Genomic DNA, 115,343 nt, shown 5'->3' with positions numbered 1-115,343 from the left:
TCGGTGATCGAGGAATGGATCGCCTCGCAGCAATACGACATCGGAGTGACCGAGACCCCCGCCGTCTCCAAGGCCACGCTGAGCGAGGATTTCGAGATGGCCTGCGTCTGCGCCCTGCCCGCTTCGGACCCGCTGGCGGCACAGGCACAGATCACCGCCAGCGATCTGGACAACGCCCCGATGGCAGCGCTCCCCGAGGGGCATCCGAACCTGATCGACACCCAGGCCGCGTTCAAGGCACAGGGCGCGCGGTTCAACCAGCGGTTCGAGCTGCGGAATTTCCACCCGGCGATGTCGCTGGTGGAAAACGGGTTGTGTTATTGCGTCTGCGATCCAATCACCGCGGCCGGCCATATCGAGGCACTGGGCGGGGAAAGCAGCATCGTCTTCCGCCCCTTCACCCCGCGTGTCGTGCTACAAGTGTCGATCCTACGCCCTGCCCACCGTCCCCCTTCGATTTTGGCGGATAGCTTCGCTCGGGTTCTCACCAAAGAAATCCGGCGCGTGCAGGCGTTGTTTTAAGACCGCCCCCTTCGCTCAGTGCTACTCGGTCGTCAGCCACGCAGTCCGAAACCCGACTTCATTCATCCCGGAACGTCCGCGAATACGCATTGTAAATCGGGCGGGTCAGATAGGACGCTACCCGGCGCTCACCCGTCGAAATCATCACGTCGGCGGGCATCCCGGGCACCAGGTGCAGATCGCCCAGCCGATCAAACTCAGCTGCCTCTATGGCAATTTCCGCGCTGTAATAGGGGATGTTCGTTGCCGGATCGGTCAGCGTATCGGCAGAAACAGTGGCGATCTTTCCCTGCAACTCAGGCACTTCGTTCAGGTTGAACGCAGTCAGACGCACCGTCGCATCCTGTCCGGTCGCAACCCGATCGATCTCCGTGACGGGAATGTTGGCCATCAAAACCGTATTCTCCTCAACCGGCACAATCTCCAGCAAGACCTGACCCGGCGCAACCACGCCGCCTTGTGTGTGAAAAGCCAGGTTCAGGATCTTCCCGTCCCGGGGCGCCACGATCCTGCTGCGCCGCAGACGGTCGTTCAGCGTGACACGCCGCTCACGCAACTCGCGCAATTGCTGATCGACCTCGGCAAGGTCCGCGGAAATCTGCTCTCGCCACGCGGCCTCGGCGCTGCTCAACTCGCTATCCACCTCAGCGATCTGCGACCACAGACTTTCGATCTGGGCGGCGTTTCCCGACAAGCCCGCCTCGATGTTCAGAATGTTCCGGCGCACCTCAAGCACGCGAGTAACCGGCAGCAATCCTTTCTGTTGCAACGGAGTTATCGATGCTAGCTCTTCTTGCGTCAGTTCCATATCCGCCTCCAGCGACAGGTTCTGACTGAGAAGGCCGTTGATCTGCGCCTCAAGCGCTTTTCTGCGGGCCTGCAACAGTTCGGTATTGGCCTGAGCCGAGGCCGCCCGGTTCGCAAACAACCTGCTTTCCGCCAGAATGATGTCTCCGGCGCCGTCAAGGGATGAAAGATTCGCCGTCGGGAACTCCGCCGGCTCCAGTTCGGCGGCAAGCCGGGCCTGACGAACCGCCAAGGTCGTAAGCTGGCTGGTCGCGGCATTGAGCTCGGCCTGATCCTGGGTCGTATCCAGCTCGATCAAGACCTGTCCTTGGACAACTCTCTCATCCTCCCGCACAAGAATTTCGGAAATAATACCACCCTCTAGGTGCTGAACCACTTGCCGGCTGGTCTCGAGCCCGACCATCCCCGGCGCGATCACTGCGCCGTCGATGCTGGTTTTCATGCTCCACGCAGCCAGCCCGCCCAGCAGTCCAACGCTTACGATCAGACCAAAGAACGTCCAGCCACCTGTGCGACCATTCGGAAGGGAATGGGATCTTGTCTTGTTCTCAGGCATCCTTCAGCTCCTCTTTGCTGACCGTTTCGGCCTTGCGGGCACGGTTCCGGGAGTAGGTGTTCAGCACGTCCTCGCGCGGGCCAAAGGCCGAAACCTGCCCCTTGTCCAGCACCAACACCTTATCGGCCAGCGCCAGCGCGCCTTGGCGATGCGCAATCAGGATCACGGTTTTGCCCGCCGACTTGAGCCGTTCGATCGTCATGTGCAACGCGGTCATGCCTGCGGCATCGAGATTGGCATTTGGTTCGTCCAACACCACGGCCGAGGGACTTTTGTAGAGCACGCGGGCCAGCCCGATCCGCTGCCGCTCACCGCCTGAAAGGGCGCTGCCGCCTTCTCCCAGCAAGGTGTCATAGGCATTCGGCAGGTTCAGGATCAGGTCGTGGACGTTGGCGCCCTTGGCGGCGGCAATAATGTCCTGATCTTCTGCATCTGCCTGAAACCGGGCGATGTTTTCGCGCACCGTGCCATCGAACAGCTCGACGGATTGTGGCAGATACCCGATTGCGTCGCGTAACTGGATCGCATTCCAATACGCGATATCGGCGCGGTCGATCCGTACATGCCCTCGTATCGCGGGCCACGCGCCGACGATCACCCGGGCCAACGTGGACTTGCCCGATCCGCTTGCCCCGATGACGGCTAGAACCTCGCCTGCCTTCAGAGACAGGCTGACGTTTTTCAGGATCGGAACCGTCCCACCCGGGGCGGCGGCGAACACCCCCTTCAGTTCGATATCGCCCTTGGGATGCGGGAGCTGGATGCTGCTTCCAACCACGGGATTGGTCGCCAGAAGCTTTTCAAGCCTCGCCCGGGCACCGGCGGCTGCCACGCATTGCCGCCAGCCTGAAATCGCCTGCTCAGCCGGGGCCAGCGCGCGGCCGACCAGAACCGAGGCGGCGATGATCGAGCCAGCACTCAGATCACCACCAATGGCCAGATAGGCGCCCAACCCAAGTACCACCGATTGCAGCAGCATACGGATGGTCCGCGACAACACCGAAAGATCGGAAACCAAATCGCTTGTCCGGCTCTGTTCGACCAACGCCTTGTTCTGCAACGCGCTCCAGCGGGAATAGAGATCGCCGCCCATGTTCATTGCGCTGATCACCTCGTGGTTGCGGGCGACGTCTGACATCAGGCGGGCGGCACGGTTTTGATCCTGTGACGCGCGTTTGACGCCCCGCTGGGACAGCGCGTTGTTCAGGATGGCGACGAAAACCAGAAAGATAACGCCCGCAAGGCCCGCATAGCCAAGATAGGGATGCAGGACATAAGCACACAGCAGATAGATCGGAGTCCAGGGCACATCGAACAGCACTGCTGGCGTCTGGCCCCCCATGAATTCGCGGATCGTGTTCAGATCGCGCATGGAATCCTGCCCCTTGGCCCCACCCTGGCTGGATGCCTGTGCAAGCTGCGCCGAAAAGACACGTTCCTGCAGCCGGTTGCCGATCCGGTTGCCAATTCGCATCAGCAACCGGGATCTGACCTGCGAGAGCAGTCCGAACACCGCGTAAAGCCCGATCATCAGCACGGACAGCCCGATCAAGGTCGGAACGCTGCCGCTGGGAAGGGCCCGGTCATAGACCAGGATCATGAACAACGGGCCGGTCAGCATCATCAGGTTGATGATCATGCTGAACGCGCCGACCGAAACCAAACCGGGAAGGCTGGCCCGGATGGCCCGGGCCACTTCGGAACGATGGGATGTTTCTGCAGGCATGGGTAGCTCCGTCGATGGAAACCAAAAGAGACAGCGGCAGGCATCGACCCGCCGCCGCCGGTTCGCTTAGACCAGAACGTTGTCCTCGTTCAGGTCTGCCACTTGGGTACCCAGCAGAGTGATCGAGCCCTCGTCCCCGAGGTCGATGACCACGTCGTTGCCCTGCTGCGAGATCGCTCCGGCCAGGTCGGCGAAGGTATCGAACTCGATATCCACCGCCGTCAGATCCACAACGTCACCGTTGGCGAAGGCTTCGAAGTCGGCGATGACGTCGTCACCGAAGTCGTCCTCGAACACAAAGGTGTCCGCCCCCCGGTTGCCTTCCAGGCGGTCGTTGCCGAACCCGCCATTGATGATGTCGTCACCGACCCCGGCACAGATGATGTCGTCGCCGGCGCCGCCTTCGATTTCATCATCTCCACGGCCACCTTCGATCCGGTCGGCACCGTCTCCGCCCTCGAGCAGGTCATCGCCGCGACCGCCCCGAAGCGCATCGGCACCTTCACCGCCGTCAAGGTTGTCGTCGCCGTTTCCGCCCGAAAGCTGGTCGTTGCCGTCCTCACCAAAGAGGTCGTCATCGCCGTTGCCGCCATTTACGACATCGTCACCACCACCGGCTTCGACTATGTCGTTGCCATTTCCGGCATTGATGGTTTCGGCCTCATCGCCACCTACGATATCGTCGTTGCCGTTGGTCACTTCAATTTCGACCTCAGGCTGCGGCGGTTCCGGGGCATCGGCAAAGACAAAGTTGCCTGCCTCCAACTCGTTGGGGGCCACGCCTTCCAGCGTGATCTGGTCCCCCTCGCCAAGGTCGATCACGGTGTTCTCGCCTTCCTGTCGGATGTTCAGGCCCTCGATCCCGGTGATGCCAAAGTCTGAGACATCCAGGAAATCGCCCGCCTCGGCCCCTGCGGTGAAGTCGGCCACGATGTCCGATCCGGTTCCACGACGGAACTGGAACGTGTCGCGCCCTGCGCCACCGGTGAGGTTGTCATCGTCGGCACCGCCGTCGATCACGTCGTCACCGCGGCCGCCGTCGATGATGTCCTCTCCGGCACCACCGAACAGTTCGTCATCTCCGCCTTCGGCAACATCGACCACGATGCGCAGCAACTGCTCACCACCGTCATTGCGGGTGAAATCGCCCTCGATCGGATCGACGATGGTGCCCGCAGCCGTGGTGCCGCCCAGGATGTTGACCGGAGTGCCGTCCGGGTTGCCTTCGGAGCCGTTGAACCCCTCGTGGCTGCGAACCACACCGTTTTCGGCGATGCCCTGATCGCGCGCGGTCTGGTTGATGAAGGCCGCATCCTCTTCGGTGTTGACCTCGGTGCCCGCATCCAGAACGTCGCTGCCAAAGCGTTCGATGACCAACGGACCGGCAAAATTGCCGTCCTCGTCAAACAGCGCATCGGTCAGCGGATCGTCAGGCGAAGCCAGGAAGGCATCGTTCGACGGGATCACCATGGTCGCCCAGGTGAAGTAGCCACGGCCCACCTGATCGGCGTTGACGTTTAGGGTGAAGCTGGCGCTTTCGCCCGGATCGATCGGGCCCGGGGCCCCGATGCCGCCGATGATGGTGGCGTCCACGCCGCCATCGCCAACCTCCTGGTTGAACTCGGCTGCGATACCTTCGACGCTGCCATCCTCGGCAATGCGTTCCAGACCACCGCTGGCCGCTTCACCATCGGTCCACAGGTCAAAGTTCTCGCCGTCGTGGAAACCGAACCAGACCGGCGTCAGGAAAGTACCGCCCTCGCCCAGCGTGTTGGTCACGGTCACGGTGATCGCCTCGCCATCGCCGATGGCATCACCGCGAATGACGTCGTTACCCGCGCCACCTTCGATGGTGTCGTTACCCGCACCACCGGCCAGCAGGTTGTCACCCTCGTCACCGGTCAGGTTGTCATCGTTGTCGGACCCGGTCAGATTCTCGATGTCGATCAGTGTGTCGGCCACTTCACCATTCGGCCCCTGGTAGGTCGCGGTGCCCGCTGACAGATCCGCAGTCACGGCCGAGCCGATGTCCTGGAAATCCGCCGTGTCGATGCCTCCGCCGCCGTCGACAGTGTCGGCGCCACCGCCGCCCTGCAGGACATCGTTGCCTTCGCCGCCTTCCAGCATGTCATTGCCGCCGCCCCCGACCAGAAGGTCGTCGCCTTCGTTACCGGTCAGGGTGTTGGCGCCACCGTCGCCGAACAGCTGGTCGTCATTGGCCGAGCCGTCGAGGTTTTCGAACCCGTCGAAATTCTCGAACACGGTGACATTCTCGTTCGGCGCATAAGCCGCGCTGCCCGAGCCCAGATCGGCCACCACTTCGGCACCGATATTGATGAAGCTGTTGGTGTCGACGCCTTCGCCACCGCTCAGCACATCGACACCGCCGCCACCGGCGATGAAGTCATCCCCGGCGCCGCCGTCGATGTCATTCGGAGCCGCGCCAAGGGCACGGATATCGTCATTGTTGGATGAACCGATGATGTTTTCGATGCCCGTGAACTGTTCCTCGATCAACGGGCCGTTCCCGCCACCGCCGTTATAGGATGCGGTACCGGTGCCGTCGGCATTCACCACCACGGTAACGCCCGCAATACTCGGATCCGCGGCGCCAAGGTTGATGTTCGCGAAATCGTTGGTGTCGATGCCTTCGCCGCCGTCGATAATGTCGACACCGCCGCCACCCGACAGGGTATCGTCGCCGGCACCGCCATTCAGCACGTCAGCACCGCCCAGACCGCTGAGCACATCGTCGCCATCATTCCCGTTCAGGACATTGGCATTGCCATCGCCCACCAGCACATCGGCGTCATTCGAACCTTCGACGTTTTCAATGCCGATCAGAGTGTCGGTCTCTACCACCTCATCAAAGACGTTGCCGTCTTCTTCCTGCGGGTTCAGACCGTTCACGTCACCACCCGCATCCTGCACGATATCCGTGATCACCGGACCGTTGATGCCAGCGGGCGCATTGTGCAAGTGAATGGCGCTGACACCCGCCACCGGCAACAGATCGGATGTGGCAAGACCGGTCACCGACAGATCCGAGCTGTAGGTCACGCTTTCGCCGTCCACGACGATCACAACAGTGCCTTCTCCGGTTGCCAGCGAGTCGCTTGCGCCATCCGGCTCCTGTGCTGCGTCGAGCGTGGCCACCAGCGTCAGGGTGCGAACACCGTTTTCCGTGGTCACATCCTGGGCCAACAACAACTGACCCCGGATCTCACCGCCGGGGAAATCATTTGTGTGAATGTTGTAATACAGGTTGCCGGCAGCGGCTTCGCTGACCAGCTCGGTGGGGCTTTGCTGTGTGGTCAGCGACGCCAGCGGCTGATCCTCGACCACAACCGAGAACCCGGTTTCGCGGGTTGCTGTGCCGGCAGCCAGATCCACTTCGACGGGGACGTCGATATCCGAATAAACGGCGGTGTCGATATCCGCGCCACCGTCCAGCGTGTCGTTGCCAAGACCTCCGGTCAGCACATCGTCACCAGCCAATCCCCGGATGACGTCATCACCGTCCGTTCCCACAAGCGGATCCGGCCCAGCGGTGCCGACGATGGGGTTCATATTGTTCTCATCGTTCATAGTTTTTGCCTCCAGTCACGCCGGCGCAGACCAATATGCGCGCCGGTCACGACTGAACCTGTGAAGGGACGGCAAAAGCTCAACGCATCAGAAATGAACCGCTGCGCCTCATGTCCAATTAAAGCTGAAAAGATATCCAACTATCTGTATATATTATAGAATTAGTTATTCTCACATCCGCACAACTAAAATTGAGTGGTATTGCAATCGGGCTATCGGTACCTGTTGAGGAGTATTTTCACCGCAATCGATACTGCCTGATCACGAGTGTCCGCCGCGATGCAAAAGGCCAAATCCATACGACCCGGGGCCCCGATGAGCCAGAACTGGGATCTGCTCCGGTTCTTTCTTGCCGTCGCCCGCGCCGGGAGCATCGCTGGCGCCGCCGAGCAACTGGCTGAAAGTTCGGCAACCGTCGGGCGCAAACTGCGTGAGCTGGAGGCAGAGCTTTCGGCCACCCTGTTTGACCGCAGTGTGTCCGGAGTCTCGCCCACCAGTTGCGGTCGCGCAATCCTGGATCATGCCGAACAGATCGAGCAGCAAATGCTGCTGATCAATGAAGCGATCTATGACGACGATGGTTTGCTGACAGGCACAGTCACGGTTGCGGCCCCAAGCGGGTTGGGTCAGACAATGCTGGCTCCCCGCCTGCGCGAGTTGCACAACACGCATCCGGGGTTGCAGATCAAACTGCTACTGTCCACGGCCAAAGTGAATCTACTCAACCGCGAGGCGGATATTGCCGTGCGTATCGGGCAACCCGGGCAAGAGCGGCTGGTGGGGCGCAAGCTAGGCTCGGTTGGGTTCGGCATCTATGCCTCGCGTCTCTATCTCGACGACATCAAACCGTTTGAGACCGTGAAGGATCTGGACGGTCACAATATCGTCGCGGCTTCGGGCGCGCTGGCGCAAACGGCCCAATGCCGGGAATTCGCCCTGCTCTCAGAACGCTGCAACGTGGCGCTGACCACCGACAGCCTTTTGGCACAACTTGAAGCCGTTAAAAGCGGACTTGGAATAGCCCCGTTCCCAAAATACCTTGCACAGGCGCACCCGGATCTGGTCGAGCTTCTGCCGGGACAGTTGCAGACCACGGCCGACCTCTGGATGCTAACCCATCCGGATATGCGCAACCTCGCGCGGATTCAGACGGTCCAGGAGTTCATTTTCCAGATCTGTCAGGAAAGACAGGCAACCAAAACCTTGCCGGCTTCGGGCATGAAGCCCGCCAGGCCCACCGCTGTCTCCGCCTGAGATCCCGTTCCTCGAACTTGTGAACGATGCCTTACCCCGTCGTTTGTCCATCCCAACTCCGGGCTGCGGCTCGAAGCGTTTTTTGCCCAGGATTGGGAGAACCCGGATTGAAATGGGCCACCGCCAAGCCATTCGCAGGCCTTGGTGGCAAGTGCTATTGTGGTTCAACTTCAGACAGATAAATCAGGCAAAGCGGCTTTTGGTTGATTTGCTCTGGATCCCGGTCCAGCTGCTGGTGATCCAGATGGCAAAATGATCTCGGCAGGACGAAAAAGAACCGCAGCATCACGGGCCGTTTCGTCCTTGTCGCATAAAGTCGACGTCAGTTTCAGAAAACTCGACGGCATTCATTTTTGGAGTCAACGCCTCCTGTCGCACGTGCCGGCATTCCACAGCTCCACTACAAACGGGTGGTTGTCACGCCCGGCAGAATTCGGTCTAAGGGCCGTGTTAGTACACGACCAATTCAAGGACTCAGAGCCATGCACGACATCCGCGCCATTCGCGAAAATCCTGCCGCCTTTGACGCCGCCCTTGCGCGGCGCGGGGATGCGCCGGTGTCGTCGTCGCTGTTGCAGTTGGATGAAGCGCGGCGCGCCAAGATTCTGGCCGCCGAAACCGCGCAGGCCGAGCAGAACAAGGCCGCCAAGGCCATCGGCGCCGCCAAGGCCAAGGGCGATGAGGCCGAGTTCGAGCGTCTGCGCGCCGAGGTAGCCGCGAAAAAGTCCGAAGTGGCGGCGATGCAGGCCGAGGCCAAGGAGTTGGACGCGCAGCTGACCGATCAGCTCGCGCGCATCGCCAACCTGCCCGCCGAGGACGTGCCTGAGGGCGCCGACGAGGATGACAATGTCGAGGTGAACCGCTGGGGCACGCCGCGCGAGTTCGCCTTTGCGCCGAAGGAGCATTACGAGATCGCCTCGGTTGCTGCGGCGATGGATTTCGAGACCGCTGCAAAGACCTCGGGCAGCCGTTTCGTGAACCTGAGCAAGGGCGTGGCGCGCATCCACCGGGCGCTGGCGCAGTTCATGCTGGACACGCATATCGACAAGAACGGGCTGACCGAAACCGCCACCCCGGTTCTGGTGCGTGACGAGGCGATGTACGGCACGGACAAACTGCCGAAATTCGGCGAGGACAGCTATCAGACCACCAATGGCTGGTGGCTGATCCCGACCTCGGAGGTGACGCTGACCTATTCGGTGGCGGGCGACATTCTGGACGAGGCCGCCCTGCCCATCCGCATGACCGCGCATACGGTCTGTTTCCGGTCCGAGGCGGGCAGCGCGGGCAAGGACACGGCGGGCATGCTGCGCCAGCACCAGTTCGAGAAGGTCGAGATGGTCTCGGTCACGCATCCGGAGAAATCGGATGAGGAACAGAAGCGGATGCTGCGCTGTGCCGAGGATCTGCTGGAGCAGATGGGTATCCCCTATCGCACCGTGGTGCTGTGCACCGGCGATATGGGGTTCGGTGCGCGGCGGACCTATGACATCGAGGCCTGGCTGCCGGGGCAGAACACCTATCGCGAAATCAGCTCGGTCTCAACCACCGGCGATTTCCAGGCCCGACGCATGAATGCGCGGTTTCGCCCCGAGGGCGGCGGCAAGCCGGAATACGTGCATACGCTGAACGGTTCGGGCCTGGCCGTGGGCCGCTGCCTGATCGCGGTTCTGGAGAACGGGCAGAACGAGGATGGTACCGTGTCGCTGCCCAAGGTACTGGGCCCGTACCTGGGCGGCAAACTGACACTGGGGCTGGACGGCACATTGGCATAAGAAAACCGGCGGCGGAGGACCCGGCGCCGGTTTGAGCAGGATGAAGGGCGAAGAAGTTTACTTCTTCGCTTTTTTCTTGTCCTTCTTGGCCTTGGCTTCCTTTTTGCTTTTTTTGTCTTTCTTGCCCTTGGCGTCTTTCTTTTTGCCGTCCTTCTTGGATTTCTTGTCCTTCTTGGACTTTTCCTTGATCTTTTCCTTGGCCTTTTTCACCTTGGCCTCGAATTCCTTTTTCTTCCGGGCAGCTTTTTCAGCCTTGGCCTTTGCTTTGGCCTTTTTCTTGGCCTTGGCTTCGGCTCGCTCCTTGGCCGCTTTTGTTTCAGCGGCCTCGATCTCGGCTTTGGACGGCGTTGCTGGTTTGGCCGCGTTGGCGCGGGCCGCGGCGGCGTTGACCTTACGGGTCACGGCCCGCGTGGTTGATTTGCGGGCCGGTTTGGCGGCGGGTTTCGGGGCCGATTTGGTTCCGGCCAGTTCCTGCGCCGCCGCGATCAGGCGTGGAGCGCGGGCGGTGCCGATGCGGGGAACCTGCACCAGTGTTTCGGGCGCGGCTTTGGCCAATGCGGTGGCGGTCTTGATGCCCAGGGCGATCAGGGCCTTGCCCAGCGTCGGGCCGACGCCTCGCACTTCGGTGACTGGTTTCATTACAGGTCCTTTCCTTGTCGTTGCCACGGTTCGGATGAGCGCGGAGGATTATGATCCATTTGATATGGACCCGATATGATTCACATCAAATGTCACAAATCAGCCGGTTTGCGGCACCCCTGCCCTGGATTGGGATTTCGGGAAGGGCACCAGCCGTTTTGCCTCTTCATCCCAGAGCTTGAGGTTCAGCGCCGCGACCGCCTCGGGGAACTTGATGCGGCGGGGGGTGCATTCGGGTGGCAGGTTGTAGTGGCAGGCGCGCAGCCGGTAGGACGGTATGCGGGCGTTGAAGTGGTGGATGTCGTGCAGGGTGATGCAGGCCACCGCCGTGTCGAACCACCAGCCGAAATCAAGCGCCGAGGAGCCCTGAAGCGCCGCCAGTTGCGGGTCGAGGTCGGGGCGGCGGTCCCAGTAGGTGTCCTCGAAATTATGCTGCAGATAGACGAGGAACACGCCGAGCATGCCGCCGAGGAAGGAGAAGGCGAGCCAGACCCAGATGCCGGTTGCGCCTGCGGCGAGGTAGAGCAGGCCCAGCATTACAACAATCAAGAGATTGTGCAGCAGCACGCCCCGGACGCCGAAACGGGCGGTGTTCTTGGGCCAGCGGTAGCGGATGAAATAGGTAAACAACGCACCCACCGGCACCAAGATGAACGGGTTGCGGTAGAGGCGATAGAATAGGCGCGTTCTCCAATCCGCTGTGGTCCATTCGCGCAGGGTCATTGTGTGAATCTCGCCGGTTTCGCGATGCTCCAGATTGCCGATGCCCGCGTGATGCAGGTTGTGGTTCTGCTTCATCACCTCGAAGGGGGCGAAGGTGAAGGGGGACAGGACGTGGCCCGCGATCTCGTTCTGGGTGCGGGTTTCGAACAGCGAATGGTGGCCGCAATCGTGTTGCAGCACGTAGAGGCGCACTGCCGCGAAGGCAAAGACCACGCCGGCGGGCAGCAGGATGTACCAGCGGTCCACATGGGTCACCGCCAGCCAAAGCGCGGTGAAATAGACCGCGAAGGTGCCGAAATAGCTGAGCGCGGCCAGCCGGTTGTCCTGCACGGCGTATTGCCTTGTGTAAGCTCTGAGATCCATACCACCCCTGTTCCCGGGCCGGGCCCAATGTCTCGTCAAAACCAGAACCGGCCCGCACGCGGACGGGCCACACGCGGAAATTGTCGCGTATGGGGAGATGCTAGCGTCAAAGGCGGGGCACTGTCACGCCCTGCGGCTGAAAGTGCTGCAAATTGGCGCGGTTACGCCTTTCCCTTGAGATGTTTGGCCAGCGCGCCCGCGTTTTTCCTGCGCCGACCCTTGTAGGGGTTCTTGTCGCCCTGTCCGCGCAGGGTCAGGCGGATAGGGGTGCCGGGCATGTCGAAATCCTCGCGCAGGCCGTTGACCAGATACCGCGAATAGCTGGCGGGCATCTTGTCGGGGTGTGAGCACATGACTACGAATCCGGGCGGGCGGGTTTTGGCCTGCGTCATGTAGCGCAGCTTGATGCGTTTGCCCTGCGGGGCTGGTGGCGGGTGCTGTTCCAGCATACCGGTCAGCCAGCGGTTCAGGGCGGCGGTGGGCACCCGGCGGTTCCAAACCTCATGCGCGCGCAGGATGGCGGCGTGCAGACGGTCGAGGCCCCTGCCCGTCTTGGCCGAGACCGTCACCAGCGGGGCGCCGCGCATCTGCGGCAGCAAGCGCTCGAAGGCCTCGCGCAGATCGCGCAGCTTTTCCTGCTTGTTCTCTTCGACGTCCCATTTGTTGACGGCGACCACGACGGCGCGGCCCTCACGCTCGGCCAGATCGGCGATGCGCAGGTCCTGCTGTTCGAAGGGGATGGCGGCGTCCAAGAGGACCACCACCACTTCGGCGAATTTGACCGCGCGCAGACCGTCGGAGATCGAGAGCTTTTCCAGCTTCTCCTGCACCTTGGCCTTTTTGCGCATGCCTGCGGTGTCGAAGATGCGCATGGGCGTGCCGCCCCAGTCGGTGCGCAAACTGATGGCATCGCGGGTGATGCCGGCCTCGGGGCCGGTCAGCAGGCGGTCCTCGCCCAGGATCTTGTTGATGAGCGTGGATTTGCCCGCGTTGGGGCGGCCCACGACGGCGACCTGAAGCGGTTTGGCGGCGGTGATGGCGGGACCCATGTCCTCGTCGCCCTCCTCCACCTCGACATCGGTTTCGGGGGTGTCCTGTCCGGCGGCCTCGTCGGCGGCATCCGCCAGCGGCATGAGATGGGTATAGAGGTCGTTCAGACCCTCGCCATGCTCGCCCGAAAGGCGGATGGGCTCGCCCAGACCCAGGCCGTAGGCCTCGATCACGCCGGCATCGGCTGCCGCGCCCTCGGCCTTGTTGGCGGCAAGGATCACGTGTTCGGAGCGTTTGCGCAAAATATCGGCAAACAGCTCGTCGGTCGGCGTCACTCCGGCGCGGGCGTCGATCAGGAACAGGCAGGCATCGGCCATCTCCACCGCGCGCTCGGTCAGACGGCGCATGCGGCCCTGCAGGCTGTCGTCGGTCGTATCCTCAAGCCCGGCGGTGTCGATCACAGTAAAGCGCAGATCGCCCAGACGCGCCTCGCCCTCGCGCAGGTCGCGCGTCACGCCGGGCTGGTCGTCGACCAGCGCCAGACGCTTGCCCACGAGGCGGTTGAACAGGGTGGATTTGCCCACATTGGGGCGCCCCACAATGGCGAGGGTCAGGGACATGGCACTTATCTTTGCAAAGACTCAGACGCGCCCTTTAGCGCATCTGGCCGTCAACGGAAAGCGTGCAGTTTGCCGTCGGTCGATACCACATAAAGCGTCTGGCCTGCCACGACCGGTCCGGTGGTGGCCCCGCCCGGCACCTCGACCCGGTTGACCAGCGTGCCGTCCTCGGGCGTGTAAAAGCGCAGATAGCCGTCATTGGAGGCGAGGATGACGCGACCACCGGCCACGATGGGGCCGTAATGGGCGAAGATCTCGCCGCGCTTGCGGGGCTTGTCCTTGACGAAACCGGATAGATCGCGGGCCCAGATCACGCTGCCGTCGGCGGCGCTGAGCCGGATCAACTGGCTGCGGTCGCTGACCAGAAATACGCTGTCGCCGGCGGGCCAGACCGGGCCCAGGGCGCCCTCGCCTGCGGTCCAGATGCGTTCGCCGGAAGCGGCGTCGAACGCGACGGTGCGCCCCGAGTGGTTGCCGATATAGAGCGAGTTCCCCGAGATCACCGGCGCGCCGGTCACGTCGCCGATGCGGGCTGCTGCCCGGCCCTTGCGCCCGCCGGTCACCGAAGCGTTCCAACGCCGGATGCCGCCACGGCGGAAGCTGGCGGTCACGTCGCCCGAGCCGAAGGCGAACACCACCAGATCCGAAGTCAGCGCCGGGGCCGGAGCGCCCAGCACGTTACCAACGCTGGGGGTGCCTTCGAGTTGCCAGGCGATGCGACCGTCCTTGGTGTTGACCGCCCAGCCGGTATCGTCGCCCGCTACTAGATAAAGCAGCCCGTCGCGGATCGTAGGCGTGCCGCTGCCGGTTGCGTTCAGCTTCTGCCGCCAGCGTACAGCACCAGTGCGCGCATCGAGCGCGGTCAGGCGCCCAAAGCCGGAGGACACAAAAAGTACACCGCCAGCATAAGCCATGCCGCCGCCAGTTGCTTCGGCCTCGCTCTCGCCCGGCGGGATCAGGTTTACACTCCAAGCCACGGCGCCCTGAGGAGTGACGGCAGAGACAGTAGCGGCGGAATCGAGCGTGTAGATCAGGCCACCGGCCACCACGGGATCGGCCGTGATGCGCTGCTTGCGCTCGTCACCGCTGCCGATCGGAACCGACCAGATCCGTTGCGGGTTGGTGCGCAGCGCCGGGTGCGCGGTGCGGAAATTCGGTGTGCCGATCCCCTGCTCCCAGCTGGCATTCGCGCTTTGCGCGGACAGGCGGATGGGTTTCGAGCCCGGGGCTTGCGCAGCGTCCTCAGCCACGGGGCGGATATCCTCGCGCTCGCCGGGCAGGATCACCTCGGACTCTTCGCAGGCGCTTAGTGTCATCAGCGTCAGGCCCATCAGCGTTAGCCCAAGGCGGGGGAAAATCGTGGTAACCATGGTAATCTGAACTCGCCTGTCGTCCTGTTGCTGCTATCGGCCCAACGCCGGGCCTGATCCCGCTTAGCCCTGTTGCCCCGGAAGGGGTTCGGGCGTCCCGCCCAGAGCCACAATCAACTGAGAGGCACGCTGTTGCAAGTCCACGCTTGCCTCGGCGTCCTGAATGATCGCCTGCAAACGGGTTAACGCGGCGTCGGCACCGCCTTCGGAAATGTCGATCAGGGCCAGTTGCTCCTCGGCCAGAAGGCGTAGCGGCGCGCCGGGCCGGGCCAGCGCCTCATACTGTTGACGGCGGTCGGCGGCGGGCAGGCTGTCGGATTGCAGCAGCAGCGCCTTGAAGGCCGCGATCTGGCGGTAGATTTCGGGCAGCTCGCCGTTTGTAGCGACCGAGTTCAGCGCCTCGACGGCGGTCTCGGGGTTGCCGGAATTGGATTGTGCCGCGGCGGTCAGCATCTGCACAACGGCTATCCCACCCGCGGACTCGGCCTCGATGCCGACCAGCTTGCCGGCCCGGGCCGCCTCATCGTTTTCGGCCAGCGCGGCGATGATCTTGTCGCCCAGATCCTCGGCCGCAGACCGTGCCTTGGCCTTTTGGTATTCGTTGAACGCGGCACCGCCGACGATGGCGATCACGGCCAGCGCACCGACCCAGCCCCAACGGCGCAGCAGCAGGAACATACGGTCGCGGCGGACCTCTTCGGTCACCTCTTCGATGAAACTGTCGGTGTCGCTCATCCCTGCCCCGGTCCTTTCCTGGCCATATCCGGCCCGTTCATACCCCGCCCCTTGCAACAAGCCAAGGGCTCAGAAACGGTCATTTTCGTGGCGCTTGCGTTGGCAGATTAAAAAAAATATTCTGAACTGGTCAGTTCAGAGTGGACAAGTCCGGCATAAGACCCCATCTGAGGGCGTATGCATCAAAGCGTTCAATACCAAGACGATTCCGAAAGAGGCACAAGATGCGATTGATTCCCATTGTCACTGCGTTTCTGGTGATCACTGCCTTGTATCTTCTTGTTTTCGAGCGCGAGGCATTGCTTGCCTTTGCCCGGGGCGAGGCTGCGGCCGCGCAACCGGTCGACGCTGAAGCGACGGATGCGGCAAGCGAAGCGGTGGCCGAGGCTGCGGAAAACGCCGTGGGTGTGGTTGCCCTGCGCTCGGTCGCGCGTGAGATTGACAGCGCGGTGGTGTTGCGCGGCCAGACCAAGGCAGTGCGCCAGGTCGAGGTGCGTGCCGAGACCACGTCGACGGTGATTTCCGAACCCAAGCGCAAGGGTGTATTCGTCGAAGCCGGTGATCTGCTGTGCGAACTGGATGCCGGCACCCGCCATGCGGCGCTGGCCGAGACCCGCGCCCGCAAGATCGAAGCCGAAAGCCGCATCCCCGAGGCCGAGGCCCGCCTGGATGAGGCGCGCGCGCGGCTGGCCGAGGCCGAGATCAACAACACCGCCGCCCGCAAGCTGTCGGAAACCGGATATGCGTCGGAAACGCGCCGTATCTCGACCGAGGCCGCGATGCGCGCCGCCGAGGCCGGGATCAAGTCGGCGGAGGCCGGGCTGGAAACCACCCGCGCCGGGATCGAGGCCGCGACCGCAACCGTTGCGGCAGCCGAACGCGAGATCGACCGTCTGACCATCGAGGCTCCGTTTCAGGGTCTGCTGGAAAGCGATACCGCCGAACTGGGCAGCCTGATGCAGCCCGGCGGGCTGTGCGCCACCGTGATCCAGCTGGATCCGATCAAGCTGGTGGGATTTGTGCCCGAGACCGAGGTGAACCGCATCACCGTCGGCGCCATGGCCGGAGCGGAATTGGTGACCGGATTGCAGGTGCAGGGCCGAGTGACGTTCCTGAGCCGCTCGGCGGATGAGACCACCCGCACCTTCGAGGTGGAGATCACCGTGCCGAACCCCGAACTGCTGATCCGTGACGGGCAGACCGCGACCATCCAGATCTCAGCCGAGGGCGCCAAGGCGCATCTGCTGCCGCAATCGGCGCTGACGCTCAACAACGAAGGTCAACTGGGTGTGCGCATTGTCGGCGCGAACAATGTGGTCGATTTTCTGTCGGTCCAACTGCTGCGCGACTCAGCTGACGGCGTGTGGATCGGCGGTCTGCCAGAAACTGCGGATGTGATCGTCGTCGGTCAGGAATTCGTGACCAAAGGCGTGGCGGTTGCCCCGACCTATCAGGAGGTTTCGCAATGATAGGTGTCGTTGGCTGGGCCGCTGACCGGGCCCGGATGGTTCTGGCCTTCATCGCGATATCGCTGATTGTCGGCGGTTTCGCCTATGTCAATCTGCCCAAGGAAGGGGAGCCGGATATTGAAATTCCGGCTCTTTTTGTCTCGGTCCAGTTCCCCGGCATTTCGGCTGAAGACAGCGAAAGCCTGCTGGTCAAACCGATGGAAACCGAGCTCGCCGATCTGGACGGGCTGAAAGAGATGACCTCGACCGCCGCCGAAGGCTATGCCGGGGTGGCGCTGGAGTTCGAGTTCGGCTGGGACAAGACCGCGATCACCGCCGATGTGCGCGACGCCATGAACAGCGCGCAGGCCGAGTTCCCGGAAGGGGCCGAGCAGTACACGCTGACCGAGATCAACTTCTCGGAATTCCCGATCGTTATCGTCAGCCTAAGCGGCGCAGTGCCTGAACGGACAATGGCGCGGATTGCCAAGGATCTGCAGGACGACATCGAAGCGCTGGACGCGGTGCTGGAGGCCGGGATCGCGGGCAATCGCGACGAGATGCTTGAGGTTGTGATCGACCCGTTGCGGCTGGAAGCCTATAACGTGACTGCAGCCGAACTGATCACCGTTGTGCAAAACAACAACCAGCTTATTGCCGCGGGCGAGGTCGAGACCGCGCAGGGCACGTTCTCGGTCAAGATCCCGTCGTCGTTCAAGACCGCACGCGATGTCTATGAACTGCCGATCAAGGTGAATGGCGACCGGGTGGTGACGCTGGGTGAACTGGCCCAGATCAACTATACCTTCGAGGACCGCGAAGGCTCGGCCCGGTTCAACGGTGAAAACACCGTTGCCCTGCAAGTGGTCAAGCGCAAGGGTTACAACCTGATCGACACGGTCGAGCTGATCAAGGCCACTGTGGCCGAAGCGCAGGACAGCTGGCCGACCGAGCTGCAATCCGCCGTGCTGGTGGATACCTCGAACGATCAGAGCCGTATTGTGGATTCCATGGTCCGGCAGCTTGAGGGCTCGGTTCTGACGGCGATTGCGCTGGTGATGATCGTGGTGCTGGGCGCGCTCGGCAGCCGCGCCGCGCTGCTCGTCGGGTTCGCGATTCCGACCTCGTTCTTACTGTGTTTCGTGCTGCTTGCGCTTATGGGGATCAGCATTTCGAACATCGTGATGTTCGGTCTGATCCTGGCGGTGGGGATGCTGGTGGACGGCGCCATCGTGGTGGTCGAATACGCCGACAAGCGTATCAAGGATGGCATCGGGCCGATGCACGCTTATGTCGAGGCGGCACAGCGGATGTTCTGGCCCATCGTGTCGTCGACGGCAACCACGCTCTGTGCCTTTCTGCCGATGCTGTTCTGGCCCGGGGTGCCGGGCGAGTTCATGGGCATGCTGCCGGTGACCCTCATCTTCGTTCTGTCAGCCTCGCTGGTTGTAGCGCTGATCTATCTGCCGGTGATGGGCGGGGTATCGGGCCGCATGAGCCGTATTCTCGACCGCATATCACACTGGTTGCGGATGCGCACGCCTTGGTGGGTACGCGTGGCGCTGGTGCCGCCATCGCTCTATCTGCTGTTTGTCGGCGCGATGCAGATGCTGAACCCGGCCTACGTTCTGCCCGAAGGGACCGGCGGCGGCGCCGGTCTGGTTACCGGGGTTCTCATTTTCCTTTTGGGCGCGTTTGCGGGCTCGGTCACTCTGGGTGCCGCGCGCATCGAGCGCGAGACCACACGGGTCGAGCGCAGCAGCAGCCACACGCCCTTTGGTCACGTAATTCAGTTCATCGCGGGCAATCCGATCATGCCGATTGTCTCGATTGCCCTCGTTGCCGGGGCGGTGATGTTCACTGTGATGACGTTCCAGGAGAACAACCGGGGCGTCGAATTCTTCGTTGAAAGCGAACCGGAACAGGCGACCACCTATGTGAGGGCGCGCGGCAACCTATCGCTGCACGAAAAGGATGAGCTGGTCCAGCAGGTCGAGGACATCATCAGCGCCCACCCTGCGGTCATCAACGTCTTCTCCTTTGCCGGCGAAGGCGGGTTGGCCACCGGCGGTCCCTCGAACCAGGGCGCACCCGCCGATACCGTCGGGCAGGTTCAGTTCGAGATCATTCCGTGGGAGGAACGCCCTCATGCGAATGAACCGTTGGACGGCTGGATCGGCGGGCTCATGTCGCGCTGGCTGGGGTTCGAGAAAGAGATCATCGACCCCAACTTCGACGGTGATTTCGTCATCGACGAGTTGAATGCCGAACTGGTCAAGTTGCCCGGTATCGTCGCCGAGGTTTCCGCGTTGGAACAGGGGCCGGGCTCGGGCAAGCCGGTGCATCTGCGGGTCAAGGGCGACGGTTGGGAAGACCTGACACTGGCGGCAGAAACTGCGCGGACGCAGTTCGAGGCGACGCCGGGCCTGATCAAGATCGAGGATTCCCTGCCTCTGCCCGGCATCGACTGGCAGATCGACGTGGATGTGGCAAATGCGGGCCGTTTCGGCGCCGATGTGGCCACGGTGGGGGCGATGGTACAACTGGTTACTCGCGGCATCCTACTGGGCGAGATGCGGCCCGAGGGCAGCGATGACGAGATTGAGATTCGCGTCCGCCTGCCCGAGCAGGAACGGGTGCTGAGCACGCTCGACATCATCAAGGTGCGCACCCCAGACGGGCTGGTGCCGCTGTCGAACTTCGTCACTCGCAAGCCGGTGGCCAAGCTGGCCTCGATCAGCCGTGTGGATCAGAAACGGTACTATGACATCAAGGCTGATGTTGAGCCGGGACTGATCAAGGTCACGGCGCCCGATGCCGACGGGAACGCAACCACACTGGCTCTGGTCAAGGAACTGCCCGAGGGATCGGGTGCAGCCGGTGAGATCGTGGATGAGACCGGTGGCGTCCGGTATGCCCTGTTCGAACTGGTCGACGCTGCGTCAACCGATGCTGTGCAGGACGCGTTTGACGGCGGCGATGCCAAGACCGCGCCGGTCAATCCCAATGAACGCATCGCCGTGCTCACCGAATGGCTGAACACCGATCCGCTGCCCAAGCCCATCGACTGGCTGTGGACCGGCGATCAGGAAGAGCAGGAGGAATCCGGGGCCTTCCTGCAAAGTGCATTCATGGGCGCGCTGGGGCTGATGTTCATCATCTTGCTGGCGCAGTTCAACAGCTTCTACAACTCGGTGCTGGTATTGCTGGCAGTGGTGCTGTCCACCACCGGCGTTCTGATTGGGATGCTGGTGATGAACCAGCCGTTCTCGATCATCATGACCGGCACTGGCATCGTGGCGCTTGCGGGCATCGTGGTGAACAACAACATCGTTCTGATCGACACCTATCAGGAATACAGCCGCTACATGCCCCGGATCGAGGCCATCGTGCGCACCGCAGAGGCGCGCATCCGCCCGGTGCTGCTGACCACGGTGACGACCATGGCCGGCCTGACCCCGATGATGTTCGGCCTGTCGCTGGATTTCATCGGCGGCGGCTATTCCATCGACAGCCCCACGGCGCTGTGGTGGAAGCAGCTGGCGACGGCGGTGGTGTTTGGCCTAGGCATCGCGACGGTGCTGACGCTGGTTGTGACGCCCTCATTCCTGGCGCTTCGGGTCTGGACCACGACCTATATCATCTGGGCCGGGCGCGCACTGGCGCGGCTCACTGCCGGCCGCTCCAGCCGCATTGCGCGCGACATGGTGCTGAGCCGCACCGCGCGCAAGCTGCAGTCCACCGAAATCCTCTGGGATGAGGGCCCCAAGCCCAAGGCCGAAACCCCATCCGCCCCGCTCAAGGCGGCGGAGTGATACCATCAGCGGGCCTTGCGCGGCCCGCTGCTTCTTCTTGCTGCAAATACGCATTCGCGCTCTATGCCACAGGCGCAAGCGATGCAGAGCCGTGTACCTGCGTCAGTCAGTGAACGTGTACCCACCAAGTTCGCAGAGGTTCAGGCCGAAATCCTCGACCGACGTGCCATCGGCAAAACCGCCGCGCAGGTCGTAGACGCAAGTGGTCAGACCGTCGGCAATCACCACACCGGCTTCATATCCGGGGGCGAGGTAGCCGCCGTCGAGCAGGTTCTCCTCCCAATCATCCGAGGACGCCGGAGAGACGTTGAACTCCACCAGATCCTCGCTGCTTTCATTGGCAAGCAGGAATTCCAGGTCCTCGGCATGGGCGGCGGTCAACGACAGCAGCATGGCCACGGCAGGCGCTGCGAGAAATCTCTTCATCCGATATGTCCTTTCGATTGGTCGGGTCATGAAAGCCCCTGCCCGTGGCAGATGAGCGGACCTCGAAATGACCGGAGGAACGGCACGGGGTCAATACCCGCAGGCTGTGTTTTCGCAACAAATTCGCGCCTTGCGGGCGCGAGCCTCCGGCGGGAGTATCTGAGGCAAGAGGAAGGTAGGCGTCAGGCCGCCTCGGCATCGGATTGCTGGCGGCGCCAGAGCTGGGCGTAGCGGCCATCGCGGGCGAGCAATTCGTCATGGGTGCCCTGCTCGACGATCTCGCCGCGCTCCAGCACCACGATCCGGTCGGCCTCGGCGATGGTGCTCAGGCGGTGGGCGATGGTGATCACCGTGCGCCCCTCGCCTGCGCGGGCCAGCGCATCCTTGATCTCCTGCTCGGTCTCGGTGTCGAGCGCCGAGGTCGCCTCATCCAGCAGCAGGATCGGCGGGTTTTTCAGCAGGGTACGAGCGATGCCAACGCGCTGTTTCTCGCCGCCCGAGAGTTTCAGGCCGCGCTCGCCCACCTTGGTGTCGTAGCCCTCGGGCAGCGTGGCGATGAAGTCGTGGATCTGGGCCGCGCGGGCGGCCTCTTCGACCTCAGTCTGCGATGCGCCCTCGCGCCCATAGGCGATGTTGTAACGGATGGTGTCGTTGAACAGCACCGTGTCCTGCGGCACCACACCGATGGCGGCGTGCAGGCTGTTCTGGGTGACGTCGCGCACATCCTGCCCGTCGATCCTGAGCGCGCCGCCGGTCACGTCGTAGAACCGAAACAGCAGCCGCCCGACAGTGGACTTGCCCGACCCGGTAGCGCCGACGATGGCCACGGTCTGCCCGGCGGGCACGGTCAGCGACACACCCTTGAGAATCTCGCGGTCGGCCTCGTAACCAAAATGCACATCCTCCAGCGTGATCTCGCCGCCCCCGACCTGCAGCGCGGGCGCGCCGGGGCGTTCCTGCACCTCGGAGGGCTGTTCGAGCAGCCGGAACATCTCACCCATATCCACCAGCGACTGGCGGATTTCGCGGTAGACGGTGCCGAGGAAATTGAGCGGCACGGTGATCTGGATCATGTAGGCGTTTACCATCACGAAATCGCCCACCGTCAGGGTGCCGTCCTGGACCCCGAGCGCGGCCAAAACCATCACTCCGACAAGGCCGCAGGTGATCAGGAAGGACTGACCGAAATTCAGGAAGGCCAGTGAGTAGGCGGTTTTCAGCGCCGCCTGCGCATAAGCCTTCATCGAGCTGTCGTATCGTTGAGCTTCGCGGTCTTCAGCGTTGAAATACTTGACGGTTTCAAAATTGAGCAGGCTGTCGATGGCGCGCTGGTTGGCCTCGGCATCCTGATCGTTCATCTCGCGACGCAGCTTCACCCGCCATTCGGTGACCGCGAAGGTGAACCAGATATAGACGGCGATGGTGACCGCCACGATCACCAGGTACCAGACGTCGAAAAGCCACATCAGGATGATCGCGACCAGCGCCAGTTCCAGGATCAGCGGCCCGATGGAGAAGAGCAAAAAGCGCAGCAGGAACTCGACGCCTTTAACCCCGCGCTCGATGATGCGGCTGAGACCGCCAGTGCGGCGGGTGATGTGATAGCGCATCGACAGGCGGTGGATGTGCTGGAAGGTCTCCAGCGCCAGCGCCCGCAGCGCCCGCTGACCCACCGGCGCAAAGGCCGCGTCGCGCAGTTGCTGGAACCCCACGGTCATCATCCGCGCCACGCCATAGGCCACGGTCAGCCCCACCGCGCCCAGCGCCAGCGGCGGCACGCCTTCGCCCGCCAACCCGTCCACCGCGCCCTTGTAGAGGATCGGGGTATAGACCGCGATCAGCTTGGCCAGCACCAAAAGCCCCATGGCCAGCACCACCCGACGTTTGACCCAAGGCTCATCCGCGGGCCAGAGATAGGGCGCCACCTTGCGGATGGTGCGCCAGCCCGAGCGGCGTTCGTCGAGATGGGGCATGTCGTCGGAATGCATCGGGGTCAATCGCCTCATCACGTATCTTGCCTGCGGTCAGAGATAACCCGTGGCCCCGGCAGGGCCAGAGGTGTCGCGTCAGTCGGGTATGGTAAATATCTGGCCGGGATAGATCAGGTCGGGATCACGGATCGAATCCCGGTTGGCCTCGAATACTTTCACATACAGGATGCCGTCGCCGTAGCGCTCACGTGAGATGGCCCAGAGCGTGTCGCCCTTTTGCACCGTCACTGCCCGGATCGCGGGCGGTTCGGCGGGCGCATCAGGCTCGGCACCGGGCTGGGGAGCGGGCGCCGGAGCGGCAAGCGCCTCGACCGCTTCGCGTTTGAACGGGGTTTCCAGGCGGCTCAGGACGGTGCCCTGCCCGTCCAGCTCATCCAGACGCAAGGTGTAGACACCGGGCTCGATCCCTTCGATCTGACTGCGCCATTTGCCCTGATCGTCGGCGGTCAGGTCGGTCACCGCCCGGTTGTTCAGGTAGAGCCGCACTACCGAGCCGGGCTGCGCCCGACCAGTCAGTCGCACGTCACCAGAGTTGGAGTAACCGATGGTGTCGAGCGCGATCCGGTCGCGGGGCGCGTCATCCTGTGCGGGCGGCTGGATCAGTTCGACCCCCTCTTCGCCCGACCGCAGGATGGCGATTTGGCCATTGCCGGTCCCCGGAGCCGAGGGCTGAGCCTCGGCCACCGTTATGTCGGACGGTTGAGCCGGGGCGGTCTGATCCACGGCGGGCGCTTCAGCAGTTTGCTGTTGTTGAGCGTCCTCGGACCCGGTCGTTTCGGGTTCCGTTTCGGACTGAGCCAGTTTCTGCGTTTCGGTTTCAGATCCGGGTTCGGATGTCTCGGAGCCTGCAGCTTCTGCTGGTGCGTCGGGGGCGGGTGCAGCGGGATCCGGTGCCTCGGTCGCCGTCCCGGCATCCGCTACCTGCTCGCCCTGCCCCTCAGGCTCGGGCAAGGCAGCGATCAGATAATCGTCCGAGCGGGCGATTTGGCCGTTGGTCTGCGTTTGCAACACTAGCCCTCGGCCCGCCTCGCTGAACGGCAAGGTCACGAACTCGGCAAACTGGCCGCTATCATCGACGGTGAAGCTGTGCAGTTCGGTCCCATCGAGCAGGACCGTTACCTGGCTGCCCGGCGTGCCTTGCCCCGAAAGCAGCGCAGTGCCGTCGGTTTCGACGAAGATCTGGTCCAACGCGGGAGCGGTCAACAGTGGAGTGTCGTCCGCAGGTGCTGCGGGTTCGTCCGTGGCGGCGGTTTCATCCTCAGCGGGCGCGGCCTGCTCATCCTGCGGCTGGGCGGCAGCAACCTGTTCCTCGGGCTCATCCGCCGGGGATGGGTCGTCTTGCGTCGTGTCTTGCGGCTCGGATTGCGCTTCGGGCTCGGCGGCGGGGCCCGGCTGCGCCGCTGGCGCTTCGGTCACCTCATCCGCCTGCGGGTCAGGCTGTGCCTCGGGCGCAGAAATCTCCCCGGTGGGTTCTGGCGCAGGCTCCGGAGCTGGACCGAAGACGCCCGAGTAGTACAGCCCCCCGAAACCGAGAAGGGCTATCCCGCCTGCAACCATTCCCCATCCAAACGCGCCGAATCCACCGCTTCCCGATTTGGCAGCCATTCTTTTCCTTTCAGGTCCGTGATCCGGCAGCCCCTGAGCCTGCCGCCAACCACGCAGTTGAGCCAATCTATCAATCCCGCTATCAGGGGTCAAAACCCCCGACACAAGCCCGGAAAGGCCCTCATATGTCTCAGAAATCCGTCTGTGTGTATTGCGGGTCACGCAATGGCGCCAATCCAGCCTATACCGAGGCCGCGCGCGGCTTTGGTCGCATGCTGGCGCAAGAGGGCTGGCGGCTGGTCTATGGCGCGGGCGATGTGGGGCTGATGGGCGAGGTCGCGAGGGCCGCACAGACCGCAGGCGGCGACACGTTTGGGGTGATCCCGGTGCATCTGTTGCGCCGTGAGGTGGGCAAGACCGACCTGACCCGTTTCGTGGTCACTGAGACGATGCACGAGCGCAAGAAGGTGATGATCATGAATGCCGATGCAGTGGTGGTGCTGCCGGGCGGGCCGGGCTCGCTGGACGAGCTGTTCGAGGCGCTGACGTGGCGTCAGCTGGGCCTGCACGACAAGCCGATCCTGGTGATGAACGTGAACGGCTATTGGGACACACTGCGCGCGCTGGTGGATCAACTGATCGGACAGGGGTTCGCTGACAGCTCGTTGGGCGATTATCTGACCTGGGTGAGCGGTCCCGACGACGCGATGGAGCAGCTGCGCGCGAAACTAACCTAAGATCATCGCGGTATCGGGGCGCCCGCCTTTGCGGGCCACCCCGAGCAGGTTCAGGCAGCGCTCAACTGCCGGGTCAGAACCCGCTCGACCTTGTTCAGGGGATGGTTGGTCAGGGTCTTGTTAACCTCGGCCACCACCTTGTTCAGCACCTCCTTATGCAGGCGCCGTCTGAGCAGGCCCAGCACATGCGGGCTGGCCACCAGCACCAGCCGTTCGTAAGCCCCTTTGTATCCCTTGCGGTACAAGAGATCGGCCACGTCCTGCACGAACATGCTCTGCGCATGACCCTGCCAGTCCGTCTCCTCCATCGCGGATTTCTGTCCCGGTCCGCTGTCGAAACGCCGCCCGGCACGGTCCGCCGGTCGCGACGCACCGTTGTTCGTGTCCTGTTCCTCGACCGAGACCACGACAAGGTTGGGGTCCGCCGCGTCGGTGATGTTTTCCATTACCAATGCCTTCTCGCCATCCGCGATCACGACCCAGGTGCCCTGCGTGAGTGTTCCCTGTTTGCTTGCGCCCATGCTTTCCTCCATTGACGGGATGCTGTTTGTGTCCCCCGGCTCAGGCCAACACTCATCCGCGTGCGCCGGACGGTATGGCCGGGCGCATTTCTTATTTTGTTCAGGATGTAAAACGTTGTTCTGCCTAACAATTTATAGATAGGGACTGGATGACGCGGAACAATCCTCGGCGTGTCGATTTCGCGGCGGATCGGCGTATTGCCGCCGGTCCGGTGATCCGGGTCAAGCCCGCGCCGCCCGGTCCTGACGCAGGGCGGCAACCGAAAACACCGCCAGCGCGACCCAGATCATCGAGAAAGCCGCCGCGTGCCACGGCGTGAAGGGCTCACCAAAGATGACCACGGCGCAGAAGAATTGCAGGGTTGGGTTGATGTATTGCAACAGCCCCACGGTCGACAGCGCCACCCGCCGTGCCGCGAAGCTGAACAGGATCAGCGGCATCGCCGTCATGGGCCCCGACAGGATCAGCAACAGGCTGGTTTGGGTCTGAGCCCCAAACGCCCCCTGCCCGGTGCCATGATACCAGGCCAGCACCACCAGCCACAGCGGCATCAGGATCAGAATCTCGGCCGTCACCGAGACTACGGGGCCCAGTGGCAGGCCCTTTTTTAATGCCCCGTAAAGCGTGAAGGTGGTCGACACGATCAATGCGATCCAGGGTGCGGCGCCCAGCCCGTAGGTCAGGACGCAAACCGCGAGCGCCGCCAGAGCGACCGCAAGCCATTGCGCCCGGCCCAACCGTTCCGAAAACCAGAACCAACCCGTCACCACGGCGATCAGAGGAAAGATGTAGTACCCCAGCGAAGCCTCGGTGGCGCGCCCGATCTGGATCGACAGGATGAAGCTGAACCAGTTAATCGAGATCATCACCGCCGCCACCGCAATCAGCCCCACCTGCCGCCGCCCGACAAACGCGGCACGCAGCGCGCCCAGCCGCCCCTGCACCGCCAGCACCCCAGCAAAGAACACCACAGACCAAACCGTGCGATGGGCCAGCACCTCGGGCGGGGGCACATGGGCGATCAGCTTGTAAAACAGCGGCGACAGGCCCCAGATCACACAGGCCGCAACCATGGCCAGAATGCCTTTGACGGTGTCCGACATCTCTCCCCCTCACCGCGTGTCCTGCGTGCCAGGGCGATGAGATGCAAGCCCGCAATCTTCTTCTGTTCAAAAATATCCCCGCCGGAGGCGTCCCAACCGCATCACATGCGCGGACCGCCGGGCAGCGGCCTAGCCCGGCCGACACAGCCGGTCACGCTGATAGCTCGACCACCGTGATCTCGGGCACCACGCCCAGCCGCAGGGGCAGTTTCGAGCAGCCGATGCCGCCCGAGACGACCAGATGCCGCCCGTCCTCGGCCACCGGTCCGTAGGCGTAGCGGTTGCCATAGCGCGAGGGCACCACCGGGGAATATCCGAAAAGCCGCACCTGACCGCCGTGGGTATGGCCGGACAGGGTCAGTGCCACACGTTTCGGCACCTGCGGGAAAATGTCCGGTTCATGGGCCAGAAGGATGGCCGGGGCGTACTCCGGGACCTGATCTAGCGTGCCGGGCAGATCGTCGGCGCCGATATAGTCCTCCGGCCCGTGGCGGATCGCCAGTTGATCGGCGAGCCCGGCCAGCCACACACCGTTGGGCAACTCCAGGGCCCGGTTTTCCAGGACCGGAATGCCGTTTTGCTCCAGTACCACCGCTGTCTCGACCGGCCCTGCCCCGCGCTGCTGGGCCGCCAGATCCTGCCACCAGTCGTGGTTTCCGAGTATCCCGTACACCCCGAGCGGCGCGCGCAGCGCCGCCAGAATCGCCGCCGTATCGGCCACCGGGATGGCACGGGTGATATAGGGGTGCGCGACCGTCAGATCCCCCAGCACGACGGTCAGATCGGCCCCCAGCGCATTGGTACGCGCAACGATCCGGCGCAACCGGTCGCGGGACATGTGCGGCTCGCCCATATGCAGATCGGTGAGGATAGCGATCCGCATCGGACGATCTTTCGGCCAGTTGTCCGTACGGATCATCCATTTGCGTACCCGAAGCCGCAGGGCGGGCTCGATAAAGAACCCGTAGACGGACGCAAAAAGGCCTGCCAGCATCGTCGCCAGCAGGCCCTTTATGAACCCTCTTCGGGTCAATGGATCACATCCGCGAGGCGACGTTTTCCCAGTTCACCAGATTGTCGAGGAAGTTCGACAGGTAGGCCGGGCGCTTGTTGCGGAAGTCGATGTAGTAGGAGTGCTCCCACACGTCGCAGCCCAGCAGAGCGGTCTGACCGAAGCAGAGCGGGTTCACGCCGTTCTCGGTCTTGGTCACCGCCAGCGAGCCGTCGGCGTTCTTGACCAGCCACGCCCAGCCCGAGCCGAACTGACCGGCACCGGCGGCGCTGAACTGCGACTTGAACTCATCGACCGAACCGAAGTTTTCGTTGAGCGCTGCCTCAAGCTCACTCGGCATCGCGTTGCCGCCCGGGCCCATCATGTCCCAGAACTGGTTGTGGTTCCAGAGCTGGCTAATGTTGTTGAAGATGCCGTTTTGCGCCACTGCACCGGCGTCATAGGTGCCAGTGATGATCTCTTCGAGGCTCTTGCCGTCCCACTCAGTGCCAGCGATCAGCTTGTTCCCGTTATCGACATAGGCCTTGTGGTGCAGATCGTGATGATATTCCAGCGTTTCCGCCGACATGCCCTTGGATGCCAGCGCGTCATGTGCATAAGGAAGATCAGGAAGTTCAAAAGCCATCTCGGCCCCCTGTTGAAATAAATGTTGCGTTCCCAAGGTTACATGCTTTGGGCGCGCGCGCAGGTCAAGGGCCGGGACGGGAAAACAAGGTCCGGAGGCAGGCAAATGCTGACCCAAGCGCGCAAGATGTTCTATCGCGCCCGCGGCTACTACGCGGGTCAGCTGAACGGCGAGCCGTTTCGGCTGGACCCGTATCACTCGAAATTCTGGCGCAAGGCGTCCACAGGAAACTGGGAGCCCGAGACCTTTGCAGTGCTGGATCGATACCTGTCGCCGGATCGCGACTATCTGGACATCGGCGCCTGGATCGGGCCGACGGTTCTATACGGCGCGCGCAAGGCGCGGCATGTGTGGTGTTTCGAGCCGGACCCGACGGCGTACCGTCATCTGGCCTGGAATCTTGACCTGAACAGCATCCAGAATGTCTCGGCCTTTGGCGTAGCGCTGTCCGAAGGATTCGGTGTGGCCCGCATGGCCTCAGTACGCGGCGAGCCCGGAGATTCGACCAGTTCGCTGCTGCATGACGGCGCCCACGGCACCGATGCGCTCACGATTGACTGGGACCGGTTCGCCGGATCTATCGATCTGTCAGGGGTGTCATTGGTTAAAATGGACATCGAAGGCGCCGAGTTCTCGGTTCTGCCGACGCTATTGCCCTGGCTACGCGAACATCGGCCGGCTCTCTATTTGTCGACCCACGCGCCTTTTCTTGCGGCGGACGAGCGGCGGGATCGCATGGGCGCGATTGCGGAGCAACTCTCGTTTTATGGGACGTGCCGCATCGACAATGCGGCTGATGGCGGTTTTCACAGTCTGACCGAAGAACGGGCGCTCTCCCGCTTTCCGACGTTTCTGTTCACGGCTTGACAGGTTCGGGCAAAACACAAAGCCGCCCAGGGAAGACTGGCGTTGCGGTCATCGAAACCAGAAGAGATGCCGCTCAGGGGTATTCACCCAAGGCCCGTTACACGACCCGCATCGCACCATAGGCGCGGTGGCCCCGGTGTTTCGATTTGAAATACGCTGATGCCTCCGGAGACAGGTCTCTAATCCCAAGATCCAGAGCCTCATTGAGCCGGTCGGCCAACTCCTTGGAATACGCCGCACGCGCCTGATATTCGGAGTAGTCCGGAGTGATGCGATCCGTCCAGAAGTATTCGATCCAGCCATAATCGGCGACCTTGGTGACATCGAATCCCTGCAACGCCGCCACGACGCAGCCAAGACGTGCGCCAAAGATCGCCCAGTCGCCGCGCTCGACATCCGCGCCGATGTTGCACCAGACTTTCAGACGGTCGAGGTTGCGCTCGCCGATATGCGCGCGCAGTGCCTCTGCCTTTGGCAGATTCGGAAACGCGTCATAAGCGATCTGTCCGTCGGCCAGATTAAGCTTTACGCCTTCTCGAAATCCGGCGCGGAACGCCTGATAGTCCGAGCCGGTTATCACTACGTCAGACAATAGCCGGTTCAACTGGTAATATGGCACCGTCCAGCAGAAATCGACTGCGGCGTCCGAACGGGCGGCATTCTCATGCGTTTGCAGGGTCAGCAAGGTGCTGCGGGGCCAGATCTTTACCCCGCCATTGCCATAGCGGAGGCCATTGACCGTGTTACGCCCGCTGAACGAAAACACCCGCGCACGGTCGCGCGGTGCGATATCCAAGCATGCTGTCAGAAAATCCGGATCCAGCAGCACATTGTCGGCGTCGATGGTGATGACATATGGCGAACTCGCAATTTCGCCCGCGCGCCTGTGGGCCGCGTCGAAGCCTTTGACGCCGTGCACCCGTTTGGCCCGCGGCACGGCCCTGCGGACCAGCTCGAAATGAGTGTCCGCATTCGGTTCGTCGAAACTGAGAAACACGACATCGCAAGCGCCGAGATCAATCATGTCGCGTCCCAATCAGCGCTCAGCCCAAGGTTGATGATCGCTGCCGGGCGCCATTTCTCGCGCAAAAGCTGGCGGCGCCGGGCAAGGTAACCTGACCAGTCCAGATCCGGGTCAAGCTCCCCGTTGGCCAGCACGTTGGGCAAGGTATCGTAGGCCAGGTTTTCAACGATCAGGCCCCGGAACTCCACAAGATCGACAACGAAAACCGGAACCATCTCCTTGGTCTTTGCAATCTCGCGTACGGTTTCCAGATGCCGGGTGATCGCCTCCCAATCCAGACCGGTGACGTCCACCAGCATGACCGACAAAAACCTGTCCTCGCGCAGAACGCCCTCGACCTGATCGCTGTCCGCGTTAAACGGCCACGCCGCCTCAAAAACGTCCGCCGGGCTCTCGTCCAGATCGGTTTCGACCGGTGCCAGCGCGTCCGTGGCCGGGGGTTTCTGCCGTCCGAACTTCATGACGTCAGAACGCCCGCCGGTCGGGGCAATCGAGCCAACTCCATAAAGAGCGACCGCCAGGTGGCACCGATGGCTGTCCAATCCCGGGCGCGCGCGGCCTGTGCCGCAGCTTTACCACGCACGGCCCAGGGATCGGGCCCCTCGTTAAGAGCGGCGTGCAGGGCGCTGGCGAGCGCACCTTCGGGCGCTGGATCGTACAACACGCCAGTCGCAGGCACGAGCACTGCATCACGCAGGCCCGGCGTATCACTGCCCAATGTACCGCGTCCCAGTGTCTGCGCGAGAATGGCGGAACCGGAGGTCAGCGAAGCAGTATAGGACAGCACGGCAAAATCGGCTGCCGCATGGACCAAAGCGAGATCTCGATCCATCGAAAACCCGAAGGTCGCGACGATGCGAGGGTCATCCGGGACTGTCAGATCGTCGACGTCCGGCGCGCGATGACCTGCCAAAATCAGCCGATCATCAGGCCCGGCGACATCTAGAAAGGCCTCAATCAGCGCACCCGGTGCTTTGTAGGCCCGGATCTGACCGGGCATAAGGACAATCATTCGGGCATCTTCCAACTGCAGCTCGGATCGCGCCTGTTCACGGGAAAAACTCGGATAAACCCCGTCAAAATTGCCGTGCGGAATGATGCGCACCTTGGCCATCGGCAACGCGTGCTGCTCCATCGCCGCGGTTAGCGCAGGAAGCGAGTGCAGATGCACGATGTCCGCCAGCGCCAATATCCCGCTGCGCACCTGCTTAGACACGGCACGGTAGCGGTGATCGTGCGGCATCAGGTTGTGAATGGTCCAGACGATGCGGCCACCCCTGTCGCGAAAACCGGACAGCGCATCCAGAAAACTCTCGGCCGACTGCTTCCCGTCCGTGAAAGCCGCCGTTTCCCAGTGCAGATGCAGGATGCTGCCTGCATCCTGACCACCGGCACCAATTTGGGCCGCACTGTCCAGCGGTTGGGCAATGACAGCAGGACCGAGGGATCGATAGAGCAATTCCTGATAGGGATTGGTTCCCCGATAATCCGGGAAGAAACGCACATCTATCGGATTTGGCGGAGCGGCCTGAAGCATTTGCGAACAATGTCATGCCCTTGGGTGTTTGACGAGAGGTTTTGAGTCAGCCGCTGCTGCCTTTGTTGACGGAACGAGTTTTCGGCACGTATGATGGCCTACGGACGACAGGAGGCGAGATGCGCAAGACGTTCTTCGGTCAATTAGCACTAATTGTCGGGGCCCTGGGACTGTCGGGCACTGCGCGTGCGCAGGCCATCGACAGTAGCGTCTTCACGTCGGAAGCGCAGGCTGAAAGGTACCTCAGACAAAATCCAACCGGGCCGCAGGCAAAGGCCGCTTTTCTCGCCATCGTGGAGTTCCAGTTGGCGCGGCGGAACCCCGGTTTCTCGCGGTCGGATATCGCCAAGGGCGTCACTCTCAATGCAGCGGGATCGTCCAGCCGGACCAGTCAGACAAACCAGTCACAACCGGACAGCGACCGAGGCGGCGGTGGAGACCTTTACTGAAAGCTGCGTCACGTGGCCTGGACGATCTATCGGGCAATGGTCGGCAGGGTTTTCGGTTGCCGTCCTCATCGCGCTGTCCGCCGGGCCATTGGCCGCCCAAAATGCTGATACCCAAAGCGCGCCACGCGTTGCGCTGGTGATCGGCAATTCGGCCTATCACCACATCACGCCTCTGCCGAACCCGGCAAACGACGCGCAGCTTATCGCGGAAAAACTCTGGGAATCCGGGTTCGAGGTCATCGAAAGCATAGACGCCGACCGCGAGACGATGCTCGCCGATCTGGCCACGTTCCGCAGCCGCCTGCGCGAGGGCAGCGAGGCGCTGTTCTTTTATGCCGGTCACGGCGTGCAACTCAGCGGGCGCAACTATCTGCTGCCCGTATCCGTGGCGCCCTATTCGGTGGATGATCTTCGGAACCAATCGGTGGATGCGCAACTGTTCGTGGACATCATGGATGGGTCCGGCGCGCGCCTGAACATCGTTCTTCTGGATGCCTGCCGCAACAACCCGTTCATCGAAATCGAAGACAACGACGCCCAAGATATCGTCACGCGCGCGCTGACGATCGGGCAATCGCGGGAAGAGGTGCAGCGCGGGCTGACATTGTTGTCCGAGGCCTCCTCGGGCGGGTTGGCCGAAATGACCGCAGGCGACGCCGAGACCATGATCAGCTTTGCCACTGCACCCGGTGCGGTCGCCTTTGACGGCAGCGGCCGCCATAGCCCGTACACCGATGCTATTGCCGAGAATATCGACCAGCCGGGTGTCGAACTGGCCGAGCTTTTCCGCCGGGTGCGCGGAGGTGTGCGGGAACGGACGGACGGACTTCAGATCACCTGGACCACGAGTACGCTGGAAAACGCGTTCTACTTCAAGCCGGACAACACGGATCTGCGTTTGTCGACAACAGGCCTTGGAGCTGCCGGCGACACATTGGGCGAATTGCCGCCCCTGCGCGTCGTCGACAGGACGTTCTGGCGGGCGATCCGCAACACGGACCGGTTGGACGCGTTCGAAGCTTATCTGAGGACCCGGCCTGACGGTGCATTCGCCGACGAAGCGATTGCGCGCATCACTACGCTGGGCGGCGACCCGGATGCTGTACTCGCCCAGGACCCGGCGCTGCCGGACCGGGTCGAACCCGCCTCCGGCGGACAGGCCGCCTACAAGGCCGATGTGATCGACCGCCTCGACGCTGATCGCCACGCTGTGCCGATTGGCGTGGGCCCGATCGAAATCCAGCTTCCCGAGCAGGCGTCAGGCAATTGGGTCCATGTCTCCCGCGCGCCCCGGCTGGGCGAAGTGCGCAGCGATGATGGCAAGGCCCTGGCTCAGGGCAACGTGCACTATGTCCAGGCCGGGGAGACGCCGCAATTCGAGCCGCATATCGGGTCGAACGGCGGGCTTGAGGCGCTGGAGGGCCTCGTTCTAGCCCAAGGCGGGGCGACCGAGCCGGTCAATGTCGAACTCGAAAGCTATGTCGATGCCTGTGACATGCTGGCCGGCAATCCCTATGACAGCGAACGTGTCACTGCAGGCACCCGGCAGTTCATTCTGGATCGCAATTTCGACGCGGCCATTGTTGCCTGCGAGCTTGCGGTCGAACGTCAGCCCGACGTGGTGCGGTTCTGGGCGCAGCTCGCGCGGTCGTATCGCGCGGCAGGCCGATATGAAGAGGCCCGGCACTGGCAGGTCAAGGCGGTCGAGGCCGGGTATGTCAACGCAATGGTGTATCTGGGCCAGATGCATCTCGATGGGCAAGCGGTCGCGCAGGATTTCGCCCGCGCCTATGAGCTGTTCGAGGCCGCCGCCGATGCCGGGGACTCGGCAGCTCTGACAGCGCTGGCGTGGGTCCACCGCGCAGGCGTCGGCGTGCCGCAGGATTATGCCAGGGCCCGGGAATTCTATGAGCTGGGCGCGGCACGCCGCAACGACTGGGCCATGACAAATCTGGCGGAGTTCTATCAGAAAGGGCTGGGCGTCGAACGCGACCCGGAAGCTGCGGAACAATGGTACCTTCAGGCCGCCAAATCCGGCGAGCTGACGGCGCAGACCCGGCTGGCGCGAATGTATCAGGATGGCGACGGCATCCCTCAGAATTTCTCCAAGGCCCGTTTGTGGTTCGAAACGGCGGCCTCTCGCGGGGTTCCGAACGGCGTGACGCGGCTGGGGATAATGTACGAGCAGGGCCAGGGGTCCCGCCCCGATGTCGAAGCTGCCGCACGGCTGTATCTCCGCGCTGCGCGTGAGGGCGATGGCGAGGCCTATTTCCGGCTCGGCCGGCTTTATGCATCTCAGACGCCGCTTTTTGATGACCCAGCCCGTGCAGCGCTGTTGCTGGAACGGGCGTTGGAACAGCGCGTTTATGGCGCCGAGCGGGAACTGGCCAGACTTCTGGAAACCGGGCGGGGTGTGCAAAAAGACGTCGCCCGTGCGCGCGCGCTTTACACCGCCGCGGCAGATGGCAACCCCTGGGCCGCGCGTGACGCCGGCCGTGCCTTTGCCTCAGGCGACGGTGTCGAACCCGATCTTGCCGCAGCAGCAGATTGGTATCGCAAGTCCATGGAGGGTGGGGTACCCTGGGCCGCTTGGGATCTGGCCAAGTTGACCGAATCCGGGCGCGGCGTTGCCAAGGACCGGCCCAAGGCGCTGACCCATTACGCCACGGCGCTCAGCCTGTCGGATGATGCAAACCTTGCCCGGCTGGTGGGCGATGCCATCGCGAATTATAGTGAAGCGGAGTTCATTGCGGCAGCCCAGCTCCTGTTGGCGCAGGCGGGCAAAGATCCCGGCCCCGCCGACGGTGTGATGGGTGCCGGCACCCAGCGTGCCCTTGCCGAAGCCTTTGCAGAACGGGGCGTCGCGCTTCCCGAAGGGCCGATTACCATGGAGATGCTCACCGTACTGGCAGCAACCGACTAGGAGCCACAACATGATGAAAAGACCCCTCTCTGCCGCGGCCATTTCATTGCTGCTTCTGGCGGCTTGCGCTATCGAGCCCTTACCGACGGTTTCTGCCGCCAGCGAGATTTCCCGCCTGAAGTCATCGGGTTACAGGGTGGTCGCACGAAAGAGCGAGGGAAACACCACGGTTCTGCGCTATTCCGGTCCGGTCAACGCCTCGGTCCAGTGCAGCCAGAACGGCCAGGTGCGCGTGTTGCGGCCACGCGTCGTGTCCTCTGGCGGGTCCGTGCAGGAATTCAAGCTGAACAGCTACCTGATCCTGTCGCCCGGCAGCGATGGCGTGCTTAGCCCCACCGAACGCGACGGCCTCTATGTCATCAGCAGAACCACACGCCCCTCGGCCCGCGCGCGTGCAACGGCGGTTGATACAATCGCGTTCGAGCCGGGGTATCGCGGAACCTTCCCATCAGGCCTTTCGTGCCGAGCAACCTGATAGCCGGATCACGACCGGTCAGGGTCGACATCGCCATCATTGCCGACATCCGGGTCGGCGATGTTGCTGCGCCGTGCCACGCGGCGGTGGCAGCGGCACTTTTAGAAGCCGGGTACAGCGTAGCGCTTGTGCCGGTGATCGCAGATACAATCGCCGCTGATCCTTACCGGATCGATCCGGACGCGCAGTCGCTTCTCGACACCGGAGCCGTCCGGCGCGTCGCATCCGGCGCGACGGTCGAATGTGGTTTGGCGCTGGCCTTCGATGCCCGCATATTCGCCACTACTTTAGCGCGTGCACCAGAGATCAAGGCCAGACACCGCATCGTGACGATCGAACGCCCGGCGGGGCTGGTTGAGCTAGATCGGCCCGCACTCGACCGGCTAAGGGCGCGCGCCGAGACGGCGCTCGGCGGGCCGGTGACCTGGTGCCCGACATCGGTCATCGCCCGGGACGCCATGGCCTATTCCGTGCCCGACTGGCCAGTGGCGGACGAAGACTGGGCGCCGGTAGTCCCGGACCTGTCACATGTTCGCCCCGATGCCGCCGAACGCGCCCGTCCCACGATTGGCCGTGCACGTATCGCGCGCGCGCGACCAACAAGTGATTGGCCCGCCAGGTTTCTGAAAACCCCCTTCCTCGCGCTACGCGAGCGCGGCGACTCCTTGGCGGACACACCGCGCTGGCCACAGGCCGCCCCGATTGAGGTCTGGCCGGAAACTGCGCTGACGCTCCCCGAGTTCTTTGCCAAAGTGGATCTGCTGGCAAATCCGGATCTGGCACAGGATGACCCGCTGCCGGTGGAGGCGCTGATGGCGCTGTCGGCAGGTGTCATTCCATGCCTGCCGGAGAGTTATCGGGAACTGTTTGGCGGCGCTGCGATCTATGGTTCCGATACGGAACTGGCAAAGGCCATCATCGACCTCAAGATGAACCCGGACCTGATGGCATCGATCAGGCAGAGCGGGGCAACCCTGCTGCGTGAGGTCTTTGCGCCCGAGTTGTTCGTTGCGCGGGTCAGAACGCTGCTTGGCCCTCCCGAGGTTGAGCGTTTTGCACCTGCTGTGCATGCAGAACCAAACACTCGCGTGCTGTTCTATTCGTCAAACGGCATTGGTATGGGCCATCTCACCCGGCAACTTGCGGTCGCGCGACGGCTGCCTGAACGGCTGACACCAGTTTTCATCAGCCACTCGCGGGCGGTCGATACAGTACGCCAGTTCGGGTTCGTGGCCGAGCATCTGCCGTACCATGCGACCTATGGCGAGGCACGCGCGCATTGGAATGTCGGCCTGTCTCAAACGCTGACCGCCGCCTTTGCGTTCTACCAACCCGAAGTTCTGGTTTTCGATGGCAATGTGCCCTTCAAGGGACTTCTGGCGGCGCTCTCCTCCCGACCCGGCATGGCATCCGTCTGGATACGTCGCGCCATGTGGGGCCAAGGGCGGGACGTTGAGGCGCTTGATCGCGCGACGGCGTTCGATCTGGTCGTCGAGCCTCTCGATCCGGCCTGGTCCCGCGACGAAGGGCCAACAGCCGACCGCTTGTCCGACGTCAGGGTAGTGCCCCCGGTTCGTATCCTCGACACGGCAGAGATGCCGAACAGAGCCAATGCCTGCGCCGCGCTGGGGCTGGATCCTGACGGGACGAACATCCTGATCGCCACAGGGTCCGGTAACAATTTTGACATGGCCGGTGTTACAGATCGGGTCATCAACAGGTTGGCCGGGTGTGCAGGCGTCGGCCTGGCAGTGGCAGAATGGCAAATCGCGCAGGACCGTCTGGACCTTCCTGAGGGGTTGGTCCGCCTGACCGGATACCCGTTTGCACAATACCTGCCCGCCTTCGATGCGGCAGTTGCAGCCCCCGGGTACAACACGTTCTGTGAACATCTGGCAGCAGCCTTGCCGACCCTTTGGGTGCCCAATGAACATGAGCAAATGGACCAACAAATCGAACGCGCCCGCTACGCCGCCGACTGCAAGGCCGGCCTTATCGTCCGCAGCACTGCGCCTTTTGATGTTGAGCACGCCCTGACAGCGCTGCTTGATCCTGACGCGCGGACGGCCATGGCCGCCGCAAGCGCAAGGCTGGCTGAGGATTGCATGGCAACCAACGGGGCCAGCGCGATCGCCGAACTGGTCGTGAGCCTCGCAGGGTCTTCGATCGCCCGATTGCTGGACTTGGTTTGAAACAGGCGCAGCACCAACATGAACCTGTCCGTCGTCAGACCCGCTTCAGGTGTCGCCCACGCTTTCCCACACGAAAATTGTGCCATGCAGGTCGTTCACAGTCGCCAAAGCCATGTGCTAAGGTAACTCCTGAATATTGCACGAGATTTGCCGGAAAGACTTGATGACAAGTGATAGTTTGAGACTTTTGATTTGCTCCGCCGGACGACGGGTTGGCCTGTTGCAAAGTTTTCGTGCTGCAGCCGACCGCCTGAGCATGGGCCTTGAGGTGATCGCCTGCGATCTGAACCCGGATGACAGCGCCGCATGCGCGCTGGCTGATGCCGCGCTACCTGTCCCGCGCTGCGACGATCCCGGCTATGCTGAAGCCGTGCTCGATGTGACGCGCGAGCATGGCATCAATCTGGTGGTGCCGACCATCGACCCCGAACTGCTGCCGCTGGCTCAGGCCCACGACGATTTCGCCCGGCTTGGCGCGCGGCTGCACGTCTCTCCGACTTCGGTAATCGAAGTCGTGAGAGACAAACAACGCACCTCCGAAGTGCTTGCCGCCGCCGGGGTTCCCGTGCCTCGCACTTTCGATCAGGCCGGGCTGCTGGCCAATCCCGACCAGATCTCATGGCCGGTTTTTGCCAAACCCAGCGGCGGCAGCGCCAGCCGAGGTCTCGAGGTGTTCGACCGCGCTGAGGATATCCCGGCAGAATTCTCCGAGCCGATGATCTTTCAGGATATGCTGCGCGGCCCGGAATACACGATCAACATGTTCGTGGATGCCTCGGGTCAGTTGCGCACGGTCATCCCTCACCTGCGGATGCAGGTGCGCGCAGGCGAAGTGGAAAAGGGCGAAACCCGTCGCCGGGCCGACCTGCACGAAGCGGCCGAAGGCATTGCACGCGCCTTGCCCGACCTGCGCGGTGTCGCCTGTTTCCAGGTGATCGACGACCCCGATTTGGGCCCCCGCGTGATCGAGATCAACGCCCGTTTCGGCGGCGGTTACCCGCTGGCCGATCACGCCGGCGCGCATTTCGCCCAGTGGCTGCTGGAAGAGGTCAGCGGCCGCCCCTGCTCGGCCCATGACAACTGGCGCGAGGGTGTTAAGATGATGCGCTATGACTGTGCGGTGTATCAGGGCTGATGCTGGTCTTTGATCTGGACGACACATTGTATCTGGAGCGTGATTTCGCCTTCAGCGGTTACCGCCATCTTGAAGGCTGGGTGGCCGAGACCACAGGTGTGACCGGATTTGGCGCTGCCTGCCGGGCGCTGTTTGAAACCGGAGACCGCCGGCGAATCTTCAATGCCGCCTGTGCCGAATTGGGTCTTGCGGGCTCGCCTGACCACGTCGCCACCCTAGTCTCGGAATACCGAAACCATACACCAGATATCACTCTCGCCCCTGACGCCGCCCACTATCTCAGACGCGCCAGTCGCCCCATGGGCTTGATCACCGACGGGCCAGAGCAAATGCAGCGCAACAAGATCGCCGCGCTGGGGCTGGAACACCATATCGCCCATATCCGCCCGACCGGCGCCTGGCCGGAGGGATTCGGCAAACCCCATCCGCGCGCGTATCAGGAAATGGAGGCCGCGGCTGCAGGCCACACAAGGATGATCTACATAGCCGATAACCCGGCGAAGGACTTTGTGACCCCAAACGCACGACGGTGGCTGACCATTCAGATTCTGCGGCCCGGTGCAGTGCACGACCCCACACCGCCGGACGAGGCACACGCCCCGCATGCAAGGATCACCAGTCTGGATTTGTTGGATGAGGTGCTGGAGACACTCCAGAACTAGCCGCCGCGGTCACCCGAACTGGGTGCCGTCAATCACCCGGTCCCATTCCCCCAAAACGTATTTCGGCGCCAGCCACAGGCGATTGCGCTCTGCGGATTCGCGCATTCTGGCCCGCAACTCCGGATCTTGCGACAGGCGCACCACCGCTGCCGACAGCGCCTTTGCGTCCTCGGAGGGCACCAAGAGGCCATTTTCTTCCTGACGGATCAACTCGCGCGGGCCGTAGGCGCAATCGGCGGACACAACCGGCAAACCGCTGACGGTCGCTTCGGCGACAACATTTGGAAAACCTTCGAAACGCGACGGAAAAACAAGGATGTCCGCACCCTTCATCCAGTCGCCGGGCTTGTTGCTGGAGCCGGGCAGGGAAACGACATCCGTCAAACCAAGCCTGTCGCGCTGATCTTCCAAGGCCTGGCGTTCGGACCCCTCGCCATAGATGGTAAGATGCGCATCGGGCACCCGGTCCCGAATGTCCGTCATGGCGTCGATGAGGATATCGAACCCTTTTTGCCGGTCGAGCCGTCCAACTGCCACAAGCTGACTGCCATTGCGGCCAAGACCTTCCTCGACACCCGGGAACGGGGCGCAGGGGTTTGCGATGACCTCGGCCCGTCCGCGCAGACCTGCGGGCAAATCCTCACGCGCCCGGTCCGTCTGCATGACGATCGCCCGCGCCCGGCGCGCCAGTAGATGCTGGGCCTGCCGCCAAACCGGATGCGCGTTCTGGGCCCGGGGGTTGTTCCGCTCGGAGATGACGACAGGGATGCGGCTATCGAGGGTCGCCGCTAGAGTGAGTGTGTTGATCTTGGTCAGGAAGGATACCACCACATCGGGGCGCACTTTCTTGATCACCTGACGGATGTGCCTTAGCCGGTTCCATTGCACGCGCCGTCTGGGCAACGCGCCGCTCTGCATTGGATGCAGCGTCACCGCTTCAGGATAGGAAAAATAGGAACCACCCTCGGGCATCGTCATGCCCGCGATGTGCACATCATCCCCGCGCCCGGCCCGATGGGCGGCGATCATGGCGACGACCTTCTCGGCCCCACCGGCGCCGAACCCACCCTGCACAAGCAGCACCTTCAAGCCGTGCTACTCCGCCGCCTGATTGATGACCCGCTTGGAGACCGTTGCATTTCCCGGCTGCGCTGAACTGGCTTGGTCATGCAATTCAGGCTCGTCTTTGGGGCGGTTCAGCTCATGTTCGATCATGGGCTTGTTCAGATCCTTGGACTGCAAGAAGATCCGCCCGATATATTCGCCAAGTATGCCCAGGAACATCGCGTTCAGCGTCATCGAGAGCAGCAGCAGGATGGTGGTGGTGGCGAAACCGTCGGGCCAGTCCTGACCAAAGACCACCTTGCCGATGATGTATCCCATCATCAGAAGGAAGGTCACCAGCCCAACGGTCAGGCTGATCATCGAGGCAAGCCGCAGCGGCAGCAACGAGTGGTTGATCAGCCCGTCCACCGCCAGCGACAGCATGGCCTTGAACGGGAATTTGGATTCCCCTGCCGTGCGTGCGTCGCGGTCATATTCGAACCCGATCTGGTTGAACCCCATGCCGCTGATCAAACCCCGCACATAAGGCGAGCGGTCATCGACACGGCGCAGTTCATCCAGAATGCGCCGGTCGGTCAGACGGAACTCGCCCGCATTACGGGGCAAATCGTCGTTGCTGATCATGTCGATCAGCGCGTAGAACCCGCGCCGCGCGGCTGCGACGATGGGGCCGTCCGGCAGGCTGCGCCGGATGCCATAGACCACATGATAGCCCTGCCGCCAGGTATCCAGCATTTGCGGGATCAACTCGGGCGGGTCCTGCAAATCACAGTCGATCTGTATCGCGCAGGCGCCGGTGGCCGAGCGATAAGCCGTCAGCACCGAGGACTGATACCCCATGTTGCGGGAAAAGCGGATCACACGTACACGGCTGTCATCCTTTGCGATCTCGGACAGAATCTCAAAGGTCCGGTCGTCCGAGTGGTTGTCGGTAAAGATGATCTCGGGTTCATAGTCCCGCAGGCCATCGAAGACGGCCATAACCCGCTCATACGCATTGCGGACATTGTCCTCTTCATTCAGCGCGGGGATGAGGATGGAAACAGTGGTCATGCGCCCTGCCCCATCGCTACCGGCTGGCTGTGGGGAGTCCGGGATTGTCTTGCCCATTGCACTGTCCTTTCGAGACCTTCGGGAAGCAAAATCTGCGGCGACCACCCAAGCGTCGCCTTCACCTTTCCCGGATCACAATTCAACACTACCGGTGGATCGGCTGGCGTGCCAAAGCTCGCCAGCTCGCGCCGGGCGCCGGTCATCGCGACCAGCATCCGGGCGACCTCGGCCATTTTGGGGGCGTCACCCGTACCGACATTGATCACCGCTCTGGCAGACACCGGATCGTCGGCAATCAGCAGCAGGGCACGGACCACATCGTCGACATGGATCAAATCACGCCGGTCATGGGGCCGGTGGATCGTCACCGGTTTTTCATCAAGAAAATCTTCAATCAATTTTGGAATAAGGAAATCACTCGATTGGTCGGGACCATAGGTCAGCGCCAACCGGGCGGTAACCGCCTGAAATGGCAACCTAGGGCGCGCCATGGCCATGTACTGAGTCCCCGCCAGAATAGACGCGCCATACGCATTCCGCGGCGATTCCCGGGCGGTTTCCACATAGGGCGTTTCGATATCGCCATACTCGGCAATCGATCCGGTGCGAACAAAAACGCGGGGCGGAACGTCGGCAAAAGCAGCAGCAGAGAGCAGCGCGATCAGCGCTGACAGGTTTTCCTCCACGCTATCCGCCAGGTCCGTCAGGTCCTTCTGCGCCGGAAAGCGGGTTCTGGCACCGGCATGAAGGATGATCTCGGGGCGCGTCTGTGCCAGACAGGTGCGCAAGCGATCAGCCTCGGCCAAATCCAGGCGATGCACGGCGATGTGGCCCGACACATCCGCCAACCGAACCAGCGATGAGGCAGGCCGCGCGATAACCGAAACCTCATCGCCCCGGGCCAGACAGGCCCGGGCCAGATGTGATCCGATAAATCCGGTCGCTCCGGTTATCAGTACGCGTGCCATCGTTGCTCCCTCAGGGAATGACCACCGGCATCGGCAGAGGCACGATGAACTTGCCACCCCGGGCCTCGAAATCCGCCATCTGCTCGCGGATCTCGTCGAAGAAGTTCCAGGCCAGCACCAGCAGGTAATCCGGCTTGTGTTCTTCGACAGCGTCCGGTGAAAGAACAGGGATCATCATTCCCGGCGAGTAAAGTCCTTGCTTGAGCGGATTGCGATCGACAAGGAAATCAAGAGTATCCGGCCCGATGTTGAAATAGTTGAGCAGCGTATTGCCCTTGGCCGGCGCACCATAGCCCGCAACCGTCTTGCCGCTTGCCTTGATCTCGGACAGCATGCGGGTCAGCGTGTCGCCCAGTTCCTGCACACGGCCCGCAAAGGACTCATAGCTTTCACGGCGTGTCATGCCAGCCGCTTTCTCTTCTTCCAGCATCGATGCGACGATCGGAGCAGGCGACTGTTTCAGCGCCGCAGGCTGCATGAAGACCCGCATCGACCCGCCATGAACCGGCAACTTGGTCACATCGACCACGTCCAGCCCAACGGCCTCGCCTAGCCGCACAATCGACAGCAGGCTCAGCTCGGACAGATGCTCGTGATAGACGTTGTCGAACTCATTGGTCTCAAGGATCGCCTTGCCCCATGGCACTTCGATGATAAAGACACCGTCATCTTCGAGCAGCGCCAGAACGCCTTCGGCAAAACCATGGAGGTCGTCGATATGGTTGAAGGTGTTGGTGGTGGTGATGACCTTGGCCGGGCCTTCCGCCTCACGCACCTCGCGTGCCGTCTTGGGGTTGAAAAAGTCTGTGTGAACCCTGACCCCACGCTCAGCTGCGATCCGTGCCAGATTGGCGGCAGGGTCGATGCCGAGGGTCTTTCCGCCGAGACTGTTGGCATGGGAGAGCATCAGCCCGTCATTGCATCCGATATCGACGATCAGGCCTCCATCTGCCCGGTCCACGCAAACCTGTGCCAGACCGGCGAAATGCGTGTGCATTGTCGCCGCCCCCGAGGGGACATACAGGTAATCGGTGAAGAAATCCGGTGGCACCTGGTCGGCGACCTGAATCAGGCCGCAATCCAGACAGGCCTGCGTGTTCAGCGGGAATGCCGGTTGCGGCTGCTCGCGCTCATCCGCGCGCACAAACATATTCGCCGGGGGATGATCACCCATCGGCAATACCAGCATCAGGTTGTCCGAGCTGCACGCCCGGCAAGTTGTCCGTACCGATGGTCTGATGAACTGCTGGTTCATGATGCCAGCTCCTTTTGATGTTGCGTGGCGAACTCGTCAAACTTGCCGTGCATGTAATCGATATGCGCCTGTGTCAGCCCGTGATGACAGGCCAGCAGGATACCGCCACGCATTACGGCATCGGCAACGGGATAGCCGGCCGGGTCCGCACGGTATTCGACGTCCTTCATCGCCGGTTGCCGCAGGATGTTGCCGGTAAAGACGGGGCGGGTCTGGATGTCCGCAGTTTCAAGGAAGATTTGCATCTGCCGCCGGGTGAACGGCGCGCCGGGCCGCAAAGTCAGCGGAAAGGCAAGCCAGCCGGTCCGCGATCCGGGCAACTGCTCGGGCAGGATGAACCAGTCTTCGTAACGGGCAAAGAAGGCGCGATGCGCGTCAAAGCTCTCCTCGCGCACGCGGATGTTGTTGTCCAGCTTGCCCAGCTGTACCAACCCAAAGGCGGCGCTGATCTCGGAGGGTTCGACGTTGTAACCCAAATCCTCAAACAGGAATTTGGCATCGTATTCAATGTCATCCAGTTTGACGTTGAAGCGATTTTCGATGGCCTCGGATTCCACGAACAGCGACGAGCTGCGGCCCCACGAGCGCAACAGCAGCGCCTTGCGGGCCAGCTCATCGTCGTTGACACACAACATGCCGCCATTGCCCGCCCCGTTGATCACGTGGCTGCCATAGAAGCTGGTGGTCGAAACGTCGGAGTAGACCCCGGTGCTGGTCCCGTCGATGGTTGCGCCCAGCGTGTCGGCGCTGTCCTCGATCACCTTTAGTCCATGGGCATCGGCCAGTTCACGAATGCGCCGCCAGTCCGGCAGGTTGCCGATCAGCGATGGGATCATCACAGCGGATGTGTTGGGGGTAATCATCCGCTCGATCGCGTCCACATCGATATTGTAGGTGCCGGGGGCAGCATCCACAAAAACCGGGATCAGCCCCTGCCGGACCAGCGGCGCAACGGTGGTGGCAAACGTGAGTGCCGGAGTAATGACTTCGCTGCCCTTGGGCAGATCCAGAATCTCGACCGCCAGATAATTGGCCGACGAACCGGAGTTGACCATGATGCCATGGTTCTTGGCAAAAAGCGCCGAGACCTTTTCCTGCATCTCCCGGACCTTCGGCCCCATCTGTGTCGAGGTCTTGAGCACCTCGACCACGGCGTCGATCTCTTCCTGGCCGTGAACGGTCTGACCGTAATTTACTCGCATATAATTCTTCTCCTCAATAAACCCGCGCCTTTACTGCGCGGCGACCGTGGCCCGGTCGAACATGTCCGATGACATCAGGTTGCTGTAATGGCCGATCTGGGCATCGGTGATCCCGGCCATGGCCTCACCGGCGGCATGTGACCGATACCAGTCCACCGTCAACTGGATCGCCTCGGGCAGGTCCAATTGCGGGCGCCAGCCCAGCCGGGTCTGCGCCTTGGTGCTGTCCAGCCGCAGAATGCCGGCTTCGTGCATCCCGTCGGGCGGGCCGTCGCCGGTGTGGTGGAACGTGAATTCCGGCGCTCCAGCGCCCCAGGAATGCTGCATCATCATCGCCAGATTGCGCACATTGACCGTGCCGGACACGTCCGGCCCAAAGTTCCAAGGCCCGGCAAACGGCTGGCCTTTGTCCAACAGCTTTGCAGCCAGCCCCAGATAGCCGGAAATCGGCTCCAGCACATGCTGCCAGGGACGCACGCTGAACGGGCTGCGGATATGCAGAGGTTTGCCCGCCTCAGCCGAGCGCACGATATCCGGCACCAGCCGGTCCTCGCCCCAGTCGCCGCCGCCGAACACGTTGCCCGCGCGCACCGTGGCCAGCTGTGGCCCCTGCGGATCGCCGAAGAACGAGTGCTGATAGGCCTGAGCGACCAACTCGGTACAGCCCTTCGAGGCGCTGTAGGGATCCCTGCCCCCCATGGGATCGTTTTCGCGATAGCCCCAAGTCCACTCTTTGTTGTCGTAGCACTTATCACTGGTGACAACGACGACAGCCTTGAGCGACTTCATCTTCAGCGCCGCATCCAGCACGTGGGCCGTGCCTGACACGTTTGTGGCAAAGGTCTCGGCCGGCTCCCGGTAGGAGCGCCGCACCAAAGGTTGAGCCGCCATGTGAAACACCACCTCGGCATCGACATCCGCTACCGCCTTTTGCAAGGCGACAGGGTCGCGGATATCGGCAAAGCGGCTGTCCATGATCACCGGCAAGCCACAGGCCTCATAAAACGACGGCCCCTTCTCGGGCGGCAGCGACACACCGGTCAACTGCGCGCCCAGCCGGTACAGCCAAACCGACAGCCAACCACCCTTGAACCCGCTATGCCCGGTGACAAGGACGCGGCGGCCCGAAAAAATACCGCCGAAGATGGGATCAACCTGACCAGCCATGTTCACCTCAGATCGCCAAAGCCGGATAGCTTGCCGGCGCTTCATCGTCGAAGTTCATCCAGGGCGGCGTTTCTTCATCGCACAGCCCGTTCAGCGTGGCACGATCACGGATAGTGTCCATCGGATGCCAGAATCCGGCGTGCTTGAACGCCATCAACTCACCATCGCGGGCCATCTGGGTCAGCGGCGACTGCTCCAGCGGCTCCATGTCGTCGACCATGTAGTCCATGACGCCGGGCTCAAATACGAAGAACCCGCCGTTGATCCAGGTTTCGCGCTTGCGCACCTTTTCAGTAAAGGCATCGACCCGGTCGCCCTTCAGTTCGATATTGCCAAAGCGCGCAGGCGGCTGCACCGCGGTGACGGTGGCCAGCTTGCCATGCGACTTGTGGAACTCGATCAGCGCGTTGATGTCGATATTGCCAAGACCGTCGGAATAGGTGCACATGAAGGTCTCGCCGGGATCGAGCCACTCTTTCAGGCGCCGGATGCGGCCACTGGTCATGGTATGCGCACCGGTATCCACAACGGATACGTTCCAGCCGCCCGGGGCGGTCGGCACCAGCTTGAGCTCACCGGTGTCCAGCGACACCGAGATATTGTTCGCAATCAGGTGATAGTTGGCAAAGAACTGCTTGAGCAGCAGCGCCTTGTATCCGGCGGCCACGACAAAATCGCGATGGCCGAAATGGCTGTAGATATCCATCACGCGGGCAATGATCGGGCGCCCGCCGACTTCTACCATCGGCTTGGGGATGGAGACCGTTTCTTCGGCCAGCCGTGAACCCAGTCCACCAGCCAAAAGTACCGTTTTCATTGTCTTTCCTTCCTCTAACTTACTAATAACAAAAAAGAACACACATGAAATCAGACCACCTGCTCGGTCAGCCCAATCCCTCTCCCTTCCTTCGAGATCTCGTTGCCCGCTGTGCCGATCATTGCGACACCTCCGGGTTTTTCATGTACACGATCCCCTGACCGTAGCGGTTTTTCAGCCCAGCGACCTCGACAGGCTGATACCCGTTTGCCTCCGCATAGCGCTGCAGCGGGGCTTCAAGCACCAGGTCGTAACCCAACAGGAATGCGGACGGGGGATTGGTATCGAAGAGCGCGGTCAAACCGTCCTCGCCCACCATCTGGTATTCATTGGCCAGCACCGGGTTGGTAAAGGGCGCGATGCGATAGGCGAACGGCCCTGTCGCGAATTCACCGTAAACCGGCAACCCGGCTTCAAGCGGATAAAGCGGAAAGAGGGTTGCAACCGGCCCAACGGAATTGCCGTTCTCTGCCAGAACCTGACGCAGGGCCTCACCGCCCCGAGCAACCTTGGCGGTGGTAAACTTGCCGGGCTCGGTCAGTGCGAGCAGTCCGGGCGCCAGACGCGGCAATCCGAGCAGTACCAAGACAAGCAGACCGGCACCAAAGATCGGCATGACCTCGCGGCGGTGAACATGCAGCAGGCGGCGATAAACTATGGCGCACAGGATGGGCAGGCAGACCAGCGGCTGAATGTAGTATTGCGGGAAGCCGGGTGTGGGCACCAAGCTCATCCCGGCAGTCAGAGCCAGCACGCCCAGTACCACGAGGATCTGACCCCGATACGACTCCTCCAGCACGTCGCCCGAGCTGGTATCGCGCAGGGCCACCCAGATCAGGAAGAACAGAACCATGGTCATGACCAGGCCGACGCCGGACAACCATGCGCCATAGGCCAACTGCACCTTGCCCGCCAGTCCCATCGCAAGCCCGGGCTCGAAGGCGGCGTTGGCCTGCCAGTATTCCACATGCGGGCCGGTGTGGAACTTGACCACATGGGCCAAGAACAACTGCGGATCGGCCCCCAGATACCAGAACAGCGGCACCGCACCGATCAGCCCGCCCAGGACCAACGGCACCACCACCTTGTTGATGCGGTACTCGCTCGACATCTCGCGGGGCAGGAAAAAGGCCCCGATTGCAATCGGCGGAATGAACATGATGGCGCTGACCTTCATGCCCGCCGCGATGGACAGACAAATTCCTGCGATCACGAGCATTATCTTGCGCGGACGATTTCCCAGCGTCTCAGAAATGAACAAACCCAGCCCAAGTACAGCAAACGGCAGCGGCAGCAGGTTGTTGGTCGCCGCCATACCGGCCTGCGTCAACAGCGGCTCGCACGCCATAAGCGCCACCGGAAAGAACAGGCCCAAGACGACCGAGTGCGAAATCCGATAGGTGACCCACCCCAGACCGCTGACCAATAGAAGCCAGGCAAAGAACACACCCAGCCGGGCCGAACCCAGCAGGCCTTGATCTTCGAACAGCAGATGGAAGCCCCGGAAGAACCAAGCGGAATTGGGCACATGATTGTAGAAGAAGTCGCGATAAAGCTGCCACTGCCCCAGCAGTTCCGCCGGGGTCACAAACATCATCTCGTCCCGGCGCAGACCGAAGCTCATCATCCGGCCATAGATCGCCGCCGCCAACAGGCCCAGCATCAATGCCACCGCACCGACGCGGATCATGCGCAAGGTCAGGTGCTGTTTCATGCCGTGCTCGTCCTCCTGCACAGCGTCGCGGATATCGGTCGCGCTCATAGCCGCTCATCCCCCTTCGCTCCGGGCCGAACACCCAAAGCATGAGAGATCATCACGTAAGACAGAATCACCACCGGCCCGAGCGCCACCGCCTGCGCCAGATAGGCATTCAGGCCGGCGACCATGAATGCACGCAGCAGAAAGGCATTCGCAAAATAGATGATGACGTAGGAGAGCGCGTAGAGCGGCAGCCGGGCGTATCCACGCACACCAAAGACATAACGGCCATGAATCCAGTAGTTCCAGATCACACCGATCACGAACTGCACGATGAGAGCAACCTGCGGATGCGCACCCAGAAACACCAGCGCTGCAAACACGCTGTAGCCGAATGCGGTGTTGATGACGCCCGCGCCAAGAAACCGCACCACCCGCGACCGAGGGCTGGGCGGGGTATCAACAGGTTTGGAAAAACTGCGCACCGTCATTCAAACATTCGCCCTTAAGGGCCCTTAAACTTAAACTCTCAACCGGTCGGGCGCTGACGCCCAACCAAAACTCATATCCAGACGAAATTACCGTCCGGCGCTCAGCCGCGGTTGTTCCGCGCCCGCATCCACCGCAGGAATATCGTTCTTCGGCAAAAGATCCGTCGCAGTCAGCACCGGCTTCTTAATTGAATCCGACACATCGACCGAACGCAGCCCGTTGATGCCATAACCCGGCACCAGATCCTTGAGCAGACGCTTGACCGACAGTTCGTCACCCACCGCCGCGGCCTGCTCGAGCTTGAGGATTGTGGCGCGCAGACGCGCAATTGCCACTCCGTCGGGCCGCGCCGAACTGACACCGGGAATGCCGCATTCACGCCGCTCTTCTGATGCATCAAACAGCTCTTCGAACAGTTTCTCGCCGGGGCGGCTGCCGATGAACTTGATGTCGATGTCTTCGTAAGGCGTGAGACCCGCCAGCCGGATCATCCGCTCGGCCAGATCGACGATCTTGACCGGACGGCCCATGTCGAGGACAAAAATCTCGCCATGGCTGGTGTCCAGCGTCAGGCCACTGGCTGCCGCAACCAGCGTCAACTGCACCGCTTCGCGGATGGTCATGAAATACCGTTCCATCTTGCGGTCGGTCACAGTCAGCGGCCCGCCCTTGGAAATCTGCCGCTGGAACAGCGGGATAAGCGAACCGGACGAGCCCAGAACATTTCCGAACCGGACCGAGAAGAAACGGGTCATTTCTTCGGTCTCATTGGTGATCCGGTCTTGTGCCTGGACATAGAACTCGGCCACGCGCTTGGTCGCGCCCATCACGTTGGTGGTGTTGACCGCCTTGTCGGTCGACACCTGCACCATGGCGATGGCGCCGACGTTGCGGGCAGCATCCGCCACGTTACGGGTGCCGATCACATTGGTCAGCACGCCCTCGCAGGGGTTCAGTTCGACCAGAGGCACATGTTTCAGCGCGGCGGCATTAAACACCAGTTCGGGGCGATGGCGCTCGAAGATCGCATTGACCCGGGCAGCGTCGCGGATGCTGGCCACATACATGCGGCGCGCGACATCCGGGAAGTTCTGGCTCAGGTCCATGTCGATGGAATAGGCGTTGAACTCGCAGTTATCGATCATCACCAGCTCGGCGGGATCAAAGGATGCGATCTGACGGGTCAGTTCGCTGCCGATCGAGCCACCGGCTCCGGTCACCAGCACGCGGCGGCCCTGGAACAGTTCGCGCAGCATCGAGCGCTCGACCGCTTTTTGTGGACGGTCCAGAATATCCTCGGGCTTGACCGTGCGCAGGCTCGACTTGTCGGCGTCGGCCTCGGTACCCAGTTCCTCAAGCCCGGCCAGACGCGATACGGCGATGCCATGCGCCTCGGACCAGCTGATCAACTTGCGAATGCCGTCGCTTTCGAAATGGGTCACCGGTTCGGTCAGGAACAGGCGCTGCGGCAGCATGTTGCAATGCTTGAGCCGTGCGATCAGGCAGTCGGGGTCCAGTAGCGACCCGATGATCTGCACGTCGTGGAAATACAGGCCCTGCGTGTTACGCGCGTCGTCGATGATGCCGACCGGCTGGTACTTGGACCCAGTGTTGCGCAGCGAGCGCACAAACAGGTCGCAGCTTGCGCCGGTTCCGACCAGCAGCACGGGGATCTTGTCGGCATGCTGCGCCATCAGACGCTTATTCTGACGCGCCAACTCACGGCTGCGCGCCACAACCCGCAGCGCGCTCAGAGCGGGGACAGCCAACAGAAACTGGATGACGTAAACCGGCAGGGGCACTTGCGCGGTGACAGTCAACACCGAGGCCATGAGCGCCAGCAGGACAACGGAAAGAACCGCCCCAACGAGAATGTGAGCGACGTCGCGCAGCGAGGTTGAGCGGGTGTGCCGACGATAGACCCCGGACACGGGAAAGGCGATCAGACCGGCCAAACCGGACAACAGCGCCAGCGGCAGCAAGGCTGGCGACAATTCAGCGGGGACAGACCCGCCATTGGCAAGAAGAACGGCGAGACAGACTGTAACCACAGCTGCCAATACGTCGCCAAACACCAAACGGTGATTGGCGCGAATTTCCGCAATGACTTGTTTTTGCCAAGAATTGAATTTCAGCAAATCGTTCTGCGGTAAATTAATTTCCTTTTTCCGGGATGACTCCCCGGATGGACAATACTCATACTCATGCATAGGTGAACGCTCCAGCGTCTCTATTAGGCCCCCGACTACTCGCTCAAAAAATATCCGCCCGGCAAAAGCCGGTTATTATGACATATAAGAGCAAACAAATTGCCGAGCGCATCGCGCCGACAATCAGCTACCTGATCTTGCTTCTGACTTTCCCCCTTTGCGCGAATACATCAAAAACTGCTCGCGCCAACTTTTACCCCCTCACACACATCCCGTCTTCGAAGCGACGGGAGAAACAACCAAAAGAAATCCGTTAACTTCGGATTAACGGTAACATATTGCTTGTCAGATCAAAATTGATTTTTCAAAAAAATGTCCACCTTCAGACACAATCACGCCAAGATGCAAATTTGGCGATTTTACTATTATTATTCAAATAGTTATGAACTATCACCCAGCAACCTGGTTACCTTTGGCAGATCACAACTTCATGTGTTGCCGGAGCCACCGCTGACAACCGCACCTGCCCCTACGGCAACCTGCGTCGAATCAAATCCTGCGCCCGCGCCCGATTCGATTGCACCCTCGGTCTGCAGCTTGGTCCATGGTCGACAAACCTCTGGGTTGTACGCCCTCAGCTGCTCCACATCCTTCAGGTAGAAATCCGTCATTTTCTCTGCAATGTCAGTGGGTAACGGGGGATACGCAACCTTGCGCGCAACCGCACCACGCAGGGTGCGCAGCGGCCAACTATGACGGATCGGATCCAGAACAGGCCGGAACGGCGCCAACACCTGGCGCAGGCCACGGGGGACAACCGGTGCTTCCTTGTCCTTGACCCGCTGCTGAACAGGTGGGCTCAGTTCCTCGCCAAAGCCCACATGCCGGCTGACCTTGCTCAGCTGGTCCTGCGGCGCGGTGCGGATATCCTCATACGCCAGCAGCAGAATGTCCTCGGACGGGAACAGGTCGTAGAAGCGGCGCAGGTGATGGGCGTAGCGGCCGTCGTTCAGAAACCGTTCTTCGGCGGCGATGTCGGGATCCAGATAGCGGCGAATATCGCCCGAGACCTCACCCCGCCGGAACAACATGCAATAGTCGGAATAGGCACGCTGCACCGGGTCGCGCATCTGCAAGATCAGCTTCACTCCGGGACAGTCCCGCGCAATGCGACCCGCTGCTTCGGGCTGGGTCAGATATGAGTTGGACTTTTCCCCGATAAGACGGGTGGCATCATTCGGGTCGAACTGATCGCGAAACCAGTGAGACCCGCGGTGATACTCCCGCGAGAAATAGTGCAACTCGGGGCCCGGCATATGTATCGCCGGGTTCTGTTCCAGAGAGCGCTGCAGCCAAGTCGTGGCGCATTTCGCGGCGCCGATTATAAGGAAGTCCACATTCTGGTCCGGGGGCAAAGGCATGGCTTCAATTCCCAGCGGTCTGGCCGGACAACGGTTCCAGAACGAGCTCTCGGGTCACGTCCAGAGTATCGCCCGCTTGCAGCTTTGTTTTGGCATCAATCTGGGTCGTCACCGCATCGTCTCCGCGTGTGACCGCATACCGGATCACCGCCTCCCCGCTGGGTTCGGTGTCGGTCGTCAGCCCTGCCGCCACCACCTCGGAGTGAAGGAGCCGGGCCGTGGCAAGACGCGTCTGCAGGGTGGTCAGTTCTTGCTCCACTGTATTAAGGCGAACCAACGCGTTGGATCGGGCGGTATCGAGCAAGGCCAGCCCATCCCGCTCTGCCCGGTTCAGCTGCTGCCGCGCGGTCAGCTGCGCGATATCCAGATTCAGCCGCTCGGCTTCGAGGTTGTTCAGCGCGTTCGTCAGGGCTGTGACCCTCGTGTTCACTGTCAGGCCCTTTTCCTTAAGCGACGTCACGTTGTCCAAATCCTTCTTGGTCAGTGCGATCCGCTCTTCCAGCAGCTCAAGTTGGGCCGCAAGGCTCGCGATCTTTTCGGTCAGCACCGATTTCAGCTCACGAATACTCTCTTCTTGGCCGCTCCGCGCATTTTGAGCGGCAATCAAGATTTCCCCCTCCAAACCAGAAGGTACCTGTGCTGACCCAGCGGCGCCCTGCGAAGAAACCGCGTCCAGATCGGCAACAAGGCGGCGCTTTTCCTGCTGCAAGTCCTCAATTTGTTCATTGAGCAGGCGGATTTCCCCGCCGAGGCGCAGCGGCTGCAGATCGGTTCCGTTGTTGAACTGGACCGGCGGCCGCAGCGGCCCGCCCGCCAAGGCCAGAGCCTGCTGCGCGGTCAGACCCGGCCGGAAGGGATATGCACCCGGGCCCGCGACATCGCCTAGAACATAGACGGGGAGGTGATCTATCACCTCAAGCGCGATCTGCGGCGGCTCCGCCATGCCGGTCTGGCGGCGCAAACGTATCTCGAGCATCCGGGACAGATCGCCGGTGTTCTTGCCTTGCGCTTCGATCTGCCCGATCAATGGCACGGCCAATGTCCCGTCCTGCGCAACCGTGTATTCGCCCGAGATACCGTCCCATCTCAGGTACGTGGTCGATGTGGGATCCCACCTCATCGCGCGGACGACAACCCGGTCCTGGGGAACCAAAAGATAGCTGTCTGCATGCGCGGCAGACATCAGCCCGAGCACAAAAAGCAGCCCAACTCTCATGACATTGGTGAAGCTCAAAGGACGTTCCTCCAAAAACTTGATATTGCCAAACTCAGGTCTCTCAACTCGACACCTCCTTGGCAACAACGGTCTGACGCAAACTCTTGCGAAGTATAACAACACATAAGATCAACCAGATCGCATTACAGATCAAATGTGTACCGGCGCCGCCGGCCACTCCAAACAATTTGACCATGGGCACAACCAGAACAAAGAAAAGCACGGTGGACGTGGCGCCGATTCGCACCATGACACGGTCTTGATCAAGGCTCAGCAACGCGGGGTTCATGACGATCCCGCACATGTAAAATCCGACCGCCACCGCTTGGATCGCCACAACCGGCACGGCGGGCGCAAACGTGTCGCCGAAGATCGTCGTAACGATGGGTTCTAGCTGCCAGATAACCGGCGCAAGCACGACGATCATTACCGCAGCAAACCCCAGGCTGACACCACGCACAACCCGGCCGATACGGGCCAGTTCCCCTCGGGCTGCAAAGCGTGTCAGCTCAGGGTAAATGGCCTGACTGATCGGACGGCCGAGCCTGAGCGCCACATCACCACACCGCCGAGCGACATGATAGTAACCGACCGAGGCGGCCGGAACCAAAGCCGCCAGGATGATGACGTCAAATCGTTGTGAGGTCTGGCGCAAAATGACGGCCAGATTACTGTTCCACATCAGGCGCAGTAACCCCGGGTTCTCGTTCAGCGCCTCGCGCACCGCACCAATCCGAACCTGTTGGTTGCGGCGGCGCATCTCCCGGATGCCAGCAATCAATGCCGCCGTTCCGTTCAATAGGCTGACAATCACGTAAATCGCGACAAACCCGGCCAACCCAAATCCTGCAGCCCAAATACCCACCGCCAAGGCAGCCCGAAGACCGGCAACAGCGGTGTCGATCTTGGCCAGCAAATCGAAGCGGTCATACAACCGCAACAATGCCAACCCGGTCGCTCGCAATGAGATCAGCGCCGCCGCTGCCGCCGCAATCAACAGCCAATACTGCGACGCATCGAATCCGAACCAAGGGGCCGCGACCGGCACCAGCAGCAGTGCAACACTGGCGGCCAGAACACCTCCGAAGAGGTCCAGCAGTACCGACAACCCGACAAGGCGCCCGAAGCGCCCGTCATTATCAGCCTCCAGGGCTTCGCTTCCGTTTCGGATAACGGCCTGCCACGGTTCCAGATGGATCAGACGTTCAATGATGCGGCCGTAGGATTCCACCAGCGCCAGCATACCAAGACCTGCCGCCCCCAGCGCCCGGGCTCCGAACGCCAGATAGATCATGCCTAATAGCGCGACGGCCACCTGAGAGGAAAAAATCCACTTCAGATTGCGCAGCAAACGCTGCGCCACCGGCTCATTTCTGAACCCGGATGCCAGTCGGGAGATCACGCCAACACACCGTTTCGCACAAGCCAGACCCTCCGGTTTGCGCGCTGCGGATCAGGAGTAATCCGATGTGCCATATGAATAATAATGCGCATAGCCACCATATCCGTACCTGCGGTGCTTGCGGGTATCGACGTCATTTACCAGTGTTGCCGAAACCTCGATCCCGTTCATCGAAAGCTTCTCCGTCGCGTCTCTCAGGACCGCCTCAGTCGTGTTCCCCCAGCGAACCACAAGTAGCGTTCGGTCAATCAGCGGCCCCAATCTGCACGCGTCATCGACGATCAGAACAGGCGGCGTATCCACAAGGATAAGATCGTAATAGCCCAGCAAGCCTTCTTTCAATTCGGCAAGCGCCGTCTTCAAAGCAGGCAACGGCGATTTCGATCTTGTTTTGAGGCTCAGCAGGGTAATGCCCTCCATGGCCTCGCCTTCGACATTCACGGGTTCGGATGCGCCATCACCGGCAAGCACCTCTTCCACGGAAAGGGCCGTTTGCTCGACGCCGAACAGCTTCATCGCGCCGCGACGGTGACTGTCGAAATCCAACACAAGGACTTTCATCCCGTCCCGGGCCGCAGCCGCTGCAAGGGAAACCGCCACCGTGGATTTCCCCTCGTTCGGAAGTCCTGACGTAACCATCATGACCTTGCCCGCACTTCCCACGTTGAACCAAAGGGTCAGGAAACTGTGCAACGCTTCGGCGAAAGACGAATTCGGATTATTTTCAAGAAACCACAGTGGTTCATGCCGCCGGGGAAACAGCCCGCGTTTCTTGATGCGCGGCAGAAATCCGTAGTTTACCAGACCCGTGACTCGCAGGATCTGGTTCTCGCTCCAGACCCGGGTGTTCATGTTTTCGGTCAGATAGGCGATGATGAATGCCAGCGTGAACCCAGCGGCGGCACTTGCCGCAACGGCCAGCCTGGGATTGGGCCAATAAGGGTCGACCGGAACGCGGGCGACAGACACCTGACGCGCGCCCTGCCCTACGAATTGCAACTGCGTTTCCAGCTCGTTGAGCTTTTCGATGGACGTCTGATAACGCGCCCGCAACAACTCTAGAGAACGCTCCTTGCGCATCAGCGCCAGTTCGGCCCGCGTACGCGCGTGCAGGGCCGCTTGCGCCTCCTCAAGCTCTTTTGCGATCAGCGGCGCCTCTTCGGCCGAGGCCGGATCGTCTCGGACGACTTCATAGATGGACGTAAGGCGCTCAACATCCGCGCGCAGGCGGATCGGAAGGTTCTGGTCATCCAGATTGTTCTCGCGAATATCGGCGGCCAGTTCCAGCTCGGATTGCGACAGCTCTTCACCCAATTCCTCGACGCGCGTGCGCAGGAATTCAATCGACTGAGTGATCCCTTCCCGGCGCTTGAGCATGGACTTCAGAATGTAGATTTCGGCAACAGTGTTTGCGATGTCTGCCGCCAGCGCCGGATCCACCGATGTCGCGGTAATTTCGATGGCCAAGCTCTCGCCGTGTCGGGATACACTGTATAAGCTCAGCATCTTGTCGATGACCCGCTCGCGCCGCGCCACCTCCGGTTCCGGCCGATCAGGGTCTATCACACCCGCGAATCCCGGATCGTCAAACAGGGAAAGAACCGTCGTAACTTCGGCGGCGAATTCGCGGGATTTGAGAACGTCGAGTTCAGTTTCAATGACGACGCGCGACAGCTCAAAGGACTCAAGCTGCACATCCGTTGCCCGCACCCGGGTGTCCTGTAACGCCATCACGACGGTCGAACGGGATTTGTAGTGCGGCTCCATCTCGGACACGACGGCAAATGTCGCAGCCACGCAGGCTGCTGTAATCACAAGCACCAGAACGATATGCCGGCGCACCAAGTGCCAGATACCGCTCAACCCGATACGATCGTCCCCACGGGTTTGGTTTGTTTTCTCAAGTTTTTCCAATACCGACATTCACAAATCACCAGACTAAAAGTCAGTCTTCAAACCACTACACCGTCCAAGATGTGGCAGCAGATCTTATAAATAAACCCTTGCCCCCTCAGAACTTCCCTCTGCGCGTGGTGTCGGGCCGGACAATCAAAATCTTGTCAGTCGAGTCCCAGACACCCCACGTCCCGACCGCCGAGCGACGCGCACTCTCGACAACCCAAGCTGCGAACCGCAGCCAAACAAACATCCGTATCTCAGAAGGAAGCACCGGACGTGCCGATCCACAGCATGTTCCAGTATCAGCAGCTTCGTCCAACCGAAGCTGGCAAAAGAAGCAAAACGGCGCCGAAAGACGGCCCCGCCACCCATATTAGTCACAAAACAACCCACCCCGACATAGCCATCAAGGAACCTTAAAACTCATTCATGCTGCAAAACTTGCAATAAATTACGATTCCATACAAGTTGATTCTATATGAACTGTATCGAATCGGAATTTGATTAAAGCCGATTGGAAATCAATGCGTCTGGAGGGGTAGTGCCGGCGCAGCTCGTGTTTTGTGACTTCTGATCGGCTTGTGCTTGATTGGATTAGTAAGTTGTGGACTGGATTGTGATTAAGTCTTCAAAAGTATTTGTTTTCGATGTGAGCTCTGTTTTGAGACCGCTCATCAAGACTTCCGCGCCATTTGCGAGATGCATCCACGGTCTGACCCGTTGCTTTCACTTGCGCCTCGCCCAACCAACTCGAGTGCCGCAGACCCTGCCTGCTCGGCCCCGCACAACTCTCGCTGGCAACAACGGGAACCTCACGCCTGCTGGGCGGCAGAGAATGGTGCGCGCGCGATGATCATGCATGTCGTCACCGATTTCGGATCGCAGGGCGGCGCCCAGACTATGCTGGCTCGGCTGTTGGCTCACTCAGGAGAACCGGCGGTTGTGGTTTCGCTGGTGGGCGTTTCTGATCGCAACGTGGATCAGGCGAACAATCCGAACGTCATCTACCACGCGCTGCAAGCCCGCTCGCTACGCGCCCTACCGCGGGCCGTTGTGGGTCTGGCAGGCCTGATCCGCCAGCACAGGCCGGACACGGTCCTGTGCTGGATGTACCACCCGATGGTCATCGGACTGGCGGCCGCGGCGGTCTCGCTCACCAGAACGCCGGTCTTCTGGACCGTCCGTCAGGCCTTGGACGACCCTGCGGCACTGACAACCAGCACCCGTGCAGCCGTTACACTGTCCAGCAAACTGTCGCGCGCCAGCGCCGGCATCATCTACAACTCGGACCGCGCCCGGCTGCAGCACGCCAAGTACGGCTTTAAGGACAACAAGTCCTTTGTCATCCCGAACGGGTTTGATGTTCCGGACGGCCAGAACACGCGGCAAGGCCCGGCGCGTGTTTTTGGGCTTGCTGCACGGTTTCATCCGCAAAAGGACTACTCGACCTTTCTTGCCGCCGCCGGCATGGCATCCCGCGAGGTCCCCGATCTTCGCTTCATGGCGGCCGGGGACAAAGTGACAGCCGACAATCACGAACTGCTGGCTCTGATTGAAAAAAACGGGCTGACCACCGATCAGGTCCACCTGTGTGGCGATCTGTTGGACATCGACCCGTTTTATGAAGAGATCGATGTGCTGGTCTTATCGTCGCGGACCGAAGGATTTCCCAACGTCATTGCCGAAGCCATGTGCCACGGGCGCCCGGTTGTCAGCACGGATGTCGGAGATTCTGCTTTGATCGTCGATGACTGCGGGTACATCGTACCGCCCCGCGACCCCAAGGCGCTGGCAGCGGCGATGGTGAACGTCGCCAAATGGCCAGCCTCAAAATACCGGGACAAGAGCCTTCAGGCGCGAAATCAGATTGCGCGCAACTATGCGCTTCCGAAGATCGCCAATGCCTATGAAGCGGTGCTGACCGGAGATCGGTCGGGCGCCGGTGCCTGGATGTCCGTAAACGCTGAATGAGAGGGTGACGCATGTGTGGTTTCGCTGGCTTTACGACCTTTGCGCCGTTTGAAAAACGACAGGCAACAGTCACTCTCAGGGCAATGTGCGACAGCATCCGTCATCGCGGTCCCGACGGAGAGGGGTTGTTCGTCGATGCCGATCGCGGCGTCGCGCTGGGGCATCGCCGGCTGTCCATCGTGGATTTGTCCGAGACCGGAAACCAGCCCATGGAGTCGCCGGGGGGGCGTTTCTGCGCCATCTTCAATGGCGAGATCTACGGTTACCTGTCTATCCGTCAGGAACTTCTGGCAAAGGGCATCTCGTTTCGGGGCACTTCGGATACCGAGGTACTACTGGCTGCACTGGAAACATGGGGCGTGCAGGCGGCTTTGGAACGCCTCAACGGCATGTACGCCTTTGCGATCCTGGATCGGCAAACCAACCACATGATCTTTGCCCGCGACCGGCTGGGCAAGAAACCTCTGTATCTGGGTCTGCAGAACGGCACGCTGTTCTTCGGGTCAGAACTGAAAGCGCTGCGGACACATGATGACTTTGCCGTTGCCGAGGTGGATCAGGAAGCGCTTGGGCAATTCGTCCGCTATGGCTACATTCCCGCCCCGCGCACGATCTATCGCGGGGTGGTGAAACTGACCGCTGGCACGTTTCTTGAGGTCGACCTGTCCCGGCCCCCGGCATCCGCCGAGCAGCTTGCGCATTCAAGCAGACGGTTCTGGAGCTGTGAGGACGTCGCCGCCAATGGTCTTGCGTCACCATACCGGGATGATCAAACCGCGCTGAACGCAATCGAGGATGCTCTGACTGTTGCCGTCGCCGAACGCATGATCGCCGATGTGCCTGTCGGCACCTTCCTATCCGGCGGCATCGACTCGACCCTGGTCGCGACGATAATGCAGTCGCTGTCCGACACTCCGGTAACCAGCTTCACAGTGCGGTTCGATGACGAGGCCACGAACGAAGCGGACTTTGCGGCAGCCATCGCCCGGCACATCGGAACCGACCATCATGAGGTCACGGCGACACCTAAAATGGCGCTCGATCTGATGGATCAGCTGCCTCATGTCTATGACGAACCGTTCGCCGATCCGTCGCAGGTCCCGACCCTGCTGGTATCGCAACTGGCGCGGTCGCATCTGAAGGTGGCCATGTCGGGGGATGGTGGGGACGAGTCCTTTGGCGGGTACGCCCGGTATCCGAGAATGATGCTCTTTGAAAAGCTGGGCCGAAAAATGCCGCGCGGGCTGGCGCGGACACTCGCCAATGCGCCAATCGGTCTGGTGAACGTACTGACAACCGTTCTTCATCCCTTCGCGCCCGGACGCCTGCGCGGGGAGTTATCCGCCGACCGGCTCAGCAAACTGGCCTCGATCATATCGCACCGGGAATTTCGCCAACGGTATGACAGCTTCTGTTCGCTGTGGGACCCTGAGGATGTGCTTTCCGGTAAGGTAAACGAGCGTAGCGCGTTTCTGTCGCAAGTGCTGCCCGGCAACCTTGGCCGCGCTGATGAGATGATGCTGCTGGATTCCCTGATCTACCTGCCCGAAGACATTCTGGTGAAGGTGGATCGCGCCTCGATGTCCGTAGGGCTTGAGGCCCGGGCGCCTCTTCTGGATCACCGTGTGGTTTCGGCGGCGTGGCGCTCTCCGGCCTCCCTGCGATTTGACGGAAAGCGGGGCAAAGTCGCGCTGCACCGCCTGTTGGAGAAACGGCTGCCGACATCCCTGTTCGACAGACCCAAACAAGGGTTTGGCATCCCGGTCAATGATTGGCTGCGGGGCCCGCTCAAGGACCGGGCGGCGGCCATGTTCGAAGGCGACAGCGGCCTGAACCGGTATTTCGATCCTTCCGAGCTGCGCCAGCGCTGGAACGAGCATTTGTCGGGCGAACGAAACTGGGGCGCTCATCTGTGGTCGGCGATGATGTTCGGGTGCTGGCATGAGACATGGATGCAACCCATGCCGAATGTCGCAAGTCAAACCCCGGCGCTGCAGGGCAGCGCACACCCCAGCTGAGAATGGCGGATATGCGGACATCCCGTTTCATGATACCCGTTGAGATGCCGCCGGCACCTGCGCCACGCCCAAGCCCTGCTGGCCACCGTGATCGAAAGTTCGTGCGTTGAAGGCTGTTTTGTTGTGACAACAAGTAACCCCGACCGTTTCAACATCGTGAAGCACGCTGGAAAAAACTTGAAACCTTCCATCGAGGATCTGGTGGAGAGAGCTGGGTTTTCCGGGCTGAGGGCGATTTTGAAGCGCAACGCGATCCTGATCGTCTCGATCCTGGTCATCTCGATGTCAATGGGTTACCTGGTCGTGCAGACGGCTGAACGCGAGTATACCGCAACCACAGCACTGGTTTTCGAAAGCCGGCGCGCCAATGTCGGATATGACGCCCTGGCCTCAGGCAGACGCGATGTTTCCTTCTCCTACATCCTGACCGAAATCGAGGTTCTCAGATCGCGGGACTTTGCGGAAGAAATCGTCAGAAATCTCTCGCTGGATGAGGATCCCGGGTACCTCTCTCCCGAAACCGACACAATCGGCGAGCAGGACACCACCTTTGATGCGGCAACGACAAAATTGCTGGAAAACTACGCCATCAGCCGGTTCTGGCAAAGCCTGGGGCTGGGCATTCAGGTCAACGATACCGATCCGGCCCGGGCTGCGTTGATCGCAAACGAAATCGTGCAGACATACATCGACCAGACGCTTGCCCTGCAACTGCAGAGCATTCTGAGGTCGATGGGTCTGGTTCAGAATGAGTTGACGTCTCTGGACACCGAAATCGCAACCACCGAAGTCAGATTGTCGGATCTGATCCGCCTGAACGACCTCGATGATACTCTGGTGCGTCGGCAATTGTTGTCGGACCTGCAAAGGGCGCAGGTGCGCCTGGAATACCTCAAGGAAACCGGCCAAACCTCGGACCGGATTGCCACGGTCGAGGGACAGATCGACGATCTGAACGCGGCTCTGGCCCGGCGCTCAAACGCAGAGCAGACGCGAAAAACCCTCGAACGGCAGTTGGAGGATCTCTACAACCGGCACGCTTTCATGTCGAACAAGGTGTCCGAGCTGCGGGCTCAAATGGCGCTGACGACGCCATTGGCGCGGCAAATATCGGTCGCCCAGGTTCCCAAGCGCCCAAGCCGCCCGAACCGGAACACCCTGCTTGCCGCCAGCTTCGTGAGCGGTTTGGCACTGAGCTTCGTGGCCGCCCTGTTTCGCGAGTCGATGGACCGGAGGATCTTTCTTGGCCGGTCGTCTCTGCTGGAAGCGGGATTGCGATACACGATCCGGTTTCCCGCTGTACCGGGTCGCCACCGGCGAAGTCTTGAGCGACTGGTGGCGCAGATCACGCGCCGGCGCCGCCCCAGCGTGGCCGCCGAAGCCGCCCGGCACATCCTGTCGGTGATGGACAACCGGTTCTCGGACACCGAATGTCTGGTTCTGGGCCTCACTGCAACCGACGAGAATGACGATCACGGATTTCTCGCGGCATGCCTGGCGATCACCGCAGCAAATGACGGCAACCGGGTTCTCCTAATCGATCTTGGCGACAGCAAGAACGAGCGGAGTATAAAGATCGCGCCCGGAGACCGCTCTGAGCGCACACTTGCAGAGCTCTTTGGCGACGTCGCCGTGATGAAACGCGAGACGATCCTGAACCATCTGGCGGATGGAGTGGACTTTGTCTTCCCGGCCGCCGATTCCGTACCGCCTCTGGACCTGTTCAACCAGAGCGGGGTCGTGGATACCACCAACTGGCTGTGGGAGCATTACGACATCGCCATACTGGTTGCGCCGCCGGCCTCGCGCCGGGCCGTCGTCGGGCGGATTTTGCCGCTGGTCGATCAGATGCTTCTGATTGTCAGGGACAAGCACTCGGATCTGGACGCCGTGGCCAAGTCTACCGCAGCGCTGGAACAGCTGGGCATTGATCCGTTCACAATCGTAAATTGCGGATGAACGCTCAGATGACGGATTTCAGCACAACAGAGAACAGCACACCATATCCGGGCCCGGCCTCATCCATTGAGCTGACACTGGCCATGATAACGGTGTTTCTGGCCCCCCTGAACTACCTGCGCGCCAGTTTCGTGTACTTCACGCTTGGCGACGTCTTTGCGTTCAGCACCTTCATTCTGATGCTGACCAAAGGACGCCTGCCATTGCGCCCGTTCGGAGCGATCAGCGGTCTTTGGTTTGCGTCGGTCTTGATGTTCCTGACCGGGTTCATGATGGGCTCAATCCTGAACGGTGATCCGATCGCCGGGACAACGGCAATCGGACAGTATTGCGTGACGCTGATCCTGATGCCGATGATCATTCTGCAGCGCTCGAGGCGGGAAACCGAACTGCTGATACTGGCGTTCGTGGCCTCAATCTGTGTTTCGATGATCCACGGTGCCTATTACGTGAACTACTATCCGGATGACGGGCGATTTGTATCGATAAACGGACGGCTCAAGGGACTGGTCGAGCGCGTCAACGGAGCCGGCGCAATGGCCGCGTTTGCGATCACCTTCCTGACGTGGCTTCGATATGTCGGCAGGATACACATTATCCTCTTCCTTCTGCTTCTGTCCCCGATCGTCTATGGCCTGCTGTTGACCGGCTCCAATACCGGCTTCTACCTAACGGCCATCGGCGTTTTCGGGCTTGCGGTACTCAGCGGTTCGGCTCGCGCGATCATCAAGCTTTTGTCGGCGATGATTGCCCTGTTCGCGGTTGCCCTCCTCTGGGGTGATGCATTTCTGCCCGAAGTTTTCCAGGAACGCGTGTTTGAAGCGGTGCGCGCTGGCGACGCCAGCGAGTCCGGCACGTTTGATGAGCGCTTCATGCTTATCCTCGAGGCACAAAAGATCGCTGACGATACTGTCTGGCTGGGCCTTGGCATCGATCAGTACGAGGAAGTTAGTGCATTGGACGCGCCTGTTCACAACACATACCTGCTGACGTTGTCGGAGGGCGGGTTGATGTCGTTGCTTGGGCTGGTCGGGATGCTTCTGACCGGTATCTACATCGCGTGGTTCGAGCGGTTCTTCCGCCACAACTGGATCAACTCGGCATTATCGTTGTCCATCGTCGTCATGGTGGCGCTGGTCATGAACGCCATCCCGCATTTCTACGCCCGGTTCTGGACAGTGCCGTGGATGCTGGCACTTTCGGTCAGCCTGATGCCAGTGACGATCTCAGCTAGATCTCGTACCCGTATCTTCGCAAAAGCGGAGCAGCAATAATCTCGACCTGCCGCTTCATGCTGTCGGGTATTTCACCTTTCCAAGTGATGTCGTTTCTCAGTTTCAGAGGACCGCCCATCCGAATTCTGTTGCCGGCAACCTGATGCTGAGGAACGAAAGCCTGTTCCGACCGCACCATTTCGACAAGGTTGTCAGTATCAACACCGGTCATTTTGCCAATGCGTTCCAACTGTTCGCCGGGGCTGGCGACAAAATCCTCGTATCTGACCCGAACCGAACGCTGAGGCCCGACCTTCTTTGCCAGGCGTTCGGAATAGTAGTTGTACTGCATCCAACGCATCGCGGTCCAAGCCGCGGGACGGGGCTTGATCTCTTTTTGCAGACCGCTCTGGGCGTTTCGCTTCAGGGCTTTCGACATCGACGAAGCCACCGCACGTGCATCCCGTATCAAGTGGATCACAAACAGTTCCGCACTGCCCGCCTCGGCCAATCGCAATCCCCTGGACGGGTTCTTTGAGGCGTCGAGCACATAGTCACAGTTCGTCCGCTGCAGGATGCTGCGGTACAAATCTACCGACAACGACGAGTAGGTTTCCTTGAGTCGGCGGGAGGCCCATGCGCTCAGGGGCGAGACTGTTTCCATTTTTTGCTGCAATCGAACAAATTGCCCTGGATTGTCTCGATTTGCCGCCCAGTTCTCGATCAAGGGCGCCCAGATGTCGCAGGACTTCACCCGATCACCGCATGCACAGAACTCATTGTTCGGCCACACGTGCCGAAGGATCGTGGAAATCTCGCCCGCACCAAAGATCTGCGGGTGGTGTCCAAGAACAATGTCAAGCAGAGTGGAGCCGCTGCGACCGTAGCCAGCTACGTAAATAACCTTTGGTTTCATATAGTTATTTCCGAAATCATTCTTAACAAAATGCACCAACTAACACTACTTCCAAAAAGAATGCACGAATCTGGGCCGTTAAACAAGGCAACGAAAACGTGAACAAGATTGCAGTTGTTGTGTCCAAGATGCGCTAGATAAGTGCCGCGATACTTGACCGATTGACGGATCTACCCCGATGTGATGCGTTACGCACCCAGGGGGTTTGGACGCAGAGCCATTTCCAATGTGGTCATGGGAAGGCGTGGAGCTAGAGTGGGGTGAAGCTGTTACCGATTTGTTGTCTGGATCACATACATAATCAAAGTGTTTTTATCATTCAGTTTTGAGCTCCCTCGCCTGAAACGACGCGAAGCTTGAAATCTTAAAATCCTCGAATTTCTGAGCCGCAGGCTTGCGTTTGCGTCTCTCGAAACAAGTAAGGCGCAAGCGATGTGGAATAATTCAACCGTTTCCGATATGATCAGCCGACATATTGTTGGGGGCAAAGCAAAAGAAAACAGAGCGGAACTGCCCTTTTTTAACAGGCAGGAAAACGGCGTATGTCGCAGTGGTGAGACTCATGAAAGCTAAGGTGCTGTTCCCCTTCATAGGTGGCGACCTGATGGGTGGCAGCCATGTCTCGGCCATGAATCTCGCAGCCTCACTGGATCGAAACGTGTTCGAGCCGCACGTTCTGTGTCATTTCGAGTGTGGCGTAATCGGCGAATATGCGCAGTCTCTGGGTCTCAAGCACGAGGTTCTGCACGAGCCGGGCCTGCTGGCAGTTCGGGGCAAACGTCGGGAAAACGACGCAACCGTCGCCCAATACTGCATGTCATCTGTCTGGAAGCTCAAATCGGTGCTAAAGCGGATCAACCCGGCCATCGTGCACACCAACGAAGGGAGGATGCACACGAACTGGGTGCTTCCGACAAAACTGTCCGGGCGCATCCATATCTGGCACCATCGGCAGGATCCAACCGCCTTTGGCATCAACAAACTGGCGCCGCTGTTTTCGGATCACATCGTAAGCGTGTCCCACTTCTCCAAACCGTCAAAACCGATCCGATCCGTGGATCACAAGTTTTCGGTGGTGCGGAGCCCGTTTGACTTTCCACCCGAGATTCCAAATCGCATGCAAGCGAAACAGGCGCTTATTTCCGAGCTTGGGCTGGCGGAAAACGCCGTCTTGTACGGCTATTTCGGCAACCTGACCGAACGCAAACGCCCGGTTCACTTCGTCGAAACCATCGCCGCCATTCAGAATGCGGTAGGGGACCGCCCGGTTCATGGGCTTCTGTTTGGGCGTGTTGCCGACGAAGAGTCCAAGCTGGACGAACGGACCAAAAGCAAGGCCGCTGAGCTTGGGATCGAATCCCAGATCCATCTCATGGGATTCCGGCAACCGATCGACGTTTGCATGGCCGGAATGGATGCTTTGCTAATCTCGGCGCTGAATGAGCCCTTTGGCCGGACACTGATCGAGTCCATGTATCTGGGTACGCCCGTCATTGCGACATTGCATGGCGGGAATGTTGAAGCGATAGAAGACGGCAAAACCGGCTTTCTCGTGTGCCCCAATGATCCCGCCGCATTTGCTGGGCCTGCAAAACAGCTCTTGGACAGTCCCGAGCTGTTTGATCGCGTCACCGAAGCTGCCCACAAGAACGCCGCCGAGAACTATGGGCGGCAGAGGCATGTGGAAAGTATCTGTGAGATCTATCGCAAGCTGCTACAGCACGGCCAGCCGGGGTGCACCGGGGTTACACAAGCAAGCTGAATATCCCACATGAAGTGAAAGCCCTCCTCACCACGCCGACTGAATAGGCTTGCCTGCGTGTTCCTGCATGAAGGTAAATGCCGGCTACAGTTGCACGCTGGCCTTTGCCGCTTCAGCCATCGTTAACGACGGCCAGCCATACTGATCCCGCAAGGCTGCGAACTCGACCAAAACCGCCTCCCAAAGGTCCATGTTCTCGTTCACATTGACCCCAAAGTTATGCGGGTGCGCCCACAGATGGAAAATGCGGCCCTCGCGTGCGGCCCGGCGCATATCGCGCTTGATCGCCTCAAGCTGAAGCGCGGTCGCCTTCGGGAACCGGCGCGAATAGGGTCTCAAGAACCGGCTGGCTGGGACATCCGTCATTCCGTCATGGTGGTTCACGTCAACCACGCCGGACCGTCCCAACGGCAGATAGCTGTAGGACAGGCGGCTGATCCTGCGCCCGAGGCTTTCGCTTTCGCGTGCAGACGGCTGGTCGAACCAATGCCGACCAGCACCGCGATAAACCGTGATGCCGCGCTCGCGGCAGATATCGAAGGTTGTCGGACAAACCTGGTTTCGGGGATAGACGATGCTTTCCAGAGTGACGCACAGACGTTTCGCCGCCGTCACTGCCGCATCCATGTCGGCGGCAAATGCGGCCTGATCGCACTGCTCTTCAAGGCAATAGTAGTGGGAATACGTGTGCGTCGCGATCTCTTGCTGCGGCGTCTCGGCTATTCTGCGTAGCAGTGAGAAGCCAAAGTGATACGGATCGCTCTTCTCGTCGGCGCCGATATTGTCGATGAACGTGTAGTTGCAGTTTCTGCGATTCTGGAATGTCGGCTTGATGGACGGAAACGATGCGAGCAATTCTTCGCGATTGTCGTAGAACAGGAACCCGACAGTGGCCCAACTGCACCCTGCCTTGTAGCGCTCGAACAGCTCAAGCAGCCTCGGAATCGCCTCGCGCACACCAAGAATATTGGCGCCGTAGGTCTCTTTTGTATGTGAACCGTACACACCCCAGAGCAGTTCGTAGTCCAGCGAGAGCACGCATCCGCCCGGATTGCCAAAATCTAACGACCTGCTCACCTTAACCATCTACACATCTCTTCAATCAGCTAACAAAAAAGTGGGTTTTTTACCGCAAGCAACCTACCAAGAATCTGATTCTTTGATAAGGTGCTTTGTGAAACGCGCATTCTTTTATCGATGCCATATTGCGAGCATCAGATTATTAACAGTTGGTGAACAGTTTGACACAGTACGACACTCTTATCATCGGCGCGGGCCCGGCCGGTCTGAGCGCAGCATTGGAACTGAAGAAGCAAGGCCGAAATCCTCTGATTCTCGAAAAAGGCGACCAGGTTGGCGGGTTGATGCGTTCGCCGCGCTGGGGGGATTTCATTCTGGATCTGGGGCGCAAGGAGCTTTACGCGCGCTTTCCCGAGATCGACGAACAGTGGGAAGGGGTTCTGGGCGAGGACTACGGACCGTACCCGCATCGGGTCGGCAGCCTCTATCGTGGCCACATCGTTGAAATGTCGGGCCGGTATCGCGGACAGTTCCGGGGCATGCCCCTGCCCTGGCTGGTGACCGGCGGGATCGGCATGCTTGCCGGTTGGGTCCGCGGCGCCCTGCGCAAGCCCTCAAATTACAAGGATTTCTGGTACGGACGCGTCGGCGGCCCCTTTGCCCGCATTCTGGCGCAGGGCTATTGGGAGAAGTTTCGCGGTGCGACATGGGCGGCAATGCCGCCTCCGCAATCGGACCCGCTGGGCCAGGATGGCGGCGGTTTCCTCGGTTCCGTCAAGAAGACCTTTCAGATGGCCCGGCGCGGCGGGGTCTCACGTCAGATTGCATGGCGTCACCCCCGCTGCGGAACCGGGCAGTTGTTTGAAGGGCTGGCCGACCAATATCTGGAAATGGGCGGGCAAATCGCCTTTGACGCAGAGGTGACGGATCTGAACCTGCTGCCGGACGGCACGGTTCGGGTCAACTGGACGCACGATGGTGAAAATCATGAGCGCATCCTGAATCACGTGATTTCAAGCCTGCCCATTGAACAGCTGTGGGCGATGCTCGACCCCGAGGAAATCCCCGGCGGCGCACCGCCTCCCCCCGGACCGGAATCCAACAGGGCAGTTCTGCTGGTCTACCTGTTCCTCAAAACGCCACCCAGCTTCGAGCACGCCTGGCTTGAGGTAAATGATCCCGATCTGCATTGCGGCCGCGTGACAAACTTCGCGGCATTCGGCGGAGGTATGGTGCCAGACGGCCACTCGTGCCTGTGCGTCGAGTATTTTTGCGCAGGTGACAACCCGATCCTGTCCATGAGCGAGGATGAACAGATTGAGTTGGCTCAGTCCGAAATGGCCTCGGTCGATCTCATAGACCAAAAGGACCTTCTGGGCGCGCATGTTCTCTACATGCCACGGACAAACGCGGCAGCCAGTTGGCGTGAACAGCAATCAGCACACAGATCGGCTTTGTTCGAACGGGTCGGAACCTTCAAGGGCATCTACCATGTAAACCGTCCGGGCGCGGACTGGGCCAGCCTTGCGGGCATTCAGGCCGCACGCGCAATTGCGTCCAATGACCGGACCTATTTCGACCGTGTGGCAGATCCGACCAGACGCCAGGAGGATCGGATACCGGCTCAGGCTGCTGCTGCCGAATAAAACTGGGGTCTTCTCCTTATTGAATCCGTGGGCACGACTTTTGAACGTGCAAGATGTTGAAATCACGCATTCAGTTTGAAGGAGGCCTTCCCTTCGCCCGCTCGCTTTGCGTCTAACGCGAACGGCACAAACCGGCTTGCGGCGACGAACACAAACTACCTTTCGTCGCCCGCCATCGTGGCCAACCAGGTCTCGACATAGCTCATGCCACTGACAGCATCGATGTCCCAAGGATCATCGGCTTGTGTTGGGTCCAACCCATCCCGCGTTTGCTCCCACGCGTCCGGCAAACCATCCCCATCGCTATCTATCGCCACCGAGAGGTCGCCCGCTGAAATCTCAGGCCAGCCCCCGGCCTGCTCCACCCGGTCGATTACTTCTCCGGTGCAGTTGCGCACATCTTCGATCACGGTTTCATCCAGTGAATCCGGCGCCCGGCGTCCCTCAATCCTGTCCCCCGCCCGAGTCAGTACTGAATCCAGAACCTCAGTCGAAGGCATTGGCCGGGTTGTCAGTGTCCAACTGCCGGGGGCAACCTGACGCGTCTGGGCAGTCTCATCGAGGACATCCACGCTCCGACGACGACACCCAGGAGGGGTCCGGGCTACGTTATCCTCTGCCCACAGCGAGACGGTGTTATTGTCCTCCCACTCGAACACCTGCACCGCCTCGGGCGTCTTGCGAACGGTGTTGGGACCAGTCAGCGCAATGTTCCCAAGATAGGCGACAGCCACATCTCCAAGAAGATCATAGAACTCTCCGAACTGACTGATCGGGTTGTAAAAAACGTTGTTGATGACCTCGATCGGACCGATCTCAGTACCTTTGATGTCGGGTATGCGGTCACGATGATGAGCGAACAGATTCCGCAGCACCGAAATCCGCCCGCACTGATTTCCACGTCCTTCGGCCGAGCATAACAGCGCACCCTTGGAGTGCGGCCCTTTCGGATGTGTGGAATCGTCCAAACTGAGGGCCAGTATGCTGTCCGCCAGCGTGATGTCCGCTGCGGTGGAATTCGAGACATGGACGTTGAATGTCTCGTCCGTGGCAAAGCCCAGCGACAGACTGCCCAGGTAGATTCTCTGCCCGTTTTCGATGGTCACGGCATCAACCGTTGGAGACATCTCTTCGCTGGGACCGGGGCGGGCCTTGAGAAACCGAATGACGATGTCATGGGCGTTCTTCAAAACCAACGTGCCCGACCGTCCCTTGACGATGCGCAACTGTATGCCGTCGCCCGGTGCGGTTTGACCGGCAATGTAAGTGTTCGAGCCAACGCGAAGCGGACTATGCAGATCGATGGTGCCGCTCACGGCAAAAACGCAGACACGGGGCGTTTGCGCAGTTTCTGCACATTGCCGCAATGAGCCGGGGCCGTGATTTGCGAGCGTGGTGACGGTGAATATCTCACCACCCTTCCAGCCTACAGCGCCGGCTCCGTAACCCTCGGCTCCGGGAAATGCGACGTCGCCGGCGTCCGCCTTGCCCGCAAGCACAGAAACCACCAATGCTGCAGATAAAAGAAACCGGGTATGGGACACTTGAACTACCCTCGGGAAACCAACTGTCAAAGCAATCATTACCATCTCTCCAATCTGTCCCGGGACCATGTCGTGCGCAACTTCACAGCTGTCGGCAACTAGTGGGGCGCACGGGTTTGGAACCAAACCGATCGTTGCGGGATTCAACCACGCTCACCATCGCAAAGACACATCTCTTGACGAACGGGCGAACAATTTTTCGTGTGAAAACAAGGTGCAAAACGTCCGGACCATCCGGAGCAGACCTTTGGCACCGCGCGGTGAGCCCTGCATGCTTGCCGTGCAACGACGTCCACGCGTGAAGCAGGGCCGGTATCGAAAATACGTGTCTCAAATCCACTCAACCCATTACCACAACACAACTAAACCTTCCTCGAACACCTTCGAACGGACCGCGCGAGACACAAATCTCCGCGCCAATGGTCAGCCAAATCTCGGCGGTTGGACCTCAGCCAAATATCTCGCGTTTCGACCCGCCGTACACCGCTCGCACGCCTGCAACGAAATCTGCAGCGCACCTCTTTCAAAAACTTGCAAAAAGCCTCGATTCCGTACAAGTTAATATTGTTTTTATCCGTTAGATTCGTGTTTGAAAATAACGGCAAATTTTCTCGTTCGCGTCGAGAGGGGGTCTTTCTGACGTAAGTTCTGAGTTTCTGTCTCCGGGTGATGGATGTCGCTGCGGAGGCTTTGTAATTGCGGATTAGATTGTGAACAGGGTACTGGAAGTTCTTATTTGCATTGTGGCTGGCGTTTTGGCTTTGCCGTTTTTTTTGCTCGCCTGTCTTGTGGTGGCGCGAACCTTGGGTCGCCCGCTGTTTTTCACCCAACCGCGCGCAGGCCTTCACGGGCGAATGTTTCTTTTGCACAAGCTGCGCAGCATGAGTGACGCGCGGGACGCCGATGGTGCGCTGCTGCCCGACGTAGACCGTCAAACCGCCGCGACTGCTTTGCTGCGCCGGTTGCGTCTGGACGAAGTGCCACAACTTCTCCTGATCCTGAAAGGGGACATGGCGCTCGTCGGACCCCGCCCGCTGCTGCCCGAAACTATTGAGGCGTTTGCGGCGGCTGGCCAGACGCGATGCTCAGTTCGGCCCGGTCTTACCGGCTGGTCGCAGGTCAGCGGAAACACGGCCCTTTCCAACGATGAAAAGCTGCAGCTTGATCTGTGGTATGTGGCCCATCGCTCGCTGGGGCTGGATATTCAAATCCTGATCGAAACCATTGGCGTGGCGCTCGGCGGTGAGCGCCGCCGCCATGACCGGATCAACCAAGCCGCCCGCTGGCTGGCCGCCGAAGGATACCCTACATTGCAGGAGTCTCCGGCATGAAGACCGTGTTCGTCGGCGCGGTCGAGGGATCGCATGTAGCGCTCTCGGCGATTTGTGCAGCCGGGCACGCCCCCGAACTTGTCGTGACGCTTCCGTCCGAGCTGGCACACCGGCATTCCGATTTCGCGGATCTCACACCAGTGGCCGAGCGCTACGATGTGCCGGTCCACTACACGGCCAAAAGCGACTCGGACGGCACCATCGCCGCAATCGCGGCGACTGAGCCCGATCTTATTCTGGTCATCGGCTGGTCGCAGCTTTGCGGACCGGAATTTCGCGCCATCCCCAAGCTGGGCTGCATCGGGTTCCACCCCTCGGCCCTGCCCCGTCTGCGCGGGCGCGGCGTAATCCCGTGGACCGTGCTGCTGGGCGAAAGCGATGTGGGGGCGTCCCTTTTCTGGTTGGGCGAAGGCGCCGATGACGGCCCGATCGCGGCGCAGGCCCGGTACGCGGTTGACCCCGAAACAGTGACCGCGCGCGAGCTTTATGACCGCGCTCTGCAGGCATTGACCGAGCTGTTACCGCAGCTTCTGACCCAGATCGAAGGCGGCGACATCCCCGCCGCACCGCAGCCCGAGACCGGCATCAGCATCTGCGCCCGGCGGCGGCCCGAGGACGGCCATATCGACTGGAACCGTCCGGCCGCCGATATCCACCGCCTGATCCGTGCCGCAGGCCCGCCCTATCCCGGCGCCTTCACCGACATGAGCGATGGCACACGGCTGGTGCTGACCGCCGTCCGCCACACCCCGCGCGAAGGTTATTACATCGGCCTACCCGGTCAGGTGCAGGCCATCGACGGGCAGAACTTTACCGTGGCCTGCGGCGACGGGCGCTGCATCGACATTCTCGACTGGTCGGGGGCGGACAAGCCCCCCGCCCTGCACTCGAAACTTGGAACCGCCGCATGAGCACGACTAACTTCATCAACACCAATGACGGCCCCGTGCTCGTGGTGGCCCCGCATCCGGATGACGAGGTGCTGGGTGCGGGCGGCACAATCGCCCGGCTAGCGGGCGAGGGGCGCGAGGTGCATGTGGCCATAGTCACACGGGGCCAACAGCCCCGCTTCAGCCAGGAACAGATCGCCACCGTTCAGGCCGAGGCGGCAGCAGCACATGGCCATCTGGGCGTGACCCATACCCACTGGCTCGATTTTCCCGCCGCCGAACTGGCCGAGCATCCGCACGGGGCGCTCAACGCCGGCCTCGGCACGCTGATCCGCGATCTTGCGCCCAGCCTCGTGCTGGCACCGCATCCCGGCGACATCCATCTGGACCATCAGCTTAGTTTTCTGTCGACGCTGGTCGCCAGCCGCCCGCATCAGGCGGAGTATCCGACCACGATTGCCGCATACGAGACGCTCTCCGAGACCAACTGGAACGCGCCGTATCTGACACCGCCATTTCTGCCGAATGTCTTTGTCGACATTTCCGGCACGCTCGAGCGCAAGCTCGAAGCATTTCGCCTGTTTGCCAGCCAGGTCAAACCGGCCCCGCATGAACGCTCGGTGGAAAGCCTGCGGGCTTTGGCGACCCTGCGCGGGGCGACGGTGCACCGTCCGGCGGCAGAGGGGTTTGTACTGGTAAGAACTGTTGTGTGAGGAGGGGGAGTTACAATGCAACATTGGCCCGTTTATGACGAGGAGCAGATCAGCGCCGTGGCTGACGTGCTTCGTTCGGGCAAGGTCAATGCCTGGACCGGTCCGGATGTAAAGGCCTTCGAGGCCGAATACTGCGCCTATACCGGTGCCCGCCATGCCATCGCCATGGCAAACGGCACGGTGACGCTGGACACTGCGATGAAGGCGCTGCAACTGCGTCCGGGGGACGAGGTGATCGTCACGCCCCGCAGCTTCATCGCCTCGGCAAGCTCGGTCATGCTGGCAGGCGGCATCCCGGTTTTTGCCGATGTGGATCCGGACACGCAGAACATCACGCCGGAAACCATCGCGCCGCTGATCGGCCCCCGCACGCGCGGCATCATTCCGGTACATCTGGCGGGCTGGCCCTGCGACATGGACGGCATCATGGAACTGGCCCGCACCTACGGGCTGTGGGTGATCGAGGATTGCGCCCAGGCGCATGGTGCCATGATCGGTGACCGGCATATCGGCACCATCGGCACCTTTGGTTCGTTCTCGTTCTGTCAGGACAAGATCATGACCACCGGTGGCGAAGGGGGACTGCTGCTGACCAATGACGACGATCTCTGGTCGCGAGCATGGAGCTACAAGGATCACGGTAAGGATTACGACACCGTGTTCAACCGCGACCACCCGCCCGGATTCCGCTGGCTGCATGACGCGGGTCCGGGCACCAATCTGCGCATGTCCGGCCCTGCCGCCGCACTTGGCCGGGTGCAACTGACCCGCCTGAACGACTGGCGCGCGCACCGGACCACCAGCGCTCACATTCTGGCCGACGCGCTGTCGCGCAGCAGCGCCCTGCGCGTGCCGATGCCGCCCGTTGATGTGACCCACGCCTATTACCGCTTTTACGCCTTTGTCCGGCCCGAGACACTGGCCCCGGACTGGAGCCGCGACCGCGTCGTGGCCGAGATCATCGCCTCGGGCTTCCCGGCCTTCTCGGGCAGCTGTTCCGAGATCTACCGTGAGGGCACGTTCCGCAAACGCGGGCTGGGCCCCAAGGAGCCGCTGCCGGTGGCACAGGAACTGGGCGAGACCAGCCTGGCGTTTCTGGTCGACCCCACCTGGTCGCACCACCGGATCGGTCAACTGGCCGAGTGTGTGCTCGATGTCATGGATCGGGCCATGGCGCACAGCCCGCGCAAAAAGGCACACGCCTGATAGGCAAAAACGCAAAAGGCGCCCGGATTGCTCCGGGCGCCTTTTTTGTGCGCAGAAATGAGCTCAGCCGATGATAGCGTTCAGCGTCGCACTCGGGCGCATCACGGCTGCGGTTTTGGCAGGATCTGTGTGATAGTACCCACCCAGATCCGCCGGTTTGCCCTGAGCGGCAGCCAGTTCCGACAGGATCTGCGCCTCACCATCGGCCAGTTCCTTGGCAATCGGTGCGAAATGCGCGGCCAGTTCGGCATCGTCGCCCTGCGCCGCCAGCGCCTCGGCCCAGTAGCGGGCGAACCAGTAGTGGCTGTCGCGGTTGTCAGGCTCTCCCACCTTGCGGCTGGGCGATTTGTTGTTGTCCAGAATGCCCTGCGTTGCTACTTCGGCCGCCGCGCCCAGAACACCCGCCTTGGCGTTGCCCTGCGCATCCGCAAGGAAGTTCAGCGATTCCCCCAGCGCGCAGAATTCGCCCATCGAATCCCACCGCAGGTGGTTTTCCTCAACCAGTTGCTGCACGTGTTTTGGCGCCGAACCACCGGCGCCAGTCTCGAACAGACCGCCACCCTGCATCAGCTTCACGATCGACAGCATCTTGGCGCTGGTGCCCAGTTCCAGGATCGGAAACAAATCTGTCAGATAGTCCCTCAGCACGTTGCCGGTGATGGCAATCGAGTCGTTCCCTGCAGTGATGGTCTCCAGCGACTGACGAGTCGCCTCACGCGGCGCCATGATCTTGAACTTGTCTGCCACCCCGGCGGCCTCCAGCGCCGGTTTCACATAGGCGATCAGCTGTGCGTCGTGGGCACGGTTTGCGTCCAGCCAGAAAATCGCCTCGGATCCGGTCAGGCGCTGACGATCCATCGCCAACTGAATCCAGTTCTCGATCGGCGCCTTTTTGACGGTGCAGGAGCGCCAGATGTCCCCTGCCTCGACCTCATGCGAATGCAGTGTCTCGCCATTGGCCAACACGATGCGGATGGTGCCGTCCGCAGGTGCCTGGAATGTGGTGGGGTGCGAGCCGTACTCCTCAGCCTTCTGCGCCATCAGACCCACGTTGGCCACGGCCCCGGCGGTCGCCGGGTTCAGCGCGCCGTTGGCTTTGAAGAACTTGATGCTCTCATCGTAGACCGGCGCATAGCAGTTGTCCGGGATCGCGCAGTTGGTGTCGCCCTTGGCTCCGGTCTCATCCCAACCCTTGCCGCCAGCACGGATCACAGCAGGCATCGAGGCGTCGATGATCACGTCCGACGGAACATGCAGGTTGGTGATGCCCTTGTCCGAGTCGACCATATACATGGACGGACGATCGGCCTTCACCGCTTCGATGGCGGCCATGATGTCTGCGTTGCCCGCGACGCGCTCCAGCAGGTCACCCATGCCCGAGTTGGGGTTCACGCCCAGCTCTTCCATCTCGGCACCGAATTTCTCGAACACCGGCGCCAGCCACGCCTTGACCGCGTATCCAAAGATGATCGGATCCGAGACCTTCATCATCGTGGCCTTCATGTGCAGCGAGAACATGGTGCCATCGGCCTTGGTATCCGCGATGGCATCCGCCAGAAACGCCGACAACGCCTTGACCGACATATAGGTCGCATCCGCCACGGTACCCTCGTCCAGCGGCCAGCCGTCCTTCAGAACGGTAACGCCGCCATCCTTGGCGACAAACTCGATCTTCGCATCTCCGGCCTGCGCGGCAGTGATGGTGGCCGATTTCTCGTTGGCGTAGAAATCATTGCCCGGCATTGAACTGACCTTGGTCTTGCTGTCCGACGCCCAAGCCCCCATCGAATGCGGGTTTTTCTGAGCGTAGTTCTTGACCGCCCGCGCCGCCCGACGGTCCGAGTTGCCTTCGCGCAGGACCGGGTTCACCGCCGAGCCCTTGATGGCGTCATAGCGGGCCCGGACCGCCTTTTCTTCGTCGGTCTCGGGCTCTTCGGGATAGTTCGGGATATCGTACCCCTGCCCCTGCAGCTCGGTGACCGCCGCCACCAGCTGCGGCACCGAAGCCGAAATGTTTGGCAGCTTGATTACATTCGCCGCAGGCGTTTTTACCAGTTCCCCCAGCGCCGCCAGATCGTCCGACTGTTTCTGCGCGTCCGTTAGGCCTTCGGGGAATGTCGCCAGAATACGGCCCGCCAGCGAGATATCCTTGGTGCCGACGCTCACGCCAGCCGCCGATGCGAACTTGCGAATGATGGGCAGAAAGGACGCCGAGGCCAGCTCGGGCGCTTCGTCTACAATGGTATACAATACGTCGAAGTTCGATTTATCTGCCATATTCCTTTACCTTTTTTAAGCCTTTCAGGGGCGTGCGATCCAGGAGTGGGGCTGCGTCATGCGCAGCGCAGGGAGGGTCGGCGCCTTCTCCGCCGAGCCCAAGCGACTCTGTTTGACACCGTCCCCATAAATCACTGCGCGCCGTGTTTCAATCGACCCAAGGCGCGCATTTTGCCCCAGTCCCCGCAATTTCGTGCGATTGCCTGCGAATTGGGCAATGCGCAACGGGGTTCAAGCCAGACTTTTTAAATCTGAGAGGCGGTGTGCGGTCGCTACACCTCTTTCTCGACTGAGATCATCGGCATGGAGTCTCCAAGAAGTTCGATATAGCGCTCCACAATGTTGTCGAGGTGCTGGCGAGAATTTGCTCTTTCTTCCGAGCTAAAGGGAACGCCAGCACAAGCGATAACTTTCAGTAGTATTCTTCGCCCGTGCCGTCCCGTGTCTGCCACGAAACGAGCAAACTCCTTGCGCGCGAGGTCAGGCCTGCCGATCTGAGAATATGCTATCCCGCGATACATATGCTCCACGCTGTCGCCTAAGACAATCTTTACGCTGAGGCTACTCCAATAATGTTCGTACCAAATCTTGTCGGAATATGCCTCCTGCCGGGTCCTTTCTGCATATCGTTCAACAAAACTGATGCCTGTGTTCTCGTCACCAAGTCTAAGATGGATTAATCCCGGCCAGAACAATTCACTGAACGCGCTGGGCTCAAGACGCGACCACTCGATACCGGCGTCCAACGCGCTGTTTAGTTCCTGCGTGTGAATCACATGCATGACCGCCAAATAGCGATGAACCCAAGGGCGATCGGGCCAGCGGAGGCTGGCGTCTCTGAGAAGTTTCATCACATCGGAGTATTCGGCCATGCCGTATCGAATGTTGATCACCGCCTTTGCCGCATTCGAGGCGTTCGGATCAATTTCCAGAATACGTTCATAGTCCCGCAATGCATTCTGGTGTTCCTCGTGGCGCACATGCAGCTTGGCCCGGTTCCAAAGCACATAGGTACTGTCCGGCTTGATCGTCAAAGCCCGGTCAAAATCTTCCGTAGCGGCGGCCCGGTTTCCAACTGAGGAGTTGATATATGCCCGCCAAACCCAATTGCGCACATTCTCCGGCTGCAACTGCAGCGCCTGGTCAACATCCGCAATCGCATCTTCATAATGCCTGTTGCACTGATGTGCCCAAGCCCGCTCTCTGAGAAACAATCCCTTATCCGCAGGCGACAGGCCTTCGACTTCAAGCAGCGAGGTGCAGGCGTTCACAACGTCCTTAGGCTTGGCCGAGTTGCTTTGGCATGTCGCCGCCAGATCGGCGTATCGGTTTGAGGATCGCAACGCATCTGTGGAGGCAATAAAAACGGCGGCGGCAGCAATGAACAAGGCAATAAGGCGTATTCGCATTCAGGGTCTTTCTGTTGTGAACCACTCCCCTTCAGGTAGTAACGATTGTGGTAGATAACAAGTGAAAGACCTGTCAGGCCGCCGGAAACACGATCTCGAACCGCGCCCCCTCCTCCGAAGGTACCAACGCGATCCGCGCCCCATGTGCGCCCAAAAGATTGGTGGCGATGGTGAGGCCCATGCCGGTGCCACCCTTCTCGCGCGCCGTGGTGAAAAAAGGCACAAAGATGCGGTCCCGATTGCCCTCGGAAATCCCGGGACCATTGTCCTGAACAATCAGCCTGCCCCGCTCGGCGGTCAGCCTTACCCGGGTGGCACCGTGTCGCTGAGAATTTTTCAGCAGGTGCTGCAGCACGATGCTCAGTCCCGATTCCGCTAAGGGTATCAATTCCCTGCCGCCCTCAATGTGCAGATCTAGCCCAGGAAAATCGTCGCGCAACGTGCCCACAAGGTCATCCAACCGCACCTGCCCATGATGCTCGGGCGCACGCGCTGCCGTGACCCGATGCAGCGCTTGCAAATGGGCTTGCATCTGATCAGCGGCTCCCAGCATCTGCCCGACCAGCGCGGCGTCCTGCGCCCCCAATCCGGGCGCGTCCTGCAACAGTTCGCCCGCCGCCCTGATCGACGTCACCGGCGTTTTCAACTCATGCGTCACGTGATCGGCAAAGCCACGGATCGAGGCTTCGCGCCGCTGCAACGTGCCGGTCATATCCAACACTGCTGCGCCAAGCCTGGACAACTCCTGCGTGCCGAAATGGCTGGGCGGCCTGCCCACCTCGCCGCGCTGCACCGCCGCCGCATAATCGGCAAGCGCCGTGATCGGGCGCAGAAGCAACCGGACCAGCAAATATCCCAGAAACGCCGTTGCCAACCCGATCAGCAACGCCAGCAGCAATGCGGCCCTGCGGAACCCGATTTCGGGACCCAGATAGCGCAGCGCCACCAGCCCCAACAGCGACAGGGCCAGCGTCCCCGCCAGCCCTCCGCCCAGCACGAACCCCAGCGAGGGCCGCCATTTCCGCCTCAGCCGGGCCATGCACCCATCCTGAGCCCGATCCCGTGCACCGTCTCGATCGCACTGGCCCAGCCCTGCTCACCCAGCTTGCGGCGCAGGTTGCGCAGGTGGCTGTCCAGCGTCCGGTCTGAGACCTGAGAACCGGCGCCATAAATCGCCTCGATCAATTGGGGGCGCGACACGATCATCTCAGGCGTCTGCATCAGCCGCCGCAGGATCGACATCTCGGTCGCCGTCAGCGCCAGCGCCGCGCCGTCGACCCGCACCATGTGACCGGCGCTGTCCACCTCCAACGGCCCGTGCCGCAGCACGGATTGACCGTTGGGCTGGCGCGCCCGCTTCAGAATCGCCTTGATCCGCGCCACCAACTCGCGCGGGCTGAAGGGTTTGGTTACGTAATCGTCTGCCCCCAGTTCCAGCCCCAGAATGCGGTCGATCTCATCATCCCGGGCCGTCAGGAACAGGATCGGCACATCCGACCGGACCCGCAGCTTGCGGCACACCTCCAGCCCGTCCATCTCGGGCAGCCCTACGTCCAGCACCACCAGCGCCGGGGCCTCACGGGCCGCATGGGTCAGCGCCATCTGCCCGTCCCGCGCGGTGACGACCTGAAACCCCGCCCGCTCAAGCGTGATCGAGACCAGCTCTCGCAGGCGCGGGTCGTCATCCACGACGAGGATCTTCATGCGGGCTCTCCGGTTCCGTTGCGACGGCCAGACTACGGATCACCCGATCCGCGCGAAACCCCCATTCGCGCCAGTTGCCGATCCTTGGCGGCTGGGCTTCGCAACCTGCCATATGCGGCGCGGCCGCAAGTTCCGCCGCGGCCATCGGACCCAAGAGACAGACATAGTACGCGTCATACCGCTCCGTTTGCCGCAGGTTTTCCCGCGCGATGAGGGCCGCGAAGTTCACGAAACAGCAGGCGTAGAGAACAGCCACCCCCAAGACGGCACAGCGCAGCAAAAGCCAGCGGTTCGGCCTCTCACACAGGATCTGCCAGGCAGTCAGGCACAGCCCCACGGCCACGATCCCCATCCAGATCCCCGCATGCACCCGCAGATAGGTGAACCCATAGGCCTCGACATAAAGCGACAGCCGCAGAAGCGACGAGATGACCAGCGCCACGTTCTGCCCCAGCCACAGCAGAACCAGCGGCCTCAGGCCGCGCCGTTCGTGCAGAAACGGGCGCGCGGCCAGCGCAAAAGCCCCGGCAAGTAGCGCGGTTGCCACCAGCGGATAGGCGCCGCGATGAGCGTATTGCGCATAGCTCATCCCATCGGGCAGGGCCGCCCCGCCCCACAGATAGACCGCGTCCATCGCTGTTTGCACCGCCATCAGCAGGTTGAACAGGATCAGCGCATTCGCCACCGACGCGGCATTGATCCCAAGCCCCGGCATCCGACGCGGACGATTGGGCCCGGCCTTGGGCGCCAGCAGCCCGGTCTCGACCGCAACTGCCAGAATGGGCCAAATCAACAGGGCCGCGCCAAGCCAGAACAGCACCCGCTCAACCCGAATACCTGCATCGAAAAACCGCTCCAGCCCGTCGCTCAGCACCGGGTTGGCCGAAATCAGCAAACCGCCCAAAAGCAGCCCGCCGCCCACCGGAAAGGCCCAGCTTTGCCAGACCTGCGCGCCCGCCCCGCCCGCGCGCAGCGTATTTCGAGCCTCTCGTGCCATCTGCCGGGCCTGCCACAGGCCGAGAATTGGGAAGAGCCCAAGAAACCGCCGGATTGCGCGGCCCAGATCCTCGCAACGGCCCAGCACCGCCCAGCACAGCGCCACCACCGAGCCGCCCAGCAGGAACGCAACCGAAAGCACCTGAACGTATTCAACCACGGGCAGGACACTCAGCCCCAGCAGCACCACGGGCCCTACCATGCCCCGCACCCGGCCCAGCTGCACACACACAACCGCCCCGACAGCCAGAGCAAACACCGCCAGCGACACGCCCGGCAGGTAATCGAGAAACAACACGTCCGCCAAAGCCACCAGCAGCGCCAATCCGCCGCCAGCGCTCCATGGTCCCTTTGCTATCCCGCCATCTTCCCGCTCAGGCCGATCACCCGGCGAGTCCAGCCACCAGCTATCCTGCACCACCGAGGCAGGTACGCCCCGAACAACAAACTGTCCCATCTTCTGCTCCATTCTTGCCGCCTCCGGTCTGCCCGGCGCCCGTGCAGACCACCGCGCAGCACATGTGCAGAAGATGTGCAGATGCGGATTTTCTCGGATCCCCTCTGCTGCCTCTTCCCCTCCCCTTCCCCGCTGTCTACAAAGACCCTCCAACAGCCCCGGAGGACCCCCCTTGGACCGCATCGCCCGCACCATCGCCACGGAAATCAGCGCCCGTCCGGAACAGGTCGGCGCCGCGGTCAAACTGCTGGACGAGGGGGCAACCGTGCCCTTTGTCGCCCGCTACCGCAAAGAGATGACGGGCGGGCTGGACGACACGCAACTGCGCACGTTGTCCGACCGGCTGACATACCTGCGCGAGCTTGAGGCACGGCGCGACACGATCCTGAACTCGATCAAGGACCAGGGCAAACTGACCGACGGCCTGATCAAATCCATCGCGCAGGCCGAGACCAAGGCGCAGCTTGAAGACATCTATCTGCCCTACAAGCCCAAGCGCCGCACCAAGGCGATGATCGCACGCGAAAACGGGCTGGAGCCGCTGGCCGATGCCATCCTCGCCGACCGCATCGTCGACCCCGAAGCGCTGGCGCAGGGCTACGTGACCGAAGCGGTGCCCACGACCAAGGACGCGCTGAATGGCGCGCGGGACATCATCACCGAACAGCTGACCGAGAATGCAAACCTTCTGGGCGAGTTGCGGAGCTTCATGCAGCGCGAAGCCCATCTGACCTCGAAAGTGATCGAAGGACAGGAACAGACGGGCGCAAAGTTCAGCGACTACTTCGATCACTCCGAGCTTTGGGCCAACGCCCCTTCGCACCGCGCGCTGGCGATGCTGCGCGCCTCGAAAGAGGGTATCGTGACGCTCGACATCGCGCCCGAGCCCGAAACCGGCGCAGCGCGGGCCGAGGCCATTGTCGCGGCTCATCTGGAAACCCGGGGCGATGGGCCGGGGGACAAATGGCTGCGCAAGGTTGCGGGCTGGACCTGGCGGGTGAAGCTGTCGCTGTCGATGATGGTCGAGCTGATGGCCGATCTGCGCACCCGCGCGCAGGAAGAGGCCATTCAGGTCTTTGCCCGCAACCTCAAGGATCTGCTGTTCGCCGCCCCGGCCGGTCCGCGCCCGACACTGGGCCTCGACCCGGGCATCCGCACCGGCGTGAAGGCCGCAGTCGTGGACGCCACCGGCAAACTGATCGCCACCGACACCCTCTACCCGTTTCAGCCCAAGAACGACCTTCGCGGGGCGCAGGCCACGATCTTCAAGCTGATCGCCGAGCACAATGTCGAGCTTATTGCCATCGGCAATGGCACCGCCAGCCGCGAGACCGAGCGGCTGGTGGCCGACACGCTGAAACTGCTGCCGAAATCGGTGAAGGCGCCCACCAAGGTTGTGGTGTCTGAGGCTGGCGCCTCGGTCTATTCCGCTTCGGAACTCGCCGCCCGCGAGTTTCCCGATCTGGACGTCAGCTTGCGCGGCGCGGTGTCGATTGCCCGCCGCCTGCAGGATCCGCTGGCCGAGTTGGTCAAGATCGAACCCAAATCCATCGGCGTCGGCCAGTACCAGCACGACGTGGACCAGCATCGCTTGTCGCAATCGCTGGAGGCGGTGATCGAGGATGTGGTGAACGCTGTGGGTGTCGATCTGAACATGGCCTCGGCCCCGCTTTTGGCCCATGTCTCGGGTCTCGGACCGGGCCTCGCCGAAGCGATTGTCACGCATCGCGACCTCAATGGCGCGTTTTCCTCGCGGAAGGATCTGCTCAAGGTCGCCCGCCTCGGCCCCCGCGCCTTTGAGCAATGCGCAGGCTTCCTGCGTATCCGTGACGGTGCCGAGCCGCTGGATGCCTCCTCGGTCCACCCCGAGGCTTATGGCGTCGCCCGCCGCATCGTGCAGGCCTGCGGCCGCGATATCCGCCAGATCATGGGTGACACCGGCGCTCTGAAGGGACTAACGGCCGAGCAGTTCGTCGATGACCAGTTTGGGCTACCAACCGTGCGCGACATCCTGTCGGAGCTGGAAAAACCCGGCCGCGACCCACGTCCCAGCTTTGTCACCGCCTCCTTCGCGGATGGCGTCGAAGAGATCACCGACCTCAAACCCGGCATGGTGCTTGAGGGAACCATCACCAACGTCGCCGCCTTCGGCGCCTTCGTCGATATCGGCGTGCATCAGGACGGGCTGGTCCATGTCAGCCAGTTGGCCGATCGCTTCGTCAAGGACCCGCATGAGGTGGTCAAGACCGGCCAGGTGGTCAAGGTCCGCGTCACTGAGGTGGACGTACCCCGCAAACGCATCGGGCTGAGCATGCGCAAGGATGGCGGCGCCTCGGCCCGCGAGGACCGCAGCGCGCGTGGCCCGGGTGGCGGCAAACCCCGTGGCAAAGGCCCGATGAAGGCCGATCCAAAGGGCGGCCGCGCGCAAACCGGTGCCTTGGGCGCCGCTCTGCAAGACGCCTTCCGCAAACGGTGAACCTAAGGAAACCCCGGCTCAGGTCAACCGGTCGCGTTGATGCGTCGGCTTGATCCCAAACGCCGCCTTGTAGACGCGCGAAAAATGGCCCGGGCTCTCGAACCCGCAGGCAAAGGCCACATCGGTGACCGAGGATTCCGTCTGGACCAGCAGGTTGCGTGCCCGGTCCAGACGCATCTCCATGAAGTATTTCTTTGGGGACGTGTTCAGATATTTGCCGAACAGCCGCTCCAGTTGGCGGGTCGAAATGCCCACCCGTTCGGCGATAACAGTGGGTGACACCGGGTCGCCGATCTGATCTTGCATCAGCTGGATCGCCCGCGCCAAATGCGTGTTGCGCATCCCGTTGCGTGACTGCAGCGACACTTTCTGCTCGGCCGTCGCATTGCGCACCGCGCTATAGACCATCTGATCCGCCACCGCGACGGACAGGTCATAGCCGTGGTCGCGTTCGATAAGGTGCAGCATCAGATCCGCCGTAGCCGTTCCGCCGGACGCGGTGACGTGCTTTTCGTCCGCCACAAAAACGCTGCGCACCAGATTCACTTCGGGAAACGCCTCCATAAAACTGTCGTGGTATTCCCAGTGAATCGCCGCTTGCATCCCGTCGAGGAACCCGGCCTCGGCCAGCACCCACGCCCCGGAACACAGCGCCCCGATCCGCGTACCTTGGGCTTTTTCCCTGCGCAGCGCGGATAGCAGGGGCTTGGTGACGTGGTTGCGCATATGGATGCCCGACAGGACCAACAACCGGTCGCATCTGGGCACGTTGTCGAACCCGTGATGGACAAGCGTTACCGAGCCGTTTGAACAAACCGCCCTTTCCCCCTGCTCCGACACAAAGGACCAGCGATAAAGCTCTTGCTCGCTGACCAGATTGGCGATGCGCAGAGGTTCGACCGCACAGGAAAAGGCCAGGTGCGAGAACTCCTCGACCAGCACAAAGGCGAAATGTTGGGTCATGAGCCCCACTCCCTCCTGCCTGAACGCAGTCCGCATCAGGCTGCCCCGCACATGACGGACGATAATGCCGGGATTATTCCGCAGCGACGCGGGCATCGTCCAGCCAGCGCTCGCAGAAGTTTCGACACTCTTCGACCCTTACCAGTATCCGCCGTGTACTCTAGTTAAATTCTCATTGTGTACAATATGTATTCTATCTATCGTGCACGTGAAATGGCATCCATGGTGCGATTCGTCATTCCGCGACCAAACCAAACTCAAAAGGGAATTTGATGAAGGACGAAGCGAAACGCCGGAAGGACGAGCTGCGGGAGCATCTCAAGGTGTCGATCCTCACCATGCGCCTGCGGCCCGGCGACGATCTGGACGAAGCGCAGCTCTCGGATGCCTTCGGCCTGTCCCGCACGCCGCTGCGCGAGGTGTTCCGGCAACTGGCGGGCGAAGGGTATCTGGACCTACGCCAGAACCGCAGCGCACGGGTGTCCGAGATGTCTCACACCACCTTGCGCGACTTCTTTTTGGCCGCGCCGATGATCTACGGCGCGATCCTGCGGCTGGCCGCGCTGAACGCCACGCCCGAACAGATCGAGGCCCTGAAGGCCTCGCAGGAGACCTTCCGGCAGGCCCTGCGCGGCGGCTCGGGCGAGGATCGCGCTCTGGCCAACAACCGGTTTCACGAGATCACCGGCGAGATGGCGGGCAATGTCTATCTGTTGCCCTCGTTCAAACGCCTGCTGATCGACCATGCACGTGTCTCGATGACCTTCTACCGGCCCGCCGATGCCCACATGGTCGAAAGCGTGTCACAGGCCAGCGCCCAGCACGACGCAATCATCGCAGCGATCGAAGCCGGCGACGATGCCGCCGCCGCACAACTGGCCGAGGATCACTGGAACCTGTCACGCGACCGGATCGAGATGTTCGTGATGCCCGAGGCACTAGACGTGCCGATGGGCGCCCTGCCCCGCTCCACTGCATGAGGATCCGATGACCCCCATTTTCAGGTTCGAGGGGATCTATACCCCCGTCGTGACGCCCTATCACGACGATGGCCGCGTCAACTGGGACGCGCTGGTCGACGTGATCGACTTTCTTATGGACAAGGGCGTGCACGGCCTGATCTCCGGCGGCTCGACCGGCGAGAACTACGCCCAAACGGTCGAGGAACGGCTTGAACTGGCGCGGTTCACGCGGGAACGGTCGGCGGGCAAGCTGCCGCTGGTGGTCGGAACCGGGACCATGCTGACCGAGGACTCCATTGCGCTCGCCACCGGTGCCTGCGAGATGGGGGCCGACGCGATCCTGCTGGCGAGCCCGCCTTATTCTGTGCCCACCGACCGCGAGAATGCACTCAACGCGCTGGCCATCGACAAGGCCGCCGACCTGCCGGTGATGCTCTACAACTACCCGCACCGCACCGGCACGATGATGGGTCCGGAATTCCTGGATCGCGTGGGCCGCAGCCGCAATTTCTGCGGCATCAAGGAAAGCTCGGGCGATATCAACCGGGTGCACCTCCTGGCCCGCGACTATCCGCATATCCAGCTCGGCTGCGGCATGGACGATCAGGCGCTGGAGTTCTTCGCCTGGGGCGCGCCGTTCTGGGTCTGCGGCGGCTCGAACTTTCTGCCCGAGGAACATGTGGCGCTCTACAACGCCTGCGTGGTCGAGGGGAATTTCTCCAAGGGACGCCGGATCATGTCGGCGATGATGCCGCTGATGCGCGTGCTGGAGCAGGGCGGCAAGTTCATCCAGACCATCAAGCATGGCGTCACCATGAACGGGCTCGACGCGGGGCCCGTACGGCCTCCGCTCAAGGGCTTGAACAAGGATGACAAGCGCGCGCTGGAACAGGTGACACGCGTTCTGAAACTCACAATTGCCGATATCGTGGCGGAGGGTTGAGACATGGATCTGCTGACACAGGACGAATACCAATCCATCGCCGCAGGCCTGACCCTACCCACCGGCGCCTTCATCGACGGCAGCTTTCGGCCCGCCACGTCGGGCAACACGTTCGAAACTGTGAACCCGGCCACCGGCGAGAAACTAGCTGACATCGCCGACTGCGACGTCGAGGACGTGGATTTCGCCGTGCTCAAGGCGCGGGAAGCGTTCGATGATGGCCGCTGGTCGAAAATGCCCCCCTCGGACCGCAAGGACGTGCTGATCCGCTTCGCCAAGCTGATGACCCGCAACGCGCGGGAACTGGCGGTGATGGAAAGCCTCGACAGCGGCAAGACCATCTATGATTGCGAAACCGTGGACGTGCCCGAGACCATTCACTGCCTGAAATGGCATGCCGAAGCCATCGACAAGATCTACGACCAGGTCTCGCCCGCCTCGGACGATCACATCGCCATGGTGGTGCGTGAACCCATTGGCGTGGTCGGTCTGGTGCTGCCCTGGAACTTCCCTCTTCTGATGCTGGCCTGGAAGATCGGCCCGGCGCTGGCGGCTGGCTGTTCTGTGGTGGTGAAACCAGCGGCGGAGACCACCCTGACCGCACTGCGCGTGGCGGAACTGGCCATGGAGGCAGGCCTGCCGCGCGGCGTTCTGAACGTGGTGCCCGGCGGCGGCGCCGAGGTGGGTGAACCCATCGGGCGGCACAGGGATATCGACATGGTGTCCTTCACCGGCTCGACCGTGACCGGCAAACGCTTCCTGACCTATTCGGCGGAAAGCAACGCCAAGGAGGTGGTGCTTGAGATGGGCGGCAAGAACCCGGCCATCGTGATGGACGACGCCGAAAACCTCGACCGGGTGGCACAGCACATCGTCAACGGCGCGTTCTGGAACATGGGCGAGAACTGCTCGGCCACCTCGCGCCTGATCGTACATAAGGACGTCAAACCCGAGCTGCTGGAGCGCATCGCCCATCACGCCAAACAATGGAATACGGGCGATCCCTTGAACCCGGAAACCCGCATGGGCGCGCTGGTCGGCAAGGACCATTTCAACAAGGTCTGCGGCTATCTGGAGCAGGCGGACAACATCGTTCTGGGCGGCAAGGCCGAGAAGGGCTTTGTTGAGGCCACGGTCGTCGAGGTTCCCGGCAACGACGCCACATTGGCGCGCGAAGAGATCTTTGGCCCGGTCCTCAGCGTAATCGAGGTGTCAAGCTATGACGAAGCCATCCGGATCGCCAATGACACCGAGTATGGCCTCTGCGCGTCGATCTTCACCGCCAACGCCAAACGCGCCATTCGCGGCGCCCGTGCTTTGCGCGCGGGGACCGTGACGGTCAACAGCTTTGGCGAGGGCGACATCTCGACCCCCTTCGGCGGGTACAAGCAGTCGGGGTTCGGCGGGCGCGACAATGGCGTGCATGCACACGACCAGTATACCCAGCTCAAGACGATCTGGATCGATCTGGCTGACGACGCTGACGAGGCTGTTGCTTGAACCGCTACACCGCGAAACGGCTGCCCCGGCAGACCGGAGCGGCGGGCTGGAACGCCATCCTGCCGCCGCAGACGGCCCTGCCGGAACTGGAACTGGACCAGACCGCCGACGTGACCATCATCGGCGGCGGCTTTGCGGGCCTCTCGGCGGCGCGCCGACTGCATCAGATCGACCCCACGCTCAAGGTAACCCTGCTGGAAGCCGGGCGCTTTGCCGAAAGCTCGGCAGGCCGCAACTCGGGCTTCATGATCGACCTCCCGCATGATCTGTCCTCAGACAATTATGCCGGTCAGGGGCTTGAGGCGGACAAGGCCGCCATCGCGCTCAACCACAGGGCAATCACCTTTGCCCATGAGGTCGCCGCCGACTGCGCCCTGCCGCAGGAGATGTTCGACCCCAGCGGCAAGATCAACGCCGCCGCGACCCTTGCTGGTGACCGGCACAACCACGACTATGCCGCGCATCTCGGGCGGCTGGGCGAGCCCTCGACCATGCTGGATCAGCAACAGATGCGGGACCTGACCGGCAGCCCGCACTACACGTCCGGCCTGTTCACGCCCGGCACGGTCATGTTGCAACCGGCGGGCTATATCCGGGCTTTATCCGCGCATCTCGCCGGGCAAATTAACGTTTATGAGAACAGCCCGGCCACGGGGTTCGACCGACAGGGCAGCGGTTGGATCGTGACGACGCCTAGGGGCAAAGTCTCCACGGGCCGCATTATCCTCGCCAATAACGGCCATCTGGAAAGCTTCGGCTTCTACCAGCGCCGGTTGATGCATATCTGCCTCTACGCCTCGATGACCGAACCGCTGACCGAAGCACAGATCAAAACGCTGGGCGGTGAGCCCCGCTGGTCCGTCACCCCCGCCGATCCGATGGGCACTTCGGTTCGTCGCATCTCGGGCAGCTATGGCGACCGGATCCTGATCCGCACCTGCGCCAGCTTTCATCCCACCATCGAAACCACCCGTATGCGACTGCGCAATGCCGGCTGGGTCCACGACCGCAAGTTTCGCGAGCGGTTCCCGCACCTGCCGGATGTCCGCATGGAACATCGCTGGGCCGGAATGCTCTGCCTCAGCCGCAACGGCTCTGCCGCCTTTGGCGAACTGGATCAGGGCGTGTTCTCGGCCTGCTGCCAGAACGGGCTGGGCACGGCCCGCGGCACGCTGCAGGGCATGGGCGTGGCGGAGCTGGTGTTGCAGGGCGGTTCGGACATCGCCGATCACTTCCTGGCGCAGCCCAAACCCACGCGCCTGCCGCCCGAACCCTTCGCGTCGCTCGGGGCCAATACCTATCTGATGTGGAAAGAGTGGCGGTCCGGCAAGGAGTGACCCGCGTCACTCCGCAAGAAAAAGGCCCGCCAGGTTGGGCGGACCAGTTGGGGGAGACTCTCAGTAGCTTTGGTTCAGTTCATCGGCAGCGGGGATTTCCCTTTCTCGCCGGGCGATGTAATCCCGCAGCGCCTCATCCTTTGCCACATCCAGTTTGGGTTCCTGGTACTCGGCCAACAGCTTGCGCGCGTGCTTCAGCGCGCGTTCGGTGATCTCGGCCTCACCCTCAGCCGCCCATTGTTCGATCGAGTTGTTGTCGAACAGCTCGGGCATGAAAAACGCGTCCTGAAAGTTCTCCTGCGTGTGCGGATGGCCCAGATAGTGCCCGCCGGGTCCAACATCCGGCACCGCCGCGACGGCCTGATCGAAATCGTCCCATTTCGGGCCCTCGGCCATGCGATAGGCCATGGCGCATTGTTCGGCATCGACCACGAACTTGGCGACCGAACAGTGCATCCCGGCCTCATTCCAGCCCGCCGAATGCCAGATGTAATTCGCCCCAGCATGCAGAACAGCAGACAGTGTCGTGGCACTTTCATACCCGGCCTGCGCGTCAAAGGTCTTGGCCCCGCCCAGCGTGTTCGAGGTGCGCCAGGGCACCCCGTAATGCCGTGCCATCTGACCGATCATGAAATTCATCAGGCTGATCTCGGGCGTGCCCGCCATCGGTGCGCCCGATTTCATCGAGACGGTCGACAGGTAATGCCCGTAGATCGCCGGAGCACCCCTGCGGATCACCTGCGTATAGGCCAGCGCGCTGAGCGCTTCGGCATTCAGCTGCGCCACGGTGGCCGGAACGCTGGCGGGGGTGTTGGCCCCGCCCAGCACGAAGGGCGAGCACAGCACCGGTTGATTGTGTCGGCAGAAGGCGCGCATGGCGCCCAGCATGGTTTCATCCCACACCAGCGGCGAGTTGCCGTTGCAGTTGCCGGTCACGACAGGATGGGTGTCGATGAACTCCTCTCCGAACAGGATCGCGCACATGTCCAGCACATCCTCGGCATTCTTGGGCGAGGTGGTCATGCCCATGAACGTCTTGTCCGAGTATTTCATCGACGAATAGGTGATCCGCAGGTGCCGCTGGCTGATCGGGTGATCATAGGGTTCCACGATGTGATGGGCCGAAGAATGCAGCGCGGGCATCATGTGACTGAGCTTATGAAACATTGCCAGATCGTCCAGCGTCGGATTGCGCCGCACATCGTCAAGATCGCGCAGGAACGGCGCGCCGGTCATCGGCACGAAGATCGAATGCCGCCCACCCAGACGCACATTCTTGTTCGGATCGCGGGCGTGATAGGTGAAATCCGACGGGATGGTGGCGGTCAACTCGCGGATCAGGCCACGGTCCAGATAGACCAGTTCCCCTTCCACCTTCGCCCCAATCCTTTTCCAGTCCTCAAGCGCAATCGGGTCGCGAAACTGGACACCAACATTTTCCAGGATATCCATCGAGGCATTGTCGATCCGCTCGACCTGACTGCCATCCATCACCTCGCAAACGGGGATACTGCGGGCCAGCCCGGGCAGCATGTCGAATTTCGGCGTGGTGCGCAGGGCTCGTCGCGACGCACGACCACCTGCGCGGGCGCGAACTGCTGTGGCTCGTTGAGGCATGTCGGCGATCTCCTTCTTGCGGCCACTGTTCCAGCCGCAGGGAAAGACCGCTTGCAGGATTCCGATATCGGATTGCAGAAAGCGACATGGCCCGAAACCGGGCCTTGATGCCAACAGAAAACCGGCGCAAATGCGCCGGTTTCCGATTACTTACCCGCCAAAATCGTCGAGCATGATGTCTTCGCGGTCCACTCCCAGATCCAGCAGCATGTTGATGACCGACTGGTTCATGATCGGCGGCCCGCACATGTAGAATTCACAATCCTCAGGCGCGGGGTGGTTCTTGAGGTATTCCTCGAACAGAACATTGTGAATGAATCCAGTATACCCGTCCCAATCGTCATCCGGCTGCGGATCGCTCAACGCTACGTGCCATTCGAAATTCGGGTTTTCGGCGGCCAGCGTGTCGAAATCCTCGACAAAGAACATCTCTTTCTTCGAGCGCGCGCCGTACCAAAACGAAATCTTGCGTTTCGAGCCCAGCCGCTTGAGCTGGTCGAAGATGTGGCTGCGCATCGGTGCCATGCCGGCGCCACCGCCGATGAACACCATCTCCTTCTCCGTGTCTCGGGCGAAGAACTCGCCAAACGGGCCCGAGATCGTGACCTTGTCGCCCGGTTTCAGGTTGAAGATGTAGGACGACATCTGACCCGGCGGGATGCCTTCCGACCCTGGCGGCGGTGAGGCCACGCGGACGTTCAGCATGATCATGCCGCGCTCTTCGGGGTAGTTCGCCATCGAATAGGCACGCTCGATCGGTTCTGCCACGACGGACTTGTACTGCCATAGATTGAACTTGTCCCAATCCTCGCGATACTCCTCCTGCACATCGAAATCGGTGTAGGACAGCTGGTGCGCGGGCGCCTCGATCTGGATGTAGCCACCGGCGCGGAAATTCACGTCCTCCCCCTCGGGCAAGTCCAGCGTCAGCGCCTTGATGAAGGTCGCCACATTGTCGTTCGACCGGACGGTGCATTCCCATTTCTTGACGCCGAATACCTCTTCGGGAACTTCGATGTCCATGTCCTGCTTGACCGCCACCTGACAGGACAGCCGGTCGCCGCAGGACGCTTCGCGCTTGGTGATATGGCTCTCCTCGGTCGGCAGGATCGACCCACCGCCCGAATGCACACGCACGCGGCATTGCGCGCAGGTGCCACCGCCGCCGCAGGCCGACGGCACGAACAGTTTCTCGGCGGCCAGCGTTTGCAGCAGTTTGCCGCCCGCGGGAACCGAGATGGTCTTCTCACCGTTGATGGTGATGTTGACATTGCCGGTCGAGACCAGCCGCGAGCGGGCCATCATGATGATGGCCACCAGCGCCAGAACGATCAGGGTAAAGAGGGCGACCCCAAGACTGAAAGTTTCCATTCCCGCCCCCTTACAGTTTGACGCCCGAGAAGGACATGAAGGCCATCGCCATCAGCCCCGCGGTGATGAAGGTGATGCCAAGGCCCTGCAGCCCGTCCGGAATGTCCGAATATTTCAGCTTTTCGCGCACGCCCGCCATCGCGGTGATGGCCAGCGCCCAGCCAAAGCCTGAGGACAGACCATAGGTCGCCGCCTCGGCAAAGTTGTAGTCGCGTTCCACCATGAACAGCGAGCCGCCAAGGATGGCGCAGTTCACGGTGATCAGCGGCAGGAAGATCCCCAGCGCGTTGTAAAGCGGCGGGAAGTACTTATCCAAGATCATCTCGAGGATCTGAACCATCGCCGCGATCACGCCGATATACGAGATCAGGCCGAGAAAGGTCAGGTCCACATCCGGGAACCCGGCCCAGGCCAGCGCGCCCGGTTTCAGCAGGTAGGTCAGCAACAGGTTGTTCGTCGGCACGGTGATCGCCTGCACGACCATCACCGAGATGCCCAGACCCAGCGCCGTCGAGATCTTCTTGCTGACCGCGATGAAGGTACACATGCCGAGGAAGAAGCTGAGCGCCAGGTTTTCGACAAAGATGGCCTTTACGGCCAGAGAGATAAGCCCTTCCATCAGTGCGCCTCTACCTGCTGGATCTTGTATTCACGTTCTTCGACCTGGTCCGGCTTCCACGTGCGGAAGGCCCAGATGATCAGACCGATGATAAAGAACGCCGAAGGCGGCAGCAGCAGCATGCCGTTGGGCACATACCAGCCACCGTTGTTCACGGTCTCCAGAATGGTGACACCGAACAGCGACCCGGCACCGAACAATTCGCGAATGAAACCCACCAACAGCAGGATCAGGCCATAACCCATCCCGTTGCCGACACCGTCAATGAAGGACGCCATCGGCGGGTTTTTCATGGCAAAGGCCTCTGCCCGGCCCATCACGATACAGTTGGTGATGATCAGGCCCACGAAAACCGAAAGGGTTTTCGAGATCTGGAAGGCGTATGCTTTCAGGATCTGGTCCACAAGTATCACGAGCGACGCGATGATCACCATCTGCACGATGATCCGGATCGAGCCGGGGATCTGGTTGCGCAGGATCGAGATGAACATCGACGCAAAGCCGGTCACGAAGGTCACCGCCAGCGCCATCACAAAGGCCACCTGCAGCGACGAGGTCACCGCCAGCGCCGAACAGATGCCCAGCACCTGCAGTGTGATCGGGTTGTTGTCGACAAGTGGGTCGACCAACAGCTCTTTCTTGGTCTGGGACATCAGATCTCTCCCGCTTGCAGTTTCGCCAGGAACGGGGCGTATCCCTGATCGCCCATCCAGAATTTCACCAGGTTGTCGACACCAACCGTGGTCAGCGTCGCTCCGGCCAGCCCGTCGATATGGTGATCGGCACCGGCGGCGGGCTGCGACTTGGCAACGGTGATCTGCAGGTCACCCGCATCGTCATGCAGCCGCTTGCCCTGCCACAGGGTCTTCCAGCGCGGGTTGTCCACCTCGGCGCCAAGGCCCGGGGTTTCGCCGTGCTGATAGAATTGCAGGCCGTAAATGTCGTTGCCATTGGCCTCAAGCGCGATGAAGCCATAAAGCGTGGACCACAGCCCGTAGCCGTGGATCGGCAGGATCACCTTGTCCAGCCCGCCCGCATCGTCGCGCAGCAGATAGATCACGCGGTATTTCGCCTTGCGGCCAATGCCCGCCGGGTCGTCGGCAAGGGCGACGCTCAGCTCGGGATCGCTGGCCGCGGCGGCATCGTCAAAGGTTGCCGCATCGAACTGATCCGTGAACGCGCCGCTTTCCAGCTCCAGCACCTGCGGCTCGAACGCGGCAAAGGCCTCGCCCACGTTGATGCCGGGCTCATAGACTCCCGCCACCTGCAGGATGTTCACCTGCTTGTCCTTAAGCTTGTTGGCCTCCTGAACCGGGCGCAGGCTGACCGCCGCGGCCGAAACGATCATCGAGGCCACAAGACATACCGCAACCGCGACGATGATCGTCTTGCCAACCGAGTCCGGCGAGGCCGCCAGGAACCGGGCGATAAGGCCCTTGTTCTGCGTGTCAGACATGGCGACGCGCCCTCCGTTTGATATTGGCCTGCACGACGAAATGGTCGATCAGCGGTGCAAAGACGTTCCCGAACAGGATTGCCAGCATCATACCTTCTGGGAAAGCCGGGTTCACGACACGGATCAACACAACCATGACACCGATCAGCGCGCCATAGATATAGCGCCCCATATTGGTGTGGCTGGCCGAGACCGGCTCGGTCACCATGAAGGCCAAACCAAAGGCATAGCCACCCAGCACGATGTGCCAGTACCACGGCAAAGCGAACATCGGGTTGGTGTCCGACCCGATCAGGTTCAACAGCCACGTAAACACGATCGTGCCAGCCAGACAGCCCACGATCAGGCGATAATTCGCGATCTTGGTGACCAGCAGAAAGGCCAGCCCGATGATGCAGGCCAGCGTCGAGGTCTCGCCGAAGCTGCCCTGAATGGTGCCGTAGAACGCGCTCCACCAGGTGATGCCATCGGCAGCCAGCGCCTGATAGCCATCGGCCGCCGACACCGCCAGCGCGGTCGCGCCCGAGAACCCGTCGACCGGGGTCCAGATGGCATCGCCCGACATGTCGGCAGGATAGGCGAAATACAGAAAGGCCCGGCCCACAAGCGCCGGGTTGAGGAAGTTCTTGCCGGTGCCGCCAAAGACTTCCTTGCCGATCACGACGCCGAAGATGATCCCCAATGCCACTTGCCACAGCGGTGCGGTGGCCGGCATGATCAAGGCATAGAGCATTGACGTGACAAGGAAACCTTCGTTCACCTCATGCCCGCGCACGGTGGCAAAGATGACCTCGAAGATACCCCCGGCCACCAGTGTGACGATGTAGATCGGCAGGAAATAGAGCAATCCGTGCATCACGTTGCCAAAGATGCTGGCCGGGTCCAGCGAGATGCCGAACATTTGCAACAGGGCGATCCGCCAGCCAGTGGCCGACTCCGGTCCCAAAACGGCAATGGCCGAATTGGCCTGATAGCCGGTATTCCACATGCCCCACAGGATGCAGGGGATCGTCGCGATGACCACATAGGTCATGATCCGCTTCATATCCACGTAAGACCGGGCATGCGGCGCCACAGTGGTGACGGTTTTTGGCGTGTAGATAAAGCTCTCGACCATCTCGTAGACGGGAAAGAGTTTCTCGTACCGGCCACCCTTGGTGAAGTGCGGCTCGATTCGGTCAAAGAAGCTGCGCAAACCCATCCGGCTCAGCCCTCCTTTTCAATCTTGGTCAGGCAGTCGCGGAGCGCGAGCCCGTATTCGTATTTGGCCGGACAGGCAAAGCCGACAAGGCCCAGGTCCTCTTCGTCCAACTCCAGCGCACCCAGCGCCTGCGCGGTGTCGGTGTCCATCACCAGCAGCGCGCGCAAAAGCTGCGTCGGCAGGTAGTCCTGCGGCATCAGCTCTTCGAACGTGCCGGTCGGCACCATGGCACGGCGGCCACCGTTGAGATTGCTGGTCAGCGCGTAAAGCTTCTTGGCAAAGGCCGAGCCCAGCACCGGCTGCACCGCGTATTTCGACGGCATCGGGCGAATCCAGCCCATCGGGATCTGCTCGTTGTCCTCGCGGATGATGGTGATCTGGCGGGCAAAACGGCTCAGATAGCCAAACGGCCCATCCGCATGGCGCCCCGACAGGATCGAACCCGAGATCACCCGCACCGGGCCGTCCGCATCGATCTCGTCCCGGGTCAGATCCTCGGTCGAGGCGCCCAAGACGGTGCGGATCAGACGCGGCTGGCGCGCGGCAGGCCCCGACAGAGCCACCACGATGTTGGGGTCCAGATGGCCGGTCAGCACCAGCCGCCCGATGACAATCACGTCCTGATAGCCGATGGTCCAGACCTGCGTTTCCGCCGTGGGCGGCTGCAGGAAATGGATATGGGTGCCTGCCAGCCCGGCCGGATGCGGGCCAGCAAAGGCCGCCGCCTCGACCCTGGGCAGATCGCCACCAGGCAGGCTGTCACCCTCTTTGTGGCAGAGATAGGTCTTGCCCTCGGTCAGCTTCGAGAGTGCGCCCAGACCGGCAGTAAAAGCCAGTTCTTCTTCGCCGATGATCAGCGCCGCATCCCCGGCCAGCGGCTCGCTGTCCATCGCGGTCACGTAGATCGCCAGCGGCGCCTCACCGGGCACCGGCATCTTGGAATAGGGCCGCGTGCGGAACGCGGTCCACAGGCCCGCCGCGCAGAGCTTCGCGGTGATACCCTCGGCACTGTCGGCATCGCCCACGCCCGAGAAATCCACCCCGGTGTCGTTGAAATCACTAACCTCGATCACAACGCTCTGCAGCACCCGCCGCGCGCCCCGGTTGATCGCGACCACCTTGCCGCTCATCGGCGCGACCATCATCGCGTCCGGCGTGTCCTTGTGACAGAAAAGCGGCGTGCCGCGCTGCACCTCGTCGCCTTCCTGTACCAGCATGCGCGGTTTCAGGCCGAGATAATCAGCGCCCAACACCGCAACCGTCCCAAACTCGGGCCCCGGGTGGATTTTCTGTTCAGGCGCGCCTGCAACCGGCAGGTCCAGCCCCTTTTTCAGTTTGAAAGTCTGCATGTCGCTACGTTTTTGAGCCCCATTTCCGTGGCGGTGCGTTCCTACTGGATGCTTTTACAAAGCAAATACCCGGAAGCTCTGGCCAACGCCCCGGCAAATCCGCCAGAAATCGGCGGGAATCCGCAAGGGCCACTCCGGTTAAAGGACCGTTTACGCGGCGACACGGATAAAGGCAAACCTGTTACCGCTCAAACAGACGGCCGAAAGCCAATTTTGGGCGAGGTGTCGCAATTTCGCGCAATAATCCTGCCCGGGGCCGAAAACCTGTCGCCCCCACCGCGACGCCCGTATATGCAGCGGTCATGAGCAAGACGGACGTGTTCGAGATTTTTCTGGTGGCCACGCCCGGCCTTGAAGTGCCGTTATGCGCCGAGGCCACGGAAAAGAGCTTTGCCGGCACCCGCAAGGTGCCTGGCGGTGTCATCTGCCGGGGCGGCTGGTCTGACGTGTGGCGCGCCAATCTGGAGTTGCGCGGCGCCAACAAGGTTCTGGTGCGTATCGGCTCTTTCCCTGCGGTGCATCTGGCCCAGCTCGACAAGCGCGCCCGCAAGTTTCCATGGGCCGACTTCCTGCGCCCCGATATTCCGGTCAAGGTTGAGGCCACCTGCCGCAAGTCCCGCATCTACCACGCAGGCGCCGCCCGTCAGCGGATTGAGACCGCGATCACCGAAACACTCGGCGCACAGATTTCGTCGGAATCCAGTCTGCGGGTGATGCTGCGGATCGAGAAAGACCTCTGCACCTTTTCGCTCGACACCTCGGGCGAGCCGCTACACAAACGCGGCCACAAGGAAGCGGTTGCCAAGGCCCCCATGCGCGAGACCATGGCGGCGATGTTCCTGCGCGAATGCGGGTTTGACGGGGCCGAGCCGGCGCTGGACCCGATGTGCGGCTCGGGCACTTTTGTCATCGAAGCCGCCGAGATCGCCCTTGGCCTCAACCCGGGCCGGTCCCGCAGCTTTGCCTTTGAACAGCTTGCCTCATTCGATGCCACCGGGTGGAACGCGATGCGCAGCGCCAACACACGGCGCGACACCGACATCACCTTCCACGGCTCAGACCGCAACACCGGCGCCATCGAGGCCAGCCGCACCAACGCAGCCCGCGCCGGAGTGGACGGGCTCATCCGGTTCCAGCACCGCGCCGTCAGCGATCTCAAGGCCCCCGATGGCCCGCCCGGTCTGGTCATCGTGAACCCGCCCTACGGCGCCCGGATCGGAGACGAAAAGCGCCTACGCTCGCTCTACGGCACACTCGGCAAAACGCTTGCCCAGAATTTCCGGAGTTGGCGGGTCGGGATCTTGACGACGACCACCGGCCTGGCCCGCGCAACACGCCTGCCGCTGCTGCCGCCCGGCCCGGTGGTGGATCACGGCGGCACCAAGATCCGTTTGTTCCGGACCGATCCGCTCGCCTGAAAACCCACAACAAGCCAGCGCTTTTCTAACGGCCTTCGCCGGTCCGCCGCCCACACAAAGCCACCGTCTCATCGTTACAAAGACCGTGCTATAAGAGGGGCATACAGATTCTGGAGGATCTCGACATGCCCCTCACACTCAATCGCCGCAGCTTCATCGCAGGCTCCGCCGGGCTCATCGCGCTGCACCCGTTTTCGGTCCGTGCCGCAGGCAATCAGGCGCATCTGCGCATCATGGAAACGACCGACCTGCATGTGCATGTGTTTCCCTATGACTACTACGCCGACAAACCGCGCGACACGGTGGGGTTGGCACGTACCGCAAGCCTCATAAACGACATCCGGGCCGAGGCAACGAACTCACTGCTGATCGACAATGGCGATTTCCTGCAGGGCAACCCGATGGGCGACTACATCGCCTATGAGCGCGGCATGAAGGACGGGGACATGCACCCCGTCATTCAGGCCATGAACACGCTGAATTTCGACGCCTCGACGCTGGGCAATCATGAGTTCAACTATGGCCTTGATTTCCTGATGAAGTCGCTGGCGAGCGCGAATTTCCCGGTGGTATCGGCCAATGTGGTCAAGGAAATGGGCAGCGATCCGACCCAGGACACCACGCTTATCCCGCCTTACGTCATCCTTGATCACACCGTCACCGATGGTTCGGGCGCCGAGCATCCGATCCGGATCGGGCTGATCGGCTTCGTGCCGCCGCAGATCATGAACTGGGACCGGCGGCACCTTGAGGGCAACGTGCAGGCCCGCGACATCGTGCAGACTGCACAGGCCTATGTGCCGCAGATCAAGGAACAAGGTGCCGACATCATCATCGCCCTGTCCCATTCGGGCATTGGCGCTGCAGATGCGAGCGACGGGATGGAGAACGCCTCGGTCCCGCTGGCGGGTGTCGACGGAATCGACGCCATTCTGACCGGCCACCACCACCGCGTCTTCCCCGGCCCGGACTATGAAGGCGCCACAGGTGTCGATGCCGCCGCCGGAACCATCATGGGCAAACCGGCCGCCATGGGCGGTTTCTGGGGCAGCCATCTGGGGCTGGTCGATCTGATGCTGGAACACGAGGGCGGCGCATGGCGCATCGTCAGCCATACCTCCGAGGCGCGGCCGATCTCGAAACGTAACGAGGATCGCTCGATCACCGCTCTGGTCGAAAGCGACCAGAAGGTGCTCGAGTCGGTGCAGGCCGAACATGACCAGACCCTGGCCTATGTCCGCCGCGCAGTGGGCAAGACCGACGCGCCCCTGCACAGCTACTTTGCGCTGGTCGCCGACGACCCGTCCGTCCAGATCGTCTCGATCGCGCAGACCTGGTACATCGGACAGATGATGACCGGCACCGAACACGAAGGTTTGCCGATCCTCTCTGCGGCTGCCCCCTTCAAGGCTGGCGGACGCGGTGGGCCCGAGTATTTCACCGACGTCCCCAAGGGCGACGTGGCGATCAAAAACGTGGCCGATCTCTACCTCTACCCCAACACCGCCCGTGCCGTTCTGGTCAGCGGCGCACAGGTCAAGGACTGGCTGGAACGCTCTGCCGGTATCTTCAATCAGGTCGAGCAAGGGGCGCAGGATGTGGTGCTGCTGAATCCCGAATTCCCGTCCTACAATTTCGACGTGATCGACGGGGTCGAATACCAGATCGACCTGTCGCAGCCGTCGAAATACGATCCCAAGGGCAATCTCATCGATCCCGAGGCCAGCCGCATCGTGAACCTGACCCACGATGGCCAGCCCGTCGACCCGGATCAGCAATTCATCATCGCCACCAACAATTACCGCGCTGGCGGCGGCGGCAACTTCCCGGGCGCCTCGCCCGAGACCACCGTGTTCGAAGGCCCCGACACCAACCGCGACGTGATCGTGCGCTATATCGTCGAGCAGGGCACGATCAACCCCCGCGCCGACAGCAACTGGCGATTTGCACCGCTGGACGGCACCTCGGTCCTGTTCGACACCGGACCCAAGGCCGAGGACTATCTGGATCAGTTGGAGGGCATGCTGATCGAACGCGCAGGTGACGGCCCCGACGGTTTCGCGCGGTTCCGCATCACGCTTTGATGCGCCCTTATCAAGGGTGGGCGGCATTGCCGCCTCCGGCACATCGGGGTGGCCTCGGCAGGCCACCCCGAATTGCGTTGGGCAACGCGGCAAACCATCTAACACGCTGATCTCGCTATAAAAGCTTTGGTCAGTAATGCCGCATTGCTCTCGATATTTTTTATAGATAAAGATTCGAGTAATCATGATGGACGCGAGATTTTATCTATAAAATGACAAAAGACTCACCCAACTGGACCCGCGAGGCCGCCCAAAAGCTCCACGACATGCCGCTCATGGACCTGCTCTATCAGGCGCAGACGGTGCATCGCGCCAATTTCGACCCGAACGAAGTGCAGATGTCGAAACTGCTCTCGATCAAGACCGGGGGCTGCGCCGAGGATTGCGCCTATTGCTCGCAATCGGCCCGGAACGGCTCAAAACTCTCCGCCTCCAAACTGATCGAGGTCGAGCGCGTGCTGAGCGAGGCGCGCAAGGCGCGCGAGGCCGGGGCCACGCGCTACTGCATGGGCGCCGCCTGGCGTGAGCCGAAAGCGCGCGACATGGACGCGCTGGTGGCGATGGTCGAGGGCGTCAAGGCCATGGGGATGGAATCCTGCATGACACTGGGCATGCTGGACGACACTCAGGTCGTGCAGTTGCGCGACGCCGGGCTGGATTACTACAACCACAATATCGACACGTCCGAGCGGTACTACTCCGAGGTCATCACCACCCGCACCTTCGGCGACCGGCTCGACACGCTGAACCGCGTCCGCGAAGCCGGGATCAAGGTGTGTTCCGGCGGTATTCTGGGCATGGGAGAGGAGGATGCGGACCGGATCGACATGCTGGTCACGCTCGCCAACCTGCCAGAGGCGCCGGATTCGGTGCCGATCAACATGCTCATGCCGCAGGCCGACACGCCGCTGGCGGATGTCGAACCGCTCGACCCGATCGCCTTTGTCCGCATCATCGCGCTGGCCCGTATCATGATGCCGAAATCGCATGTGCGCCTGTCCGCAGGCCGCAGCGAGATGACCGACGAGATGCAGGCCATGTGTTTCTTTGCCGGTGCCAACTCGATCTTCGTGGGCGACACGCTGCTGACGGCCGAAAACCCTGAGGAAGACAACGACATGGCGCTCTTCGCCAAGCTCGGCATCCGGCCGATGCGCGCCGAGGGCCACACCTGTAAGGAAGCGGCCGAATGACGGTTGCCGCGCGGCTTGGCGGCGGGCTTGAGGCGTTGGCCGTGCGCCACCGCCTGCGTCGCCTCGCGCCGCGCCGGGGGCTGGATTTCGCCTCCAACGACTACCTCGGACTGTCGGGTTCGGCGCTGCTACAGGATGCCGCCCGGCAGGCGGTAGATCGCGGCGTGCCGGTGGGCTCGGGCGGCTCGCGCCTGTTGCGCGGCAATCATCCCGAGCATGAGGCGCTGGAGGAGGAAGCCGCCGGGTTCTTCGGAGCCGAGGCTGCGCTCTACATGGGCGGCGGGTTTCAAGCCAATCAGGCGATTTTCTCCACGCTTCCGGCGGCGGGCGATCTGGTGCTGCACGATGCGCTGATCCATGCCAGCGCCCATGAGGGCATGCGCCTGGGCCGCGCCGAAACCCGTGCCTTTCCCCACAATGACGTGGCCGCCGCGCGGCAGGTTCTGTCCGACTGGCGCAGCACGGGCGGTATCGGTCAGGTCTGGATCGTGGTGGAAAGCGTCTATTCGATGGAGGGCGATCTGGCGCCTTTGGCCGATCTGGCCGCGTTCGCCCGTGCCGAGAACGCAGTTCTGGTCGTCGACGAGGCACATGCGACCGGCGTTTTCGGGCCGCAGGGGCGCGGGCGCGCGCATGATCTGGATACCGAACTGCTGACACTGCACACCTGCGGCAAAGGTCTGGGTGTCTCCGGCGGGCTGATCTGCGGCGCACGGGTCATGATCGACACGCTGATCAACCGCGCCCGCCCGTTCATCTTCGCCACCGCCCCCTCCCCCTTCGACGCCGCACTGGTGCGCGCCGCCCTGCGCGCGTTGGAGGTGCGCCCGGAGTTGCAGCAGGCCGCTCAGGACCGCATGCACCACGCCTGGTCCGAGGCACAGCGGCTATGCGGGACCGGGGGCCCGACAAGCCAGATCGTCCCTGTGATCATCGGGCCGGACGGCGCCACGATGAACCGCGCCCAGGACCTTCAGACGCAAGGTTTCGACATACGCGGCATCCGCCCGCCGACGGTGCCGCGCGGCACGGCGCGTCTACGCGTCTCGGTCACCGGCAATGTCCGCGCAGAAGACATAACCGCCCTGTTTCAGGCGATTGCAGACCAGCAGATGGGGGCGGAATGAAGACTTTGATCGTCACCGGCACCGATACCGGTGTGGGCAAGACCGTCTTTGCGGCAGGACTGGCCGCAACCCTCGGCGCGGACTACTGGAAGCCCGTGCAGGCGGGACTTGAGGATGCCACCGACACCGAAACCGTCGCCGCGCTGTCCGGCTGCCACGTTCTGCCCGAGGCCTATCGCCTGAACATGCCGGCCTCGCCGCATCTCGCGGCCGAAGATATGGGCATCGAGATCGACGTGAACCGCCTCACGCTGCCGCAAACCAACGGCCCGCTGGTGGTCGAAGGCGCAGGCGGGGTCATGGTGCCGCTGACCCGCAAGCTGTTCTACCTCGACCTCTTCGCACGCTGGCAGGCGCCGGTGATCCTTGTAGCCCGCACCGCCCTTGGCACCATCAACCACACCGCCCTGTCGCTCTCGGCCCTGCGTTCCGCCGGATGCCCGATTGTCGGCGTCGCCTTCAGCGGCGCGGCGGAACCGGATGTCGAACAAACCATCGTCGAGATGTGCAACGTGCGGCATCTGGGGCGGTTGGCCCCCCTGCCCGAGCTAACCCGGGAGACCCTGGCTAGCGCCTTCGAAGCGATCGACCTGCGCACCATCCGGGAGGCGCTATGACCCCGCTCGACTTCGACGCCCGCCACCTGTGGCACCCCTACACGAATGTCGCCAAGCCGGGGCCCATGCACCTGATCACCGGGGCCGAGGGCGTGTGGCTGACCCGCGATGATGGCGGGCGGATGATCGACGCCATGTCCTCATGGTGGTGCGCCATCCACGGCCACCGGCACCCGGCGATCACCGCCGCCATGCACAGGCAGATGGATGTGCTGCCGCATGTGATGTTCGGCGGGCTGACCCATACCCCGGCCATCGAACTGGGCCAAAAGCTGGTCGGGCTTCTGCCCGAGGGACTGGATCGCGTGTTCTACTGCGACAGCGGCTCGGTCTCGGTCGAGGTCGCCCTGAAAATGGCGGTGCAGTACCAGATGGCCATGGGCCGCAACCGCAAGGTCGAGTTCGCCACCATCCGCGGCGGCTATCACGGCGACACGTGGAAGGCGATGAGCGTCTGCGACCCGGTCAACGGCATGCACGGGCTGTTCCGCGGCGCGCTCTCGATCCAGCATTTCCTGCCGCGCCCGGATATCCGGCTCGGTGAGGACTGGCCCGCCGCGCCCGAACGCAACGGGATGGCAGCGCTGGCCGCCTTGCTCGAGGAAAAGGGCGCGCAGATCGCGGGTCTGATTGTCGAACCGGTGGTTCAGGGTGCGGGCGGCATGTATTTCTACCACCCCGAATGGCTGCGCGGCGCCAAGGCGCTGTGCGAGGCGCATGACGTCCTGCTGATCTTTGACGAGATCGCCACCGGCTTTGGCCGCACTGGCCGTCTGTTCGGCATGGATCATGCGGAGATCACTCCGGACATCCTGTGCCTCGGCAAGGCGCTGACCGGCGGGCATATCTCCTTTGCCGCTACCGTGGCGACCGGAAGGGTGGCGCGCGGCATCGGAGAGAGCGCGGCAGGCGTCTTCATGCACGGCCCCACCTACATGGCCAATCCGCTGGCCTGCGCCGCCGGGGTGGCAAGCCTCAGCCTGCTGGAAGATGGCGGCTGGCAGGACCGGGTTGCGCAGATCGACGCCCAGATGCGGCACGAGCTCGCCCCCGCCCGCGACCTGCCGGGCGTTGCGGATGTGAGGGTCCTGGGCGCCATCGGCGTGATCGAGATGCGGGACACGGTCGATCCACAGGTCGCGCACCGGCGGGCGCCCGAAACGGGCGTCTGGCTGCGCCCCTTCGGCCGCAACATCTATTGCATGCCGCCCTATGTGATCGCACCGGACGAGCTGTCCCGCGTGACCGCGGCCATGGTCGATCTGGCGCGGGGGGATGCATGAGAACGCAATGGTTGGCACGGGGCGGCTCAGCCGAGTTGACGCTGGTCTTCGGTGGCTGGGGTCTTGGATCTGCACCCTTCGAAGAGCTGACCGGCGCGCCGGACGTTTTGTTCGTCGATGACTACCGGCAGATCGACACGGGCCTGCCCGAGACCGCGCAGTACGATCACGTCCGGCTGCTGGCCTACTCCTTTGGTGTCGCCTCAGCCCTGCACTGGCTGGCCGGATCGGGCCTGCACACCGAACGACGCGTCGCGGTCAACGGAACGCCCCACCCTGCCGACCGGACCCGTGGCATCGCGCCGGAGATGGTAGCCGCGACTGCCGATGGCCTCTCCCCCGCCAGCTTCGCCGGATTCTGCCGCCGCGCAGGCCATCCGGGCGCTCCGCCCGACATCGACATCCCGGCAGCACAGGCCGAACTGCGCGCCATCGCCGCACGTGGCCCGGGGCCAGAGATCCCGTTCGACCGCATCTGGATCTCGGAACGAGATCGGATCGTTCCGCGCCCCGCGCAAGAGGCCGCATGGGCCGCACAGTCCGGCACCATCCGTCACATCCCGACGCCACACCAGCCTTTCAGACCGGGGCAAAGCTGGGAGGAATGGTTCGCATGAACGTCCTGACCGCCGAGCGCGTGCAGCGCAGCTTCACCCGCAGCTTTCAGAGTTACCACGACGGCGCCACCCAGCAGGCGCGTGTCGCGCAACTGCTGGCCCGGCGGCTGGCACATCTGGGCGCGCCTGTGCGGTTCGCCGAGGCCTTCGAATTCGGCTGCGGCACCGGCCATCTGACCCATGCCCTCAGCGACCGGTTCCGGATTGCCTCGCTGATACTGAACGATCTCGTCCCCAGCGCCGCTCAGTTGGCCAATACCGTTAACGCAGAGTTCCTTCCCGGCGATGCGCGCGTTATCGACTGGCCCGAAGCCCCGGACCTGATCGCATCCGCCTCGACCCTGCAATGGATGGAAGCCCCTGAGGACCTCCTGGCCCGCGCCGCGCGCGCCCTTGCCCCCGGCGGTTGGCTGGTAGTGTCGAGCTACGGGCCCGCGCAGTACCGCGAACTTGCAGCACTTGGCTCGGCGGCTCAGGCGCCGGGCCTTCGAGGCGCCGATTTGTTGGCGGACGCGATTGCAACCACCGATGCGGGCCGGTTCGATGTTCTGGAAGCACGGGAAAGGACACACCGCCTGTGGTTCGACACGCCCCGCGATGTCCTGCGGCATCTACGGCACACGGGCGTCAATGCAAAGGCCTCAAAGACATGGACCCGAGCGGATCTGTCCCAATTCGACACTGACTATCGAGCAGCTTTCGGACGCGCGGATCAGGTTCCTCTGACCTATCACCCAGTCTGGATCATTGCGCGCAAGCGCCCGTGAGGCCTGAGGCGTCAATCATGACGTGAGCGCAAAAAAGAACCGGGCAGCCCGAAGGGACTGCCCGGTCGCAATTTGTCATTCGGCTGGCGACATCGCCTTTTCGCGCAGGCCGTCACGGTAAAGCGCCTTGGCCAGCGACACGCACATCAGCCCCATGACCATGGTGAACGGCAAGGCGCCGATGATCATGGCGTTGCGTAGCGCATCCATCGGGTTGTTCTCACCCGCGGCCATGATCAGGGCACCGATCACCGCCGTCAGGATCAGACCCCAGATGATCTTGTGCTTGTTGCCGATCTTCTGGTCGCCGCCCGACATGATTGTGTTCATCACCAGGATGCCCGAGTCCGCCGATGTGACCAGAAAGGTCATGATCAGCACGACACACATCACGGTGATGCCGGACAGCAGCCCGCCCGAGATCATCTGCTGCAGCGTCACGAACAGCTTGGCGGTGTTCGACGCTCCAATGATGGCCCCTTCGGCCCCGCCGGTCAGTTCAAGATCAATGGCGGTGCCGCCGAGGATGGTCATCCAGGCAAAGCAGACCAAGGCCGGTGCAAAGACGCAACCGATGATGAACTCGCGCACGGACCGGCCCTTGGAGATGCGGGCCAGAAACAGCCCTACAAAAGGCGAGAACGCGATCCACCATGCCCAGTAGAACGTGGTCCAGCCGGCCTGCCAGCCGAACTGACGCGCCGGCTCGCCTGCCGCGTAAGCGGCCGCCAGTACCTCGTCGGGCAATGCGGCTGCATCACCTTCGAGCCCCGACTTGAACCCGTCGAACGAGCCCCAGGCGTTTGTAGCACCGCCACGCAGCGCGTCCGCATACGGGGCCGCCTCGCTGGGCAGGGCCGCTGCAAAATCAGCCGTCGATTGCGGGTTGAACGCGCCAAAGCTCAGCGACACGAAATGCAGGACATAGTCCACAAACGCGGTTGCATAGGTGGTCATCGCAAACAGGAACGAGCCGAACACAACAAAGACCAAAAGCAGGATCAGCGACAGCACCAGGTTGAGGTTCGACAGGTACTTCACGCCGCGACCGACACCCGACACCGCCGAGACGATCGAAAGCCCCATGATGACGATCAGACCTGCAAGCAGACCAACCGTGCTGGGTGCGGGCACTTCGCCGGTCAGATCCATCATCCAATCCATGCCGGAGATGGCATAAAGGCCGTCGATGAACTGCGATACGCCGTAACCGATGGTCACCGACACCCCGAGGATGGTCGCAACCACACCCAGAACGTCAACGACGTGCCCCAGAAAACCGTTCATGAGCCGGCCAAACAGCGGGGTAAGCGCCGTGCGGATGGTCAGCGGCATGTCGCGGGTATAGGCGTAATAGGCCAATGACAGCCCGGTCACGACATAGATGGACCATGCGTGGAAACCGTAGTGCAGGAAGGTGTAGCGATAGCCCGATTGCAGGGCCCCTTCGGTGTTGGCCTCGACCGCACCGGACAGCACAACCGGGTTCGACCCCCACAGACCCAGCGGTTCGGCAGTGGCGAAAACCATCAGGCCGACACCCAGACCGGCACCGAACATCATGGAAAACCATGAAAAGTCCGAAAATTCAGGCTTTTCACCGGGCGTACCCATGACCCGCCTGCCCGTCCCGGGCAACATTGCCACGACAAACAGGAAGAACGCAAAAAGGCCCACGATGATGATGTAGAAGGCGTTGAAACCCTCCAGCAGACGGGAATTCAGGCTGCCCAGAACGCCATTGGCATTGGCGGGCCAGACCAGTGCCCAGATCACCAGCGCAACCATGATGCTCTTGCTGAGCAGCGCGATTTCCAAACTATGACCCTGATAGAACCCGCTTGCAGCCCTTCGGATCTGCAAGTCGGTGAATGGTTGTTTGACTGACATGTGTTTCCTCCCTGTTCGCACGTGTCTTTTGGTCCGGGATTATTTCCTCCGGCGGCGGGTTCCCGGATCAGCTGCCGCCGGTTTCATTCAGAATGGCCTCGATCCTGGCCAGCGTCGCCGTGTTGACGGCAACGCCATGGTCGCGGGCCTGCAGCCGCTTCTCCCGGCGGCCATCACCGGGCAAATGTGCGCCGTCCTGAACCCGGATCGCTTCCACCAGACCGGCAATACCTGACGCAAAACCGTCATCCGCCGTCGCATTTGCGTCGATTGCGATGAAGAATTGGCCGGTTTTCGGTGGTCCGCCCGCGGCACCCGAAAACGGCGAGGCATGTATTCCAAGGGTCGCTCCGGTCAGTGCCGCGGCCATGATTTCGGTAAGAATTGCGACCCCGACGCCTTTGTAACCTCCCGAGGGCGCCATCGAGCCCTTGAGGCCCACATTGGGATCGGTGGTCGGATTGCCATCCGCGTCCAGCGCCCAGCCGACCGGGATCGGCTTGCCCTCGCGCGCGTGCTTCATCACCTCGCTCTTTGCGATGGTGCTGGCGCTTTGGTCGATCAGGATTGCGGGCTGCCCGTCGGTGCCCGGTGCGGCAATCGAAAACGGATTGGTGCCCACCACCGGTTTCGACCCGCCCGACGGCGCAATCGAGGCGGGCGCGTTGGTAAAGCCCAAGCCAACCAGCCCCGCCTGCGCCAGACGATAGGTGTGATAGCCCAGCACCCCGCAATTATAGCTGTTGCGGACGGCCAGAACCGCAACGCCCTGTTCGCGCGCAGCCGGGATAAGTTTTTCAAATCCCAGATCGATGGCGGAATGGGCAAAGCCGGTGGCCGCATCGACAGTCACGACGCCCGGGCGCGGCTGCGACAGGACCGGCCTGGCCTGCCCGTCCACCTTGCCGCATTGCACATGTTCGCAATAGATCGGGATATAGGCGAGCCCGTGGCTGGCCACCCCATCCGCCTCGGTCGCGGCTGTAGCCGCCGCCAGCGGGCGCGCGTTGGCTTTGGATGTGCCGGCAGTAACGAGGGCGCGAAACGACAAGTCCTCGATTTCACCAAGGGACAGGGTTCGGGTTTCAATCATCTCAGCGCCTCGTCAGTCATTGTCGGAAAGCCCCGCCCCGGCGCCCAACAGGCGGGATTCCTCGGTGGCAGGGGCAAAGGTTCGGTGGGCAAAACGGTTCAGGACCGCCCAATTGGCGGGATCGGGCCGCGCGCGGGTTTTGCGCGCGCAGCCGGATGCAGGCGAGCCGCCCACCCGGACGGTCACATGCTGCGCAGTCTCGGGGAAGCCATCCGGCACGGACAGGTCCGACCCATCGGTCACCGCGACCAGCCCGTCGCATTCCACGCTCACGCAAGACCTGAGCCGACGCGCGGCACTTGCGGCAAATGGCAATAGAGCAATCGGAACCGCCACCTCTCGCATATGTATCGGCCCGGTCTGCAACCGACCGGCAAGATCGGAAACAAGCGCACCTGCGGTCAGCGGGCACAACATACCGCTGCCGGACCAGTCGCCGTCCAGCGTTTGCGGCGCATGATCCGCCGGATTGGCCAACCCCTGCTCCAGCAGCCGCGCCAGCGCCGCCTCGCCCTCCAGCCCATGCGCACAGAGCCAGCGGGTGGCCTTGCCCGCCTCTTCCGCCAGCCCCCAGGAATATCCCGCCCCGCGCGCGGCACGCTTGGCGGTGGCTTCCATCTCGTTCAACGAATAGCTCATCCCGCCACCTCCGGGTACACCCACAGATCGGCGGTGTCGGGCGTCAGATCCTCGGGGTACGGCGCCCCGGCATACATGCAGATGCGCACCCAACGATCAGAGCGCGGGTCGAAATGGGTAGCGCCAAAGAACGACAGCTTGGCCCGCAGCATGTCGATGGGCAGGACCGAGGCGCTGATTGTGTTGTCGTGGATCTCTCCATAAGGCGCCACGCGGCTCATCTGAGCGCGACGGATGGTGTGGCGATGCTCGGGGTGGCGCAGCAGGAACTGCGCAACCGGCTGGTCATCGCTGTAGGCTTCCAGCGCCTTGTGAGCCGAGGCTGCGTCCCGGGCCGGGGCCAAGGGCTGTTCGTAATCCACAATCGGTTCTTCGAACCGCTCGCCCATGCGCGGTTCCAGCTTTTCCTCCGACACATACCACGCACGCGCACAATTCTCGGGCGCGTTCCAGTCCAGCGTCAGTGCCCAGTCAAAGCTGTTACGGATGAGCGACCGCACCTCGCCGACGGGCATTGCCCCGTCGATTGTGAACGCGCCCGGGTTCCCATCCGCCATGCAACAGGACAGGCCGTCCACCAGATCCGGATAGGGCTCAAGGATCAGCGAGGCCACCAGTTCCTGACCCTCCTCGCTGAGCGCCGTTTCGGACCAGCGCACAAGACGGTCCCAAGGGGCGTCCTCACGCAGGGCATCACTGCCCACATGCGCCCTGAGCGTCTCCATATCCGCCTTCAGCTGCGCCAGCTTTTCGATCTGGATCGGGTGTTGCGAGCGCCACCGTTCCACCGAAACCGCACTGCGCTCCAAAATCTGCAGGAAAGTGTCGATCTCTGCCGCCGTGGCGCTCTGACAACCGCGCACCCGTGCGATGGCCTCTTCCCGGGCCATGATCCAGTTGTTGAACAGAACCGGGTGGTTGACGATGAACGGCGCCATGCCCAACCCGGTCGAGTTGCCGATCCCCAGCCGCCGGGCGATGGCCGGATCCAGCCGCGCGGCCTGATCCCCGCCCTTGGCATCCGCCATATGCTGCACCAGATCGCGCACGAAAAGGCGGGTCAGGTAGACCGACAGCATCTCGGCCTGAAACGGCGCCTGCAATTCGTCACGATCGGCAATCACCTCACGGTCAGCCGCCCCGAACTTGCCCGAGCCGTAAACGGCGGTCGTGCGCATCAGATAACCCACGCTGTCGATCTGCTCGGGATCGGGCTGCCGCCCTTCTGCCAAGGCGTCGACCACATGCGCCCAGAGCCGCACCGAACGGTTGGCGCGCGACAGCGACAGCTCGCTTTCGCTGACCCGCCCGGCCTCCTGCAACGGCACGTTCTGCGACAGCCGGTCCACATCCACCGCCGTGGGGATACCGTCAAACAGGGTAAAGGTCGCGTCCCACGCCTCGGCAATCACCCGGTCCGAGCGCAGCTCGGCAGGCAAGTCATGGGCGAATGCCACCAGGGAATAGACCCGCTCCGGCCCCTGCGCGGTATAGACGGCCCGACCGACACCGTTGCCATCAATATCGAAAACCGGCCGGGAAAATGCCCAGCCCTCGCGCGCCATGCGGCGGGTCAGGATGCGCATGAAGCTCAGACGGCATTGATGCAACGAGCCCAGCCGCTTCAGCCGCATCACATCTGCCGGATCGCGGCGGGCGATATGTGTGCCCTGAGCGGTCATTGCGTCCGTGGCCCGAAATTCTCGGCGAAGAACCGGTACCAGTTGCCGCCCATGATGCCCGCAACCTCATCCTCGGACATCCCGACCGTACGTAACCCGCCCTCGATATTGCCGAAATCCCGGTTGTCGCGGAACCAGCCGGGCATCGGCGGAAAGCCGGGATTGCTGGCCGAGCCCTCGCCATAGTCGATTTCCTTGGTCCAACGGCCCACCCGCATCCACTCGACCACGCTGTCGGGCTGGTCCTGACACAGGTCGGTGCCGATCCCGAGATGTTCGGCCCCGTATTTCTCGGCAGTGCGCGCGATCATCTCGCAGAAGCTGTCCAGCGTGCAGTCCGATTTGTCCTTCAGATGATGCGGATAGACCGAAAAGCCCAGCATCCCGCCATTTTCCGTTACCGCACGGATCACCGCATCGCGCTTGTTGCGCAGCGCGGGTGCCCATTCGTGCGGGTTGGCGTGTGTGATGGCGATGGGACGCTCGGACAGATCTGCAGCCTCGATGGTCGACCGATCCGCCGAATGGCTCATGTCGACCACAAGACCCACGCGGTTCATTTCCTTGATGACCTGACGGCCCATACGGGTGATGCCGGTATCTTCCGCCTCATAACACCCCGTCGCCAGCAGGGACTGGTTGTTGTACGTCAGCTGCATGAACCGGGCGCCCAGATCATGCAGGATCTCGACGAGGCCGATGTCGTCCTCGATGGGGCTGGGGTTCTGAAATCCGAAGAACACCGCCGTCCGGCCCGTTTCGCGGGCCGTGTCGATGTCGCTGGCCCCCCGGCCCTTCATGATCAAGTCCGGATACTGCTCGAACCAACGGTTCCACTTCTCGAAGTTCAGGACGGTTTCGCGGAAATTCTCATGATACGCGATGGTGACATGAACCGCATCAACGCCCCCCTCGCGCAGTTGGCGAAAGATCTTTTCCGACCAGTTGGCATATTGCAGCCCGTCGATGCGCATCAGCCAGGGCTCCCTGCGCTGATATAGGCGGTTTTGACGGTGGTGTAGAACTCGGCCGCCGCCTTGCCCTGCTCGCGCGGCCCGTATGAGCTGTCGCCGCGCCCCCCGAAAGGTACGTGGTAATCGGTGCCAGCGGTCGGCAGGTTGACAGTGACGACACCGGTGCGTGCGTTGCGGCGGAAATGGGTGGCGCGTGCAAGGCTTTGGGTGACGATGCCCGAGGTCAGGCCGAAATTGGTGTCGTTGACCGTGGCCAGCGCCTCATCATAGCTGCCCACCTTGATGACCGAGGTCAGCGGCGCAAACATCTCTTCGCGGTTGATGCGCATGTCGTTGGTGGTGTTCACGAACACACCCGGGGACATGTAATAGCCGTCATGCGGCATCTTCAGCCGCGCGCCGCCACAGGCCAGCTCGGCCCCTTCCGATTTGCCCAGATCGACATAGGCGAGGTTTTCGCCCAGTTGCTGCTCGCTGACCACGGGGCCCATCTGAACCCCCTCTTCCAGCGCGTGGCCAACCTTCATCGCTTGAGCCCCTGCCACCAGCTTTTCGACAAAGGCGTCGTGCACATTGGCATGAACGATTAGCCGCGAGGACGCGGTGCACTTCTGACCGGTACCGCCGAACGCGCCGCCCAACGCCAGGGTCACCGCCAGATCGAGATCGGCATCGTCCATCACCGCCAGCGCGTTCTTCGACCCCATCTCCATCTGAACCTTGGTCAGGTTCTGGATCGCCGCCGAGGCAATTCCCTTGCCCACCGGAACCGACCCGGTGAACGAGATCGCGTTCACCTTTGGGCTCTCCACCAGCCGCTGACCGACCTGACGGCCCGAGCCCATCACCAGACTGAACAGACCCTTGGGGATGTCCTGCTTGGCAATGATCTCGGTAAGCGCCACAGCCGAGGCAGGCGTCACATTCGCCGGCTTCCAGACCACCGCGTTGCCATAACACAGCGCCGGAGCGATCTTCCACGACGCCGTGGCGGTCGGAAAGTTCCACGGACTGATGATCGCGACCACACCCACCGGTTCGCGCCGCACGTCGATCTCGACCCCGGGCCGGACACTGTCGGCATTCTCGCCCAGCTGACGCAGGCACTCGGCGGCGTAATAGGTAAAGAACTGACCCGCGCGATAAACCTCGCCCCTGCCCTCGGCCAGC

The 115,343-nt window shown here is 61.9% G+C and carries 90 protein-coding genes (2 of these 90 only partly in view); 36 read left to right on the top strand and 54 right to left on the bottom strand.

What is annotated here, in order from left to right; genetic code table 11:
• On the top strand, positions 1 to 522 hold the 3' portion of the coding sequence (locus AB3N21_RS05095) for a LysR substrate-binding domain-containing protein (RefSeq protein ID WP_367934191.1). It extends 393 nt beyond the left edge of the window; only the last 522 of its 915 coding nucleotides appear in the window; its start codon lies off the left edge, out of view; the stop codon is at positions 520 to 522.
• Between the two features lie 58 nt (positions 523 to 580).
• Here the strand turns inward: AB3N21_RS05095 and AB3N21_RS05090 are convergent, their stop codons facing one another.
• The 3 genes from AB3N21_RS05090 to AB3N21_RS05080 form a co-directional block, all read right to left on the bottom strand.
• Positions 581 to 1,885, bottom strand: a complete 1,305-nt coding sequence (locus AB3N21_RS05090) for an HlyD family type I secretion periplasmic adaptor subunit (protein WP_367934190.1) — start codon at positions 1,883 to 1,885, stop codon at positions 581 to 583.
• A complete protein-coding gene (locus tag AB3N21_RS05085) occupies positions 1,878 to 3,611 on the bottom strand; it encodes a type I secretion system permease/ATPase (RefSeq protein ID WP_367934189.1) in 1,734 nt (577 codons plus the stop codon). The genes AB3N21_RS05090 and AB3N21_RS05085 overlap by 8 nt, the downstream gene beginning before the upstream one ends.
• Positions 3,612 to 3,677: 66 nt before the next feature.
• Positions 3,678 to 7,199, bottom strand: coding sequence for a spondin domain-containing protein (locus AB3N21_RS05080; RefSeq protein WP_367934188.1), 3,522 nt, complete (start codon positions 7,197 to 7,199; stop codon positions 3,678 to 3,680).
• Between the two features lie 315 nt (positions 7,200 to 7,514).
• Here AB3N21_RS05080 and AB3N21_RS05075 point away from each other — a divergent pair, with 315 nt between their 5' ends.
• Positions 7,515 to 8,453: a LysR family transcriptional regulator gene (locus AB3N21_RS05075; RefSeq protein WP_367934187.1), complete on the top strand. Its 939-nt coding sequence runs from the start codon at positions 7,515 to 7,517 to the stop codon at positions 8,451 to 8,453.
• Positions 8,454 to 8,935: 482 nt separating this feature from the next.
• The gene (serS, locus tag AB3N21_RS05070) at positions 8,936 to 10,228 is read left to right on the top strand and encodes a serine--tRNA ligase (RefSeq protein WP_367934186.1); all 1,293 of its coding nucleotides are present in this window, start codon (positions 8,936 to 8,938) and stop codon (positions 10,226 to 10,228) included.
• Positions 10,229 to 10,285: 57 nt separating this feature from the next.
• On the opposite strand, the gene AB3N21_RS05065 is transcribed toward serS, so the two are convergent.
• The 5 genes from AB3N21_RS05065 to AB3N21_RS05045 all read right to left on the bottom strand — a co-directional run bounded on the left by AB3N21_RS05065 (position 10,286) and on the right by AB3N21_RS05045 (position 15,668).
• A complete protein-coding gene (locus AB3N21_RS05065) occupies positions 10,286 to 10,867 on the bottom strand; it encodes a helix-hairpin-helix domain-containing protein (protein WP_367934185.1) in 582 nt (193 codons plus the stop codon).
• A 99-nt stretch (positions 10,868 to 10,966) separates the two neighbouring features.
• The gene (locus tag AB3N21_RS05060; RefSeq protein WP_367934184.1) at positions 10,967 to 11,953 is read right to left on the bottom strand and encodes a fatty acid desaturase; all 987 of its coding nucleotides are present in this window, start codon (positions 11,951 to 11,953) and stop codon (positions 10,967 to 10,969) included.
• Positions 11,954 to 12,114: 161 nt separating this feature from the next.
• The gene (der, locus tag AB3N21_RS05055) at positions 12,115 to 13,563 is read right to left on the bottom strand and encodes a ribosome biogenesis GTPase Der (RefSeq protein ID WP_367934183.1); all 1,449 of its coding nucleotides are present in this window, start codon (positions 13,561 to 13,563) and stop codon (positions 12,115 to 12,117) included.
• Positions 13,564 to 13,613: 50 nt separating this feature from the next.
• Complete coding sequence (locus AB3N21_RS05050; RefSeq protein ID WP_367934182.1) at positions 13,614 to 14,933, bottom strand: PQQ-binding-like beta-propeller repeat protein; 1,320 nt, start codon at positions 14,931 to 14,933, stop codon at positions 13,614 to 13,616.
• Positions 14,934 to 14,996: 63 nt separating this feature from the next.
• On the bottom strand, positions 14,997 to 15,668 hold the full coding sequence (locus tag AB3N21_RS05045) for a hypothetical protein (protein WP_367934181.1): 672 nt from the start codon (positions 15,666 to 15,668) through the stop codon (positions 14,997 to 14,999).
• Between the two features lie 224 nt (positions 15,669 to 15,892).
• On the opposite strand from AB3N21_RS05045, the gene AB3N21_RS05040 reads away from it, so the two are divergent.
• Both AB3N21_RS05040 and AB3N21_RS05035 read left to right on the top strand, forming a co-directional pair.
• The gene (locus tag AB3N21_RS05040; protein ID WP_367934180.1) at positions 15,893 to 17,137 is read left to right on the top strand and encodes an efflux RND transporter periplasmic adaptor subunit; all 1,245 of its coding nucleotides are present in this window, start codon (positions 15,893 to 15,895) and stop codon (positions 17,135 to 17,137) included.
• Complete coding sequence (locus AB3N21_RS05035) at positions 17,134 to 20,931, top strand: efflux RND transporter permease subunit (protein ID WP_367934179.1); 3,798 nt, start codon at positions 17,134 to 17,136, stop codon at positions 20,929 to 20,931. Before AB3N21_RS05040 ends, AB3N21_RS05035 begins: the two co-directional genes overlap by 4 nt.
• Before the next feature lie 102 nt (positions 20,932 to 21,033).
• Here the strand turns inward: AB3N21_RS05035 and AB3N21_RS05030 are convergent, their stop codons facing one another.
• The 3 genes from AB3N21_RS05030 to AB3N21_RS05020 form a co-directional block, all read right to left on the bottom strand.
• On the bottom strand, positions 21,034 to 21,357 hold the full coding sequence (locus AB3N21_RS05030; RefSeq protein ID WP_171173167.1) for a hypothetical protein: 324 nt from the start codon (positions 21,355 to 21,357) through the stop codon (positions 21,034 to 21,036).
• Positions 21,358 to 21,539: 182 nt separating this feature from the next.
• Positions 21,540 to 23,363, bottom strand: a complete 1,824-nt coding sequence (locus AB3N21_RS05025) for an ABC transporter ATP-binding protein/permease (RefSeq protein WP_367934178.1) — start codon at positions 23,361 to 23,363, stop codon at positions 21,540 to 21,542.
• 60 nt (positions 23,364 to 23,423) lie between these two features.
• Positions 23,424 to 24,953, bottom strand: coding sequence for a LysM peptidoglycan-binding domain-containing protein (locus AB3N21_RS05020; RefSeq protein ID WP_367934177.1), 1,530 nt, complete (start codon positions 24,951 to 24,953; stop codon positions 23,424 to 23,426).
• Positions 24,954 to 25,078: 125 nt separating this feature from the next.
• On the opposite strand from AB3N21_RS05020, the gene AB3N21_RS05015 reads away from it, so the two are divergent.
• Entirely contained in the window at positions 25,079 to 25,630 is a 552-nt protein-coding gene (locus AB3N21_RS05015) for a TIGR00730 family Rossman fold protein (RefSeq protein ID WP_367934176.1), read from the top strand.
• Between the two features lie 50 nt (positions 25,631 to 25,680).
• On the opposite strand, the gene AB3N21_RS05010 is transcribed toward AB3N21_RS05015, so the two are convergent.
• From AB3N21_RS05010 to AB3N21_RS04995, 4 genes are all read right to left on the bottom strand, one after another.
• A complete protein-coding gene (locus AB3N21_RS05010; RefSeq protein ID WP_367934175.1) occupies positions 25,681 to 26,151 on the bottom strand; it encodes a host attachment family protein in 471 nt (156 codons plus the stop codon).
• Positions 26,152 to 26,373: 222 nt separating this feature from the next.
• Complete coding sequence (gene rarD, locus AB3N21_RS05005) at positions 26,374 to 27,255, bottom strand: EamA family transporter RarD (protein ID WP_367934174.1); 882 nt, start codon at positions 27,253 to 27,255, stop codon at positions 26,374 to 26,376.
• A 151-nt stretch (positions 27,256 to 27,406) separates the two neighbouring features.
• Positions 27,407 to 28,288, bottom strand: a complete 882-nt coding sequence (locus tag AB3N21_RS05000) for a metallophosphoesterase (RefSeq protein ID WP_367934173.1) — start codon at positions 28,286 to 28,288, stop codon at positions 27,407 to 27,409.
• A gap of 4 nt (positions 28,289 to 28,292) precedes the next feature.
• Positions 28,293 to 28,892 (bottom strand): superoxide dismutase, encoded by a 600-nt coding sequence (locus AB3N21_RS04995; RefSeq protein ID WP_367934172.1) that lies wholly within the window; start codon positions 28,890 to 28,892, stop codon positions 28,293 to 28,295.
• Positions 28,893 to 28,997: 105 nt separating this feature from the next.
• Here AB3N21_RS04995 and AB3N21_RS04990 point away from each other — a divergent pair, with 105 nt between their 5' ends.
• Complete coding sequence (locus AB3N21_RS04990; RefSeq protein ID WP_367934171.1) at positions 28,998 to 29,759, top strand: FkbM family methyltransferase; 762 nt, start codon at positions 28,998 to 29,000, stop codon at positions 29,757 to 29,759.
• A gap of 97 nt (positions 29,760 to 29,856) precedes the next feature.
• On the opposite strand, the gene AB3N21_RS04985 is transcribed toward AB3N21_RS04990, so the two are convergent.
• The 3 genes from AB3N21_RS04985 to AB3N21_RS04975 are packed head-to-tail and all read right to left on the bottom strand — an operon-like array spanning position 29,857 to position 32,320.
• Entirely contained in the window at positions 29,857 to 30,783 is a 927-nt protein-coding gene (locus AB3N21_RS04985) for a hypothetical protein (RefSeq protein WP_367934170.1), read from the bottom strand.
• Positions 30,780 to 31,244 (bottom strand): hypothetical protein, encoded by a 465-nt coding sequence (locus AB3N21_RS04980; RefSeq protein WP_367934169.1) that lies wholly within the window; start codon positions 31,242 to 31,244, stop codon positions 30,780 to 30,782. Before AB3N21_RS04980 ends, AB3N21_RS04985 begins: the two co-directional genes overlap by 4 nt.
• On the bottom strand, positions 31,241 to 32,320 hold the full coding sequence (locus AB3N21_RS04975) for a peptidase M14 (RefSeq protein WP_367934168.1): 1,080 nt from the start codon (positions 32,318 to 32,320) through the stop codon (positions 31,241 to 31,243). Before AB3N21_RS04975 ends, AB3N21_RS04980 begins: the two co-directional genes overlap by 4 nt.
• 119 nt (positions 32,321 to 32,439) lie before the next feature.
• Here AB3N21_RS04975 and AB3N21_RS04970 point away from each other — a divergent pair, with 119 nt between their 5' ends.
• The 6 genes from AB3N21_RS04970 (at position 32,440) to AB3N21_RS04945 (ending at position 40,156) form a co-directional block, all read left to right on the top strand.
• Positions 32,440 to 32,769, top strand: a complete 330-nt coding sequence (locus tag AB3N21_RS04970) for a hypothetical protein (RefSeq protein ID WP_367934167.1) — start codon at positions 32,440 to 32,442, stop codon at positions 32,767 to 32,769.
• Between the two features lie 136 nt (positions 32,770 to 32,905).
• A complete protein-coding gene (locus AB3N21_RS04965) occupies positions 32,906 to 35,692 on the top strand; it encodes a caspase family protein (RefSeq protein ID WP_367934166.1) in 2,787 nt (928 codons plus the stop codon).
• A gap of 10 nt (positions 35,693 to 35,702) precedes the next feature.
• Positions 35,703 to 36,167 (top strand): pyruvate/2-oxoglutarate dehydrogenase complex, encoded by a 465-nt coding sequence (locus AB3N21_RS04960; protein WP_367934165.1) that lies wholly within the window; start codon positions 35,703 to 35,705, stop codon positions 36,165 to 36,167.
• Positions 36,152 to 38,359 carry a glycosyltransferase gene (locus tag AB3N21_RS04955; protein WP_367934164.1) on the top strand — a complete coding sequence of 736 codons (2,208 nt, stop codon included), beginning with the start codon at positions 36,152 to 36,154 and terminating at the stop codon, positions 38,357 to 38,359. Before AB3N21_RS04960 ends, AB3N21_RS04955 begins: the two co-directional genes overlap by 16 nt.
• 163 nt (positions 38,360 to 38,522) lie before the next feature.
• Entirely contained in the window at positions 38,523 to 39,494 is a 972-nt protein-coding gene (locus AB3N21_RS04950; RefSeq protein WP_367934163.1) for an ATP-grasp domain-containing protein, read from the top strand.
• Positions 39,494 to 40,156, top strand: coding sequence for an HAD family hydrolase (locus tag AB3N21_RS04945; protein ID WP_367934162.1), 663 nt, complete (start codon positions 39,494 to 39,496; stop codon positions 40,154 to 40,156). Before AB3N21_RS04950 ends, AB3N21_RS04945 begins: the two co-directional genes overlap by 1 nt.
• Before the next feature lie 9 nt (positions 40,157 to 40,165).
• On the opposite strand, the gene AB3N21_RS04940 is transcribed toward AB3N21_RS04945, so the two are convergent.
• From AB3N21_RS04940 to AB3N21_RS04875, 14 genes are all read right to left on the bottom strand, one after another.
• Positions 40,166 to 41,239, bottom strand: coding sequence for a glycosyltransferase family 4 protein (locus AB3N21_RS04940; protein WP_367934491.1), 1,074 nt, complete (start codon positions 41,237 to 41,239; stop codon positions 40,166 to 40,168).
• 12 nt (positions 41,240 to 41,251) lie between these two features.
• Positions 41,252 to 42,274, bottom strand: a complete 1,023-nt coding sequence (locus tag AB3N21_RS04935; protein ID WP_367934161.1) for a glycosyltransferase family 2 protein — start codon at positions 42,272 to 42,274, stop codon at positions 41,252 to 41,254.
• Entirely contained in the window at positions 42,271 to 43,242 is a 972-nt protein-coding gene (locus tag AB3N21_RS04930; protein WP_367934160.1) for an NAD-dependent epimerase/dehydratase family protein, read from the bottom strand. The genes AB3N21_RS04935 and AB3N21_RS04930 overlap by 4 nt, the downstream gene beginning before the upstream one ends.
• Before the next feature lie 10 nt (positions 43,243 to 43,252).
• Positions 43,253 to 44,497, bottom strand: coding sequence for a class I SAM-dependent methyltransferase (locus AB3N21_RS04925; RefSeq protein WP_367934159.1), 1,245 nt, complete (start codon positions 44,495 to 44,497; stop codon positions 43,253 to 43,255).
• The gene (locus AB3N21_RS04920; RefSeq protein ID WP_367934158.1) at positions 44,494 to 45,699 is read right to left on the bottom strand and encodes a DegT/DnrJ/EryC1/StrS family aminotransferase; all 1,206 of its coding nucleotides are present in this window, start codon (positions 45,697 to 45,699) and stop codon (positions 44,494 to 44,496) included. Before AB3N21_RS04920 ends, AB3N21_RS04925 begins: the two co-directional genes overlap by 4 nt.
• A gap of 30 nt (positions 45,700 to 45,729) precedes the next feature.
• Complete coding sequence (rfbG, locus tag AB3N21_RS04915) at positions 45,730 to 46,866, bottom strand: CDP-glucose 4,6-dehydratase (protein WP_367934157.1); 1,137 nt, start codon at positions 46,864 to 46,866, stop codon at positions 45,730 to 45,732.
• Between the two features lie 7 nt (positions 46,867 to 46,873).
• A complete protein-coding gene (rfbF, locus tag AB3N21_RS04910; RefSeq protein ID WP_171173148.1) occupies positions 46,874 to 47,683 on the bottom strand; it encodes a glucose-1-phosphate cytidylyltransferase in 810 nt (269 codons plus the stop codon).
• Between the two features lie 118 nt (positions 47,684 to 47,801).
• Positions 47,802 to 49,445, bottom strand: a complete 1,644-nt coding sequence (locus AB3N21_RS04905; protein WP_367934156.1) for a hypothetical protein — start codon at positions 49,443 to 49,445, stop codon at positions 47,802 to 47,804.
• Positions 49,442 to 49,873, bottom strand: coding sequence for a GtrA family protein (locus tag AB3N21_RS04900; protein WP_367934155.1), 432 nt, complete (start codon positions 49,871 to 49,873; stop codon positions 49,442 to 49,444). The genes AB3N21_RS04905 and AB3N21_RS04900 overlap by 4 nt, the downstream gene beginning before the upstream one ends.
• An 87-nt stretch (positions 49,874 to 49,960) precedes the next feature.
• Complete coding sequence (locus AB3N21_RS04895) at positions 49,961 to 51,868, bottom strand: polysaccharide biosynthesis protein (protein ID WP_367934154.1); 1,908 nt, start codon at positions 51,866 to 51,868, stop codon at positions 49,961 to 49,963.
• Positions 51,869 to 52,512: 644 nt separating this feature from the next.
• A complete protein-coding gene (locus AB3N21_RS04890; RefSeq protein WP_367934153.1) occupies positions 52,513 to 53,421 on the bottom strand; it encodes a sulfotransferase in 909 nt (302 codons plus the stop codon).
• Positions 53,422 to 53,449: 28 nt separating this feature from the next.
• Entirely contained in the window at positions 53,450 to 54,679 is a 1,230-nt protein-coding gene (locus AB3N21_RS04885; protein WP_367934152.1) for a polysaccharide biosynthesis/export family protein, read from the bottom strand.
• Positions 54,680 to 54,722: 43 nt separating this feature from the next.
• Positions 54,723 to 56,063, bottom strand: coding sequence for a lipopolysaccharide biosynthesis protein (locus AB3N21_RS04880; protein ID WP_367934151.1), 1,341 nt, complete (start codon positions 56,061 to 56,063; stop codon positions 54,723 to 54,725).
• A gap of 51 nt (positions 56,064 to 56,114) precedes the next feature.
• Entirely contained in the window at positions 56,115 to 57,884 is a 1,770-nt protein-coding gene (locus AB3N21_RS04875) for a GumC family protein (protein WP_367934150.1), read from the bottom strand.
• Positions 57,885 to 58,817: 933 nt separating this feature from the next.
• Here AB3N21_RS04875 and AB3N21_RS04870 point away from each other — a divergent pair.
• The 4 genes from AB3N21_RS04870 (at position 58,818) to AB3N21_RS04855 (ending at position 65,184) form a co-directional block, all read left to right on the top strand.
• Positions 58,818 to 59,933 (top strand): glycosyltransferase, encoded by a 1,116-nt coding sequence (locus tag AB3N21_RS04870; protein WP_367934149.1) that lies wholly within the window; start codon positions 58,818 to 58,820, stop codon positions 59,931 to 59,933.
• An 11-nt stretch (positions 59,934 to 59,944) separates the two neighbouring features.
• A complete protein-coding gene (asnB, locus tag AB3N21_RS04865; RefSeq protein ID WP_367934148.1) occupies positions 59,945 to 61,951 on the top strand; it encodes an asparagine synthase (glutamine-hydrolyzing) in 2,007 nt (668 codons plus the stop codon).
• Between the two features lie 177 nt (positions 61,952 to 62,128).
• Positions 62,129 to 63,910: a GumC family protein gene (locus AB3N21_RS04860; protein WP_367934147.1), complete on the top strand. Its 1,782-nt coding sequence runs from the start codon at positions 62,129 to 62,131 to the stop codon at positions 63,908 to 63,910.
• An 8-nt stretch (positions 63,911 to 63,918) separates the two neighbouring features.
• Positions 63,919 to 65,184, top strand: a complete 1,266-nt coding sequence (locus AB3N21_RS04855; protein WP_367934146.1) for an O-antigen ligase family protein — start codon at positions 63,919 to 63,921, stop codon at positions 65,182 to 65,184.
• Here AB3N21_RS04855 and AB3N21_RS04850 read toward each other — a convergent pair.
• Positions 65,141 to 66,040 carry a sulfotransferase gene (locus AB3N21_RS04850; RefSeq protein ID WP_367934145.1) on the bottom strand — a complete coding sequence of 300 codons (900 nt, stop codon included), beginning with the start codon at positions 66,038 to 66,040 and terminating at the stop codon, positions 65,141 to 65,143. The two genes, AB3N21_RS04855 and AB3N21_RS04850, sit on opposite strands and share 44 nt — an antisense overlap.
• Before the next feature lie 562 nt (positions 66,041 to 66,602).
• Between AB3N21_RS04850 and AB3N21_RS04845 the strand changes: the two genes are divergently transcribed.
• The gene (locus AB3N21_RS04845) at positions 66,603 to 67,802 is read left to right on the top strand and encodes a glycosyltransferase family 4 protein (protein ID WP_367934144.1); all 1,200 of its coding nucleotides are present in this window, start codon (positions 66,603 to 66,605) and stop codon (positions 67,800 to 67,802) included.
• Positions 67,803 to 67,886: 84 nt separating this feature from the next.
• On the opposite strand, the gene AB3N21_RS04840 is transcribed toward AB3N21_RS04845, so the two are convergent.
• Complete coding sequence (locus AB3N21_RS04840; protein WP_367934143.1) at positions 67,887 to 68,888, bottom strand: hypothetical protein; 1,002 nt, start codon at positions 68,886 to 68,888, stop codon at positions 67,887 to 67,889.
• A gap of 146 nt (positions 68,889 to 69,034) precedes the next feature.
• On the opposite strand from AB3N21_RS04840, the gene AB3N21_RS04835 reads away from it, so the two are divergent.
• Complete coding sequence (locus tag AB3N21_RS04835) at positions 69,035 to 70,468, top strand: FAD-dependent oxidoreductase (RefSeq protein ID WP_367934142.1); 1,434 nt, start codon at positions 69,035 to 69,037, stop codon at positions 70,466 to 70,468.
• A gap of 155 nt (positions 70,469 to 70,623) precedes the next feature.
• Here the strand turns inward: AB3N21_RS04835 and AB3N21_RS04830 are convergent, their stop codons facing one another.
• Positions 70,624 to 72,051, bottom strand: coding sequence for a polysaccharide lyase family 1 protein (locus AB3N21_RS04830; protein WP_367934141.1), 1,428 nt, complete (start codon positions 72,049 to 72,051; stop codon positions 70,624 to 70,626).
• A gap of 671 nt (positions 72,052 to 72,722) precedes the next feature.
• Here AB3N21_RS04830 and AB3N21_RS04825 point away from each other — a divergent pair.
• From AB3N21_RS04825 to AB3N21_RS04810, 4 genes are read left to right on the top strand one after another with little or no spacing between them, the layout of a single operon-like run.
• Positions 72,723 to 73,343: a sugar transferase gene (locus AB3N21_RS04825; protein ID WP_367934140.1), complete on the top strand. Its 621-nt coding sequence runs from the start codon at positions 72,723 to 72,725 to the stop codon at positions 73,341 to 73,343.
• Complete coding sequence (locus AB3N21_RS04820; RefSeq protein ID WP_367934139.1) at positions 73,340 to 74,254, top strand: methionyl-tRNA formyltransferase; 915 nt, start codon at positions 73,340 to 73,342, stop codon at positions 74,252 to 74,254. Before AB3N21_RS04825 ends, AB3N21_RS04820 begins: the two co-directional genes overlap by 4 nt.
• Positions 74,251 to 74,946 carry a PIG-L deacetylase family protein gene (locus AB3N21_RS04815; RefSeq protein ID WP_367934138.1) on the top strand — a complete coding sequence of 232 codons (696 nt, stop codon included), beginning with the start codon at positions 74,251 to 74,253 and terminating at the stop codon, positions 74,944 to 74,946. Before AB3N21_RS04820 ends, AB3N21_RS04815 begins: the two co-directional genes overlap by 4 nt.
• 15 nt (positions 74,947 to 74,961) lie before the next feature.
• Positions 74,962 to 76,152, top strand: coding sequence for a DegT/DnrJ/EryC1/StrS family aminotransferase (locus tag AB3N21_RS04810; protein ID WP_367934137.1), 1,191 nt, complete (start codon positions 74,962 to 74,964; stop codon positions 76,150 to 76,152).
• 63 nt (positions 76,153 to 76,215) lie between these two features.
• Here AB3N21_RS04810 and AB3N21_RS04805 read toward each other — a convergent pair whose 3' ends face one another.
• From AB3N21_RS04805 to AB3N21_RS04785, 5 genes are all read right to left on the bottom strand, one after another.
• Positions 76,216 to 78,429, bottom strand: a complete 2,214-nt coding sequence (locus tag AB3N21_RS04805; protein WP_367934136.1) for an NADP-dependent isocitrate dehydrogenase — start codon at positions 78,427 to 78,429, stop codon at positions 76,216 to 76,218.
• Between the two features lie 272 nt (positions 78,430 to 78,701).
• Positions 78,702 to 79,838, bottom strand: coding sequence for a tetratricopeptide repeat protein (locus tag AB3N21_RS04800; protein ID WP_367934135.1), 1,137 nt, complete (start codon positions 79,836 to 79,838; stop codon positions 78,702 to 78,704).
• Between the two features lie 73 nt (positions 79,839 to 79,911).
• The gene (locus AB3N21_RS04795) at positions 79,912 to 80,877 is read right to left on the bottom strand and encodes a sensor histidine kinase (RefSeq protein WP_367934134.1); all 966 of its coding nucleotides are present in this window, start codon (positions 80,875 to 80,877) and stop codon (positions 79,912 to 79,914) included.
• Positions 80,865 to 81,542, bottom strand: a complete 678-nt coding sequence (locus AB3N21_RS04790; RefSeq protein WP_367934133.1) for a response regulator transcription factor — start codon at positions 81,540 to 81,542, stop codon at positions 80,865 to 80,867. Before AB3N21_RS04790 ends, AB3N21_RS04795 begins: the two co-directional genes overlap by 13 nt.
• Entirely contained in the window at positions 81,520 to 82,995 is a 1,476-nt protein-coding gene (locus AB3N21_RS04785; protein ID WP_367934132.1) for a DUF4153 domain-containing protein, read from the bottom strand. The genes AB3N21_RS04790 and AB3N21_RS04785 overlap by 23 nt, the downstream gene beginning before the upstream one ends.
• A 172-nt stretch (positions 82,996 to 83,167) precedes the next feature.
• On the opposite strand from AB3N21_RS04785, the gene AB3N21_RS04780 reads away from it, so the two are divergent.
• A complete protein-coding gene (locus AB3N21_RS04780; RefSeq protein ID WP_367934131.1) occupies positions 83,168 to 85,471 on the top strand; it encodes a Tex family protein in 2,304 nt (767 codons plus the stop codon).
• An 18-nt stretch (positions 85,472 to 85,489) separates the two neighbouring features.
• Here AB3N21_RS04780 and AB3N21_RS04775 read toward each other — a convergent pair whose 3' ends face one another.
• Positions 85,490 to 86,434, bottom strand: a complete 945-nt coding sequence (locus AB3N21_RS04775) for a GlxA family transcriptional regulator (RefSeq protein WP_367934130.1) — start codon at positions 86,432 to 86,434, stop codon at positions 85,490 to 85,492.
• Between the two features lie 272 nt (positions 86,435 to 86,706).
• Here AB3N21_RS04775 and AB3N21_RS04770 point away from each other — a divergent pair, with 272 nt between their 5' ends.
• Genes AB3N21_RS04770 through AB3N21_RS04755 form a run of 4 tightly spaced genes read left to right on the top strand, consistent with a single transcriptional unit; the run spans position 86,707 to position 91,176 of the window.
• The gene (locus AB3N21_RS04770; protein WP_367934129.1) at positions 86,707 to 87,414 is read left to right on the top strand and encodes a GntR family transcriptional regulator; all 708 of its coding nucleotides are present in this window, start codon (positions 86,707 to 86,709) and stop codon (positions 87,412 to 87,414) included.
• A gap of 7 nt (positions 87,415 to 87,421) precedes the next feature.
• Positions 87,422 to 88,339, top strand: a complete 918-nt coding sequence (locus tag AB3N21_RS04765; RefSeq protein ID WP_367934128.1) for a dihydrodipicolinate synthase family protein — start codon at positions 87,422 to 87,424, stop codon at positions 88,337 to 88,339.
• Between the two features lie 3 nt (positions 88,340 to 88,342).
• Positions 88,343 to 89,839 carry an aldehyde dehydrogenase gene (locus tag AB3N21_RS04760; protein WP_367934127.1) on the top strand — a complete coding sequence of 499 codons (1,497 nt, stop codon included), beginning with the start codon at positions 88,343 to 88,345 and terminating at the stop codon, positions 89,837 to 89,839.
• Complete coding sequence (locus tag AB3N21_RS04755) at positions 89,836 to 91,176, top strand: NAD(P)/FAD-dependent oxidoreductase (RefSeq protein WP_367934126.1); 1,341 nt, start codon at positions 89,836 to 89,838, stop codon at positions 91,174 to 91,176. Before AB3N21_RS04760 ends, AB3N21_RS04755 begins: the two co-directional genes overlap by 4 nt.
• A gap of 60 nt (positions 91,177 to 91,236) precedes the next feature.
• Here AB3N21_RS04755 and AB3N21_RS04750 read toward each other — a convergent pair whose 3' ends face one another.
• From AB3N21_RS04750 to AB3N21_RS04720, 7 genes are all read right to left on the bottom strand, one after another.
• Positions 91,237 to 92,793, bottom strand: coding sequence for a trimethylamine methyltransferase family protein (locus AB3N21_RS04750; protein ID WP_367934125.1), 1,557 nt, complete (start codon positions 92,791 to 92,793; stop codon positions 91,237 to 91,239).
• A 150-nt stretch (positions 92,794 to 92,943) separates the two neighbouring features.
• Positions 92,944 to 94,164, bottom strand: coding sequence for an NADH:ubiquinone reductase (Na(+)-transporting) subunit F (gene nqrF, locus AB3N21_RS04745; protein WP_367934124.1), 1,221 nt, complete (start codon positions 94,162 to 94,164; stop codon positions 92,944 to 92,946).
• Positions 94,165 to 94,174: 10 nt separating this feature from the next.
• A complete protein-coding gene (gene nqrE / locus AB3N21_RS04740) occupies positions 94,175 to 94,783 on the bottom strand; it encodes an NADH:ubiquinone reductase (Na(+)-transporting) subunit E (protein ID WP_171173115.1) in 609 nt (202 codons plus the stop codon).
• Positions 94,783 to 95,436, bottom strand: coding sequence for an NADH:ubiquinone reductase (Na(+)-transporting) subunit D (locus AB3N21_RS04735; protein ID WP_367934123.1), 654 nt, complete (start codon positions 95,434 to 95,436; stop codon positions 94,783 to 94,785). Before AB3N21_RS04735 ends, nqrE begins: the two co-directional genes overlap by 1 nt.
• Positions 95,436 to 96,239, bottom strand: a complete 804-nt coding sequence (locus AB3N21_RS04730; RefSeq protein ID WP_367934122.1) for a Na(+)-translocating NADH-quinone reductase subunit C — start codon at positions 96,237 to 96,239, stop codon at positions 95,436 to 95,438. Before AB3N21_RS04730 ends, AB3N21_RS04735 begins: the two co-directional genes overlap by 1 nt.
• On the bottom strand, positions 96,232 to 97,440 hold the full coding sequence (locus AB3N21_RS04725; RefSeq protein ID WP_367934121.1) for an NADH:ubiquinone reductase (Na(+)-transporting) subunit B: 1,209 nt from the start codon (positions 97,438 to 97,440) through the stop codon (positions 96,232 to 96,234). The genes AB3N21_RS04730 and AB3N21_RS04725 overlap by 8 nt, the downstream gene beginning before the upstream one ends.
• 5 nt (positions 97,441 to 97,445) lie before the next feature.
• Positions 97,446 to 98,789: a Na(+)-translocating NADH-quinone reductase subunit A gene (locus AB3N21_RS04720; protein ID WP_367934120.1), complete on the bottom strand. Its 1,344-nt coding sequence runs from the start codon at positions 98,787 to 98,789 to the stop codon at positions 97,446 to 97,448.
• A 302-nt stretch (positions 98,790 to 99,091) separates the two neighbouring features.
• On the opposite strand from AB3N21_RS04720, the gene AB3N21_RS04715 reads away from it, so the two are divergent.
• The 8 genes from AB3N21_RS04715 (at position 99,092) to AB3N21_RS04680 (ending at position 107,895) form a co-directional block, all read left to right on the top strand.
• Positions 99,092 to 100,207, top strand: coding sequence for a class I SAM-dependent RNA methyltransferase (locus AB3N21_RS04715; protein WP_367934119.1), 1,116 nt, complete (start codon positions 99,092 to 99,094; stop codon positions 100,205 to 100,207).
• A gap of 125 nt (positions 100,208 to 100,332) precedes the next feature.
• On the top strand, positions 100,333 to 102,291 hold the full coding sequence (locus tag AB3N21_RS04710; protein ID WP_367934118.1) for a bifunctional 2',3'-cyclic-nucleotide 2'-phosphodiesterase/3'-nucleotidase: 1,959 nt from the start codon (positions 100,333 to 100,335) through the stop codon (positions 102,289 to 102,291).
• Positions 102,292 to 102,503: 212 nt separating this feature from the next.
• Positions 102,504 to 103,484, top strand: coding sequence for a biotin synthase BioB (bioB, locus tag AB3N21_RS04705; protein ID WP_367934117.1), 981 nt, complete (start codon positions 102,504 to 102,506; stop codon positions 103,482 to 103,484).
• Positions 103,481 to 104,611, top strand: a complete 1,131-nt coding sequence (locus AB3N21_RS04700; RefSeq protein WP_367934116.1) for an 8-amino-7-oxononanoate synthase — start codon at positions 103,481 to 103,483, stop codon at positions 104,609 to 104,611. Before bioB ends, AB3N21_RS04700 begins: the two co-directional genes overlap by 4 nt.
• A complete protein-coding gene (bioD, locus tag AB3N21_RS04695) occupies positions 104,608 to 105,228 on the top strand; it encodes a dethiobiotin synthase (RefSeq protein WP_367934115.1) in 621 nt (206 codons plus the stop codon). The genes AB3N21_RS04700 and bioD overlap by 4 nt, the downstream gene beginning before the upstream one ends.
• Positions 105,225 to 106,511, top strand: coding sequence for an adenosylmethionine--8-amino-7-oxononanoate transaminase (gene bioA, locus AB3N21_RS04690; protein WP_367934114.1), 1,287 nt, complete (start codon positions 105,225 to 105,227; stop codon positions 106,509 to 106,511). The genes bioD and bioA overlap by 4 nt, the downstream gene beginning before the upstream one ends.
• A complete protein-coding gene (locus AB3N21_RS04685) occupies positions 106,508 to 107,128 on the top strand; it encodes a pimeloyl-ACP methyl esterase BioG family protein (protein ID WP_367934113.1) in 621 nt (206 codons plus the stop codon). Before bioA ends, AB3N21_RS04685 begins: the two co-directional genes overlap by 4 nt.
• The gene (locus tag AB3N21_RS04680; protein WP_367934112.1) at positions 107,125 to 107,895 is read left to right on the top strand and encodes a methyltransferase domain-containing protein; all 771 of its coding nucleotides are present in this window, start codon (positions 107,125 to 107,127) and stop codon (positions 107,893 to 107,895) included. Before AB3N21_RS04685 ends, AB3N21_RS04680 begins: the two co-directional genes overlap by 4 nt.
• Before the next feature lie 75 nt (positions 107,896 to 107,970).
• On the opposite strand, the gene AB3N21_RS04675 is transcribed toward AB3N21_RS04680, so the two are convergent.
• The 6 genes from AB3N21_RS04675 to AB3N21_RS04650 form a co-directional block, all read right to left on the bottom strand.
• The gene (locus AB3N21_RS04675) at positions 107,971 to 109,785 is read right to left on the bottom strand and encodes a BCCT family transporter (RefSeq protein WP_367934111.1); all 1,815 of its coding nucleotides are present in this window, start codon (positions 109,783 to 109,785) and stop codon (positions 107,971 to 107,973) included.
• 67 nt (positions 109,786 to 109,852) lie between these two features.
• Positions 109,853 to 110,878, bottom strand: a complete 1,026-nt coding sequence (locus tag AB3N21_RS04670) for an Ldh family oxidoreductase (RefSeq protein ID WP_367934110.1) — start codon at positions 110,876 to 110,878, stop codon at positions 109,853 to 109,855.
• 12 nt (positions 110,879 to 110,890) lie between these two features.
• The gene (locus AB3N21_RS04665; RefSeq protein ID WP_367934109.1) at positions 110,891 to 111,517 is read right to left on the bottom strand and encodes a DUF3726 domain-containing protein; all 627 of its coding nucleotides are present in this window, start codon (positions 111,515 to 111,517) and stop codon (positions 110,891 to 110,893) included.
• Entirely contained in the window at positions 111,514 to 113,199 is a 1,686-nt protein-coding gene (locus AB3N21_RS04660) for a hypothetical protein (RefSeq protein WP_367934108.1), read from the bottom strand. The genes AB3N21_RS04665 and AB3N21_RS04660 overlap by 4 nt, the downstream gene beginning before the upstream one ends.
• Complete coding sequence (locus tag AB3N21_RS04655) at positions 113,196 to 114,173, bottom strand: membrane dipeptidase (RefSeq protein ID WP_367934107.1); 978 nt, start codon at positions 114,171 to 114,173, stop codon at positions 113,196 to 113,198. Before AB3N21_RS04655 ends, AB3N21_RS04660 begins: the two co-directional genes overlap by 4 nt.
• A protein-coding gene (locus tag AB3N21_RS04650) for an aldehyde dehydrogenase family protein (RefSeq protein WP_367934106.1) crosses the window boundary here: on the bottom strand, positions 114,173 to 115,343 show its 3' portion. It continues 302 nt past the right edge of the window; the window shows 1,171 of its 1,473 coding nt (coding positions 303–1,473); the start codon falls outside the window, past its right edge; its stop codon occupies positions 114,173 to 114,175. Before AB3N21_RS04650 ends, AB3N21_RS04655 begins: the two co-directional genes overlap by 1 nt.

The sequence above is a fragment of the Ruegeria sp. genome, assembly GCF_040830605.1.
Classification (GTDB): domain Bacteria; phylum Pseudomonadota; class Alphaproteobacteria; order Rhodobacterales; family Rhodobacteraceae; genus Ruegeria.
Note: the sequence above shows the minus strand (reverse complement) of the source record. Positions and strands in the feature narration are given on the sequence as shown.

Bases quoted from the DNA above. Each gene is read 5' to 3' on its own strand.
- AB3N21_RS05085 (WP_367934189.1), bottom strand. From the start codon at position 3,611: ATGCCTGCAGAAACATCCCATCGTTCCGAAGTGGCCCGGGCCATCCGG.
- AB3N21_RS04675 (WP_367934111.1), bottom strand. From the start codon at position 109,785: ATGTCAGTCAAACAACCATTCACCGACTTGCAGATCCGAAGGGCTGCA.
- AB3N21_RS04660 (WP_367934108.1), bottom strand. From the start codon at position 113,199: ATGACCGCTCAGGGCACACATATCGCCCGCCGCGATCCGGCAGATGTG.
- AB3N21_RS04815 (WP_367934138.1), top strand. From the start codon at position 74,251: ATGAGCACGACTAACTTCATCAACACCAATGACGGCCCCGTGCTCGTG.
- AB3N21_RS04830 (WP_367934141.1), bottom strand. From the start codon at position 72,051: ATGATTGCTTTGACAGTTGGTTTCCCGAGGGTAGTTCAAGTGTCCCAT.
- rarD (WP_367934174.1), bottom strand. From the start codon at position 27,255: ATGTCGGACACCGTCAAAGGCATTCTGGCCATGGTTGCGGCCTGTGTG.
- AB3N21_RS04760 (WP_367934127.1), top strand. From the start codon at position 88,343: ATGGATCTGCTGACACAGGACGAATACCAATCCATCGCCGCAGGCCTG.
- AB3N21_RS04730 (WP_367934122.1), bottom strand. From the start codon at position 96,239: ATGTCTGACACGCAGAACAAGGGCCTTATCGCCCGGTTCCTGGCGGCC.
- AB3N21_RS04840 (WP_367934143.1), bottom strand. From the start codon at position 68,888: ATGGTTAAGGTGAGCAGGTCGTTAGATTTTGGCAATCCGGGCGGATGC.
- AB3N21_RS04790 (WP_367934133.1), bottom strand. From the start codon at position 81,542: ATGAAGATCCTCGTCGTGGATGACGACCCGCGCCTGCGAGAGCTGGTC.
- AB3N21_RS05015 (WP_367934176.1), top strand. From the start codon at position 25,079: ATGTCTCAGAAATCCGTCTGTGTGTATTGCGGGTCACGCAATGGCGCC.
- AB3N21_RS04925 (WP_367934159.1), bottom strand. From the start codon at position 44,497: ATGAACCAGCAGTTCATCAGACCATCGGTACGGACAACTTGCCGGGCG.
- AB3N21_RS04950 (WP_367934163.1), top strand. From the start codon at position 38,523: ATGACAAGTGATAGTTTGAGACTTTTGATTTGCTCCGCCGGACGACGG.
- rfbG (WP_367934157.1), bottom strand. From the start codon at position 46,866: ATGGCTGGTCAGGTTGATCCCATCTTCGGCGGTATTTTTTCGGGCCGC.
- bioB (WP_367934117.1), top strand. From the start codon at position 102,504: ATGACAAAAGACTCACCCAACTGGACCCGCGAGGCCGCCCAAAAGCTC.
- AB3N21_RS04935 (WP_367934161.1), bottom strand. From the start codon at position 42,274: ATGACCACTGTTTCCATCCTCATCCCCGCGCTGAATGAAGAGGACAAT.
- AB3N21_RS04920 (WP_367934158.1), bottom strand. From the start codon at position 45,699: ATGCGAGTAAATTACGGTCAGACCGTTCACGGCCAGGAAGAGATCGAC.
- nqrE (WP_171173115.1), bottom strand. From the start codon at position 94,783: ATGGAAGGGCTTATCTCTCTGGCCGTAAAGGCCATCTTTGTCGAAAAC.
- AB3N21_RS04995 (WP_367934172.1), bottom strand. From the start codon at position 28,892: ATGGCTTTTGAACTTCCTGATCTTCCTTATGCACATGACGCGCTGGCA.
- AB3N21_RS05065 (WP_367934185.1), bottom strand. From the start codon at position 10,867: ATGAAACCAGTCACCGAAGTGCGAGGCGTCGGCCCGACGCTGGGCAAG.
- AB3N21_RS04800 (WP_367934135.1), bottom strand. From the start codon at position 79,838: ATGCGAATACGCCTTATTGCCTTGTTCATTGCTGCCGCCGCCGTTTTT.
- bioD (WP_367934115.1), top strand. From the start codon at position 104,608: ATGAAGACTTTGATCGTCACCGGCACCGATACCGGTGTGGGCAAGACC.
- AB3N21_RS04975 (WP_367934168.1), bottom strand. From the start codon at position 32,320: ATGCTTCAGGCCGCTCCGCCAAATCCGATAGATGTGCGTTTCTTCCCG.
- AB3N21_RS04980 (WP_367934169.1), bottom strand. From the start codon at position 31,244: ATGAAGTTCGGACGGCAGAAACCCCCGGCCACGGACGCGCTGGCACCG.
- AB3N21_RS05025 (WP_367934178.1), bottom strand. From the start codon at position 23,363: ATGAGGCGATTGACCCCGATGCATTCCGACGACATGCCCCATCTCGAC.
- AB3N21_RS05075 (WP_367934187.1), top strand. From the start codon at position 7,515: ATGAGCCAGAACTGGGATCTGCTCCGGTTCTTTCTTGCCGTCGCCCGC.
- AB3N21_RS04905 (WP_367934156.1), bottom strand. From the start codon at position 49,445: ATGAGCGCGACCGATATCCGCGACGCTGTGCAGGAGGACGAGCACGGC.
- AB3N21_RS04670 (WP_367934110.1), bottom strand. From the start codon at position 110,878: ATGATTGAAACCCGAACCCTGTCCCTTGGTGAAATCGAGGACTTGTCG.
- AB3N21_RS04765 (WP_367934128.1), top strand. From the start codon at position 87,422: ATGACCCCCATTTTCAGGTTCGAGGGGATCTATACCCCCGTCGTGACG.
- AB3N21_RS05010 (WP_367934175.1), bottom strand. From the start codon at position 26,151: ATGGGCGCAAGCAAACAGGGAACACTCACGCAGGGCACCTGGGTCGTG.
- AB3N21_RS04855 (WP_367934146.1), top strand. From the start codon at position 63,919: ATGACGGATTTCAGCACAACAGAGAACAGCACACCATATCCGGGCCCG.
- AB3N21_RS04735 (WP_367934123.1), bottom strand. From the start codon at position 95,436: ATGTCCCAGACCAAGAAAGAGCTGTTGGTCGACCCACTTGTCGACAAC.
- AB3N21_RS04665 (WP_367934109.1), bottom strand. From the start codon at position 111,517: ATGAGCTATTCGTTGAACGAGATGGAAGCCACCGCCAAGCGTGCCGCG.
- AB3N21_RS04845 (WP_367934144.1), top strand. From the start codon at position 66,603: ATGAAAGCTAAGGTGCTGTTCCCCTTCATAGGTGGCGACCTGATGGGT.
- nqrF (WP_367934124.1), bottom strand. From the start codon at position 94,164: ATGGAAACTTTCAGTCTTGGGGTCGCCCTCTTTACCCTGATCGTTCTG.
- AB3N21_RS04945 (WP_367934162.1), top strand. From the start codon at position 39,494: ATGCTGGTCTTTGATCTGGACGACACATTGTATCTGGAGCGTGATTTC.
- AB3N21_RS04900 (WP_367934155.1), bottom strand. From the start codon at position 49,873: ATGACGGTGCGCAGTTTTTCCAAACCTGTTGATACCCCGCCCAGCCCT.
- AB3N21_RS05080 (WP_367934188.1), bottom strand. From the start codon at position 7,199: ATGAACGATGAGAACAATATGAACCCCATCGTCGGCACCGCTGGGCCG.
- AB3N21_RS04750 (WP_367934125.1), bottom strand. From the start codon at position 92,793: ATGCCTCAACGAGCCACAGCAGTTCGCGCCCGCGCAGGTGGTCGTGCG.
- AB3N21_RS05090 (WP_367934190.1), bottom strand. From the start codon at position 1,885: ATGCCTGAGAACAAGACAAGATCCCATTCCCTTCCGAATGGTCGCACA.
- AB3N21_RS04715 (WP_367934119.1), top strand. From the start codon at position 99,092: ATGAGCAAGACGGACGTGTTCGAGATTTTTCTGGTGGCCACGCCCGGC.
- AB3N21_RS04870 (WP_367934149.1), top strand. From the start codon at position 58,818: ATGCATGTCGTCACCGATTTCGGATCGCAGGGCGGCGCCCAGACTATG.
- AB3N21_RS04990 (WP_367934171.1), top strand. From the start codon at position 28,998: ATGCTGACCCAAGCGCGCAAGATGTTCTATCGCGCCCGCGGCTACTAC.
- AB3N21_RS04970 (WP_367934167.1), top strand. From the start codon at position 32,440: ATGCGCAAGACGTTCTTCGGTCAATTAGCACTAATTGTCGGGGCCCTG.
- der (WP_367934183.1), bottom strand. From the start codon at position 13,563: ATGTCCCTGACCCTCGCCATTGTGGGGCGCCCCAATGTGGGCAAATCC.
- AB3N21_RS04795 (WP_367934134.1), bottom strand. From the start codon at position 80,877: ATGGCCCGGCTGAGGCGGAAATGGCGGCCCTCGCTGGGGTTCGTGCTG.
- AB3N21_RS04685 (WP_367934113.1), top strand. From the start codon at position 106,508: ATGAGAACGCAATGGTTGGCACGGGGCGGCTCAGCCGAGTTGACGCTG.
- AB3N21_RS04710 (WP_367934118.1), top strand. From the start codon at position 100,333: ATGCCCCTCACACTCAATCGCCGCAGCTTCATCGCAGGCTCCGCCGGG.
- AB3N21_RS05060 (WP_367934184.1), bottom strand. From the start codon at position 11,953: ATGGATCTCAGAGCTTACACAAGGCAATACGCCGTGCAGGACAACCGG.
- AB3N21_RS04810 (WP_367934137.1), top strand. From the start codon at position 74,962: ATGCAACATTGGCCCGTTTATGACGAGGAGCAGATCAGCGCCGTGGCT.
- AB3N21_RS04785 (WP_367934132.1), bottom strand. From the start codon at position 82,995: ATGGGACAGTTTGTTGTTCGGGGCGTACCTGCCTCGGTGGTGCAGGAT.
- AB3N21_RS04775 (WP_367934130.1), bottom strand. From the start codon at position 86,434: ATGACCCAACATTTCGCCTTTGTGCTGGTCGAGGAGTTCTCGCACCTG.
- AB3N21_RS05050 (WP_367934182.1), bottom strand. From the start codon at position 14,933: ATGGTTACCACGATTTTCCCCCGCCTTGGGCTAACGCTGATGGGCCTG.
- bioA (WP_367934114.1), top strand. From the start codon at position 105,225: ATGACCCCGCTCGACTTCGACGCCCGCCACCTGTGGCACCCCTACACG.
- rfbF (WP_171173148.1), bottom strand. From the start codon at position 47,683: ATGAAAACGGTACTTTTGGCTGGTGGACTGGGTTCACGGCTGGCCGAA.
- AB3N21_RS05035 (WP_367934179.1), top strand. From the start codon at position 17,134: ATGATAGGTGTCGTTGGCTGGGCCGCTGACCGGGCCCGGATGGTTCTG.
- AB3N21_RS04700 (WP_367934116.1), top strand. From the start codon at position 103,481: ATGACGGTTGCCGCGCGGCTTGGCGGCGGGCTTGAGGCGTTGGCCGTG.
- asnB (WP_367934148.1), top strand. From the start codon at position 59,945: ATGTGTGGTTTCGCTGGCTTTACGACCTTTGCGCCGTTTGAAAAACGA.
- AB3N21_RS04680 (WP_367934112.1), top strand. From the start codon at position 107,125: ATGAACGTCCTGACCGCCGAGCGCGTGCAGCGCAGCTTCACCCGCAGC.
- AB3N21_RS04725 (WP_367934121.1), bottom strand. From the start codon at position 97,440: ATGGGTTTGCGCAGCTTCTTTGACCGAATCGAGCCGCACTTCACCAAG.
- AB3N21_RS04820 (WP_367934139.1), top strand. From the start codon at position 73,340: ATGAAGACCGTGTTCGTCGGCGCGGTCGAGGGATCGCATGTAGCGCTC.
- AB3N21_RS04985 (WP_367934170.1), bottom strand. From the start codon at position 30,783: ATGATTGATCTCGGCGCTTGCGATGTCGTGTTTCTCAGTTTCGACGAA.
- AB3N21_RS05040 (WP_367934180.1), top strand. From the start codon at position 15,893: ATGCGATTGATTCCCATTGTCACTGCGTTTCTGGTGATCACTGCCTTG.
- AB3N21_RS05045 (WP_367934181.1), bottom strand. From the start codon at position 15,668: ATGAGCGACACCGACAGTTTCATCGAAGAGGTGACCGAAGAGGTCCGC.
- AB3N21_RS04960 (WP_367934165.1), top strand. From the start codon at position 35,703: ATGATGAAAAGACCCCTCTCTGCCGCGGCCATTTCATTGCTGCTTCTG.
- AB3N21_RS04655 (WP_367934107.1), bottom strand. From the start codon at position 114,173: ATGCGCATCGACGGGCTGCAATATGCCAACTGGTCGGAAAAGATCTTT.
- AB3N21_RS04770 (WP_367934129.1), top strand. From the start codon at position 86,707: ATGAAGGACGAAGCGAAACGCCGGAAGGACGAGCTGCGGGAGCATCTC.
- AB3N21_RS05020 (WP_367934177.1), bottom strand. From the start codon at position 24,953: ATGGCTGCCAAATCGGGAAGCGGTGGATTCGGCGCGTTTGGATGGGGA.
- AB3N21_RS05030 (WP_171173167.1), bottom strand. From the start codon at position 21,357: ATGAAGAGATTTCTCGCAGCGCCTGCCGTGGCCATGCTGCTGTCGTTG.
- AB3N21_RS04805 (WP_367934136.1), bottom strand. From the start codon at position 78,429: ATGGCAGATAAATCGAACTTCGACGTATTGTATACCATTGTAGACGAA.
- serS (WP_367934186.1), top strand. From the start codon at position 8,936: ATGCACGACATCCGCGCCATTCGCGAAAATCCTGCCGCCTTTGACGCC.
- AB3N21_RS04930 (WP_367934160.1), bottom strand. From the start codon at position 43,242: ATGGCACGCGTACTGATAACCGGAGCGACCGGATTTATCGGATCACAT.
- AB3N21_RS04720 (WP_367934120.1), bottom strand. From the start codon at position 98,789: ATGCAGACTTTCAAACTGAAAAAGGGGCTGGACCTGCCGGTTGCAGGC.
- AB3N21_RS04850 (WP_367934145.1), bottom strand. From the start codon at position 66,040: ATGAAACCAAAGGTTATTTACGTAGCTGGCTACGGTCGCAGCGGCTCC.